The sequence below is a fragment of the Micromonospora sp. HB375 genome (assembly GCF_017872985.1).
GTDB lineage: Bacteria > Actinomycetota > Actinomycetes > Mycobacteriales > Micromonosporaceae > Micromonospora > Micromonospora chalcea.
In genome coordinates this window covers 1,701,090-1,816,432 of record NZ_JAGGJO010000001.1, presented here as the reverse complement: position 1 = coordinate 1,816,432, position 115,343 = coordinate 1,701,090, and the positions used below count along the sequence as shown (strand labels likewise).

The window sequence follows — 115,343 nt, the reverse complement described above, 5'->3', positions numbered from 1 at the left end:
ACACGTCGACGGCCACCGGGACCTGCTCGACCTGCTCCGCTGCGCCCGCCGCCACGAGATGCGCTGGTTCGGGCTGCACCCGGACCCGGCGAGCGACGTCCGCTACCGCATCGTCCGCAGCCGCGGCGACATCACCCCGCCGCTTGCCACCTGGGCCCCGGCGACGGTGACCTGCGACGTGGTCGGCGGCGGCGCCTACCGCGCCATGGTCGCCACCGGCTACACCACCCTCTCCCGCGCCGGGGTGCTGTGCCGCTTCCCTCGGTTCGCGGTGCAGCGCATGGCCGCCCACCTCGACGCCCTCCACCCCGGTGACATGCCCGGCGAGCATCCCCGGCTGCGGTTCGACGGCGACGCGGTCACCGTCGAGTGGGAGGACGACGACGGCCTGGGCAGTAGATGGGTCGAAGACGACCGGGTCGTCCCGGACGCCAACGGCTGCTACGCCATCGGCGCCTACCAGTGGCCCTGGATCCGTGTCGCGTCCGAGGCGACGACCCGCGCCACCGACCCGGAGGGCCGGTCGCGGTGATCGTCGACGAGGTGTTCCATCAGGGCGGCCCTGGCAGCTACGAGCTGACCCGGGTGCACCACTCCGACGGGTACGTCCTGCGGGTGCGGGTCTGCCGCGACAGCTACGCCACGCAGAGCACGGCGGTCGCCGAAGTCCTCACCCCGCTGTTCACCTGGACGATCATCGCGAGCAGCCCCGGTAGTGGCTGGCACCGCACGACCCCAGCCACGCCCCCGGACGCGACACCGCTGATCACGGTCGCCGACGAGGTACTGCAGCGGGCCCGGCGGATCCTTCCCGTGCCGCCTCCGTTCACCACGCCCGTCCGCTAACCCGCCGAGACCACACCTTCCCGCGCCGCCCTGCCGGCCCGGTCGCACCTCGGCACCAGCGGACGCAGCCCGGGGCGCCGCGCCTTCCGAGCCTCCATCCGCCCGCCGCATCAAGGCGGCTGGCCTGTGTGTCCGCGGTCCACCGTCGCTGACCCGCCTTCTCACTGGCACCACCTGGCCGATGCCCGGCCACCCCGCGCACTCGCGCACACCCGGGCACGGCCGTGCCCGGGTTTCCCGCCCTCCAGAAGGGAACCCCTCATGACATCCGCCACCAGGCCGGCCTCCGGCCGCCAGCCCAGCATCGCCGTCATTGGCGGCAGTATCACCGGCCCGGTCACCGCGCTGCTGTTGCTGCGCGCCGGATTCGACGACGTCACCGTCTTTGAGGCCGCGCCGGCGTCCGCGCCTCTGGGCGGCGGCCTCATCGGCCTGGAACACCCGGCCCTCGACGTGCTCGACCGCCTCGACATCGGCCAGCACGAGTTCGTCGCCCACGACTCCGAGGCCATCGTCCAGATGACCGTCCGCGACCGCCATCCGGCCGAGACGATCCGGCGTACCTATCCGGGGCGGAACACCACCTGGACGCTGCTGCACCAGGCGCTGATCCGCCGCCTGCCCGCCGGTGTCCTGCACACCGGTATGAAGGTCACCGCCCTGGTCGAGCAGGACGGTCGGCCGGTGCTGCGGTTCCGCGATGGCCACACCGCGGCCGCCGACCTGGTCGTGTTCGCCGACGGCCGGTCCTCCACCGGCCGCCGGCTGCTGGATCCCGAGCGGGCTCTGCGGTACGCGGGCTACGTCGCCCACCGCGGCGTCGCCGACATCGCCCCCGAGCCCGGGCTGCGGGATTTCCTGCGGTTGCAGCCTTGCCCGGGCGTGCAGTTCAACCTCGCCCCGGTAGCCGGAGGATGCGACTGGACCTTCTACCTCAACTGCACCAGCACCGAGTACGCGCAGCGGTTCGGCGCCGACCCCACCCGCCGGGTCTTCGCTCTGCCCCGGCACGTCAGCCCCGCCGCCCGCGCCCACGTCGACACCCACGCCGACCTGCTCCTCCCGGCCGACCACGCCGCCGTCGTGCACGCCACCACCACCCGCATGGCGGTACCGGTCCTCGACATCACCCCACCGCAGCGCATGGTCTGGCCCGTCGGCGCCGGTCACGCCGTTCTGCTCGGCGACGCCCTCGCCCCCGTGCGCCCCCACACCGCGCGCGGCGCCAACAACGGCATCGAACAAGCTGCCGGCCTCGCTGCCGCCCTCACCCAGCACCGCAAGTACCGAGCTGACCTCACCGCCGCCCTGCACGGCTGGCAACGCCGACACCTGCCCGCCGCCGTCGCCGCTGTGCACCGCGGGCCCGTCATCGGCCACCAGCTCGGCCTCGGCACCCACCAGCCCGCCTAGTAACCCACCCCGAGAGGAAAGGAGGTGGCCCTCGTGGCCACCAAGACCACCGCGATCCTCGTCGACGACCTCGACGGCTCCACCGACGACGTCGCCACCTACCAGTTCGCCTTCAACGGCGTCACCTACGAGATCGACCTGTCCGCCGGCAACTTCGACCGGATGGCAGCGGCGTTCGGCCCGTTCATCACCGCCGGACGGCGCCTGCCGAAACAGCCCCGGCCACCACGGCGGCAGGACGACACCGCGACCGGCCGCACCCAGAGCCAGGAGATCCGCACCTGGTGGTGGACCGTCAACTGGCAGGAGCTAAACCTGCCCCAGCCACGAACCGGCGGCGTCATCCCCGCCGCGGTGCGCGACGCCTACCACGCCGCCCACTGACCCCGGTCCCCGCCGTGCCGTCCGGCGGGCGATCACCGGGCGACACACCTGGACGCGCCCCGCAGAGTCCCGCATCCCGGGCAGACGACTTGATCAAAACCCGATCCGAAGCGTGCATCAGTGCACGCCTCACTCACCGACCCCTGCCGAGGGCAGGAGAAAGGGGGCCACGCGCCCATGACCAGCACCCCCACCAGCACGACCACCGACACGGCCGAACCAGCGCCACTGGCACCCAGCGTCGAGAAGGTCCTCGCCGCGCTGCACCGGCTCGGCGAGGCCACCGCCGCTGCCATCGCCACCGAAGCCGGCCTCGGCTACTCCACCACCACCCCGAAACTGCGCACCCTGGCAAGCGCGGGACTGGCCGAGCCCACCCGAAGCGACACCGGACCCACCCTGTGGCGGCTGACCGACGCCGGCCGCGCGCATACCGAACAGGGCGGACACGGTGAGCCCGCAGCGGAGCCCGCTACCCGCGACACCGACACACCCGGTACCTCCGCCGGTCACGGTCCGATCGGCGACGACAGGCAGGGCACTGGGGAGGCTGACGACAAAGACGGCGCCGATCGGCCAGCCGTTGAGGTTGCCGCCGACGGGCAGCCGAACGCCCTCCAGGAATCGGCATCGCCGGCTCCTGGTGATGCCGACGCGGTAGCCGAGGCGGCCGCTGAGGCCGAGGGCACCGACACCGAGCACGGCGACGACAACGCCCGCTCGACTGCCGAGCTCGAGGTGCCAATCGCGGCCGACAGCATCGGCCAGGCCATCGGAGCGACGTCCGCAGCGAACGATGCGGACGCCGAACCGGCCACACCGGATGGTCTGCCTGCTGGCACGACCACCGACAGCACCACGGGTGAACCCAGCATGGAAGCACCGGCCGTACCGCCGACCACGCAGACGACGGGCGAGGCGGCGGCACAAGCCCCTACTCGGCGGGCGTCGGGCACCCTGCGCGGCGCGATCCTCGACGTCCTCGAGGCCAACCCCGGCCGGCAGTACAAGGTAAGCGAGCTGTGCAGGCTGGTAGACCGGGCCAACGAGGGAACCGGCGCGAAGAAGGCCAGCGCGGGCGCGGTCCACAACGCCGCCGTGAAACTCGTCGGAACCGGGCGAGCGGTCCTGGTCGCCGAGAAACCCGCCACGTTCGCCCTCGCCGACCCGACCGCCTGACCGACCCCGCCCTGCCGGTAGCCCGGAGGCGGGCGTCGAACTTCCCGGAACCACGCCCGCCCCCGGTGCTCCTTCCGTAGAAAGGAGCGTCCGAAGTGTCTCCCATCCTGACCTCGATCGTCACCGCCGCCGGTGGAGTCCTCGCCGGTCTCGCCCTCGCCGCAGCCCTGCTGTGGCGCCAGCAGCAGGCGCTGGCCCGCGCCCGCTACGCCGCCGGCCACGACGACACCACCGGCCTACCGAATCGGCGGGCCCTGCTCGCCGCCCTCACCCGCGCCACCCGCGCCGATGCCCCGTTCGGGCTCGTCCTGCTCGACCTCGACGGCTTCAAAGCCGTCAACGACACCTTCGGCCACGAGGCCGGCAACGACGTCCTCACCGAGGTCGGCCGACGGCTGGCCGCCCTGCGAGGGCCGGTGCGCCTCGCCGCGCGCCTGTCCGGCGACGAGTTCGCCCTGCTGGTCGACGGCGGCCCCGACGACGTTGCCGCCGCCGCCCGCGCCGCCTGGCGGGCGGTCGGCCGCCATTCCGTCGACCTCGGCGCGCACACGCTGACTCTGCGCGCCAGCGTCGGGCATACCAGCGCCGCCCTCGGCGTCAGCCCGCGGGCCCTGCTGCACCAGGCCGACACCGCCATGTATCAGGCCAAACAATCCGGTGCCGGAGTCCATGGCGCCACCGCCACCAGCAGCCGCACCGGACCGCCGCCGGGTTCCCGCCCGCGGGACCTGCGTCGCCGCTAACCGCTCACGGACACCGAAGGGGGTCGCCCGCCGACGACGTGCGCGAGGACAGCGTTCTGCCGCGTCTCGGCGGGCACTCGTGTATCGACGTGACCTGGCAAGATCACGACGGGAGGTAGGTCATTGCAGTACACGTGGGTTTCGTCGGCTGGCGGGCCGCTGCTCGTCGCTCCGCAATCGGCGCTGTCACTGTGGAGCGGCGCTGATAGCACGGATGGACCCGTGGAGAGCTGGGGGGACTACGGCCGGGCGTGCGCGATCGACGGTTACGTCGGCGTGGTCGCCATCGGTCAGCGGCAGGCGCTTGTTCTGGGCGACGAGCCGGCAATGACGACGTACCTGTCCTCGGAACGGCTGTTCCTGCGGTGGGCAGCGGCGTACGAGGAAGACGATCTGGTGAGCGCTGCCCGCCGAGCGGTACGTGATGGCGTGGATTGGGACGCAGATGAGGATGTCCATTGGGTGGTGGACGGGCCAGTCGTGCTGTTCGATTCGGCGTGGCCGGGGGCGGAGTTGGAGCCCGACAACCGCCTCGTGATCGATCTCTGCCCGGGCGAATACCGGGTCCGTGCGACGTATCGCGCCGATGGTGACACCTGGATGGTCCTCGTTCAGCTTCAACCCGTGTCATGAACTCGCACGCTTTTGCCCCTGACCGCCTTGCCGTCGATTCCGGAGTCGCGATCAGCTCAGACGGTGTCGGCGGTACTGCGGGGAGATCTCGCCGACCTCGATCCCGTTCTCGTCCAGGGCGTTGTAAATCGTCAGCCAGTCATCGGCGAATCGCAGACCCAGGGCCACGCTGCCGTCCGCCGTGTCGCCCCCGACGTACTCCAGGAGCTCCACCGCCGTCAGGCGCTGCCCGTGTCGAGCAGCCAACGACGCGGGAGCATCGTCGCGCCACCGCAGGCGAAAGCCATCCGATGTCGGCCATAGCGGCGCCCGGGTCACGTCGATCGTGCACCAGGTGATCGAGATGTCGTCGAACTTCTGATGGTTGATCTCCAGGCGTTCCTCATCGAAGTCGAGCACCATCGGGCAGTCGGCGAACCACGAATCGTCGTCGTCATCCCAGACCACCCAGGTGGACGTCAGCCTGCGGCCCACGAGGCCCCGTAGTCGCTGGGCGTGACGGCTGGCGATGTCGGATATTCCGTGGCGCCAGTCTGGCTGGTAACCGGGGATCCCGAAGTTGAACGTCATCGAGGCAAGGTAGTCCTGGTCCGGGCAGCCAACGACACGGCATCTGGGTCTACCGCGTAGGGCGCTGCGCGTAGCGTGACGTCCTCAGGTGTTGCAGTGGCCTCGTATGCGGTCGGGTTCTTCGAACCGGCAGGATGAAGCAGGGCCGCGGAGCTGGGCCGGCCTGTCTCGGTCATCCGCCGCGCCGCACGAAGCTTGCCACCGAGGCCGGCAGTTCGTCTTGCGGCATGTCCTCGTAGCCGGGACGGGCGAAGTCGAACAGAAGCACGATGCGGTCGCTGGAGCCGTAGTTCCACGCCTCGTGCGTGACGGTGTCGTCGAAGACGAGGCTCTCGCCCTCGCTCCATTGCCGGGTCTCGTCGCCCACGCGCAGCGCGCAGTCCTCTGGCACGACCAGCCCGAGGTGGGCGCGGTAGACGGTCGTCACCCATCCCTGGTGGGGCTTGATGTGGGTACCAGGAGCCATTCGAGAAAACCCAGCGGTCGTCAGGTGAGGGACCTTCGTCAACGCGGAGGCAGTGTGCGGGCACGCGTCGAGCGCTTCCTCGATCCGTTTCCCGAAGGCGACGAGGCCGTACACGCTCCAGCCCTGGCCGTACATCTCGCGTTGCACCCACGGCTGATAGGTCTCCCGCGGCAGAGCAAGGCACTCGTCCCGGATGGCCTCCCACTGTTCCCGAAGATCGGCCAGGAAGGAAAAACGCCGCTGATCCACGAACATGAGACAGCATGATGCACCAACGAGGGGCGATGTGGGCTACGGCACCGCCTCGTGTAGGCGGTCGTGGCAATGGCCCTTGTTCACAGCATTCACAGCTCTAGTGCTCTGACCACGAAGGTTCGCGGTGTTGGATGACACGCCGTCCGGCCTGGCTGACGGACGGCATCGCGGCCATCAGGCTGTGGCGGTGGCAGAACCCGTGCGCGTCCGGCGGCTCAGTGACCAGGAGGGTCAGCAGCTGCTGAGGATCACCCGTCGTGGTACCGGCTCGGCAGTCCGATTACGGCGGGCCATGGTCGTGCTCGCTTCAGCCGGTGGGAACACCGTGCCGGCGATCGCCCGGCTGGTGCAGGCGGATGAGGACACGGTTCGTCAGGTCATTCACCGGTTCAACGAGATGGGCATGGTCAGCCTGGACCCTCAGTGGGCGGGTGGCCGTCCCCGCCTGATCAGCGACGATGACGAAGCGTTCATCGTCGAGACGGCCAGCGCCCGCCCGGAAGCACTGGGGCGGCCGTTCACCCGCTGGAGAGTGCGGAAGCTCGCCGACTACCTCAACGGCCATGCCGCCCGCCGAGTTCGGATCGGGCGGGAGCGGCTGCGACAGATCCTGCATCAGCACAGGATCACGTTCCAGCGGACGAAGACGTGGAAGGAGTCCACCGACCCCGACCGGGATGTCAAGCTGGCCCGCATCGAGTACGTCACCGCGCATTTCCCGCAGCGGGTGTTCGCCTTAGACGAGTTCGGGCCACTGGTCATCCGTCCGCAGGCCGGTGCCGGGTGGGCGCCGTCAGGGCATCCGCAGCGGCTGCCGGCGAACTACCACAAATTGCATGGGGTCCGGCAGTTTCACGGCTGCTACAGCGTCGGTGACGACCAACTTTGGGGTGTGGTCAGACGTCCGCAAGAGCGCCACGAACACCCTGGCCGCGCTCAAATCGATCCGGGCCGCACGTCCGGACGGGGCGCGGATCTACGTCATCCTCGACAACCTGTCCGCGCACAAGGGCACCAAGATCCGGGCGTGGGCGGCTCGGAACAAGGTCGAACTGTGCTTCACCCCGACGTATGCGTCCTGGGCCAACCCGATCGAAGCGCAGTTCGGCCCGCTGCGGACCTTCGTGATCGCCGGCTCCGACCACCCGAATCACACCGCCCTGACCCGCAAACTGCAGGCCTACCTGCGCTGGCGAAACGCCAACGCACGCCACCCCGACGTTATGGCCGCCCAACGCCGCGAGCGCGCCCGTATTCGCAGCGAACGCCAACAAGTCTGGCGACAGCCGACCACACGTGCTGCCTGAGCGTCACGCGCCGGTTGGCCGCCCCACCTCGCCAAGCGCATCCAGTAACCGCTGCCTCGCCTCCTGCAGCCGGACCGGGTAGTCCGGCCCGAACACCTCCACCAGCGAGGTCTCCAGCGCACCCGAGATGCGATACAGCGGTGACCACACCGCCCGGTCACGATCGACCAACTCGTCGAAATCGGCAGTGCCCATCATCCGATGAAGCCAGTCCGAGAACACCAACGCCTCGTCCCGGCTCAGCCCGATCATGAAGTCATCCTCCGCCACCGCGCCGAGGCTACCGTCCGCTCAACACCGCGAACGTTCGTGGTTAAGGCACTAGGCGCTGTCTTGAGCCGGGCCGAGCCTGCCGGCCCACAGCGGCCGGTTGCCAGCGAGTAGCAAACCTGGGCCGGTGGCCGGCCGTCGCCACTGCTGGCAAGGCTTCGCGCCTCGACCGCTGCACGTCCGGCGTATCCGGCTCTGCTCCGGAACTCAGCCGCCGACACCGATGACGCCCGACGACGGCATCCATCGCGCCTTCATCGACCCGCTCGGCGACAGCAACGGCCAGCCGTCTCCCGGCCGCTGCTCACCACCGTCGACCCCACCCGCGTGCGCCGTCAGTGCGCGCAGACCACCCGGGCGGTGACCCCTCGCTGCTGTGAGGGCCGGTGACCCTTCACCTCGTCCAGCACGACTTGACCTCGGTCAAGAGATGAGCGTCGATCAGCGCTGGTCGTCGTCTGTCGTCCGGACGTCAGCATTTCCAAGGGCCCTGGCGTGTGTCGGGCGGCGACCGTGCATGCCCGAGATCCGTCGACCGAAGGGCCACCCGTCATGGCACACCCCGCACACCCTGAGGACCGCAGCCGGCGTCCCAGCGACCGCACCGCGCTACCGGTGGACGTCACCGACAGGCTTCTGTGGGCGCTCGCGGTCGACGTCGCCGCCGCCCACCACCCGGGACCCGACGGTGCCTGCACGAACCTGCAGTGCCGCGGACAGCAGGGTCCTTGCTGGGCGCTGCGCACCGCCCGGCGCGCCGAACAACGCGCCCGCCGCGCCGCCACCCTCGCCCCGCCGCCTTCGCCGGGTCCGGCCGCGATCGCACGCGGGCGCGCCCCGGTTCCCGCCATGCCGCGTCGCTTGACCGGCTGGTTCACCCCGGCCCATCCGCCGGCACCTGTGATGCGGCCTGCGTCCGTACCGGGCGCGGTGCCGCCGGAATCCCGGCTGGACCGGCGGCCACCAGTGGCGGCGTCGGCCGCCTGAGCACGCACCTGGAGGCAAACCGTGAACTTCCTACCGAACGACACACTCGCCGGTTACGCCCGCACCGCCGTGGACCTGCGCGCCCGCATGGTCGACTATCACCGCAGTCCGCTCGCGGCGCAGTACCTGCAGGCGTTCTTCGGCAGTCGTCTCGCCGACCGCCCCAGTCCCAGTTCGGGGGGCATGGCGAAGGTCCTCACCGCGGTCCGTGCCATTACCGCCAACCCGTGGCGATTCGGCGAGCCGTATGTCATCGCCCCCGCGATGACCGCGATCATCGCCGCCGCCGCGGCGGCCCTCGACCTGACCGGCGAGGTGCTTCCCGCCGACGTCGCCCCCGACGACGGCGGGGTGCTGTTCCTTCCCGAACCGATCTACCACCGCGGCGTCAGCGGTGAAGTGTCCTCGATCGGGGCGATCACCTGGGCCCGCACCACCAACACCAGCAGCGGTCGGTCCTTCTGGGCCATCGCCGGCTGGGCCGACCACCACGACGCGCACGACCCGGCGGCGGTGCGCCGTCGTGCGCAGCTCGCTGACCGGCCCGACTCCCTCGCCCGCCAGTTCGGCCCCTATGTGCTGACCGACTTCACCGAGATCCCCATCGGCCGGCCCGTTGACCCCCGCCCCGACCTGCCGGTCCTCGACGGGGACGACCGCGACTGGGAACCGGCGCCCGACGGCCGGCTCTGTATTGACGAGACCACGACCGCGATGCGGGCCTGCGCCGCTGTCGCCTATGCCTTCTGGCGTATCCAGGCCCAACCCCTCGCGACCGTCGCCGCCGCCCCCTTGGACCGCGCTGCGCGCCGCCGTGCTGTGCGGGCCAGCATCCGCCATGACACCCGTGTGGTCATGCTGCGCCGCACCAGCCCTCTCGCCGAACCGCCCGACGGCGAGCCCAAGTGGCACTACCGGGTGCGGTTCGTCGTCCGCGGCCACTGGCGACGCCTCATCGACCGCGACGGCCACCCCTACCGCATCTGGATCAACGCCCACATCAAAGGCCCTGACGGGGCGCCCTTGCTGCACGGCGAGAAGGTGGCCGTCCTCGCCCGCTGACTCCTGCACCCGCCCGAAGGCCGCGCGCCGCCGCTCCACAGGCTCGCGGCCTTCACCGTCCTCGCGACCCGCCGGCCCGCTGCCGGCCCTGCCTCGAAGGAGTCCAGTCATGACCACCCGCATGCTGTCCGGGATCGCCCTCGCGGTCACCGGCGTCCTGCTGCTGTGCTCCGGGCTGGCCACCACCTTGATCTTCGGCGGCGGGGCGGGCGCGTGCGGGCCGGCTACCAGCGTCACGCCCACCGCTTCGTCGGCCGCGCGCAGCCCTGCTTTGGGTGGGATCGGTCCGATCGGTGACTGGAACGCCGAGCAGGTTGGCAACGCCGCCACCATCACCACCGTCGGCATGCGCCTCGGCGTCCCGCCCCGCGGCTGGGTTATCGCCGTGGCCACCGCGATGCAGGAGTCCTCTCTGATCAACATCCCTGGTGGGGACCGCGACTCGGTCGGCCTGTTCCAACAGCGCCCCTCCCAGGGCTGGGGCACTCCCGAGCAACTGCACGACCCGCGGTACGCGACGACGAAGTTCTACCAGAAGTTGCAGGCCGTCGACGGCTGGCAGGCGATGCCACTGACCGAGGCCGCCCAACGGGTGCAGCGGTCGGCCTACCCGGACGCCTACGCCGGGTGGGAACCCGACGCCGCCAGGATCGTCGCCGCCCTGACCGGGGCCAGCGCCGGCCCGGCCGCCTGCGGCGTGGCGGTCAGCGCGCAGGGCTGGGCCCTGCCGGTGCACGGGAATGTCGGCTCCGGTTTCCGCACCTCGGGCCGTCCCGGGCACGACGGCGTCGACCTGATCGTGGGCAAGGGCACCCCGATCCACGCCGCCTCCGCCGGCACCGTCTCCGTCGTGCGGTGCAACGCCGTTGACGTTCGCACTGGCCGGGACTGGGGTTGTGACCGCGACGGCGACCCCGCTCTGACCCGCGGCTGCGGCTGGTACGTCGACCTCAACCATCCCGGTGGGGTGATCACCCGCTACTGCCACATGCTCACCCGCCCCTCCGTTGCCGAGGGTCAACGGGTCGCTGCCGGTGACGTTATCGGCGTCGCCGGCAGCTCGGGCCACTCGTCCGGACCGCACCTGCACTTCGAGGTGCACCTCGGTGATCACACCTCCGGCACGGCCGTCGACCCGGTCGCCTTCATGGCGTCCGTCGGCGCGCCCCTGAATCAGTAGTCCCGATCGCGGATGCCGGCGGCGGCTCCGTGATCTAGCCCCAGCCCGGCGGTCGACCCGTGCGGGGACGACAGCCGCGACCCCATCCACATTCCTTGAGGAGGACAAGGCCGTGAGCACACCCACGCTCATCGGTGTCGCCGCGTTCCGCGGCAGCTACACCGCCCGCTTGGTCCAGTTCGGTGAGAGTCCGGAGGTTCTGGTGCCGCTGTTGCGCCGGATCTGGACCGACACGTTCGGCCGTGACACCGGCGCTATGGCCGCCGCGCTGCTGGCCCACGACTGGTGGTCCCTCGCCGTCAACCCGAAGCCCCGGCGTTGGGACCGGCAGCCGCCCGTGCCCGGCCTGGGCTACCCGGTCGTTACCGAGGACGCCACCGTTCGGCGGGGCGCGCTGCGCGAGGACGTCGGCGGGGCCCTGGAGTGGCTGTATCTGCTGCACCTCGACCAGCGGCGGCTGGTGGTGTACGAGGCGACGATCCACGGCCGTTGGCTGCGGCACAGCGCGCACCACCTCGACCCGGTCGAGGACCTGTTCGTCACCGCGCCCGCCGACGACGGGGGCGGTCCGGAGATGACGGTGTGCACCGTCTGCGGCGCGGTCGACGAGATCGACCACGTCGAGGTGCCGTCCATGGCCGGCTACGGCTACGACACCGTCACCAGTTGCGCCCGCTGCGGTTCCTCGGTCGCCAGCGACCCGATGTTCGGCGATCGCGTCACCCGTAAGCCCTGGCCGCCGCAGAACCCCACGGCAGGCGACACGGCGGGCGAGACCCGATGAGCACCGACCGCCCGCCGTCAGCGGCCACCGACGACGGTGGCCCTTCCACCGGCCCCGTCGACCGATCGGAGACCGCCATGCCCAGCTACGAGGCCGGGCAGCGTGTCGCCCTGGTCCACACCGACGACCCGTACACCCTGCTGCGGCCCGGCGACACCGGGACTGTCCGCCGCCACGACCAGCGACAGAACCTCGTGGAGGTCACCTGGGACAGCGGCTCGACGCTGGCGATGTGCCTCGACGCCGGCGATCGCATCGCACCGGCCACCACCACCCCGCCTCACACTGGCGGGGTGGTCGGCGAGGCCACCGGATGGGCCGCCGCGCTGCAACGGATGCGCGCCGCCGGCGCCGAGGCCGGACGCACCGCCGCCGAGTGGTGGGCGCAGGACACCATCGGCGCCCGGGCCGGCGGTGACACCCGCCTGGCCGCGCGCCGGATCCTGGCCGGCATCGACGACGGCGATCCTGCCGTCCTCGACGCCCTGCCCCGCTTCTCCTCGGTCGGAGAGCCGGTCGACGTCGCCGGGTGGGAGCTGTTTGCCGCCGCCACCGGCGACAGCGCGGGCTGGTTCGGGCTGCGCATCCCGCAGCGCGACGAGGCGATGGCCGTATACCGCGACGCCTACGACACCGCCGTCACCGACCGCGTCGCGGAACTGTGTCATCTCGCGGCCAGCCCCACCGGCACGGATGTGTCCCACCTGCACCCCGACCGGATCCGGATCGGCGGTGTCGGTGTGTTCGCCGGCGACTGGGCGCGCACCACCGGCCCCGACGGCGACGACCGGGTCGAGGTCGGGTTCGTCGGCACCCTGATCGACTACTGGAACGGGTGGGCGGTGTTCTCCTGCACCCGCGACGTGGCCGAGGCGATCGTCGCCGACCAGCAGCGCCACCGCGACCAGTACCGCGACAGCCTGCGCGAGCAGGGCGTGCCGGCCGACGACCTGGACCGGCAGGTTGGCGAAGCGCTGGCCGGTCTGTCCTTCGACGGCGACGTCCTCGTCGCCGACGAGCGTGCCCTGTCCGGCGACCCGGACGCCATCGATCGCATCACCGCGGACGGGGACGGCCGGTACGTGGTGATGGGCCGCAGCTGGTGCTGGGAGGCCGTCGATCCGTACGTCTGCGACCGGATCGTCGGCGACCTGCCCGACACCGACAACGCATAGGCCGGCATACCCACCGATGCCCTACCTCGACGGGTGGGCCGACAGGAAGGAAACAAGTGACCATCCGCACCCAAGAAGAGATCGTCACCCGGGTCTGGGCTCTGCGGGCCAACCGCGGGGACATCTTCGGCTTCCGGGAGGAGGTGCTCGTGGAGGCACTCGACCTGGACCACGCCCGCCAGGTCATCGTCCCTCGTCAGCCGGGCGAGTGGACCCGGCGGGTCGACCACGAGACCCATGCCCGGGACTACCTGCGATTCGCTATCGGGAAGATCCTCGACCACCGCGGCAACTCGGCGAGCCGGTCGGTGGACAAGCTGAGTGAACTCGCCTGGCTCCTCGGCCGCGACGACGTCGTGGCGGCGATGGAGCACGCCGGCTACCCGATGTACGGGGCGGCCAAGGTCAAGGCGTTCGCCGACGGGTTCGGCTGGCCGTTCCTCGATGACCTCGACGGCGGCGACGGGCTGGCTCTGGCTCGGATGGCGGAGGGACAGCAGTGCGACCCGCAGGGCTGCGAACGGGGCTGCGCTGACTGACCACGACCGCGCCGGCAGCATCGCTCGACGCTGCGTCGCACACGTAGTCAGCCGACGCTCCCGCGACCTCGCACCCGCGCGCCCATTCGACTTGATCGATTGGGCTGGCGGGGGTTCCATCGTCGGCGCCGACACCGCCCGCGCGGCCTCGACACCGACCAGCACGCATCAGCGGCGACCTGACGTGTCGCCGTCACCCTTCAGCACCACCAGGGGTGTGGTCGCCGACCTGCCCGGCCCGATGAGGGCCGGCGTGGTTGGCCCCGCCCGTCTCCGCTGTGCGGTACCCACCGCCCGCGCACCCGGAGACGGGTGCGCGGGCCCTACCCCGAATCGAGGCATTCCCATGACCACACCACACCCACCGGCCGGTTCACCGCAAAACGACCCGGCGCCGGCCAGCGGCGCTGGCACTCCCGCCACCGGGGCGGGCTCCGGCCGGTCCGGCTACCTCTACCGCAAGGTCGCCCTGCACCTGGCCGACCACCCCGACCAGGTTCTCAAGGTCGGTGAGATCACCCGGGCGATCGGGGCACCGTCGTCCGGGGCGGTGTTCGAGGCGCTGAAGAAGATGGCCGCCGCCGGGCACGCCACCCACCACCGCAACCCACACCGGTTCCAGATCACCCAGGCCGGCATCGACGCCGCCGGCGCCCTCCCGCCCGCCGCACCCCGCACCCGCTCCAGCGGCAACGCTGGTGGCCGGCAGTCCCGGCCCGCGCCGGTGCCGCGACCGAACGGGACGCTCTATCACCCGCGGCGGCTCGGCAAAGGCTGGGACGTCGAGGAACTGCGGCGGCTGCGCGCCCAGCAGGTGCCGGTGCTGCTGTACGGGCCGCCCGGCACCGGGAAGACCGCGATGGTCGAGGCGGCGTTCCCCGACCTGCTGACCGTCGCCGGCACCGGCGACACCGTCGTCGACGACTTCCTCGGCTCCTACAACCCGGTCCCCGGCGGCGGCTACGAGTTCGTCCACGGGCCCCTCGTCACCGCGATGCGCCAGGGGCGGGTGCTGCTGGTCGACGACGCCACCCTCATCCCGCCCCGCGTCCTGGCCGTGCTGTACCCGGCCATGGACGGCCGCGGCACCGTCACCATCCCCGCGCACGGCAACGAAACCGTGCAGGCCGTCGACGGGTTCTACATCGTCGCCGGCCACAACCCGGGCGTGCACGGCGCGGTGCTCACCGAGGCCCTGGCCTCCCGGTTCACCGTCCACCTGCACGTCACCACCGACTGGGACCTCGCCCGCCAGCTCGGCGTCCCCAAGCCGGTCGTGGCCGCCGCGATCGACCTCAACGCCGACCTCGCCGCCGGCAAGACCGTGTGGGCGCCGCAGCTACGCGAACTGCTCGGCTTCGTGAAGGTCCGCGACCAGCTGGGTATGAGCGCCGCCCTGGCGAACCTGGCCGGCATCGCCCCGCAGGACGCCCGCGACGACGTCACCGCCGCCCTGTCCCGGCACACCGGCACGCCCATCACTGCGCTCGCCCTCGGCAAGCGCTGACCGCCCCCTTTTCTGGAAGGAGCCCCTTTCGTGTCCCACCCGCACACCCACCTGCGCCCCGGCACACCGCCGCCGCCGGCCGGTGCCGCCGACTGGCGGGCCTGGTCGCAGGCGTGGACCCAGCACGTTCCGCTGCTGACCGGCCGTACCGACCTCACCGTCCTCGTCGCGCCCGGCGCGGCCGGGGACGCGCCCGAGTGCTTCTACCCCGCCCTCAACCGGATCGAGGTCGACGCCACCTACATCGCCGACAGCCCGGACGTCACCGACCCGGCCAAGGCCCGGCACAAGCGGATCGTGCCCACCGGCTACGGGCTGCTCGTGCACGGCGCCGCGCACGCCGCGCACAGCCGCTGGACCACCCCGCCCGGCACCCCGCCGATCCTCGCCACCGTGGCTGACCTACTCGAGGAATCCCGGGCCGAAGGACGCCAACGCGCTCGCCGCCGCGGCGACCGCCGGTGGCTGCGCCACGTCGTGACAACCCTGCTGCACCCCGACGACGCGGCCGTCGACGACGCGTGGCACGCCGGGCAACTCGCCGCGCTGCTCCTGGCCCGCGTCGACGCCCGCATCGTCACCAGCAAAGACGTCCGCCCCGTCCGCGCCGCGGTCACCGGCGTCCTCGGACGCAAGCGCCTGCGGCAGCTGCGCGACATCTGGCGGGAGGCCCACACCTGCGACGACACCGACGCCGACACCATGATCTGCCTGGCCCGCCGGTGGTGTCAGGTCCTCGGCATCGACCCCGACCAGCAGTACGACACCCCCGTACCGGACGCCGGCCTGTTCCCCGGCCGCCTCGCCGCGGCCCTCGTCGACTACCTCGCCGTCGCCGCCGGCGTCACCCCAGCCGAGTACGCGACGGCGCTGCTCGCCCACCGGCACAGCCCACCCACCGAGTGGGACCGCACCGACTCGACCGAGCAGGAACACCGCGCGGCCCGCGACCTCGCCAACCGGCTGCGGCAGGCCCGCACCCGCCACACCGAACCCGGCCGGCGCCCCTCGCCGATCCCACCCGGTCGGCTGCGGACCCGCCACGCCATCACCGCCGACGCGCAAACCGCCGCCGGGCAGATGCCGACCGCCGCCCCGTGGCAGCAACGCGCCCAGCTGCCTCCGGAGAAGCCCCGCCTGCATCTGGCTGTCCTGGTCGACCTGTCCGGGTCGATGGCCCGCTACACGCAGGCGATGTCGTCGGCCGCGTGGATCTTCGCCAACGCGGCACGCCGCGCGCAGGCGACGACCACCACCATCGGGTTCGGTGACCGCACCACCGTCCTGGTGCCCCCACGCACCTACCCGAGGCAGGTGCTGCACATGCGCACCGAGCTGGCGACCGCCACCTTCCCGGAAGCGGTCAAGGTCGCCGACCAACTCCTCGACCTGCGCCACGGCCGCGCCCTGCGGATGCTCGCCGTCGTCTCCGACGGCTACCTCGACGACATCCCCGCCGGGCAGCAACTCGTCACCACCCTGCACCGCGCCGGCTGCGCCGTGCTGTGGCTTCACCCCGCCGACCCGCCCACCGACGGCGAACCGGCCGACCCGGACCAGATCTGGGGGCACACCTTCACCCACGCCACCACCCTGACCGTCACCGACCCGACCGAGGCCATCGCGGCGATCGCCGACGCCGCCGTCACCGCCCTCACCCAGGCCTGAACCCCAGCCGAGCGGGCCCCGAGCCGGCAGCCGACCAGTCCCACCCCGCGCCGCGGCGCTGCCTGGCCGCTGCCCGGCGGCGCCGCGCACCGCGACCTCGCGACATACCGGGCCTGGAATGCGGGGCTGCCGCAGGCGGCCCTACTCCCATCTCGCGGAGGGCCGATGCCGAACGGCATCGCTGCCGCCCCCGGCGACTTGACCATCCCGCGCCATCGAAGCGTGCATGCATCGCGCCCCGACCGATCCAGATCCCGGGGCGCGGCTACGACGCTGCCCGACAAGGAGTTCCTCATGCGTTACGGCACCGACGACGAACACCCCTTCGACACCGACAACCGCGCCTGGCGGCGCCTGCGCGACGTCACCAGCGAACACTTCGACGCCATCACCTGGAACCGGGACCCGGACGGACGGCCGGTCCTGCTCACCCTGCGCGACATGCGCACCGGCGACACTGTCACCCTCGCCGTCCTCGACTCCCTGGAGATCCGCGACCCGCACGCGCTGATCGCCGTCCACACCAGCGGCGACCTCGACGCCCACGGCCCCACCAGCGGCGCCGACGCAGCCCACTCCCACGCCGCCACGCTCGCGCTCGACAGCACCACGCTCGCCGTGACCAGGCCCGTACCGCTGCACGACCCCGCCGTCACGGATCTCCCCGCCACCGGCTGGGTGGACCTCCCGGCCGACCTCGCCCACGTTCTCCGGCCGGCGCTCGACGACGCCCGCACCGCCGTTCTCGTGCTGCTCGACCGCACCGACGGCAGGCTCGCCGCCGTCGGCCCGTTCCCCACCCACGCCGCCGCCGACACGTGGCAACCCGCCGACCGGCCCGGCCGCACCGCCGACCGGCTCACCGTGCCCCTGCACCCGATCCTCATCGAGCAGGCCCAGCCGTGACCACCACCCGACTACCGGCACAGCCCGCCTCATCCCCTGTCGTGGCCATCGACGTCGACGGCGTCCTCAACCCCGCCGACCCCGGCCGCGCCGAGACACTCGGCTACCGGCCGCACCGCTACGACGGGCCCGCCCCCGACGGCCGGCACGTCACCGGCACCGTCTGGCTGAACCCCGACCACGGGCCCTGGCTGCGGGAACTCGCCGAGCACGCTCAACCGGTGTGGTGCACCAGCTGGAACCACCTCGCCGCCGCATGGATCGCGCCACGGCTGGGCCTGCCGACCACCTGGCCGCACGTCCCCGTTCACGCCGGCGGGGTCCGCTTCGGACACCAGAACAAACTCAGCCCCCTGTACGCCTGGGTCGCGCGGCGGCCACTCGCCGTCCTCGACGACGAGTTCGGCGGCAAGGACCCCACCACCGCCGACCATCGCACCGCCGACGGCGCACCCACCCTGCTCCACCCGGTCGACCCGTACGACGGGCTGCGCCGCGCGGACATCGACACGGTGCTGACCTGGCTGCGCCGGCTCAAAACCACGCCGCACCAGCACCACAGAACTCCGATCACCCGGACTCACGGGTCCCGCATCCCACGCCAAGCGGGCCCGTGCCGCAACGACAAGGAGCTGACGATGGACAACACGTTCGACGCCGCCGACGAACCGGACGTCGACCGGCCACCCCGACTCAGCGTCGGCGACCCGGAACTGCGCAAGACCCGCCGGCTCGCCCGCGAATGCGCCACCTGCATCTTCAAGCCCGGCAACCCAATGCACCTCACCCCCGGCCGGCTCCAGCAAATGGTGACCGAAGCCCGCGGCGACGCGGGATACATCATCTGCCACTCGACGCTGCCCTACGCCGGCAGCCCGATCCCGCCCGCGCTCTGCCGCGGCTTCGCCGACCGCTACCGCACCTGGCAACTCCAGGTCATGGAACACCTCTGGGGCTTCGTCGACGTCGAGCCACCCCACCCAGACACAGACCCCGCCCCCAGCGCCGAATTCCCAGGAGACACCGACAATGCGTGACATCAACGAGCTCCTCCGGCGTCAAGAACGGATCATCGACACCATCGGCTGGGCCGTCACGTACGTCCTGCCCACCGACGACGGCACCGTCACCGCCGCCCCATTCGCCTACACCGTTGGGCTCACCGCCCACGGCCACCCCGAACTGATCACCGCAGGGCTGCCACCCGAGGTCGCCCACAGTCTGCTCAACGACCTGGCTCGCCGGGTCTACGACACCGCCGAACGGTTCACCCACGGACAACGCCTCAGCGACGTCATCGCCGGCTACGACGCGATCATCATCGACGGGCCGCCGACAGACGAACTGTTGCCCGGGTTGGCGATCAGCCGCTACGGCCGCGACCAGGTCCGCCTCCAGCAGATGGTGTGGCCGGACCAGCAGGGCCGATTCCCCTGGGACGACGGGTACCGGTTCGACCCGCGGACACAGCCGCTGATCGGCCGGCTGTAGCCGGACACCCGACCTCCGTCGTCCGCGATCGGCGCCGCCGTGGTGGTCAGCCAACCGTATGAGTCGCTGCGGTCCAGCGCGTGCTCATCGCCGCCATCATGTAGCTACGAGGACCGACAAAATCTAGTACCCCAACGTCACTGGCTTCGACGTTGGGGATGGCGTGGCATGATCACGCGGTAAACCGTACGCCCTAGTTGTGACACAAGGATGTGGCCGCATGGCGGGGACAGGTCAGGCGGGCAGCGGACGGCGTGCGGCGGCTGCGGGCATGCTGGCCTTCGCGGTTCTCATGATGGCCGGCGGCTGTGCGAGGGCCGCAGAGACGGTGGAACGGGAGTCGGCGCCACGTTCAACCTCGCCGTCTCCGAGTGCGGCGATGCGTGTGGTGCAGCCGGAAACGTTGACCGGCATCCCCGAGTCAGCAAGCCGCAGGTTGCGCGAGCAGGCCCAGCAGAACACCGACAACCTCAAGCAGTTCCTCGACGGCGAGGCGACCAGCGAAGTCGGCTCCGTCTATGCCCTTCGCGATTCCAGTGTCACCTACCTTCTCAGTGCAGTGTCCGGCAAGGTAACTGATCCCAAGGCAAGCCTGGACAAGAGTTTCGCCGATCTGCCGAAACTGGCTGGTGTCAAGCCCAGCCGACCGGGGCCGATGGGCGGCGAGGCTCGCTGCGGCTCGGGCGAGACCGAGGGGGTTCCGGTAACCGTTTGTATGTGGGCAGACAACGACACCATCGGTATGGTCGCTGTCCTCGGCATGCCGGGTGTCTCGCCGAGCCTCTTCGTGCGGGTACGCTCCCAGGTCCAGCGGGCGGTCGCCTAGCTCTCCTAGTAGTCCAACGTCATTTGATCTTCCGGTCGGCGGCATGACCGAGTTTGCGCTGGTAGTGGGACCGGTGGCGCGGGCTTGGGATGTTCGTCGCCAGATCGACCAGTGCAGGGTGTGCGCTGGCTGGAGTGGTGCGGCGAGGACGAAGGCGTTGAGGAGTCGGCGGATCTCGGCGACGGTCAACGCCGCTGCATCGCCTGTGGACCAGCGTGACCCGCCCGTTCAGCAAACGCCCAGCAGGTCTTGCGTTCCACGCCCGACAGCAGTCCTTCCATGAAGTGCCCGGCGGTCCGACAGGGCTCCGCCCGCACGACCGGTCAGCGACACGCGTCACCGCCTCGTCGAGGATGACCGCCATCCGGCGGGGTCTACGCTGTGGCACGCGGCCACCGCACGATCTTCGGTTGCCCTCACAAGCCATCGATGATCAACGCGGTGGCCGTCGTCATGCCCGCACCAAGCCCAACGCCGAAGCCGAGTGACGTTGGAGTACTAGCCGGACCATCTGGCGGTGATGGCCTCTTCAACACGGAAGCGCTCGCCGCAGGCCGGGCAGTCCGCTCGGCCAAACACGTAGGTCAGCTTCTCGGCGACGTCGGGATGGTGGTCGGCGATCGCCCGATCGTGCAGGCGTTTTCCGACACTCGTCAAGGCGGCAGGGTCAGCGGGCAGCAGTGGCAGCCGCTTGGAGCCGGAGTCGTGCATGTACATGCTGTCCAGCGTGGTAAACGTTCCGTACTGGCCGAACGCGACGAAGATTTCTTCATCGCATCGCGGGCACGCCACCTCGTATTCCTCGTTGTTCAGTCCGTCGAGGTGTCTGCCCCAGACCTCGGCGCCTTCGAACGCCAGCAGCGCCTGCAACATATAGACGTAGGTGCTGGGGTCGTCATCGGAGCCGGAGCTTTGGAGCGTTTCCTCGGTCAGCGCTCTCAGTCGAGCGATTTCGCAGGAATAGGTGACGTGCGGGTCGAGATCCCCGTAGGGCTGATCCACGCTGGACACGATGTCAGCCGCCAGCGCCAGCGGCATCGTCCGCTGCGCGGGCGACCAGCGGCCCGCGATCTCCGTCAGGACTGACAATGCCGGGAAGCTTGCCGGGTATACCGTGCCCTGATGGCACAGCCGGGACCACAGTTCGCCCCAGACCGGGCTGCGCGGGTCCGGTTCAGCCCTCGCCAACAGACCCGGGACGTCATCTGCCACGCCGTAGGCATGCCTGAGCTGGGACCAGTCCGTCATGCCGGTGATCTAAGCAAGTCCCCACCGCGCCCGCACCACCAGAACCTGCCTGACTCCCCCATGACAAGATCGACAGGATATTGCCTGGGGCTCACTGGCACGCCTTCCACAGGCCCGTCGGCACCTCCTCAAGGAGGGGACAGACACCAAGAGTCTCTACAAGATCGAGGGCGGGTCAGGGTTAGGACGCCCGGGGACGGTCGGTTGCGGGCCGTGGTGGTGGGCGTTAGCCCGCTGCAGTTTGGCCGGCGGCCAGTACCGGCGCACGGTGCGCTCGGATCTGCCGATCCGCTCGGCGATCTGCGCGGGATGCATCGACGGATCCCGCTGATACCAGTACGCGACGGCCGCCGGAGTGGCCGCGGCGACCTGGGCGGCGTTTCCGTGGTCGGAGGGGATCGTTGCTGGGGTCTTCGCGTCGCGGGTTGGCGTCCTGCCGGCGCGATCGCCGGCAGGACGGGACGGCTCGGAATCGCCACGGACGTCGTCGCGGTCGGGCTGAGCCGGGCGGTCTGGTGACCCATCGCCTTGCGTGCTCGCGGCCTGTCCTCGCGATGGAACCGGGGTAGACACGGCGCCCGGCGACGCAGAGGTGGCCATTGGTTTGGTCTCGGTGACCGTTTCGGTGAGGCGGGGCGTTCGCCGCCTGGTGGTCCGGTCGGCGCTGGTCCTCGGGGTGTGGTGTCCTGGCCGGTCCTGAGGGGCCACTGGTTGCTGCGGAGACGTGGGCTGCCCGGTGCCGGCGCGGATCCTTCCGGTGATCTCCACGAGGCTGATGCTGGCCACGACGACAAGGCCGTCCACGGAGATCGGCAGCAGGTAGGAGGCGCCGGCGTCGATCTCGCCATAGCGGGCGGCGACACCGACCATGTGCCAGTAGCTGACCCAGCCGGCGATGCCGGCGATCGCCGCGGTGGCCAGCAGCCGCAGGGCGGCCAGGGACCTGCGGTGGCTGGGCACCCTGGAGATCAATTCCACGGTGAGCAGCAGCGCCAGCGGCGGCCAGGCGGCGATCAGCTGGCTGATGAGGTTCGGCCGGGCGTGCAGCACGTTCGCCGCGATCGACGCGGCGACACCGAGAGTGAGCACGGCACGCACCGCCCACCGCAGCGGCCGTAGACCGACCAACTGATCCCGACTGGCCGCGTTCGGACGGTCACGGTGCGAGGACGGCGAGGTGGAGATGCCGGTCATGCAGTCGCTCCGTCCTCGTCGCGGGAATGACGCTGCGCCTGCGGGCGGGGCCGGGGGCGCTGCTGGGCGGCGATGAGCTCGTGGGCCAGGGCGAGGGTGTCTTCGTGGGGTTCGGCGTCGATCTCTGCGAGAGCCCGCGTCAGTGCTCGGCGCAGGGAGCGGATCGCGTCTGCCTGGCCGAGGGCGGCGCGGGCGCGCATGGCGTGCTGGTAGAGCTCCTCGGTGTAAGGGCTGTGGCGGATCGCCTCGTCGAGCACTGAAAGCTGGCGGGCGGGATGGTCGGCGAGGGCGTCGGCGAGCGCGAGGTAGGTGTCGAGGGCTTGCTGCCGTACGGCCTCGCGGTAGGGCTCGATCCATTCGTAGTCGACGCCGTCGGCGAGGTGCCCGCGGTAGGTGTCGACGGCGCGCCGTAACGCGGCGACCCGCGCTTGCGGGTCGGTGGCGCGTTCGGCGTGGCGGATCGCCGCGCGCATCCGCCACAGGTCCACATCGACGAGGGCGGGGTTGAGCGTGTAGCGGTTCTGGGGATGGGTGAGGTAGTCGCCTGGGCCGGCCGTATGCCGCATGACGGCGCGGAGGTTCGACACGTAGGTATACAGCCGGCCTGGCGCCTTACTGGTCGGGGCGTCGGGCAGCAGGTCATCCAGAATGGCGTCCACGGTCGCTTCGCCGTCGTGGACTGCCAGGTACACGAGTAGCTCGAGGGCCTTGGCGCGCAGCGGCGGATGGGACGCGGCGTCGGTGATGCTGGGCCAGCCGAGCACCGACACCTGCACGCGGCGGGGCTGCCGCTGCTCGCCGTCCACGGCGGGGGGCACATTTGTCTGCTCTGCGGAGGGTGCGGTGTCGTGACCACCGGCGTCGACCGCGGCGTGCGTATCGGCGATCGGATCGGGCCGGGTGTCGATGATGCCGGTCGACCTGTCCGATGCCTGGGGATGTGCGGTGGCCGGGTCGCGGCCGGTGGCCTCGACGGGGGTGGGTGACGTGCTGGCAGTCGTCGGGGTGGGCGTCGCGGCCGGTCGCGGCCTCTCGGCCGGGGCGCTGCGGCCGGCTTCGGTCGAGTTCGCGGTGGCCGGTTGCCGGTCGTCTGGCTGCGGCGCGGCGTCGATGGGGGCCGGTGGTTGGCCGGTATGTGATTCGGCGAGGACGCGGAACAGGGCGAGGGTGTCGGCCGAGGTGAGCACGGCCAGACGCTCCACTGGGACGCGGTGATCACTCTGGTCGGTGCGGGCGTCGGCGAGGGCTGTGGTGCCGTCAGCGGCGACGCCGACGGTGTCACCGTCGGGCCATGCGCCGAGCAGCACCCCGTGGATGTCCAGGCGTGTGCCTTGGGTAAGCAGCGCGGCGATGCGGGTGTCCTGCCGGGCTGCGGTGGCGTGGGTCAGCAGCAGCACCGGCGGCAGCGGCTCCCCCGCGGAATCGAGCGTCCGCAGGTCGGCCACCGTGTCAGCGCCGCGGGTGTCGACGAGACGGCTGCGGTGCAGGATCTGCGCTTCGATGAGGTCGAGGGCCTGCTCGACGGTGGCGGTGACCGTCAGACGCGGGGTGTGGGGCAGGGTCGCGGTGTCCGTGTCGAGGAGGGTCGTCGCGGTTGCCGCTGGCATCACCACCTGGGTGCGTTCGTGTAGGGCGTCGAGGCCGCCGGCAGCGAGCGCGGCGGTCAGGAAACCGCGGGCAGCGGCGTCGGCGCCCGGGCCGATGAGCCCGAGACCTGCGGACGGCCAGGCCTCGGCCAGCGGGTGCGCCAGGGACGGCACCGCCGGGCGCGGCACAGGTGTCGGGCCGACATCGGTTTCGGTTTCACCGTTGACGCCGGACGCGTCTGGTCCGGTGTTTCCGTCGCCAAGGCCCGGGGGCGAGTCGATGTGGCGCCGTTGGTGGCCGGTGGTGGGGGGTGTGGCGGTGCGTGGTGCGACGCCGCGAAGCCGTCGGCGGATCTGCATGACCACCGTCGGCATCGGGGTCGTGTCGGGGCCCTCGACGTGGGTGGTCGAGGGCGGGCGCGGGGTGTAGCGGCGACGCCGGTGCGCCCAGACCAGCGCGGCTGCTGCGGTGATCGCCGCAGCCAGGCCGATGTCCACCCAGCTGCCGCCCGGCACGTCGATGCCCGGGGACCGGTTAGGTGTGGGCAGCGGAGCGCGTGCCGGTGGCTGCGAGTCGCCGCGGGAGGGTGGAGTCACACCGGCGGTGCCCGGCGCGCTCGCGGTGGCCTTGGGGTCTGCCGGGGGTGGTTCTGTCGCGGGTGCTGTCGGGCCTGCCGTGGTGGTGGTCGTGGGTGTCGGTGTTGCGGCCGAGGAGTCATGTTTCGTGGGTGGCGCGGGGGTGTCCGGGCGTTCGGGTTCGGTGTGGGGCTGCTGATCTTGGCCGCGCGGCGGAGTCTGGTCACTCCTGTGGGTGGCGTCGGCCGGTAGGCGGAGAACCCAGCCCGGGTAGATGAGGTCGGGGTTGCGCAGGGTGCCGCCGACGTGGGGAAAGCGGGCGCCCCGGTTGAGGGCGAAGATTTCCGGCCACCGGTCGGCGTCGCCGAGGGTGCGGGCAGCGATCTCGCACAGGCTGTCGCCGCGGCGCACCGTGTAGGTGGGCGGCGGCGCGGCCGGCTGGTGGCTCGCAGCGGGGCGGTGGGAGGCGGGTGAGGCGGTCGACTGTCCGGCCGCGGCTGGTTCATCGGACGTGGTGCTCGCGGGAGTGGCGTGTGCGACCGCGCCGGTAGCGGTGGTGACGGCGGTCGCGCCGAGCAGCGCCGCGGTGAGGCCCCGGACCGGACCGGGAAAGCATAGAGCGGGTACCCGGCGCAGCCGGCGAGCCAGCGACGCGTACGTATGGGCAAGGACGGCAGTGGCCAGCAGCAGCCAGAGCGTCACAGCCCCGGCTGCGGCGAGGACGGCGACGACACCGCTGCTCATCGGGTCGGCTATCCACAGCCGCATAGTGGTCGGCGCTGGCAGGTGCGGAGTCCAGCCGCTACGCATCACCAGGACGACCGCGATGGCGGCGGTGGACAAGACGCTGGTGACGACTGCGGCGGCGAGAGCTCCTGACGATTTCACCTGCCTCCTCCTGCTCGCCCGTCCACACCAGCAGGGCTACTGGTGGGGGGCGATGCAGTGACGCTATGAACCCAGTACGGCGTGGTGGGGTTATCGGTAGCTGACGGCACCTCACGGCGCCTTACACGACCTCACAACAGCAAGTCAGCGAGCATCGGCGGATACTGGGCGGGTCAACTACGCCCCTGCGTTAGCGCTCATCAGGCTGGTCCGCGACCTGGCCGGTGCCGACGATCCGGCCCAGGAGAACGGATGATTGTCGAGGCACGACTACCGGCGCGACACCCCAGAGTCCTCTGCATAGTCGGCGGTGGACGATGGGTCGAACCGACCGGTTCGACCCATCGTCCACCTGCCGTACCTGAGGAGATCTGCTCAGTCACGTACTACGAAATGCACCAGGTATAATCGCGCTGCCGGAATCCGGTTGGGGTAGTAATTACGGCCGCTACCCTGAACGGGATACCGAGCATCTACTCGGTCCCAGGACTGCAAACCGCGACTGCCCCGGAGCGCACGCTACTGGCTATCGTGGCGAACGCCACGCTTCTTGCTCTCGCGGATGACCGTTGCGATGATCACGATAACTGCGACAGGGGCAAGGGTAAGGAGCGCTTCCCCAAAGCCTCCATCGCTGAACATAGACCACGTCGCAGCTGCTACGAGCCAGAGAGCAATTGATATCAGTGCCGCTAGAGTTACTTGCTTCATCTAGTAGCCTCTTTCTGTATTTCAGTAGCCATCCGCCTCAGCACCGCTCTCCACGTACGCGGTAGTAGCGTAACCCAGTGTGGCGCAACCGGCATTTGCAAGAAGACCAACGCCTCCCGTCGCCATGGTGACGATCATCGTGCATGAGCCATACATGGCCCCACCTGCCACCGCGCCGAAGAACTTTGCCCATGCACCCTGCCCGGTGAGATCGATGTAGTTGATGGGATCGCCGTTCACATAGGCGTACCGATTGCCTTCACGAGGGTTGCCGATGAAGCTGAGGCTGTCCTGCTGGGTGAAGCGGCCCTGCTGCGGGTTATACCAGCGCTGGCCGAGTTTGGTGAATCCGGTGCTCTGGTCGTAGGTGCCACCGGTGTAGCGGATGATGTTGCTGGCGCCGAGGTTGTACTCGTCGGTAGTGGTGGCGTTGCCGTAGGGGTCGTATTTGTAGGTGGCGGCGAGGGTGCCGTTGGCCTTGACCGCGGCGACGGGGGTACCGAGGCCGTCGAGAACGAAGGCGGTGTCGGTGCCGTTGATCCGCAGGCCCAGCGGGGTGCCGAGGCCGTCACGTTCGACGTAGACGGTGGTGCCGCCGGCGCTCCAGGACTGGAGCCACGGCATGCCGTGCTGGTCCTCGTAGCCGTACTGCATGGTGGTGGTCCCGGCGCGGGTCAGTTCAACCTGGTCGGTGCCGGCGTAGGCGTAGGTGCCGGAGTTCGCGCCGGTCATCTGGTTCGCGCTGTTGTAAGTCATGGGGTTGACCGACGGGTTGCTGGCGCGGGTCTGGTTGCCGCGGTTGTCGTAGGTGTTGTTCGTGGTGGTGATCTGGTTGGCGGTGTTGAACGTCAAGGTCTGGGCAGTGGTGCCGTCGACCTTGACGGTCTCGCGGTTGCCGTTCTTGCTGTAGGTGTAGTCGTAGGTCTTGCCGTTGTAGTTGGTGGCCTTGGTCAGCCGGTTGGCCTTGTCGTAGGTGAACTGGCTGATCGCGCCGGAGGTTTCGTCCTTCTGCCACTGCCGCAGCCCGGTGTCGTCGCCGGTGGCGGTGGAGCAGGGCTGCCCGGAGGTGTACTTGGCGTAGCAGTAGGTCACGTCGAACACCGTCGCGGGACCGGCGGAGTTGCGGGTGGCCGTGATGCGGGTGGGCCGGTCCGACTTGTCGTAGACCGTCTTGACGCGCAGCGCGTAGACGCTGTTGTCGGTGTTGGCAGCGAACCAGGTGTTGGTGCGGTTGCCGTCGTTGTCGTAGGAGTAGTTGTAGCGGGTGCCGCTGGCGGTGTCGGTGCGGACCAGCCAGTTGCGGGTGTTGTAGTAGTGCTTCGTGGTGCCGCGGCCGTCGGTGATCGCGGTGAGGTTCCCGGCGAGGTCATGGTCATAGACGAACGTGGCGGTGCCGGGGTTGGTGCGGCGGTGTAGCCGGTTGAGGTTGTCCCACTCCCAGGTGGTGGTGCCGGTGGAGTCGGTGCGGCTGATCAGGTTGCCGACGCGCCCGTACTGGTAGGTGACGGGGGTGAGGGTGCCGCAGCCGGAGTAGCTGGTCTTCTCGAGCCGGTCGTCCTTGGTCCAGTCGTATGTGATGGTGCAGCCGCCCTGAGCGACGGTGCGTACGCGGCCGAGGACGTCGTAGGTGAACGTCTTGACGGCCAGGCCGTTGCCGGTGGGCGGGGTCAGGGTCGTGATCTGCTTGTCGCTGTCGTAGGCGTAGGTCGTCGGGTTGCCGGTGTTCGCCGGGTCCGTGGAGGTCTTCACCGTGCCGTCGCTGTTGTAGTCGACCTCGGCTTTGGCGGCGAGGGCGTCGGCGGTGGAGGTGCGGTTACCGGCGCCGTTGTAGGTGTAGGTCGACGAGTTGCCCTGAGTGTCGATCGACGAGGACGGCTGGAAGTTCGCCGTCGGGTTCGTCGAGGTCGACGCGTTCGCGTACGCCGCGGATGCGCTGGCGCCGGACGGTGAGGCTGACTTGGTCAGCGATTGACCGGCGTTGGCGCCGTAGGTGTTGGTGACCGTGCTGCCCTCGGGGCTGACGGTGGTGGCCACGTCCTGCCACGGCGTGTACGTCTGGGAGCGCTCGTTGCCGGCCGGGTCGGTGGCCTTGGTAACCCGCTTGTCGCTGTTCAGGTCATACGTGGTGTGCGGCACCGACGCGACCGGCTGCGACAGGTCCTGGCGGGGGTCGGCCATCTTCGTCTGCGACGACGTGGGATAGGCGAACCTGGTGGTCGCACCCTGGCCGGTGGTGGTGTCGGTGACCTGCGTGAACGAGGTGACCCGGTGCTGCCCGTCGTAGGTGACGACGCTGTAGAGGTCGTCCTTGGACCAGATCTTCACCAGGTCACCGGCGGTGTTGTACTCGAACGCCCACTGCCGGGTCGCCCCCAGCAGGTCGATGGCCTGCAGCCGGTTGTTGGTGTCGTACTTGTAGGACACCTCCCGTACCACGTTGTAGGCGTCGCTCTGCTGGTACTTCGTCAACCGGCCACCGGCGAACGTGGCCGTGGCCGTGCGGGCGTACTGGCCGCCCCGGTCGGAGACGACCTTGGTCAGCTGCCCGCCGTTGTAGGAGTAGTCGGTGACGTTGTCGTTGCGGTCCTCGGTCTTGTCCAGCAGACCATCAGAGGTGAAGAACAACTCCTTGCCACTGTCGTTCTCGGTCAGCTTCCACCCGCTGCCGTTCTTGACCAGCTTGGCCTTGAACTCACCCGGCGTCGTGTAGGCCGACCCGGACCAAGCGAACTTGCCAACCACCCCGTCCGCGGCCGCGTAGGTGACCGACCCGTCGTCAGCCGGATACAACTTCACGTCCTGACCGCCGCGGGTCCGCCAACCCGGGCCGTGTGCACCAACCGAGAGGTCACTGCCCACCATGAGGCTATTGAACGACGCGCCCAGCGTCACGTTCCCGGCGATGCCCGGCAGCGTCAGGTCGGTGGTGTTCACCATCAGGTTCCCGGACCCGACGTTGACCTTCACCTCCATCCGATCAGCCAGCGAGAACGACACCTGCGTGCCGTTACGCACCGGCCCGGTACCCTTGGGCACCGACGGCGCCGCCCCCGCCGCCGCCCGAGTCACCGCACGCTGCGGCGAGTCGAACAACCACACCTTCGACGACGACCGCGGCGACACCTGCGGCGCCTCCCCGGCCTCCTGCGGCGCCGCAGGCGCGGCGGAGGACACAGCCGGCGGAACCGCCAGCACCGACGTGGCCAGCAGCGCGGACGCCACCCCCACAGCCACTCGACGTTGACCCATCAATACTCCTTCTTGACATGCACCCGACGGCCAATCCGCCAGGAGGCAGGCAGAACTCACCCCGCCACCGAATGATCAATCCATCAGGTGGCGTGGCAGTAAATCGGCACTTGCGAAGCGCAGGCACCGACCCGGAATTCGGCTATGCAGCGCGAAAAGATTGTTGGCCGATGCCTCACAAAGATCAGGCGAGGTGGCCCGCTCGCATTTCTGGCACGAGGCAGCAAGGGGTGCCAGCTCGCGGTCGATGCGACACATGGCCTCTGCGAGCAGCGGAAAGAGCAACCCCGGTGCAAGAAAAGCCCAGAGAAGAGCGCGACGATGGACGTCGTCAGCGCTAAGCGAGGTGGCGCGTCAGCCCGTCATCATGATTTACGTATCCCCCGTTGTTTTCAACGGTTGCCGTCAGACAACCGTTGCGCTGGAAACAAGCTATCCATTCACTTAGTCTCGGGTCAATAACAATTACAACTTGCTAGGGCGAAGGCCGCATACCGCACCAAAGTTGTGAAGTTCGTGACGGCACGTGACCATGGTGCGGTTGCCCGGGTGAGCAGATCCGTCCCATCTGCGGGGGCCAGCGGCTTGCCTCTTTGTCGTGCGACCTCGGCGTGCAGCGACCGGTGGACCTACCTCGGTCTAGCGAGCAGTGATCATGGGTTGGTCGAGGATGCCGGCGAGGCGCAGGCGTTGCCGGTGGGTGTGGAGAAGGTCGGCGGCTGCGGCGGAGTCGCCGAGGGCGTTTAGTTGATCGGCGGCGCGCTGATGGAGCTGCTGGTTGTAGGGGTCGATGCGGATCGCCGCTTGCAGCAGTCGCAGGCGTTCGTGCGGGTCGGTTTGTGCTTCCGCGGCGGTGGTGTGGGCATCGAGGACCAGGCGGCGAGTGGCCTCACGGGGTGGGTCGATCCACGGCCAGGTGTGGCCGGCGGCGAGGTCGCCCGTGTAGGCCTCCATCACGGCCTGCCAGCGGCCGGGTGCGTCAGTTGTGGCGGTGTGGTGGGCGGCAGCCTGCAGCCGCCACAGGTCCACATCGGTGCGTGGGTCGAGGTGGTAGCGGCCCTCAGTGTGGACAACCACTTGGTCAACGCTGGTGGCGCGGAGGGTCGAGCGGAGGTCGCTGAGGGTGGTGTACAGGCGGCCGGTGACGGTGTGGGCGGGTAGGCCGGGCCAGAGGGCGTGTACGAGTTGCGTGGTGGTGGCGCCGTCGGGGTGCACGGCGAGGAAGACGAGGATTTGCAGGGCGGCGCTGCGGCGGATGGTGACCTCTTTGCTGTCGATGAGCAACGCTGGACGGCCGAGCACCCGAAGCTGGACAGCGGTGGCTGCGGCTTCGGTGGGCTGCTGCGGTGTGGGCGGTGGGACTCGGGTGGCTTGGCGGGGGATCTTTGCCTGTGCAGGGTCGATCGGCCGGGCTGGTACGGACGCGACGGGTTCGGGTGCTGCGCTGGCGGGTTGGGCCAGGACGGCGAGCAGGTCCGCCGCGGCGACGCTGTCGAGGACACACATCCGTGGTCGAGGTTGCCCAGTCTGGTAATCGACGGTGTGGCCGTGGCGGTCGACGCGCCAAGCGGGTAGTGGTGCTGCGGCGTCGAGGGTGACGACACGGGCGCCCGGGAGGTTCGGCGGTGCTGGCGTTGCGGGTTCGGCGGTCAAGACCAGGCTGGGTATGCCGTGGTCGGCTGTGGTCGACGTGCTGGATGCAGGTAGCAGGGCGGCGGCCTGTTCGAGGGTGTCGATGACGTGCAGTCCGGGGATTGTGGCGGTGGTCTCGGCGACGCTGGGCAGGAGCTTGGCGAGGGTGTTGCTGGTGACGAGCACGGGTGTCGTGTCGGTGGGGTCGCGTAGCGCGGTGAGGAGCCGGGTGATGAGTAGACCTCGGGCGGCGTGGTTGGCCCCGTCACCGGTCAAACACACGCCGGCCGGGGGCAGCGGCGCCTGTATTGCGCCGGTGGCTGCTGGTGGCGGTGGTTGGTCGGCGATGGCTGCTTGGACGGCGGTGACGGTGGTGGGTAGGGGTGTCAGCTGGGTGGCGTCGGTGTCGGGTTGGCCGGGTTGGTGGGCGCGACGGCGGCGTAGCCACACCAGGGCCGCTGCGGCGGCGATGTGGTGGGCGGTGTCGTCGGGTAGCCAGCCGCCGGGCACGACCACCCCACCGCGCTCGGTTTGGGGCGTATCGGAGGGGTGCTGCAGTTCATCGGCGGTGACTGGTGTCGGTGGGTTCGGCGGCTGGGTAGTGGGGGTGTGGGCGGTGGTGAGGGCGGCGGCGCCGGCGATGCTGGTGGCGGCGGCCTGCCATGGGGTGGGTAGCGGCAGGTGGCGTACCCATCGGGCGCCGGCGCGCAGCCGGCGGGCGGCCGTCACGGTGACGGTGTAGGCCATGCCGAGCCACAGCAGCCAGGCCACGGTGATGAGCCCCGTGGTGAGGGTTGCCGGGGTCAGCGGGTCGGCGAGCCAATCGCGTAGTCGCGTGCTGGTCGGCCAGCCGGGCAGGTGCGCTCGGGTGAGGGTGGCCAGCAGCCACGGCGGTACCGCCAGGACGGCCAGCACGACGGTGGCGCCTGCGAGTCGCCGGGCCCCGTTCACCGCAGCTCCTCCCCCACGTGCATCGGCTGGTATCCGGTTGGTGGAGTCATTGCGGCGGCCGGTGGGGGTGGTGGGGACGCAGCAGGTGGGTCCACATCTGGCGCAGCCACCAGGTGGTCACGGCGATGGCGTAGATGGCGCCGAGGATGCCGGAGGCGGGCCAGGAGACCAGGGCGGCGGTGATGACGGCGAGGGGTGCGCTGAGGATCAGGCGCAGGATCGGCTGGGACACGACGGCCATGACGGTGCCGATGCCCAGGAGCAAGCCTCCGACTCGGCCGGCGAGGTCGATCCAGAGGATCAGGTGGGGCCACCGGTCGGCGGTCAGGCTGTATTGGATGAGCAGCATCCCGGCAGCGGCGGTGATCACGGAGCTGGTGGGGAAGGCGAGCAGTTTCGACCATCCGCCGGCCGGCGTGCGCCATTGCCGGGCGGCGATGAGGGCCATGACGGCGGCGGCGGTGATGGTCGGGGTGATGGGTAGCAGTGTCCAGCGCAGGAAGCCGTTGACGGGGTAGCCGACGTAGAGGCTTCCGACGACGGCGTACATGCCGCTGACGGCGACGCCGAGGGAGGCCGCGGCGAGGATTCCGGTTCCGGTGTGGATGCCGGGGCTGGTCGGGGTGGTGGTGCGGTTGGCGATGGTGGAGGCGAGGACGGTGCCGGCGCTGAGGCAGGCGATGACGGCGAAGACGGCGGCCATGGTCATCTCGCCCCAGTTGAGGATCGCTTCGCGGTACATGAGGGAGCCGCGCCACTCAGGTGTGAGCAGGAACTGGGAGACCAGGGCGAGGGAGGCGAAGCCGGGGAGGGCGATCGCGGCGGCGCGCCGCACCGGCGGTAGAGGTTCTTCGGTCGTGGTGGGGTCGATGGTGTTGGTGGCGCCTGCGTCGGCGGCGCCTCGGGCTGCGGCCAGGGTGGGCTGGTCGACGAGGGTGCCGGTGATGCCGGCGTCGGTGAGGGTCTTCGCCAGCAGGGGTAGGCGGGCGGTGCCGCCGACGCAGTAGACGCCGGTGAGGTCGCGGGGTGTGAGTTCCGCGGCGGTGATCGCTTCGGTGGTGAGGTGGGCGATGCGGTGCAGGACGGGCTGGGCGGCTTGGTCGAGCAGGCCGGTGTGGAGCACCACGGCCGGCCCGTCGGGTAGTGGCACGGTGACGGCCGGATGGTCGGTCAGGGCGTGTTTGCCGGCGCGGAGGCTGGCCGTCACGGCCCATCGTTGCCCGCCGGTGCCGGGTGGGCTGGTGGTGAGTGTGGTGGTGAGGGCGTCGTCGATGGCGGTGCCGCCGGCGGTCGGGTCGGCGAGGGTGGCGAGGACTTCGAAGCCTGCGGGGCCGCGGCGCAGGACGCTGACTTCGGCGGTGGCGCCGACGTCGCAGACGGCGATGTAGGCGCCGACGGGCAGCTGCAGGCCGGTGGCGAGCAGGTGCCCGGCGACGGCGGTCGGCGCGTCGATCAACTGTGGTGGTGGGAGGCCGGCGCGGTGCGCGGCGTGGCGCATCCAGGTGCGGCGTCGCGGGCCCCAGCCTGCCGGGACGACCAGCCGCACGTCGTCGATGCCGGTGCCGGCGAGCTGGTGGGCTTGCTCGGCGACGTGGCGCAGGGTCGCGGCGACCAGGTCGAGCGGGTCGACGTCGGTGTCGGCGACGGTGAGGCGCTGCTCGGAGGGTTGGCGGGGGTGCGGGATGAACCGGTGCGGTGTGACCGGTGCGGCCCGCCAGGCGTGGTGGCCGGTCACGGTGGTGCCGTCCTCGCTGAGGAGGACGGCGCTGGGCAGGGCGGGTTCGCCGTCGAAGAGCAGCGGCGTCCAGGTGCCGTCCGGCCATGCCAGTACGGCGGTGGTGTCGGCGCTGCCGTAGTCGATCGCCAGCCGCACCTGCCCCGATCGCATGGATGTCAGTCAAACATGAAGATCTCATTCACGTCATCCCTGAATCACTCACCGCAACCAACCTTGGTGCCCGACACGGTCACAACAGCGAACGCCGGGACTGACGATCGGCCCTGGTTCCTCCAGGTCGCACGTGGCCACTTGACCTGCAGCGGCATCGTCAACGGCATGCCGCACCATCGATCATTCGTCAGGAGGACACCATGCATGACTCCACCAATCCGATCTCAGCGCACGGACAAGCCGTGGCGAACCGATGGACGCAGGCGGCGTTGTCCTGCGAGCCCGCGGACCAGGCGCGCGCGGAGGCAGCCGTCCGCCTCGCCTACCGCAGCGCCGGGCATCCCGAGCCGTCGCGGTTCCTGTGGTGCCCCTCTCCCCCGGCCGCCCTGCAGCAGGTGCGGCAGCTCCTCGACGACGGGCACCCGTCGCTGGTCGCCTCGATCCGCCGCGACGCCCTCAACAATGCGCTGGCAGCAACGCGAGCCCCGATCTGGGAGCAGACCAGCGACCACGACCAGTTCACCGCTTTCGGCGATTTCCACGACTTCATGGAATGGCACGGCTACTACGGCGAGCAGCGCTACGACGGCTTCGAGGCCCGCTACAACCTGATGGAGCACCGGTACCTCTGCAACCCGGTCACCAAGGGCGAGCGGTCCGCGCTCACACCGGTACTGCAGGCGGTACGGCAGGTGTACGAGCAGGTGCTGGGCCCGATCTGGGCGGCGGTCGACCGCACCCTCACCGGCAGCTACATCATGCAATTCGCCTGGTTCTGGAGCGACGAGCAGACGATCGTGAAGCGCAACGACGAGGGACGCGCCGTGATCCGTTACTGCCTGAATCCTCGCGACTGGTTCTTCGATCCGGCCTGGAACCTCTACCCCGACTGGCTTGTGCTCGCCGCGATCGACACCTACCAGCAGGTGCTCGGCACGGCACCCACCCCAGGGTGGGAGGGATGCCGTGACGTGGCACTGGCGGCCGGGCCGTGGTGGCCCCTATCCGGGGTGGCCGTGATGATGCAGCGCCCCACCGTTCTGCGAGTCACCGGCGACGGCCTGCTGCACGGCGTCGACGAGCCGGCCGTTGTCTGGCCCGACGGCAGCACCCTGTGGGCCCGTGACGGCGCCGTCGTCCCACCCGGGTGACCACCCCGCCGGCGGCACCTACGCCCCTTCCGATTGCGTCTCGGCGCTGGAGGGCGGGTCCGGTGTGGCGACCCGCCCTCCAGCGCGTCGGCGCCGCCATCCGCAGGCGCGCAGATGGGGCGGATGACGAGCGGCTCAGGGGTTGCCGTGCGTCGGCGCTCGTGCCGTCAGCCCCGGAGGGGTGCGGAAAGGCTAGGAGCTGCAGGTGTTCAGCATGCTCTGCAGCGCGGACTTCTCCGACGACTGCAGGCTCAACCCCCAGTTGTACTTCACGGTGATCCACATCTTGCTGTAGGTGCAGCGGTACGACGACAGCGGCGGCTGCCACGTCGACGGGTCCTGGTCACCCTTGGACTGGTTCACGTTGTCGGTCACGGCGATCAACTGCGGGCGGGTCAGGTCATTGGCGAAACTTTGCCGTCGACTGGTGGTCCAGCCGCTGGCGCCTGAACGCCATGCCTCGGCGAGGGGCACAACGTGGTCGATGTCGACGTCGGAGGCGGCGGACCAGGTCGCGCCGTCGTACGGGCTGTACCAGCGGCCCGAGGTCGCCGCGCAGCTGCTGTCGGTGACCACGGACGTGCCGTCACGCTTGAGGACCGTCTCGCGGGTGTTGCAGGCCCCGCTGATGGTGATCCAGTGCGGGAACAGATCCCGGGAGTACCCACTCGTCGACCCCTCGCTCTTGACCGTCAGAGCGTTGAGCTGCGACTGGGCACTCGCCTTGGACGGAATACCGGGAGGTGTCGCCGAAGCCACCGAGGCGTCGACGGCGACCAGGCCAGCGCCGGCGACCATGACCGCCGCCGCTCCGGTCAGGGCACGCCGCGCCACCGCAGATGTGGTGAGTCGTCGGGTGAGTCGCATGAAGGCCTCCTCGGCATCCGGGTGGACAGCGAGCATCTCGCCCCATCATGTCCATCGACAGTCACCACTGTAAAGAGCGGGAAAGGCTCCCGCGAACACTGACCACAACCGTTCCCTATCCGCATCATCGACCTCGGGGAACTCGCCTGTCCGCTGCCCTGCCGCCGATCGTGCCTGTCGAGATAGCGGCGAATTGGCGATCAGCGACGATCCGACGTCCTAGAGTGCGACTCTCAGGCTGGCGCTACACCTGCAATTTCGGGAGCGACGGTGGCCAACAACCTGATCGTCATGACATGGAACGTGGAGAACCTGTTCCCACCCGAGGACACCGACACGTCGGCGGCCGACACCTACACCGCGAAGCTCACCTACCTCACCGGTCTGATCGCCGGCACCGGCACCGACGTCGTCGCCCTTCAAGAGATCGGCAGCCTCCGGGCCGCACAGGACCTGCAAGCTGCCCTCGGTGAGCCCTGGCAGGCCATCGTGTCCTCCCACCCGGACAGCCGCGGCGTCCGCGTCGCCGTCCTCGCCCGGCATCCCCTCACTGCTCACCTACCCGGGCGGGCGACGCTACCCCCTCAACGAAGACGAACGCGCTCGCGGCGCCGGCTACGCCCTCCTGCGACGCACCGCCGAAGCCGTCGCCCTGCGCGTACACCTCAACGAAACCCTCGCCGCAGCCGCCGTGAACGGCCAACCAGGCACGCCGACCATCCTCTGCGGCGACCTCAACGACGGCCCTGACGCCATCACCACCGTCCTACTCGAAGGCCCAGCCGACGGAGACGTCAACCGCCCCGACAAAGGCGACGCCGTCCGGCTGTACGACCTCGGACGATGCCTCCCCCCAGCCCGCGCATACTCCCGCATCTACCAAGGCAACGGCGAGCTCATCGACCACATCCTGGCAACCCGCGACCTCCAACCCCCGCGCACGCCGCAGTCGCCGCGCTCATCGCCTTCCACGGACTGCGCACCAGCCAGGTGCAGATGCTGCGGCTCACCGACGTCCGCGACCGAGTGCTGCACGTCGATGATCTGGCGATGCCCCTGGCCGAGCCCGTCCAGCAGGCGCTGGCCGCCTGGCTTGGCCACCGCCGCAGCCGGTGGCCAAGCACCAACAACGCCTACCTATTCGTGACCACCCGGACCGCCAACACCGACCCTCCCGTCAGCCGAACCTGGATCTGCAAGGCCGCCGGACCCCGGTTGTCCACCACCGACATCCGCCAGGACCGCATCCTCGACGAAGCCCAGGCCACTAATGGAGACTTCGACGCCTGGCCGACCTGTTCGGCCTGAGCATCGCCGCCGGCAACCGCTACGCCGCCACCGTAGAACATCCTGACCTAACCGCACTCACCTAGCCGTGCAGAAGATCTAGGACCGCCAGACGCAGCGGCCCTTCCCATTCGGTGAATGGGTTGTCCACGACGATGTCCGGCGAGATGGACGTCAGAGTTTGCACCACGTCGGCGGCTTCGTGGTGTGGCAGCGCTCCTGCTTGCCGTAGGGCTAGGGCGAAGAGATAGGCCCGTTGCGCCGGCACCATATCTGGCCATTGCTGGGCGATGGGATCCGCCTCGATCCCGAACAGAGGAGTTTGCTGCGCGATGCCCATCGGTTCGCGGACGGCGTTCTTGAAGGCGTCGACTGCGATTGCGTCCCGGCGTAGGCGCCGCATCAGGGGGTTGAGCAGGGTAGGGAGGAGATGCGTCATCCTGGGGTGGCGGAAGCGTTCATGAATACGGAGGAAGATCACAGGAAGGTCCTGCGAGGGAGCGAGCGCGAGTGCCAACGCCAACGTGTCGTCCCATTCTCGCGGCGCGCGGCGGGCCTCGTCGTCGCGGAACCATGCTTCCAGGTTGCGGAATGCGGTGACGGATACGGCGTCGTTGGGGAAGAGTTCCACGTAGGCGGCGAGCTTGGCCCCGTTGTACCACCGAGCGCCGGATGGGTCGGTGTGCGCGTCGTCGGTGAGCACCGCTTTGAAGGTGTCGTCGGGCACGGTCCAGCTATCTCTGTCGAGCACCGCCTCGCGCACCTGGTTCGCCCAGCTCTGCGTGGTGGCACCAAGCTTGTCGGCCAGGGCACGCAGAACGTTTTCGTCGCCGCGATTCTCCTGCTTGGCCCAGAGTAGGAAGTTCGGGTCTTCACGGAGTCTTGGATCGGTGTCGGCCTCGTGGCGCAGGATCTCGGCGATGGCCGGGAACCGGGAAGCTGTCGTCGCCAGGGCCGCCATGACGTCGTGCCGGCGGTCCGCGACGTTCCTAGTGCGGTCGCCGGAGCTTCGGCTGAGGCGCTGGTATAGGTCGTCGCCGAAGTGCTCGCGTAGACGGTCCCAATGCTCGGCGATGAGGTCGACCAAGATCTGGTCGGTGGCACCTTCGGGGAGTTTGGTGAGCGTGACGGCGACCGGGCGGGATTCGCCGATCCACTCGGTGATGCCGTGGATGAGCGTGATGTCGCCGAGCATCAGCATGCCGGTCCATGCCAGCTGCCGCAGGTCGTCGAGGTCGGGGCCATAGGCGCAGAGGTTAGCTTTGATCTTCTGCAGCAACCACTGCATGTGGTCGGTGATCACGTCTGTGCCGGCCGTCTGGTCGTTCGCCTTTTGATGCCGTTTGATCGCTTGAACTAAACCGATGAAGGCAATGCGGCGGACTTCGGAGTCGGGCTCCTTTTCCCACTCGGATAGCACCTCGACGAGTTCGTCAAGGGTGAGCGCACTGTGGGTCAGCTCGAACGTCAGCACTTCGCGTAGTTCCGGTTCCACGTGCCCGAGCTGGGCCCACACCTTGACGCAGAGGTCCCGTGACCTCGCGTCGTGTCGGGTGCAATAGCTGCGGAGGATGGCGACCGGGATGGTGTCAGGGATGCCGGAGGTGAGCGTTCGAACGTCGTCGATGAGCTGTTTGGCGAGGTCCTGTACGGCGGGCTGGGACGGCCAGGCGTTGATGACAGCGTCCACATGCCAGGTCAGAGAGTGGGCTTCGCCAGCTGTGCACAAGGCGGCTAGTTCGGCCGGGTCGTAGCCGGCGAGGACAGGCTGTGCTGCTCCGGAGCCGAGCTCATCCTCGGCCGCCGTCAGACGGCTCCATGCCTCGGCGACAGCTCCGGCGACCACGATGCGATGCTCGCTGTGTCCCTCCTCGGCCGACTGGCGCAGCAGCGAGACGAGGACGGCGAATCCTACTTCGGGGCCGAGCACATCAATGGCTACGCCGGCCAGGGGGGCCGCCTGCTTGTAGGGGCCTCGCAGCCTACCGGTTAGCGCCTCGCGGACGGTCTCGTCGTCGCCGTATTTGTCGGCCAGTACGTGGGCCGCCCCGTACGGGCGCAGACCATCCAAGCCTCGCAGCAGCACCGTGGCGGCCTGCTTGGGCGGAAGCGCGGTGGCCAGACCAGCGCTGCCGAAAGAAGCAAGTTTCGCTAGGTCGTCCTGGAGTCGCGGACGTAGGGCTTGGGCGAAGGCCGGGTCGTCGCGCCACTGCTTGGGGATCGCGCCGAGGTTGTAGAGGATCAGGCTGTGCTCGTCCTCGCTGGCCAACTGTTCGGCGACCCAGCCTTTGAAGCGGGCATCATCGGCGAAGACCGTGCAGGCCAGATGCCACGCAAGACCACGATCACCCCCGGTCCGTCCATTAGTCTGGAGGGTTTCCAGCGCGAAGGCGGCGGCGTCGGTGTTCCCGGCGGCGCAGGCGGCGACCAGATCCGCGGCTGGCCAGGGCCCCGTCCTGTAGTCCTCGTGGTAAAGCATGGAGAGCAGCCAGGCGCGCTCCTCCGACCGGAACGCGGAGCCGTCTCGTGGCTCAGCGGCCTTGAAAACCAGGTTCAGCGCTACCAGCCGCAGCGCAGTGGACGGCTGGTGTCGGCACCACTCGATCAGGCGCTCGGTGTCCGGAGCATCCGGCCATCCTTCGCCAAGAGCACGGATCGCGGCCGCCTGGGTGGCCGAGCTGGGCCCCGTCTCGGTGAGCGCTACCAGCGGCGGGACGAGGTGCGGCTGTCCACCGAGCCGTCGGGCGAGAGCTCCAGCCGCGTTGATCTTCACCTCGTCGCTGGGATGCCGTAAGCCCCAGAGAAGATGCTTGGCCGCTTGTTCGTCGGCGATGGGCAGATTGCGCAGCGCCCACATGATCGCGGATGGCTCAGGACGCGGCGCGGTGAGCCACCGTTTCATGATGGGCAAGAGCTGGTTGCTGACGGTGGGGCTCGCGAGCGTTGCGACCAGCGCGGTGATCAGGTTGGCTCGGTGCCGGGCGTAGGGGTGATTCTCCACCCGCTCGACGAGGTCCTTGGTGTGGGCAGCCTGAGCGCGGGGGGTGAGTCTGACGCCAGCGGCCAGCGCGTCGGCCAGCAGCTCGTATCCATCGAGGTCCGCCCAGACGTGATCACCAACGTTCAGTGCCGCCGCGAGCAGGGGTTCGGTGGTGTGCGGGCTGACCTGTGCGCTGAGCAGGGCGAGCAGCACGTCGCGCCAGGCAGGATCGTGAACGAACCGCCGGACAACGTCGAGCTGTTTGTCAGGCGCCAGCATCGCCAGGTGCTGGCCGGCCAGGTGGTCGAGCACGACGCGGTGCAGGAATCCGTAGGAGCCGGCGCCGTGCGAGACGATAAGGCCGAATTCTTCTTCGGCCATCGCGAGGACCGCGTCGGCCAGCCGTCGGGCTTCGGCCAGCTGGTATCCGAGGACTTCGTCATCGATCATCGACTCGACGATGATCTTCCGCATATCCTGTTTGCTGGCGACGCCGGCGGCGTCCTTGAGGCGCAGCCGGTAGGCGACCGCGGCGAACAGTGTGCTGGCGTCGGCGGCGGGGAGCGGTCCGCCGCGAGCGTGCGAGGCCCGCTGTCGCATCTGTGGATGCTTCTCGATCAGCAGCTCGACGAGACGGGTATAGATCTTGAATCTTTGGCGGGGTAACGGCTCGCCCTGCCAGGTCGTCGCGAGCAGCGTGAGGAACAGCGGCGACCGTGACAGCTGAGCGAGGTCGGCGGAAATTTCGAGCTGGGCTAGGAAGGCCTCCACGCCGGCGCCCCAGTGCAGCCGTGGTTCTGGATCAACCTCCGAAGCCGTGCCTCGCTGCAGAATCCCCGCGGCGATGCTGCGGCGCTGCCCGTCGGTCAGCGGCGTGATCTGGGCGTGGGCCCAGGGGCGCTGCCAGTTGAGCCGGTCGACGGCGTAAGGGCGGGTGGAGAGCACCGCAGCGGCGTTCGAGCGGCCTAGGAACGCCTCGAGGACGCCGAGGGCATGTTCGGCTGACCTGACGTCGCTCCACTCGTCGATGCCGTCGACGAACAGCATCAGCCGGTCGTCGTGCAGCGCCCGCTGGGCCAGCGGCCAGAGATCGGCGGCGCTTTGCGACGACAGCCACGCTTCGACCGCGGAGACCAGTGAATTCTCCGTCGAGGCGTCGAGGTGCCGGCACAGGAACCCGAAGGGCAGCCAGACGGGAAGGTCGCCGCCGTGCTCGCGCTGCAGCGTAATCGACTGCGGCAGTTCGGCGAGTAGGTCGGCCGCCGCGAACCGCAGCAAGCTCGATTTGCCCACGCCCGGGCCGCCGATGACGAGCCGGTACTTGCCTGCGGCCAGCCATTCGTCGGCTGGCACCGCACCCTGCGCACTCGGCCCGTCCGCCGTGGCGGCGGCGATGAGCTGCTGGGCCGACCGGAATGATTGGCGGCGAGCGCCCAGGCGCGAGGCGACGTAGGTGAAGCCGTCCTCTGGATGCTCCGATCTGATCGAGCTTTCGGTGTTCGGCTGCTCAACGTCGACGACGCCGCGCTGTTGGGGCCGCGGGTCCACATTCACAATGACGAACTGCTGCTCGGAGGCAGGGGCCTCCGTCTGCTGTATGCCGCCTTGGGCGGAGAACACCGCCTGATAGAGCTGCCGCAACCGCGTGCGCAGCTCCCTGCTCTCCAAAGCGGGCAGGTTTTTCGCCAACGCCTTGGCTGCTTCAGGACCACAGAAGGCCTCGACCCAGCTCCTGCCGAAGAAGTCATCGACGATGCGTGGATGGTCCTTCAGTAGTGCTGATACTTCTTGCACGCCCCAAGGGACGAAAGTCACCCCGAGCGCGGCCAGACGATCGCCTTGCGTCCGGAGCTCCTCGTCGAGCTTGGCGTCTTGCAGGTCGTATGACGTCGCGTAGTAAAAGACGCGGGTCTTGTCCGACCAGTCGCCCTTCAGGAAGTCGTCCACCGCTTTTTTGATCTTGGTAGCGGTCAACGCCTGCACCCGACGCGACTGAAGCGTGATGTAGTCCCGGCCGTTGGCGTCGGCAGCTGTCAGATCCAGGGGCAAGCGTGCATACGCGTCGATGCCCTGCTGACCCTGGCCGGGCACGCCGAACAACTTCGCGTACGTGACCGGCCGAACAGTCTGCAGAAGACGCAGGAAGAGCTTCTCAGCGTCAGGCCAGGTCAACCTCCTGAGAGGCAGCACCTGGGAGTTTGTCCCGACCGGCGGCTCGGGCAGCGGTCCGGTCGGCGCACCCCAGAGGATCGCTTCGGTCTGATCATGAGCCTCGGACTCGCTTGTGATCCCCACCGTCTTACCTCCCCGACCGCCCGAAACACTCACTCTATGCAACCCAGCGACGCTGGGCCGTCGCCACCAGTGGAGTGGTGGCGACGGCCCAAGCTCGGCGGGACGGTACTGCCTCCCATGGCGGACCAGTGGCTTGGTGTGTCGGGTGGCCCTCATGATCGATCCCCTGGTGCCGGCGATCTGCTCGGCTGGTGGTGCCTGCACGACGATTGGTGTGCCGAAGGCGGGATAGGTCAGGTCCAGCGGGACAGGTACCGCCCTGTGCTGCCTCATCGCCGACAAGGGCAACAGCTCCAAGGCCATCCGCACCAGCCTGCGTCGACGCGGCATCGCCCGCACGGTCCCCGAACGCGTTGACCAGCAGGCCAACCGCCGCAGACGAGGCGCCCGAGGCGGCCGGCCACCGGTGTTCGACAAGCAGCTCTACAAGCAGCGCAACGTCGTCGAACGCTGCTTCAACCGGCTCAAACAGTGCCGCAGCGTCGCCACCCGATACGACCGCAACGTCGTACAGGGCCACCGTCACCATCGCCGCACTACTCCAATGATTGTGAACCTTTGAAAACACGCCGTGGGGCGAGCATTGCCTATGGCTGCGAGCAGGCAGCCGGTCGCCACGGCGGCCAACAGGATCTGTTGCCTCCGTGGTTGATGACTGCAGCGCGGCGCCGCGCAACGGTCTGAACGGTCGGGATCCCGACACGACATCGGCGTCGCCGTCGACTACGTTCACGTAGCGAACTGGCCCCCCACCATCCGGCCTGACAAGCCGAGGCGGCGGCCGGAGCTCCACCACGAGACGAAACCGACGGTGATGATCAGACACACGGACCCCCGCCTCACCGCGCTGGCCGCTGCACTCGGCTTGTTCGTCGTGGCCGGCTGCGGGTCGGATGGCGAACCACAAAGCGCCGGCGCTTCGACGACGCCTTCTGTCAGCGCCTCGCCAAGCCCATCGCCCTCCCCGACCGCTTCATTGTCCCCGTCGCCCGCCGTGAGCACCAGCACGCCGGCGCCGGCCGCGCCGAAGCTCGGCCAGAAGCAGACAACGGACCTGGGCGACGTGACCGTCTACAGCGTCAAGTTCCCGGTGCAGGCGCAGGACGACGTCGCCAGCAGGATCCGAACGAAGGGCATGCAGTTCGCGGTCGCCGACATCAAGGCCTGCTCGAACGGCACCACGGACGGCGACGGCTACGGGTTCAGCATCAGCGACTTCCAGCTCGTCGACACGGACTCTCGGACCTACACCTTCTGGAACGTCCAGGTCGGCGCGCGCTCACCCAACCTCGTTGACAGCCTCAGCGCTCTCGCCACACCACGGGCGGGTGCCTGTAAGCGGGGGTGGCTGACCTTCGAGCTGCCACCGAAGACCCGGATCGCATCGGTGGAGTTCGCACCGTCCGGCGGCCTGCCCCTCACCTGGAAAGTCCGCTAGGGCGGCAACGGACGAGTCCGGCAAGGCCGGCTGCACCTGGCACTGGCCCGAGCGGGTTCGAGTAGAGCCGTCGGGCTCTGGACGTGCAACAATCCTGCATGGAGCGTAAGGGGATCAACACCCACCAGGTCTTCGAGGCTGGCATGAGTCGCGTTGTCGCTGAGATCGAAAAGCGAGGAGGCAGCATCGAACGGCACGGAAGGATGCTGACGATCACCACCTCTTTCGGTTCGCCCAACTCGCCAGCCTCTATCCGCGCCAAGGTGACCTCCAAGACATCCGGTGACTGGCAGACCTCGACCCGAGAGGGGCAACAGTCGGACGGAGACATGACTGGCGCGGACTATTGGGTGTTCGTGGATCTCGGAGTAGATCCCTCTGACTTTTACATTGCTCCGGCATCGTGGGTCCACGAAGAGGTCGCGAAACGACACCGACAATTTCTTCTGAAACACGGGGGGAAGCGCCCAGTCAATCCAGAATCGGTGCATCACAAGATCAAGACCGAGTGGATCGCCCAATGGCGGCACCGCTGGGACCTGCTCGGACTCCCGGATCATTAACGTGCGCCCGGCGACTCAGAGGGCGTTTGGCTGCGCGCTCATCTTGCGTGGACCCCGCTTGTCATCAACCAACCGGATGACTTCTTCTTGCGCTCGTCAGGCTGAGGGCCGGCACGACCCGCCCGCCGCCGTGATCACGTTGGCGATTCTCAGGAATTGGCGACTCTCGTACTCTGCGAGTGGAGAGCAGTCACGGGCAGGTACTGGGCATCCCGGATGCCCTGACTCCAGACAGCACACCACCTCTGGGGAGGAGCCGCAATGAAGGCATCGGAGACTAAGCTGCTGGACCTGCTCGCCAAGGGCAGCCAGTTCGTCATCCCCATCTACCAGCGCACCTACTCCTGGACGCAGTCGGAGTGCGCACAGCTGTGGGACGACATCGTCAGGGCGGGAACCGACGACAGCCTCAACGCCCACTTCATCGGCTCCATTGTGCACGTCGAGAAGGGCCTCTCGAACCTCACTTCACAGGAACCGAACCTCGTCATCGACGGTCAGCAGCGCCTGACCACGGTCACGCTGCTGGTCGCCGCGCTCGCCGAGGCCCTCGGCCAGCTCCCTGAGCAAGACCGTGAGCCACTCGACGGGTTCTCGCCAAGGAAGTTGCGCAACCGGTACCTCGTCAACTACGACGAGGAAGATGATCGCTACTTCAAGCTGCTGCTCTCGCAGACCGACCGCGACACCCTCAAGGCGATTGTCGATGGCGCCCAGCTCCCCAAGCACCGGTCAGAGCGCATCGAGAGCAACCTTGCCTTCTTTCAAGGCCGACTAGGAACTCCGGGAATCGACCACAGCACCATCTGCCGGGGCCTAGCCAAGCTGGTCGTCGTGGACATCCGGCTGGACCGCTCCCAGGACAACCCGCAACTGATCTTCGAATCCATGAACTCCACCGGACGCAAGCTCTCCCAGGCCGACCTGATCCGCAACTTCGTGCTGATGGGCCTCGAGCCGTCGACCCAGGAGCGGTTCTACGCCCAGTACTGGCGCCCCATGGAGAGCGACTTCGGCCAGGCCGCCTACGAAGCCCAGTTCGATGACTTCGTCCGCCACTACCTCACGGTGGTAACCGGCTCCATCCCCCGGCTCGGCGACATCTACGAGGCGTTCAAGGCCTACGCCCGGGCGGCAACCAGCGACACCGGCTCGGTGGAGCCCTTGCTCAGTCAGCTCCGCGACTACTCCAGCCGGTACTGCGCGGTAGCGCTCGGCCAGGAGAAGAACCAGCACCTCGCCGCTGCTTTCCAAGACCTCCGTGAGATCAAGGCCGACGTGGTCTATCCCTTCCTGCTCGAGGTCTACACCGACTATGAGCTCGGCACCCTAACCACCGGAGATGTGGCCGAAATCGTCGACCTAATGACGTCCTACATCTTCCGTCGGGCTGTGTGCCGCGTCCCCACCAACTCGCTCAACACGACGTTCGCCACGTTCGCGAAGGCACTACGAAAAGACCGCTACCTCGACAGTGTAAAGGCGCACTTCCTGTCGATGAAGAGCTACCGCGCCTTCCCCACCGACTCCGAGTTCGCCGAAGCCCTGAAGACCACGGATCTCTACCATTTCAAACGCCGTTCCTACTTTTTCCGGCGCCTGGAGAACCACAACCGCAAGGAGCGCGTGACGATCGAGGACTACACAATCGAGCATATCCTTCCGCAGAACGAGAACCTCTCCCAAGAGTGGCGTGACGCCCTCGGCGACAACTGGGGCGAGATCCAGTCCCGCTACCTGCACACCCTCGGCAACCTGACCCTCACCGGATACAACTCCGAGTACAGCGACCACCCCTTCATCGTCAAGCGCGACATGGATGGAGGGTTCAAGCACAGCCCTCTGCGACTGAACCAAGGGCTCGGTCAGCTCGACACCTGGAACGCGGACACGATCCGATCCCGCGCAGCACGCCTGGCCGAGGCCGCGCTCGACATCTGGCAGATGCCCAAGCTGCCGCCCCAGGTGATAACGGAGTTCCAGGAGCCGCGCGCCGAGACAGCGTTTTCCATCGAGGACCACCCAAACCTGCTCCCGCCAGCTCGTCGGGCGCTGTTCGAAAAGTTCCGGTCTGAGGTACTGGCCCTCGATCCCACCGTGACCGAGCAGTTCCTCAAGCTGTATGTGGCCTACAAGGTAGAGACCAACTTCGTCGACGTCGTCCCGCAGGTCGCCAGGCTCAGGCTCAGCCTCAACCTGCCGTTCGAGTCCCTTCACGACGAGCGCGGCCTCGCTTGGGACGTCACCGGGCGAGGGCACTGGGGCAATGGCAACGTCGAGGTCGGCCTCGACGAGGGCAGCGACTTCACCTACGTCATGGGCCTGGTTCGTCAGGCCTACGAGTACCAGATCGCGGAGTGAGCGGTCTACCAGGGCTAAGTTGTACAGCTACAAACAGCCAGTCGCAGGCAGCTCATCGCGCCCGGTTGGCGCAGACCGGCTTACCGGGGCCGCAGCCGAGCTGAAATTGTGCGCGCGCTGACAGGCCCTTAAAGCATCTCTATCGCGCCGAGCAGCTTCCGGCGCGTCGTGCTGGACGAGGTACGGCGCCGGCTCAGCGAGGACGTCGCTCCATCCGCGGCCGCGAGCCACGCTTCCCGTGCCGGAGCTCGCAGCCGGCCATGTTGCACTGAGGCCCCCGCCGTTCGGTGGGGCCTTCGTGTTGGGCGCGTAGCCGCCGGTACCGACGGGGCGGGTCAGACGTCCTGGTGGAAAACCTCTCCGCCGAGCAGCGCCGCGACCGCCAGGCAGCTCGGCTGATCCGGGCAGCCGACTGTCCAGTTCCGGCCGAGCACGAGGTTTACCTCGGCGACACCTTCGAGGAGGTCGGCCATGTTGTTCGGATGCTGCCGTGCCTGGGCCGCGGACCTGTATATGCCGATGGTGTATTCCTCGCCGGCGACGTAGCAGCTGCCCCGCGCGAGCGCGCCGGTCGGGTTGGCGATCGCTTGGTAGCCGGTGCATTCGGTGCCGCCCTTGGCGAGGGCTTCGATAAGTAGCGGAGGGCTGTCGTAGGTGCCGCCGTCAGCGGGCGGGCGGGAGGTGAAGGGTGACGGGCTCGGGCTGAGGAACGCCGGGGCCGATGAGGTGGACGCCTTGGAGGTGGGGGCGGCGCTCGGCTCTTCGGTGCTGCCGCAGCCGGCGAGCGCGACTACCAGGGCAACGGCGGCGAGGTGGCGGGTTCGGATCATGCCGGGCAGAGTAATTGCCGCCAAGCGACGACCGCGCCCGCCATTGCGGCGTCGTCGGCTATCCGACGTCGTTGGGTCCGGGCCTGGGCTCAGACCGCCCGCCCAACCCGTTCACCGGCGTCCGCCGCCGGTCACCGCCAAATCCTCGGATCGTGTGCGGCGGTGCCGGGTGGAGGTCGCCGAGAGGAAGGACGGGCAGCAGTCCGGGCGTCCAGGCTACTGCGGTGAGGCGGGCGTCAAGGGGTGGTCCGGACAGCTGCAGCGAGGTCGCGTCGGGCAGGGCGGTCGGCAGGTGCCAATAGACTTGTTGGAATCCGGCGAGTTCGGTGGGGGTGAGCAGATGCAGGAACCGGGGCGGCGACGCCGATGTCAACCATCGTGACAGAGCCCGACGGGCCGAGCAGCTCGCGCAGCAGCGCGGCGTTGCAACCGTCGGAACCGATCTTCAAGATGTGCCGGCCGGTCAACCCTCGTCGATGGCGTCTGCGGCCTGACGGGGCAAATCCGCGGTGAGCCACGGCGCCTACTCCGAACTGACCGCCTCGTCCGCTCGGCCCGCTCTTCTCGTGCTCAACAGAGCGTCAAGCCGCTGGACTTGCCAAGCCATGTGGAAGTCTGAAGTCGATGTGTGCTGGTCGAAGGTTGCGTACTGCTGTCGCGGGGTGGAGGTCCAGCGGTATGCACCGATGTCCATACGCATGATCGCTCGTGCGGATGGTAGGCCGAGAACGTAGCCGACGTCCATCAAGATCACGGCCGCGGAGCGGATTCCTGCTGCACTGCAACCTCCGCGGCTCCGGAGTCAGAGGCGGATCTGACGAGCAGCCAGGCTCGTCTCCACACTCGCCCGTCGGGTCGGTGAAGTGAATGCCGAGCATGCGGACGAAGCGGTTGTCCGCATCTTCGCGACCGATGCGCACTCCTGCATCTATGGACCTTGGTGTTCATGGTTGCGCCGGGCTGAACAGTGGGTGACCCTATGTGCGCGATATCCATGCCGCTCACCGCATTGGTGATGTGAACAGCCAGAGGAGGCGGTGTTATGGGCCAGACCCCGCGGATGCTCCAGCCCTCCCTGTCTGAGCGTCACTTCTTCGGTGCTGAGCTGCGTCGGTTGCGGGAGCGGGCCAACCTCTCGCAGGCGCGACTCGGCGCCATGATCCGATTCAGCGCTGACCTGGTGCGTCGGGTGGAGACCGCGGACCGGTTCCCGTCCCGGGAATTCGTTGAAGCGTGCGACAGGACGTTGGCGGCCGGAGGAGCGTTGGTTCGCCTGCTACCGCTTCTCGAGGCAAGTCGCGCCAACGAGCGCACGCGGACAACCTCCCCGAGCGGTTCTACCAACGGCAGCACCCTGCTGGCCGCCCAAGCGGAGACGCCCGGGGTGGCGGACATGGTCGTCCGTGTCCCCTTCCAACCAGGCGTTCTTGACCGCGCCGCGCTGGACTGGCTGAACGCCTCAGCGGGACCCCATCTACCCGTGGCCGCCCGAGTCGACGCGCCCGATCAGGTCTGCGAAGAGGATCTCGACTCCGCTGAGACCGTCCTAGCGATGTTCCGCCAGTTGGATCACACCCACGGGGCCGGACGAGTCCACGCCCAGGTGCAGCGGTACGTCGAACGCGAACTGAACCGGCTTCTTGCCAGCCCGCCCGCCTCAGAGGCGATCGGCCGGCACCTCTACACGCTGGCGGCGGGATTCTTCGAGCTCTGCGGGTACCAGGCGGTCGACACGGGTGCCCATGGCCTGGCCCAGCGCCTCTACCTTCGTGCTCTTCGTCTGACCGAAGCCGCCGACGACCGCCTGTACGGCAGCTACCTGCTCGCCGTGAATATCGGCCATCTTGCGCTGCACTGCGGCCACCCCGAGCCGGCACGCCGGATGGCGTTGACGGCGGTGAGAGGAAGCGAGACTCGAGCGACGCCGGCAGTGGCCGCCGCGCTGCACGCGGTGGTGGCGCGCACGCACGCCCGCCTTGGACGCGAAGACGACTGCCTGCTCCACCTCGACATCGCGGAGAAGCAACTGGTCCGCAGCAAGCCCGAGATCGAGCCAGCGTGGATCCAGTACTTCGACGCGGCGTACCTCGCCGACGAGATCGCCCACTGCTTCCATGACCTGGGTCGACCGCGGCAGGCTCAACGGCACCTGGGCGACGCTCTCGCCACCCTGATCCCCACTCACGTTCGGCGACTCGCCATCGACACTGCGCTCCTGGCCTCGTCGCTGGTCGCCGCCGGGCGCATCGACGAAGCCTGCGCCACCGCACGCGTGGCAGTCGACTACACGGCACGTACCACCTCACACCGCTGCCTGCAGCGCATTGTCGAGGTACAGGCCGACCTCGAGCCCTACCGGTGCGAGCCGGAGGTCCGCGAGTTCGGCGAGTATGTGCGCCACCAGCTACCGGTTGCCGCGGTGTGACCCCTGTTGATTGTTGGCCGCACCCCCCATCACCGAGCGGTAGTGAGTCAGCTCCGCCTCCAGCGCCGCGCCTGCTCGATCGGATGTCGCTACGTAGTGGCCGACATCCGGAAGGAGCAACACCTCGGGCACCATACCGAGAGATGTCAACTCCTCGGCGAGTTCCCGCACATCCTCGACGACAGCCACCTCGTCGGCGGTGCCATGAATCAGCAGCACAGGACGCTGGACATCGGCGGCACGGACCGGGCCGGCACCGCCTCCCAGCCGCATCGCGTGCGCCCGCTGGAACCGGGGCACCGTCTGCGCCCACCGGTCCGGATCCACGATCGCCGAAACGGCGGTCGCAGCAGCGAACGGGCCATTCTCTGCCACCGCGTGCAACGCGGTGTATCCGCCGGCGCTGGCACCACGGATGAACACCTGGCCGGGCACCGCCCGTCCCGTCGACAGCAGGTGAACCGCCACCGCCGCACAGTCGCCGACATCGTCCAGGCCCCACCGGCCGTAAAGCGATTCCCGGAACACTCGGCCGTAGCCGGTGCTGCCCAGGTAGTCGACATCAACGACGGCGAACCCGCGACTGGTGAAGAACTGCGCCTGCCAGTCCAGGCGCAGCTGGCAGGACGCGGTAGGCCCAGGATGCGCCCGCACGATCACCGGCGCCCGCCAGTCCGCCGCCGCGTCCGTCGGCGGGTACACCAGAGCGAGCACCTCCCGACCACTGGCCACTCGAACGCGGAGCTCCGTCGGCGTCGATACTCGCGTACGGTCGAGTCCCGCGTGCTCCGGTCTGGCAAGTACCTCCACGCGGACGTCAGCGCCCGCCAGGTCCACGAGAGCGACCTGCGGGGCTGCGGTCGGCGACGATCCGATCAACGCCACTGTCGTCCCTCGAACGGCCAGGTAGGGCTTGATCGACGTGTAAGGAAGGTCGACCGGGCGGACAGTGCCGTCGGGCTCGATTACAACAAGACGGTGTCGTGGCCCTTCCTGCACCACCGCGATAATCCGACCGTCGTCGAGGAACCCATACGACGTGTAGCCCAACTCCCACGGCTCTGCAGCGCACTCACCTGCGATCGACGCCACAGTCTCCACCTCAAGGCCGTTCCATCGGTAGAGGTTCCACCAGCCGCTGCGGTCCGACACGAAGTACAACGCTCCGTCGGGCCCCCACTGCGGCTCCACCGCGGATTCCTCTGGACCGCCGGCCAGCTTCACAGGGTTCTCGACCTCACCTTGCGGTGAGTAGGAGGCAGTCCACACCTCGCAGGCATCCCACGGCATGTCGCGCTCACTCCAAGCGGTCCAAGCCAACCGACCTGGGCCTGGCCGAGGAGCACCGAGGAACCCTGGGGACGAGACGAGAGTCCGCATCTGCGAGGCGCCCATGAACGACACAGCGACGAGCTGGTCACTCTGCTCCGACTCCCGTACAGCCAGCAACTCGCCGTCACCGATCGTTAAGTCGCCCAAGCATCCGTGGCTGACCAATTCGGGTTCATTGCTACAAGGGCGGCTCCGGTACAGGCCGTCTCCAGCGACGCACCACAACGTCCCCGCGGCAACAGCGAACGACCCGCCTCCGTACGCATGCACTCCGCTGGCGACATCGAGGTTCTTCGGACTGACGTCACGCTTGCCATCGCTTGCCCGCCAGCGTGTCACCGTAGTACCCCGGTCCGCTCCGGGGCGAGTCTCCAGCCAATAAAGGCCATCTTCACCGGTACGTAGCTGGTCGTAGCTAACCGAGGCGCGGACGGCGTCGTCGACCGATAATTCGGCGGTCCTGTGCGCCACCCTCACATGTCCTCCTCGAACGACCCTCCAGCGGCCGGACGACGGCAGGCTCCTCAACCGGTCCTCCGGGCGTCGGCAAGGCCGGCGGCTGGTCTCGGCCCTGCAGGCGCCGCGAGTGCTTAGACGACCGACTCTACGCCCGAGCGGTGTGTCCCTGCCGCTGGATGCCTCCTTGTAACTTGCCCGCCCTCTCGTGTCGGCTCTCGATGCAGCGTCGATGCGGACAACAATCCTTGTCCGCATCTCCGGTATCGACCAAGCCATTCAGAGCGAGCCACCATTCGGAGCGAGAAGCCTTTCACGGGTGGCACGGCGATTGATGTTCCGGCCCCCATTACGACTTCAATGGAAGGGTCTAATGCAGCCACAGGATGAATTGGCGCGCTACGGCTACCGCCAAGAGTTGGCACGGAGGCTGCGGTTTCGGGACTTGGTCGCGTATGGCTTGGTGTATATGGTGCCGATCGCGCCGATGGCGATTTTCGGTAGCGTGTACGCCGGCTCCGGCGGGATGGTGGCGCTGGCGTACGCGGTCGGTGTGGTGGCGTTGGTGTTCACCGCGTTCTCGTACGCGCAGATGGTGAAGGCGTTTCCGATGAGCGGCAGCGTCTACAACTACGCCGGCCGGGGCATCAGCGCGCCAGTCGGCTTTCTCGCCGGCTGGGTGATCCTGCTGGACTACGTACTGGTGCCGGGCTTGCTGTATCTGGTGGCGTCGGTGGCGATGCATGCGACGGTGCCGGCGGTGCCGGTGTGGTTGTGGCTGCTGGGGTTCGTCGCGGTGAACACGATGATCAACTCGGTCGGCATACGGATGACCGCGATGGTGACTCGGGTGATGCTCGTCGGCGAATTGATCGTCCTGGCGATCTTCCTGGGCGTCGCCTGCTGGGCTCTCGCATCGGGTAGGGGCCGGTTCAGCTGGGACGCGTTCTACAACTCCGACACGTTCACCTGGGCCGTGGTCGCGGGGGCGGTGTCGATCGCCGTCCTCAGTTTCCTGGGCTTCGACGGCATCAGCATGCTGGCCGAGGAGACCAGGGGCGGTTCTCGGCAGATCGGCCGGGCGATGGCCGCCGTCCTCGTCCTGGCGGGGGTGTTGTTCATCGCCCAGACGTGGCTGGCCGCGATGCTCCTGCCCGACCCGGGCGTGCTCCTGGCGCAGGGTGATCCGAACGGCACTGCCTTCTACGATGCTGCCGCGGTGGCCGGCGGCGGCTGGCTGGCCACCCTCTGCGCCGTCGCGACCGCGATCGCGTGGGGGTTGCCGAATTCGATGGTCGCGCAGGTCGCCACGTCCCGGCTGCTGTACGCGATGGCCCGCGACCGGCAGCTCCCGGCCTTTCTGGCGAGGGTGTCGCTCCGCCGGAACGTGCCGATCAACGCGACCCTGCTCACCGGTGCCGTGTCCCTCACGCTGGGTCTGTACATGGCCACCCGCGCTGACGGGATCACCCTGCTGTCGTCGCTGATCAACTTCGGGGCGATGGTCGCGTTCCTGGTCCTGCACGTCTCCGTGATCGTGCACCACCTCGTCCGGCGGCGCAGCGGCAACTGGTGGGCGCACCTGGTGATGCCGGGGATCGGGTTCGCGATCTTGGCCTATGTGGTGGTGAACGCGAACATCGCCGCGCAGCGCCTCGGCCTGGCCTGGCTCGCTCTCGGCATGGTCGTGCTCGCCGGCCTCTACCTGTCCGGTCGCCGCCCGTCGCTGTCCGGCCTGGCGCCGGCGCAGCGGTCCGCTCGCGACCTGGAGCGGGTGTGACCACGATGTTTTCCGGAAGCCACTTCACGTATCGGCCGGCGCGGGACGAGTTGGCCTACACCTTCGGCGGGCGGATCCCGGTGGCACATGTGCGCTCCGGTGACGTGTTCACCGTGCACACCGAGGACTGCTTCGGCGGCCGGGTGCGCGGGCCGGCGGATCTGCCGTCGCAGGTGTGCGCGATGCCGTATCTGAATCCGGTGTCGGGGCCGTTCTTCGTCGAGGACGCCGAACCCGGCGACACCCTCGCCGTCCACATCGCCTCGATCGTTCCGGCCCGGGACTGGGGTGTGTCCGCGACGTTCCCGTACTTCGGGGCGCTGACCTCCACCCCGCATACCGCGACCCTCCAACCACCCCTCGACGAGCGCGTCTGGGTCTACCACATCGACCCGACCGCCGGGGTCGTGCGGTACCGCGCGACCACCAGTGGCCACACGGTTGAGCTGCCGTTGGATCCGATGATCGGCACGATCGGCGTCGCCCCCGCCGCGATGGAAACCCGCGCCACGATCGTGCCGGACTACTACGGCGGGAACCTCGACACCCCGCACCTGCGCGCCGGCACCACCCTCTACCTCGGTGTCAACGTCCACGGCGCGCTCCTCGCGCTCGGGGACGGACACGCCCGCCAAGGCGAGGGTGAAGCGTGCGGGGTCGCGGTGGAGATCGCCACCGTCACCACCCTCGCCGTTGAGGTCATCAAGGGCGGCCTTCCCACCGGATGGCCGCGGCTGGAAACCGACACCGCGATCATGTCCGTCGGCTGCGCCCGACCACTCGAGGACGCCTACCGCATCGCCCACCAAGACCTCACCACCTGGACCGCCGACCTGTGCCGTCTGGACACCCTCGACGCCTACCAGCTCATCTCCCAAGCCGGCCGGGCGCCGATCGGCAACGTCTGCGACCCCAACTACACAATCCTCGCCGCCATCGACAAAGCCCACCTCCCCCAGCCGCAGCCCGCCTACACAGACGCCCACGCCCGGCTCCGCAGCCTCACCCAGGGGCAGCCATGACCGCGCCGGTACCCGGGCTGCCGCTGCGCGACGAGCTGTACCTGCTCGCCCACAACGACGACACCGGCCAACCCCACATCCACCGCCAAGCCCTGGCCCTCGGTCTCGCCGGCGCCGTCCTCATCGACCTCGTCCTCACCGGCCGCACCACCCTCGACGGCCACGGCCAGGTTGGGGAGCAGCGGGTCCGGCTGCACCTCGACCGGCCCGTCGGCGACCTCATCACCGACACCGCCCTCACCACCCTGCGCCACACCCGGCCCGCCCCACCGCTGCGCCACTGGCTGCGCGGATTCGCCGACGACCTCTACGAACGCACCCGCGCCGGCCTGCACGCCGCAGGAATCCTCCGCCACACCAACCACCGCCGACTCGGCGGACTGATCCGCGCCGACACCTATCTACCCACCCACCAGCGGTGGCCTGTCATCGCGCGCGCTCGCCTGCGCTACCTCGCCGACGGCCGCGAGCAACCCGACAACCACACCGCCGCCCTCGCCGGACTCGTCGTCGCCCTCAACCTCACCGACCACCTCTATCTCCACGACGACACCACCACCGTCGCCGCCCAGCTGCGCGCCATCGCCGAGCAACACCACCGGCCCGTCCGCGACATCACTACCGCCGTCGACGCCGCCGTCGGCGACCTCGCCACCGCCACCTACCGCTAACCACGAGGAAGGACCCCCGACACCGTGATGCTCCCCTCGACGGTCCCCACCCGCCTGGCGGCGAACCTGGTCGGCAGCGTCCTGCTCGCCGACTGCCCCGCCAGCACCCCCGGCCATCCGAGGCCCGCGTCGACCGCGCCCACGGTCACCGGCAGCCGATCCGCCACCACGCACCCCAGCGCCACCGGGCCAGGATTGACCCCGTCGCAGCGGCTCACCGCCCTCGCCCACCCCATCGACACCACACCCGGCGAGGCACCGAAGAAAACGAACGAGCACCTGCCCGGCGGCCTGCACCCATACCTGCCCGAAGCACTCCTGAACGACGCGGACGTGCTGGCCGGCGCGGTAGCGCCCCGAGAACGGGCCACCGACCTCGCCTATCCCCGGCTGCTCATCAGCGGTGTCGTCGCGCTCGTGAGCAGCCAGTACCTCAACCAGGACCTGCGGACGACGAGCCTGCGTGTCATCGCCGACATCCCCGGCATCACCTCCCGCGGCCAGAGCACCGACCTCGTCGGCCCCACCGGCCTGACGTTCACCGTCACCGCCGACGGATCCACCTCGCAGCTCCTGGTGGACCCGCAAGGCGGCGAGGTCCTCGCCGTGCACGAGCGGCTGACCGGCCGGCGGGCGGGCCTGTTCTCGTACGTCCTCATCCTCGAACGCGGCCACACCACCTACGCCGGCGCCCCGTCGGACCCTGACCGGCCGGCCACCAACCTCCACCGTCGCAGGCGCGATCAGCAGCAGGGGTCACCCGAGCTGCGACGCGTAGCCACTGCAGCACCAGGCCACGGAATCATCGCCACCGCCAACCGACAGCGCCGAAGGAAAGAGGTACTTCCTCATGGATCTACATACGTGGGCCGGCTCTGGCCGTCGAACGGGCCCGAGAAAGCACCCCCGCCAGGAGTGGCAGGTGCGAGCAGCCAGGCGCCGTCGGTGATGTCGTCGCAGCTGCAGACGCCGGGCGCCGGCCCCACGCCAGATCGGCCGCGCTACCGCACGCAGACGACGCCTCCTCACACCCCGCTGCGGCCGACGTGGGCATGCCGAGCCTGCGGTCAGCCGTGGCCGTGCCCGCAGGCCCGGCTGCTGTTGAAAGTGGAGTACGAATCGGCGCTCCCCGCGCTCTCGATCTACCTCAGCGGGCTGATGTTCGAGGCGATGCGCGACCTGTTCCACCTCAACCCCCACGACGGACCGAGCCCGCAGGAGATGTTCGACCGCTTCGTGGCCTGGGGCCCCTTCCGCAGATCAATCCTGAAGCAGCAGTGAGCAAACACCGCAGCCTGCCGCTGGTGAGAGGACCTCCACGACGGCCTGGCCGCGACGTCCCCTCTACATCACCGCACGACAAACGCTCGCATCACCGCCCCTACGACGACGTGATACGCGCTCATCCCCGTTCGCGATCAAGGAGGAACCTTGAGCATCACCGCAGACAAACCCGTCACGACCGTCGCACAGGACCCGCGCACGCTCGTGTCGACCGAGGTGTTCGACAAGCTGACCCGCTACTTCGCCGCCCGGCAGGAGGTGAGCCACACCTACGCCGAGCGTGCCGTCGGGCAATTCCTGGTCTTCCTGAAGGCCCACGCCGACCAGGCCGGCAAGCCCGACTTCGGGATGCTCCTGCCAACCGGCGAGTCCTACCGGGTCGTGCCCACCCGACCGGTCGACGCCGTCTGGCACGCCCTCCTGCAGATCAGCGAGCCCTACACCGCCGCCTGCCACCAGATCGCCGGCCACTACGTGCACCACCGCCCGATACTGACCGAAGCCATGCGAGACGGCACCGCCATCACCTACACCCTCGCGGCGTTGCACGACACCGGCTACCAGATCGACATGGAATTCTGGGGCGGTGAGGCCGAGTCCTGCTGTCCGCCGAACCCGCCGCAACCCGGCCGGTAACAGGAGAACCTGATGCGCAGCGACTGGACGACCCTACCCCGCAGCGTGATCACCAGAATCACCGAACAGGTCGGTGGAGCGTTCGAGGCAACCCCGGCACCCGACGGCAACCACGCACAGATCGCCTCGACCGTCACCGGCCCGTCCGGACCGGTCTTCGTCAAAGCGGCCTTCGGCGAACGGGGCGTCCGGTCGCTGCGCTACGAGCTGGCCGTCACCCAGGCCGTCGACCGGTACCCGCCGGCGCTGCGGTGGCACTTCGAGGCCGATGGCTGGCTGGTGGTGGGCACCGAGCATCTCGCCGGCCCCCACCCCGACCTGTCCCCCGACAGCCCGGATCTCGACCTGCTCACCGCCGCCCTGAAAGACCTTCACCAGACGCCGGCGCCGGGCGATCGGTGGTTCACCCCGGCCGACCGGCTCGGGTTCACGCACCCCGCGATGGACGGCGGGACACTCGTGCACTCCGACCTCAACCCGACCAACCTGATCGTCACCCCGCACGGCCTGCGCATCGTCGACTGGGCCTGGGCCACCAAAGCAGCTGCCTGGGTCGAACTCGCACTACTCGTCCAATGGCTGATCGGCAGCGGCCACACCGCCGACCAAGCCGAAGACTGGCTCGGGCAATTCCCGGCCTGGACCGCCACAAGCGCTGACGTGCTCAACCATTTCGCCTCGGCCAACGCCGCGAAGTGGGCGGCCAAGGCCCGACACAACACCGAGCGCTGGGTACAGGACCTCGCCCGATGGACCGGCGAGTGGGCAATCCACCGGGCCCACGGGGGCGTAGCTCAAGGCCGTGAGCCACGGCCGAGGGCCCGGCAGTCTTGACAACCGGCAGGCTGTACAAGTCACCCCACGCCACAGGATCTCGGCCCGACAAAGTCAGGAATGAACTCGCGCGCTGAGCGCCCGAACCGCAGGGAGCCAACGATGGCCGATCCGCTCGACACCGAGCTCACGAAGACGGCTCGCGCTCGACTGGTCGACACGTTGCTCGCCGACGGTGCGATCACCTCGCCGGCCGTGGAAGCGGCATTCAGACGGGTCCCGCGCCACCTGTTCACGCCCTCGGGAGTCAGTGTCGAGGCCGCGTACGCCGACGACGTGGTGGTCACCCGCCGCGGCCCGGACGGCAAGGCGACCAGTTCGATCTCCGCGCCGTGGCTTCAAGCCGCCATGCTGCACGCCGCCCACCTTCAGCCCGGCGCACGGGTGCTGGAGGTCGGATCCGGCGGCTACAACGCCGCTCATCGCCGAGGTAGTCGGCCCGCACGGCACGGTCACCAGCATCGACATCGACCCCGCCGTCATCGCCTACGCCCGCACCGCCCTCGACACCGCCGGCTATCCGCATGTTGCGGCGGTGCACGCCGACGCGGACGAAGGCTGGGGGGCGGCCGCCCCGTACGACGCCATCATTGTCACCGTCGAGACCAGCGACATCCCACCCGCCTGGACCGACCAGCTCGCCGCCGACGGCGTCCTCGTCACGCCGCTGCGGATGCGTGGCCACACCCGCTGCCTCACCCTCGTCCGCGACGGCGAGCACCTGGTTGCCACCGATGCCTTCGTCTGCGGCTTCGTCCCGATGCAGGGCGCCGGCGCCAACCCCGTCACATCACACCACCTACGCGGCGACGACGTCACCGTATTCGTCGACGACCCTGTCACCGAGGCCCTGGATCTCCGCGCGCTGCCCGCCGCCCTCGACGGACCGCGGCACGACGCCTGGTCACCGGTCACCACCTCACCGGCGACCCCGTTCGACACCCTGCAGCTGTGGCTGGCCAGCCAACCCCACCCTCACGGTCTGCTCGCCGTCGACCGGCAGCGCGCCGCCGACCTGGCACCGCAGAACTGGGTGGCCTGCCCGGCCCTGCTCACCGCCGACAGCATCGCCTACCTCGCCACCCGCCAACTCGACGACACCACCTGGCAGTTCGGCGCCCACGGCTACGGGCCCCACGCCGCCGCACTCACCGGCCGCATGCTCGACCTCATCGGCGCCTGGGACCGCCACCACCGACACCAACCCGGCCCGCACATCGCCGTCTACCCCACCGGCACCGCATCCAGCCCTACCAACCACCTGCAGCTCCTGATCCCCCGCCCACACACCACCATCGCGATCACCTGGACCAGCAACGGCCAGCCCGCATAACCAGCAACAGCCCCTCCACGCCCGCGCGAAGAACCGTCGCAAAAAGAAGCGGCAGAACGGCCTGTGACGGCACCCGCGCCCAAGTTCCATCCCCGGCTCACGCCGCAGCCCACCCTTATGAAAGCGGTCAAAGGGATCTGCGGACCGCGGCGACTCCGCATGCCAGCATGAACGCGAGCGCGATCATCGCGATCCGCAGCCAGGGCACTCCCGTGCCGGGCCGGACACCGATCGATGCCGCCAGTCCCAACTGAGCCAGCAACAGCACACACACGGCGACGCTCAGCGCCCGATACGTGTTCCCGAACTCGAACCAGAGCACCCAGGTGCCGGCGATGGCGGGGACGACCATCAGCAGGCTCAGACCGATCAGCGGGACGGCCAGCCTCCGCCGCATAAGGGCATCCACCGCCGCTACCTCCGTCTACCGCCGTCGCCGTCGCCGGCACACACACTGCCACCCTGCGGTCAGCAGGAGCTCCACGCGCGGCGGATCCTCGGCCTCCGCGGCAGACTGCCGCAGGAAGCCGAGCACCCTCCCCCATGGGCTCTCGCGTTTCCCGTACGGTGTCCCCTGCGCCGTAACGAGCAAATCACCGTATGCGTTGGCCATCTCGCGGGGGCTGAGACTGATGTTCGGAGACAGAGCCAACGTTCGGCTGTCCTTGGCGAACCTCGACTTCCTCGGCGACGACGACGCACTGCGCACGAACGCCGCGCAAGCTGTCGACGAGTTCGCTTCCCGGTCCGCGCCGAGGCTTCACTCCGGTCAGGACCGCACAGCGTCCGTCAGCCTGCTCCTCACCAGAGCCGGACAGGTGGAGGACGTGACGATCAGCCGCGACTGGCGACGCCAGGCCGGTGTGACCCGTATCGGGGATGCCGTCTACGAGGCGTACACCGGTGCGCTGGGGAGCCTCCTCGAAACCATCGCAGTCGAGGAGTTGCAGCGAGACCAGCCCGCCCTGGCTCGACCAGCACAGCCGCCGGCTACCAGCACGGAGCCCGAACTCGACCAAGCCCTCTGGCTGCAGCGCACGTGGGGCGCCCTGCACCACATCGACGCCGACCTCGCCCGGCTGTCCCACGCACCGGAGCAGCCCGAGCAACGGACGATCTCCAGTCCGCACGGATGCCTGACGCTTCACCTGCGCGGCGCGGGCATCACGGCGATCACCTCAGACACGGCGCGCGTCGCCGGCATGGACACCGAACAACTACGGTTCGAGGCTCGATCACTCTTCCGGACCTACGAGCTCGCCCGTCCCGGAGAGACGGAGGCGCGACGATGAAGGACCTGGAAGTCATCACCGACGCGCTGCGCGACGAGGGCAAGAAGTGGCTGGCGATGTCCGACAGCATCGCGGAGGTCAAGACAGCCGCCGAACAGCTGCATCTTGAGCCGTCCGCGTTCTTCATCGGCGACGCGAGCGTGGTCCTGCACGCCGGCTCCTACCGGGACTTCCACACGTTCATGGTGCGGATCCTGAGCGGTGCCGTCACGGAGTTCGATCAGATCGGCGAGGCGCTGCGGCGCATCGCTGACGAGTACGACCGGGCCGACGAGGTCGTCTCCCTGGACCTCGACAAGATCTACCGCGCATGATTATGGAAGGCAGTGCAGGTGCAGCCCGCAAGCAGAGACCTTGAGTACGGCGAGCCGTTCAACAAGGCGTTCGACCAGATCCGCTCCGGCATCGACCGAGCCGTCGGCTCCTTCAACGACATCGTGGAACGCGTCAACGAGCACAGGTGGCTTCTCGGACCCGCCGGACTGTGGTGGATCAAGCAGAACCTCGACGCCACACGCCGGGCCATGACCACGGTGCTCGACCAGGTTGACCACGCGCTGGAACGCCAGGTGCCGGTGCTGTCGCTGATCAACGTCAGCTTCCGGTGGGTCAACGACGTCAAGACTCCCGTCTCCGAGTTGTCGTTCACCGCCACCGAGCCGCGCAGCGACAACATCGCCAAGTGGAGCGGTGACGCGGCGATCGCCTACAACGCCAAGGCCACCAAGCAGAAAGCCGCGATCGACGAGTCGGTGCTGAAGGCCGAGTTCATCAGCCAGTGGCTGTTCAAGATCGCCCGCTCGAACGTCGATTACGCCGTCGAGCTGGCCAAGATCGTCACCGGACTCGCCGGCAAGTTGGCGCAGGCTGCCACCGAGGCCAGCACCGTCATCGACATCCCCTGGGCCATCTCCACCCTCGCCAAATCGGTCGGTGACCTCGTCACCGCCGGCCTCAACACCCTGCTCACCGTCGGGCAGCGCTTCATGGACGCCCTCGGCAACATCCGGGACATCGCCACCCAGGTCGGTGACTACTCGAAGCTACCCGGAAGCCAGTGGCCGCAAGCCGTTCGGGACTGACCCAGCACGAGGCGCCCCTCTCCAGGGGCCACAGCGTGCGCTACCCGGCAAGCGTGGGCGTTCACGCCAAAAGGCAGTGGTCTCGGGGGGACGAGCCAAGGCCGCTCAGGCCGTCGGCACCGCCGCTTGCGTGGCCCGCAGAATCGTCAACGACTTCTCCGCCAGCGCCGAGTTCGCAACGTAAGACTCGCCGCCGACGGCGAGCCACACCTTCACCACCAGGTTGCCGGTACGCGCGTGCACCATGTACTCGGCGTACTTGAACCCCGGGGTCGACCGCTTGGTGAAAGCCTCCGCCTCCTCCCCCACCCCTGGCACACCTCCGGCGGGCGTCATCCCCGTAGCCCGCCGCGTCCCGCGATACAGCTGCCGCGCCTCGTCGGCCGTTGCAAGCGTCGACGCCTCGACCCGAAGATTCGCCTGGTAGCCAGCCTTCGTTCGCATCTCGAACAGGCAGGCGGCACCGGGCCGAGCCAGCGGAGGCCGCGGATCTTCGCGCGTCACCTCGGGCGCCAGGTCCGCCACGACCTTCACATCCGTCCTCGCGCACAGGTCCAGCCCATCCGCGGTGTACGCCGGTTCGGCAGGTGCTGTCGGGCTGGCCGTGACGCCGGTAGCCGAGGCAGATGGCGGGGTAGGCGCCGCGATTGGACCATCATCGGCGTTGTCACAGCCAGCCACCGCCACGGCGAGCAGGACGGCAGCGGCGACGGCCGGGAGGCGGACCGAGGTAGGCACGACCCGAACATACCCGCTGTCACCGAACGCGACTGTCCGTGCAAGCGACGACTAGGGTTCACGTATGGCCGCCCGTGAGACACCGGAGCAGATCGCCCGCACGAGAACGGTCACCGCCGACGCGGTCCTCGGCGGCAGTGTCGACCTGCGCGTCTACCCGTACCGGCTTCTCACCGTCCTGTCGCATCGCGGCGTGGGCGGTGACCAGGTCACGCAGGCCGTCGCCGCCGCAGAGGTGCTGGAACGATTCGGCTGGGAACTGATCACAATCTCCGAGTTCGCGAGCAGCAGGATGGTCTACGCGATCATGCGCCGACGGTGACGCCAGACCCTCCATGACTACCGCGGAACGCCGTCGCGAGAGCGACTACTGGGCGATGGCCCACAGAATGACAATTCTGCGCGGGCATGGCGAGCGGCAGAAACGCACCTTTTGTGACCACTTCACGTTCTGGCCGCGTACCCTTACGTAACCACCAGTTCCCGGTCAGCTGCGCCTTTCGCCGTCCGGCACCTCAACGTTCGAGAAGAACCGCGACACCTGCGCGGTCGACTGCACCGGCTCTCGCGGCGGCAAGTAGCCTCCCACCTTCGCGGCCCACGCATCTCCAGCAGGTGTGCGTTGCGGATTGTGGTCAATCTTCGCCGGCCAGCCGGCGTTCGCCGCCACCTCCTCCGCCTTGCGGTACATGCCTATGGCGATGCCCCTACCCCTCCAGTCCTCCGCTGTCCAAACTGCTCTGATCTCGCCAACCGCGATCTGCTCGCCCGAGGCGTCGCTCCGCCCGCCCGGCTTGTCTATGGTCCAGATCAGGTGTCCGACGGCGCTGAGCGTGGAAGCGTGCAGCGCGATCACGGTGGCAATGTTCGAACGATGCACCACGGCGTAGCGGAGCAAGGTGCTTCCCCGGCTCCCGCTGGTCGTGCTGGACTTCCCACTCAGCTCGACGACGGGCGTTGCATCGTCTTCAGCCATCAGTCCGCTTCCCTGAGTCGTCGTCGCGACGGCTTCTCGTCCTTCTCCGGCTCTGCGAGCTTGTCGACCCGCAGGCCGGCGTCACGGCCCCGCATCCTCATCTTCGTGTCGTAGGTGATCAGCCTGATCGGTCGGCCTGCGAGGGCCTGGATGTCGACGGCGCGGGCGACGATCTCGTCATCGTTGTTCGGCAGCCGGGCGTGCCCAGGTGGGTCGAGCACAACCTCGACGGTGACCTTTCCCCGAGGATGCCCCGCGTTCGACAAGTGCGCGGGACGTATCCTGCCGGCACCCTGCGCGATCTTGTCGATGTACGAAACGGCGTATGCAGCGCGGTACCCTCTGTCTCCGCCGGCCCGCTTGCCCTTGTCGAGTTCGTCGATCACGACCAGGGGTACGAGGACGTGGATGTCGGCGTTGCCGAGGTGCAGCTCGCCCGCAAGGTCCATGTCCTCCAGCTTCTGCGGGTGGTGCATGTAGATGTTGGTGTCGAGCACGACGAGTTCGGCGTCCCGCTGCTGCTGGAACCGTTGGATCTGACTCTGCAGGTCGCTGAGCGCGGCGTCGAACGCCTCGCCCCGCTCGTCCAACTGCATTGCGACCAGGCCGCCGAGCACCCGTTCGCTGGCGGAAGAATTGCGGGTCGGGTCGGGCCGGTGGGCGGCGCGCGCGGCGATGGCCGCTAGCACGACTTCGTAATCCTGGGTCGGAAGAAGGTACTCCAGTTCGGCGGGCCGAATCTGCCTGCGGAGGAGCCGACGGGCTTCGTGGACCCATTCCAGGTAGCGGCAGGCCCGCTCGGTTGCCCCGTCTGGGCCGGAGGACTGCACCTTGCTGGTGAGGGAGTTGCGGACGTTCACCAGGGTGGATCTGAGTGCTTCGGCCTTGACGCCGGGGATGGGGGTGATCAGCACGCGGCGATCCTCCCCCAATGGCCAGTTCAACACCAGCAGAACGTCGCATTCGTTGTTGCGGATCTTCGCCGCATGCTCGTGTTGAAGGCACCCACTTCGCACGCAAGATGCTCGACCACGAACATGCGGCCCAGTTCCGTCAGCCACCACCCGTTTGCGAGCGCTGCGGCAGTACCACCACGATCGCGTTGCACCGCCAAAGAAGGCTGGCGCTGGCGCTACTACGCCCGGACCGCCAGCCCTGCCACCGCACATGCTGTTACCTGTGGCTGGAGCACAAAGCCGAGCGAGCCGATACACGACGACATGGCGACCAGCCGGAGCTCGCGCTGACGTCGGAATGGCTGCGGCTACGGCTACGGCGCGAACACCGGGATGACATTCATGGGCATGCCGGGTGGGTGGGTACAGACCGGCGCATGCAGGGCTGCCAACTCGCGCATCCGGTCAGTACGCTTTCCGCCGTGGCTCTCACCTCCCTGTTACAGCTGGTCGATGGTCCTGCAGGTTCGCCGGTCGAGTATGTGATAGGCGGTAAGTCGCTGGCCGGCGACGACCGTGAGACGGTGGCTCAGACTCTGGCCGACGATGCGATGCGGGTTGCCTGTGGGAGGGCACCGGCTCTCGGTTGGTGGCGTGCCCGCCGTGATGGCGGTCCGTACAACTCCCCTACTCGGCAGAGCACAGTGCGTAGCTTCGCGAGCATCGCGTTTGGCTCGCCAGAGAGTCCACCTGACCAGCATCACCTACAAGGTCACGTCGCTGAGCTACTGTGGCACCGGATCTTGCAGGAGCGGTCGGTGTGCCGAGACGGCCGTCAGCTAGTTCGGGCTCATCCGGTGAAGGCTGACCCGCTCGAGCCCGGTGGTGACGGCCTGGTCATCTACGAGAACTGCGCCAGCGTTCTCGTCTTCCGGCTGTGGGAGATCAAGAAGCACGAGTCTCAAGCACTCGTATCAGCCACCATCAACCGAGCGAGCAAGCAGCTACGCGATCGCGGTCCAGAGTATCTGGCCAAGCTCACCGGACCGGAAACCCTCGCCGCGGATGGCCCACTCGGTGACCTGTACGCCGACCTGGTCGAGTTGTGGATTGATCGCAGCTACCGCGCGGGGGTGGGGGTGTCGGTAGGCACATCGGACCATCACGCGCCGCAGCTGCCGTCGGCGTTCAAGTCGATCAGGACGGCGTTTCCCGAATTCTCTGAATCGAGCCAGACGGAGAGCATCGTCGTGGCGATCCCGGACTTCCCGGGGTTCGCCGAGCGGGTGAAGGACATCGTGTGGAGCGGTCTCTAGATCTGACGCTGCTGCGGGGCGCCCTGGACGGCCGGACCGGGTTGCCGACCGCTGAGGAGCTTCAGCAGCTGATGGCCGACGTCGAAGCCGAGTTGTTGCAGCGTCGCCCCGAGATCGCCCAGGAGTTGCTGGATGCCGGTTGGTATCTGCACGGCGTGGCGTCAGTCAATCGAGCCCGTGAACGGTACGCGCTCGCCCGGCAGCACCAGGCGTTTATGGTCAGCGCGCACATCTTCGATCTGGCCCTGCACCAGGATGGATGGTCGCCCGCCGATCGGCTTTCGCTTGGGTTCGCCGCCGCGATCGGCTACCGCCGCGGTGGCCGTGACCCGAATGCCACTGCAATCATGAACCGGCTACGCGCCTACATCGATTTCACGTCACCGGTCGTCGATCACATCGGCACGCTCTCGCTCGAGGCCGGTCTAGCGTTTCTGGGGTTCGAGACCCGGACCCTGTTCCGCTGGTTCGGGGTATGGCGTCGCGGGCTCAATGCCTTGGCTCGCGACGCGGAGCTGACCGACCTGACGACCACCGCATTCGGGCCGACCCATATGGTTGTCCTCGGTGCCGAGGACCTGCTCGCCTACTTCGCACGGGGGCGTTCCGATCGTCTGGAGAGTGGTCTTCTTCGGCTTAGGACCGCGGCTGTCGGTGCGGCCGGCCCTGAGGATCTGCACTCGCGGTGGGTGGCAAACCACCTTCTCGAACTGTCCGCTGAGGCCGAGGCCGGATCGCTATGGAACCCGCGGGTGCTGCCTCCGCAGGTGTCGACGCTGGTCCGGCAGGCGTTCACCGTGGGAAGCCCACCGGTGCTGACACTGTGGGAGCCTCAGAGGGAACTACTCACGGGCCTACAATCACCGTTCGATCCGAACGTGCGGCGGATGGTGCTGGCAGTTCCAACCAGCGGCGGCAAGACACTGATAGCTCAGCTGCTGGCCGTGGAACATTTGGCGCGGACCGACCGCAGCATCTGCTACGTGGCACCGACCCGCAGTCTGGGCCGAGAGGTTCGGCGGGCGATGTCGAGTCGGGTACGGATACTGCAGAAAGAGACCGGTAGCGAGCAGCCTGACTACCCCTCCACTTGGTCGCTCTTTGACGACCCCGGCGGGGACGAGCCGGCCGATGTAGAGGTCATGACTCCGGAGCGACTTGCGCATCAGCTGCGTCACGACGCGCAGGCAGTACTCGACCGGTTCGGAATGTTCGTCTTCGACGAGGCGCAACTGCTGAAGGAGTCCGGGCGGGGCTTCATTCTCGAGCAGGTCATCGCGCTGTTGGACTATCTAAGCTCGGACGGCGACCACAAGATTGTCCTCATCTCCGCGGCAATGGGTAACTCGGGTGAGATCGCGCAGTGGCTTGAACCTGGCGGCTCGTGTCTACTCCGCGAGTCGCAGTGGCGCGGACCGCGGCGGTTGCACGCCGTTTTCACCACCGCAGCAGACTGGGCTAGTACCCGCGTGGAAAGCGTCCGTGCCCCAAAGTGGCGGTATCGACACACCACTAAGCTGAACGGTCTGATTCGTCTGCGAATGGCGGACAACCGGACCATTCATGTGTGGAAGCGCGACACCAGCTGGCTGCTCGTGCGCAAATCCGAGGAGAGCGGCCCGTCCGGCGCGGTCCGGGACCCCGACCGGTCGACAAAACAATACGTGATCGCGAGTGAAATGATCACAGGGCTGGGACACGCCGGTTCGGTACTGGTTGTAGCCAGCACACGGGCTCAGGCACAGCAGGTGGCCCAAGGCCTCGCGGCTAGCTGCGACGAGCAGCCAACTCTGGCCCCGTTGGTCGACTTCGTACGCCAACAACTCGGCGACGATCACCCACTCGTCGCCACGCTGCGCCACGGCGTCGGCTTCCACCATGCTGGCCTTCCGGTCGAGATCCTCGAAGCACTCGAGGCTGCGGTCCGCGATGACACGCTGCCGTACCTCACTTGCACCTCGACGCTGACCGACGGCGTCAACCTCCCGGTGAGGACCGTCGTCATCTACGACCATGCGTACGCCAACCAGCCACCAGAGAGCAGACTGCGAGGCGCGCGCTTGGTCAACGCCATGGGCCGCGCCGGGCGCGCCGGCAAGGAAACTGAAGGCTGGATCGTGTTGGTGCGAGGCGCCCCCCCGACCCCACAAGACTTCACGGACCTCAACCCGGATGCCGACGATTTGGCCGTAACCTCATCACTAATCACCGATGCCGCGCTGGAGTCGTTCGCAGAACTCGAGACTCAGCTGCGCGAGGACGAGGACGCCGTCTTCACGGCATTCGGCCCCGCCGGCGATTTCATCAGCTTCGTCTGGCTTGTACTAGCGATCGAAGAAGATCGACGCACCGACCCCGCCAGCATCAACATGCAGGCGATCGTCAACACGACACTGGCTGCTCAACAGTCACCGCAGGTAGCCGCGATCTGTGACCACATCGCCGCAGCAACACAGCGTCGGTATTTGGCAAGCAATCCCGCAGCGCGGCGCCGCTGGGCGCGAACCGGAACATCAATCGGATCCGCCCGAGCCATCGACCAGCTCGCCCAGCGGATCACCACGTCGATCTTGACGCTCACGCTTGGGGGCGAGCTGCCGAATCTACGGGAGCCGGAAGCAACAATTCGCTGGCTGCCAGACATGTTCAAGACCTTGCTTACTCTCCGGGAAGCGCCGCGGCAGGGATTCCGGGAGACCTCTCGAACCGGCCACATCGACGTCAGCGTGATGGACCTGCTCATCGACTGGATCGCCGGGCAGACATTCCCCCAGTTGGCTGACACCCACCTGGCTGCCGCACCGGAACCTGCATGGCGGGTTGAGCAGATGGTCGGCGCAGTAACCGAGCAGTTCGAGCATTACCTGTCATGGACCGTCGGCGCCGTGGTCGAGCTGGTCAACAACGGTCTGCTCGACGCGGAAATCGATGAGCGGCTCTGCCCAGAGCTGCCTGGGTACATCCGCTACGGGGTCAACTCCCCGCACGGCCTACGGTTGATGATCGCAGGGATTCGCTCCCGCAGGCTGGCCCACGCGATCGTCGCCGATCTACCGATCGGCGTCGAAGCGACGCACGAGGATCTCCGATCCTGGCTCGCCGGTATGGGCATCGCGGAGTGGCGTGACCGCTACGACGCGTCCGCGTCGGAGGTTCTCGACCTGCTGGACTTCACCAGGCTACGCAGTCGGAGCTTACTCAAGACGCTCCTGGAAACCGGCGCTGTCAGCGTTGATGTACGCGACGCGGCGTGGCTATCCATCGATGGTCGCCGGATGTCGCTTGAGCCCGTCCGGGAAGAACCAGCACCGGCACCGATCGCGATCTACGCCGGTGACGACATTCTGGCGGTTATCGCTTCGCAGGATCACGCGGACATCCAGGCGATCCTCGACACTGGCCTCGACATCACCCTTGAGTTGAACGACGAGGTCTTCCCATCGTCCCTGCGCATCAGCCTGCCGCTCGGCGAGACCGGCTCCTGATCAGTGCCTCCAGCCCCCCACAGCGCGGCCGACCTCCACGTCAGTGGTCGGTGCGATTGTGCAAGCAGGAGAACGGTGTCGTCTTTCGAACGTGTGGCCGTAGCGTTGCTCGTCGTGGAGGCGGGGTGACTGTGGAGGCGGGGTGACTTTGGTGCGATGCCTGCCAGAATGAGGCGATGGCTGACAACGCGGGTGTCGCGGCGCTTCGTGCGATCGTGATCCGAGCTGCCCGCGCGATCGCTGTTGGAAGCACTCATGACAAGCTCGACGAGGACCTGGTCGCGGTTGGACTTCCGCCGTCGACCGGGGGAGGAAGCAAAGCCGAGCGTGGCGAGAGCAGCGCCGCAGCGGTGTCGGACGAGCGGCTTCGGGAGGTCGCCGTCGGCCTGGTGGAGCGGAACACCGGCCTGAACATGCTCGACCGCATGATGGTCCAGGATCTCGTGTGGGCCGACGAGCATCCTACTCCAATCCCGAAGCGGACACGTCGCGACCTCGCTCGGGCGCTGCCAGGGTGGATTTTGGTCAACCATGCCCAGCGATTCGACGCTCTTCTGGGCACGCTATTCGATCTGGGAAGCCATGACCTCTTCTTTGGAATCGAAGACACCAGCCTTGGCGGACAGATCGAACAGCACTTCTACCACAACGACGACTGGACTGTCGAGCAGCTGTTCGACGAGCTCGGTGCGGTCGATCAGGCATCTGACCGCAGATTCGCACTCCTCCTCGAGGGCATGGTGTCCGGCGACACCGTGCCAGATGAGGACGCCCAACGTCAGCTGGTTGACGCGATCAATCCACCACTGGCCGGCGTCGGGCTGGAGCTTCGAGAGACAGGGAACGCCGACGGCTACCCGACCTTCCACCTGGTGGCCACCGGATCCAGGGCCGGGAGGCCTAAGCAGCTCATCTTCGCGTGCGCGAGAAAGCCTGATCTGCGGCTCATCGACGTCATCGACAGCGACGTCGAAGTGGTGGACCCCACCGGGGACGTTCTCGTCTACGACCGGCCTATCGGGCCTGGGGGCCTGCGCTGGTGTGACTTGCAGAGGTGGTGGTCGGATACCCGACAGGTCCGGGACGATCACCAGGCCAAGCGGGAGCTCTACCAGCGGCTTGGCAGCAGCGTGCCGCAAGGCTCTAGGCATCAGCTGCTTCTGTTCAAGCTGTACCACGACATCTACCGTGCCACCCTGCAGGAACTTCCGGCCCTCCTGCCCGAGGTGTGGCGCCACTGGGACCCGAAGACGGTAAAGGCCCGCGGGAAGGACGCGCTGGTGCAGTTCCGCATGGACTTCTTGCTGCTCGCACCGGCAGGTGCCCGAATCGTGCTGGAGGTCGACGGTCAGACGCACTACGCAAGCGAGCGTGAGGCCCCAGATAACCAGCGGCGCTGGCTCCCGGACGGCAACGAGTACGCACGCACGATGGCAGCCAGCCGTGACCTCACCCTCGCCGGCTACGAGGTGTACCGATTCGGCACGAACGAACTCCACGACGAAGACCAGGCGCGCCCACTGGTCACGGCCTTCTTCGACAGTCTCTTCCGCAGACACCACATTGCCCTGACAAGGTGAATGAAGAAGCAGGCTAGGCAAGCACAGCACGCGGCAGATGGCCTCAACCGGCTCTTCCGCCCCGACAACCAGAAACGCAGCCGACGCCGGACCGTCCGCGCCACTGCCTCCGGCCTTGGCAACCGGGCCAGTTCCCAGCACGCGGCAACAGCGTGTTCAAGCGAAAGCCCCTCCGGACGATCCCGACGTGTGCGACTCGGGGACGGACAGTACGGAAGCCGGCGTCTGACGCCAACACGCCCGCCCCGATAGCCCTCACACTCTGACCCGCCCGCCGGCGCCCTCGGCGTGATCCATGACGGTGACCGTACGGGGCACCGACCGCTCGCGGAGCTACCATCGCTGCGGTTCCGGAACGGGTGTCGGACCCGGCAGCGACCGCCCAGAAACCGAACGCTCGGGCAGCGCCCCACCGACGAGGTGCGACGCTGCCCATCCGAGATAGTTAACCCGTGCTATCGCACTACCGGCCCGGGCCATCGTGAAAGTTGAACGCCGCGAAGATCAGCGCTGCGGTACCGCCCAGCGCGGCGCCAGCGACGAGGACCGCATTGGGCGGGTTGGCGCCGCCGGCCCAGGCCAGCAGCCCGCCTGCGGCACCGACGATCGTGGCAGTGAGCGCGATGATCGCCATCCAAGGCCCTCGGTACGACGGCCTAGGGATCGCGGCCTGGGCGGCGCCGGGCAGCGCGTTCGGAGGCGTCGAGCCCGTGTTGCAGTTCATGTCGGCGGTCATGACGAACGAAAGTCCCTTCTTCGCGTCGGTCCTGGTGTGGAAGATGACGCGCAGTGCTTGGAGGTGACCGGGTGCTCGCGGTAACAGGAAGTCCTAGAACTTCGCCCACGCCAGGTACGGGGCGACTCTTGCTGCTCAAGGCTGCTAGGAGGCGTCGAAGAACCGCTCGGCCAGCTTGCGGATGCGCTCCAGGCGCTTTGAGACCGCGCTGTGGTTGCGGTAGCCCATGATGTCGGCGACCTCGGTCAGGGTGGTGGCGCCGCTGTACAGCAGGACCACCACTTCGCGATCCCGCGCGTTGAGCAGGGTCAGGAAGTCGCCGAACACCATGCGGTCGACGATCTCCGTCTCGGGGCCCTGGACCGGGATGGTGTCGGTCAACTCCACGAACTTCACCTGGACCTTCGAGCGCTTACGGTACAGCTTGCGCTCGAAGTCCTCCTTCGCGTAGGTCCAGTGCGGCGAGAAGTCCTCTTCGACGCGGTGGGAGCGCACGGCGTCGAGGATGCCCCGCAGCCGTCCGTCGGCGTCGGCCTGCACGACGGTCCAGTCCACAAGCTCGGCGGCCTCCTGCTCGCCACGCCACACGTCTCCGCCGACGCGGGGGTTCGCTATCACGGCTCCTGACAGCGTGGACCCGTCCTCCAGCTGTACAGGCCTTTCTTCGACACCGTTGTTTCCCGCCGGCAGCTCCCGGAGCACGTCCTGAATGACCTCGGTGACCGGCGGAATCCAGAAGTCGAGGTTGTGCGCCAGGACTCGGATCGAGTCGTCCTTGCTGAACCCGGTCATCGGGGACTGGGGCACAAGGTGGCGCCAGATGGTGGAGGCCCACGCCCGCGACAGCCTGGTCTCGAAGTCGGCCGGCAAGTGGTGGTCTACGTCGGCCAAGGCAGCCAGGAAGGGCCACTGTCCGCTGTGCAGCAGCGGGAGGCCGTACCGCTGAACCGTGGCCGCGGACAGCAGGTGGAACAGGGGCCCGTACTCGTAGTACCGCGACGTAGTGCGCGGGACGAATACGACGTTGACGTCGCCGCGGTCAGCCACTCGATACAGCGGACCGGGAAGATCATGCTCATCGAAGATCCGCCGACGGAACTGCGCGGCTTCCCAGTGCATGTTCCACTGCGACACCGCGACAAGCAGCGCCACGTTCAGCTCGGCCAAAGCCGGCGCCAGGGGGACCGTCACGTACTCCGGCGGCGCCGGGACCTCCGCCCGCACGGTGGTCCGGTACAGGTGCCCGGCGGACACGTTCCACAGCCGCGGGTACTCCTCAGGCGCCGCCTCCTCGTCCTCGGGGTCCAGCAGCACCTGGTCGCGCCGCCACGCCTCCATCTCCTCCGCGGACGGCTCCGGTTCGTCGGTCACGCTCGCGCCCATCGTGGTGTAGGTCGTCATATCCCTGTTACGACAGTTGGACGGCGAATCCGTTCCACAGCTCGACAAGATTTTTCCTACGGCATGGAGGCCGGCCCGTCCCGATCGTGCCGGGCGGGTGTTATCAAGTGTCCGCCAACGGGTCGGACACGGTCGTCTCCTCACTTCTGTCAGGGCCGGCTACGGCGGCCGGCGAGATCTCGGCGGACCACGTGCGCGGCAAATGCGTCCGGGCCGGGCCGGGCGTAGCGCTCCAGGCCGCGCACGGACGCGTGCCGGGAGCGAGCCAGCAGGGTGAGCGTATTGATGTCGCGCTCGGCCCTCGTGCGTGAGCGCGGAGTGGCGCAGCTAATGCGGCATCCACCGGTCCAGGGCAGCCAGCTCCCTGCCGCTGGCGTCGGGTGAGCAGGACGGCGCCTATGCGCCTTGAACAGCTCGGCCGCGCGACGGTAGGACAGCCGGGCCCGGCCGGTCTCGGGATCCAGTCGCGCGCAGCGCAACGCCGAGGGTCGTCATGCCTCAGCAACACCCACACCTCCTCCTCACGCACGCGGCGGTGCTCCGGGCAGCGGCGAGGTCTCCTCTACAGAGCGCCGGAGATGTGTCCGAGCTGGTCGTGAGTGGAGTCCACCAACCAGTCACTCCGAGCGGGTGGATGCGACGAACGTTGACCGAGGGCTGCAGGGATGCCAGGCAGCCCTGGACGGGAGCGCTCTGCTCCCAATCTGCTCCCAATTTAAGGGGTAACACGGTAGAAGCCCGTTACCGCTGGTTCCGGTGACGGGCTTCTGACCTGCATAAATCTACGGTGGGCGATACTGGGATCGAACCAGTGACCTCTTCGGTGTGAACGAAGCGCTCTCCCGCTGAGCTAATCGCCCTCAGCGCGCATGACTCTACCCGATCGAGAGCCCGGACCAAAAACCGGCCCTCAGTGCGTCGCGAGGTAGTGCAGCGCCTGCGCCACCACGTCGATGCCGAGGCTGTACTTGAGCGACAGCCACACCACCACGGACACGAACACGAGCCCGACCGCGCCCAACACGAACCGCACTCCCAGTGACTGCCGCTTCACCCATTGCGTCCACGAGTTGACGTGCCGGCGGGTGAACGCGAGCAGCCGTCGCGCCCAGTGGAACTCGACGGCCCAGACGCCGAGGCCGGCGATGACCAGCAGCCAGCCGGGCCCGGGCAGCGGGATCAGCGCGATGCCGACGGTGACCACGATCGCGCCGAGGATGCCGATGAAGATCTTCAGGGCGACACGGCCGGTGGGGTTGGCGCGGATGAGTTCGAGGGTGGTGTGCAGGCGCAGCCGCCAGCCACGTCGGCGCCGGCGCTGCTCCACGAGAGCGCCTCGCGACCGCCCTTCCACAGGCACCTCGTACCCCCGACTTTCGGCTGCTCGGGCCGCACCTTTCGGCGATTCGGCCGTGGTCCGCGACGTCACCGACCCGCCCCCCGTGACCATTTCCACCCCCAGTGTCGCGCGGGACCGTCACCCCTGCTGACGACTGGACGTTACCGGAGTAAGTCGACGACTGAACCACCCGTTGCCGGGCGGGACGACGGAGTGGGCGGAACCGGAAATTCTACGCGGGGCCGAGTGGTTCCCGGGGGCTTTCCGAACCCCTTCCCACCACTGGGTGAAGTCAGCGTATGGCGGAGCGTAGCCAGGAGCAGCACCTGAGTATGGGAAAAGCGGGACACGCGCGTTCCGCAGCGGTGCCGGGGGGAGAACGTCCATGAGTGTCATCCGACCGACGACCGTAGAGGTCGAGACGTCGCTAAGGCTCGTCGCGCCTGACGCCACCGCCTTGCCGGTGCGTGCCAGTCTGCGTTACGACCCTGCTGACCCGTATGCGGTCCATGTCCTGTTCCACGCCGAGTCCGCCGGTGGCGAGGCGGTGAGCTGGTCGTTCGCACGCGAACTGCTGGTCACCGGGCTCGACGAGCCGGCCGGCATCGGTGATGTGCGGGTCTGGCCGTGGGCCACACCGCGCGGCGACTTCGTCGCGCTCGCGCTGTCGTCCCCGGACGGCAACGCCCTGTTCGAGGTTCCGCGCAGCGTGCTGGTGCGCTTCCTGCGCCGGACCTACGTCGTCGTCCCGCGCGGCCGTGAGGCCGAGCACCTGGACGTCGACACCGCGGTGAACCGGCTGCTCGCCGGTCGCTGACACGGCAACACCCGGGGCCGCGCGGATCTGCCGAGTCCGCGCGGCCCCGGGCCGTCTTCACCAGGTACGCCTCAGCCGCGCGTGGTGATTCCGCCGTCGACCGGGATGACCGCGCCGGTCAGGTACGCGCCGGCGCGCGACGCCAGGTAGATCGCCGTGCCCGCCATGTCCTCGGGTCGCCCGATCCGGCCCAGCGGCACCTGCTGCTCGATCGCCGAGCGCGACTCCGGGTCGTCGAGCGCGAACGCCATCATCTTGCTCTCGAACGGGCCGGGCGCGATCGCGTTGACGGTGATCCGCTCGCCGGCGAGCTGGTGGGCGAGGCTGCGGGTGAGCATGTGCACGGCGGCCTTGGTGGCCGAGTACGCGTACACCTCCATCCACGGCACCCGGATGCCGTCGACAGAGCCGATGTTGATCACGCGGGCGGGGTCGTCGGCGCCGGCTGCGGCGCGCAGTTGCGGCAGCAGCGCGGTGGTGAGCCGGAAGACGGCCTTGACGTTGACCGCCCAGAGCTTGTCGAAGGCTCCCTCCGGGTACTCCTCCAGCGGCGCGCCCCAGGTGGCGCCCGCGTTGTTCACCAGTACGTGCAGCCGGTCGTGGCGTTCCCGCACGGCTTCGGCGAGCGCCAGCGCGCCGGCGTCGCTGCCGAGGTCGGCCGGGATCGCCTCGCAGTGCCCTTCGGCGGAGAGTTCCTTGGCGACCGACTCGCACACGTCGGCCTTGCGTGAGGAGATGATCACCTTTGCGCCGGCCCGTACGAAGCCCTGCGCGATCATCAGCCCGATCCCCCGCGAACCGCCGGTGACCAGCACCGTCTTGCCGTCGACCGAGAACAGTTCCGTCATGCTCATCCCATCGCCGTCGCCCGGCCGGGGGCCGGTCGGCCGACCCGGGGCTTACCGATCGGTAACCTAACCGTCGGCCGTGCGTGCCGACAAGACCGGTCCGTGCGGGCGAAACCGTCGAGATGCAACGTGCGGCCGGGCCGGTTACCGTCGGGGAGATGGTCACTACCGGTCAGCCCTCCCCGGCCACCCGCACCGGCCCGCCGGAGCCGCGCCCCGGCGCCGACGAGATCCTCACCGGTGCGCTCGACGACCTCGCCACCGAGCCCGGCTGGCCCCGGCCGGTCCTGCTCGACCGCGACGTGCTGATCCTGGTCACCCACGGTCACGGCACCGCCGAGCTGGACTTCCGGCCGGTGCCCTGCCGGCCCGGCACGCTGCTGCGCGCGTACCCCGGTCAGGTGTTGCGGTGCGTCGGCGCGCAGCTCGACGCGACAGTGGTGAGCTGGCGGCAGGACGCGCTGGCCGGCCTCGACGTCGATCCGGAGGCGGTGCCCGCCCACCGTCAGCTCGCCGGCGAGGACGAGGACGCGGTGATCAGCGAGGTCAGTCAGCTCGCGGTGGACGCCGAACGGCACGCGATGGTGCCGCCCGCCGCGGCGCTGCTGCGTCACCAGCTCGCGGTGCTGCTGCTGCGGCTGAGCCTGCTGCCGCATCCGGAGAACGGGGCCGCGCCGCGGGCCGAGACCGACACGTTCCGGCGGCTGTGCCGCGAGGTGGAACGCGGCTACCGGCACACCCGCCGGGTGGAGGACTACGCCGCCCAGCTGGGCTGTTCGGTGCGTACGCTTACCCGGGCCTGCCTGGCGGTGACCGGCCGCAGCGCCAAGCAGGTCATCGACGAGCGGGTCGCGTTGCAGGCGTGCCGGCTGCTGGCCGCCACCGACGAGTCGATCGCCCGGATCGGCCGGGACCTGGGTTTTCCCGAGCCGACGAACTTCGGCCGCTTCTTCACCCGGGAGGTCGGGGTGAGCCCGGGCACGTTCCGGGCCAACCGGGAGCGGCCGCTGCCAGTCCGTCTGGTGCGACCCCGGCCGCCCGCCGACTCCCCCGCACCCACCGGCCAGGCATGATGGCACTGTGCAGATCTCCGCGCGCGGCGACTACGCGGTCCGGGCAGCCCTGAGCCTGGCCACCGCGTACCCCACCCTGCTGTCCACCCAGGCCATCGCGGCGGAGCAGGACATGCCGCGCAAGTTCCTCGAGGCGGTCCTGGCCGACCTGCGCCGGGCCGGGGTCGTCCGGGCCCAGCGCGGCGCCGAGGGCGGCTACACGCTGGCCCGGCCGCCGCGCGAGATCACCATCGGGCACGTGTTGCGCGCCGTCGACGGCCCGCTCGCCGGGGTACGCGGGCTGCGCCCCGAGGAGACGCGGTACGAGGGGGCGGCGGAGAACCTGCCCCGCCTCTGGGTGGCGGTACGCGCCTCGGTGCGCCGGGTGGTCGACGAGGTGAGCCTGGACGAGCTGGTCAGCGGCCGGCTGCCGGCGCACGTGCGCAAGCTGACCGCGCAGCCGGACGCGTGGGAGCCGCGCTGACTCACAGCGTGCCGACCACCTCCTCGTAGGGCAGGCGCGGCAGCCGTTCCCGCCAGGCGTCCGGGGCCGGGCGGCCGATGTTCATCAGCAGCAGCACCCGGTGCCGCCCGCCGGGGAAGAACTCCCGCTCCACAGCGGCCGCGTCGAATCCGGCCATCGGTCCGGCGGCCAGCCCGGCGGCGCGTACCCCGACCAGCAGGTAGCCGATCTGGAGCGCGGCGTTGAACCGGGCCTGGGCCTCCCGGCCGGCCGGGTCGCCGGTGAACCAGTCGCGGGCGCCGGGCCGGTGTGGGAACAGCTCGGGCAGCCGGTCGTGCCAGTCCACGTCGGCGGCGAGCACGGCGGTCAGCGGCGCGGTCGCCGTCTTGTCCCGGTTGCCGGCGCTGACGTACGGCAGCAGCCGCGCCCGGGCCGCCGTCGAGCGCAGCAGCAGCACCCGCAGCGGCTGGGCGTTCATCGCGGTCGGGCCGTACCGGACCAGGTCGTGGATGGCGCGTACCTGCTCGTCGCCGACCGGTTCGTCGGTGAACGCGTTGGCCGTGCGGGCCGCCCGGAACAGCAGGTCCTGGGCGGCCCGGTCGAGCGCGATCAGCTCGTCGGCGGTGGTGGTCACCACGCCTCGGGCCAGTCGCCGAGCGTGGTGGTGTAGCTGCCACGGTGGTGCAGCAGCGGGTCGCCGTCCTCGCCCGCGCCGAGCGCGAGCGGCTCGCCGAGCAGGATGGTGTGGTCGCCGGCCTCGATCCGGCGCACGACCCGGCACAGCAGCACGGCGAGCGCGTCGCCGATCAGCGGCACGCCGAACGGCCCGGTGGTCCAGCCCGGGTGGGCGCTGAACCGGTCGATGCCGCTGGTGGCGAAGATCTGCGCGATCTCCTGCTGGCCGGAGGCGAGCAGGTGCACGGCGACGTGCTCGGCCTGCTCGACGGTGGGCCAGCTCGACGAGGCGCGGCCCAGGCAGACCGAGACCAGCGGCGGGTCGAGCGAGACCGACGTGAACGAGGTGGCGGTGAAGCCGGCCGGCGGCAGGTCCGGCCGCATCCGGTTGCCGCGCAGGCCGGGGGTGGTGACCACGGTGACGGTGGACGCCTGGCGGCGCAGCAGGCCGCGGAACGAGTCGACGTCGACCGGGCGCAGCTCGACCGTTCCGGCGCCGGGCCGGTCCACGGTGGTCACGACGCCACCAGCTCACGGGTCGCGTAGACGCTGGCCGGCCGGGGCAGCCCGTAGTGCTCGCGCAGCGTGCGCCCGGTGTACGCGGACCGGAACAGCCCGCGCCGGCGCAGCAGTGGTACGACGTGGTCCACGAAGTCCTCCAGTCCGTCGGGGAGCAGCGGTGGCATGACGTTGAAGCCGTCGGCGGCGCCCTGGGTGAACCAGAGCTCGATCTGGTCGGCGATCTGTTCCGGGGTGCCGACCACGACGCGGTGGCCGCGTCCGCCGCCGAGGCGGCCGATGAGCTGCCGCAGGGTGAGCCGTTCCCGGCGGGCCAGTTCGACGACGAGCTGGTAGCGGCTCTGGTGCGACTGCACGGTGCCGGCGTCGGGCAGGTCGGGCAGCGGGCCGTCCAGCGGCAGCCCGGTCAGGTCGAGCCCGGTCATGCCGGAGAGCTGGGCGAGCGCGTGCTCGGGCACGATCAGGGCCTCCAGTTCGTCGGCGAGGTCGCGGGCCTCCTTCTCCGTACCCCCGAGGACCGGCGCGATACCGGGCAGCACCTTGACCAGTTCGGGATCACGTCCGGCGTCGGCGGTGGCCCGTTTCAGCGCGGCGTAGAACGCCTGGCCGTCGGCGAGCGTCTGCTGCGCGGTGAACACGGCCTCGGCGTACCGGGCGGCGAACGCGATCCCGTCGGCGGACGAGCCGGCCTGCACCAGCAGCGGCCGGCCCTGCGGCGGGCGGGGCGTGTTCAGCGGCCCGCGGACCCGGAACCGCTCCCCGGCGTGGTCGATCTCGTGCACCCGGGTGGTGTCGGCGAAGACGCCCGCGGCGGTGTCCAGGACCAGCGCGTCGTCCTCCCAGCTGTCCCAGAGCTTGATCGCCACGTCGACGTACTCGGCGGCCCGCCGGTAGCGGTCGGCGTGCGCCGGGTGGTCGTCGAGGTTGAAGTTGCGGGCCTCCCGGGCCTGGGCGGAGGTGACGATGTTCCAGCCGGCCCGGCCGCCGCTGAGGTGGTCCAGCGACGCGAACGCGCGGGCCAGGTTGAACGGCTCGGTGTACGTGGTGGAGGCGGTGGCGATCAGGCCGATGTGCTCGGTCGCGGTGGCGAGCGCGGCGAGCAGCGTGAGCGGCTCGAAGACGGCCTGGATGTTGTGCCGTACGGCCGGTCCGACGGCGAGCCCGTCGGCGAGGAACACCGAGTCGAGCGTGCCCCGCTCGGCGATGCGGGCCAGGTTCTGGAAGTGGCGGACGTCGGCCAGGCGGTCCGGGTCGGCGCGGGGGTGCCGCCAGGCCGCCTCGTGGTGGCCGACACCCATCAGGAAGGCGTTGAGGTGCAGGGTCCGGGACATGGCGGTTCCTCTCAGGCGGTGGTGACGTCGACGCGCCAGGTGGAGAAGCGGCGTTCCCCGGCGACGAGGAGCTGGTTGACCACCAGCCCGATGGCGGAGATGGTGATGATCCCGGCGTACATGTCGGGGATCGCGAAGTTGTACTGCGCGTAGTTCACGAGGTAGCCGAGCCCGGCCTTGGCGCCGACCATCTCGGCGGCGACGAGCACCAGGATCGAGTACGCCCCGGCGAGCCGGACGCCGGTGAACACGGTCGGCACGGCCGCCGGCAGGATCACCTTCTGGAACAGCCGCAGGTGGTTGAGCCCCATCGAGCGGGCCGAGCGGATCAGCAGCGGGTCGACGCCCTTCACGCCGGCGACGGTGTTGAGCAGGATCGGCCAGGAGCAGGCGTAGACCACCAGGGCGATCTTCGACGTCTCGCCGAGCCCGAGGATGAGCACGAAGACCGGCAGCAGCGCCAGCGCGGCGGTGTTGCGGAACACCTCCAGCAGCGGGCTGAGCAGGTCCGCGAGCGGCCGGTACCAGCCGATCAGCAGGCCGAGCGGGATGGCGGTGACCACCGCGAGCGCCAAGCCGGTCAGCGAGCGGGTGAGGCTCGCGCCGACGTGGTCGGCGAGCTGGCCGGTGCGCAGCAGCTCCCACCAGGCGGCGAGCACCTCGGACAGCGGCGGCAGGAAGACTCGGTCGACCAGCCCGGCGCGGGGCGCCGTCTCCCAGATCGCGGCCAGCGCCAGCAGCGCGGCGCTGCGGTGCAGCGCCCGGCCGCCGAGGCCGAGCAGGCGTCCGGGCCGGCGGGGCGCGACGGCCGGGGCGGGTGGGGCGGCCACCGGCCGGGCCGGTGGTGCGGCGACGTCAACCAACGCGGGCCTCCTCGCGTACGGCGGACTGCGCGGCGCGTACCTCGTCGCGCAGCAGCGTCCAGATCTGGTGCCGGTGGTGGCGGAACGCGCCGGTGGAGCGGACGTCCTCCTCGGCCTCCCGGTCGCCCAGCTCGATGTCGATGACCTGCTTGATCCGGCCGGGCCGGGACGTCATCACGGCGACCCGCTGACCGAGGTGCACCGCCTCGTCGATGCCGTGCGTGATGAACACGATCGTCTTGCCGGTGGCCTGCCAGATCCGCACCAGCTCGTCCTGCAGCGAGTCGCGGGTCTGCGCGTCGAGCGCGGCGAACGGCTCGTCCATGAGCAGCACGTCCGGGTCGTACGCGAGGCTGCGGGCGATGGCGACGCGCTGCTTCATGCCGCCGGACAGCTCGTGCGGGTAGCGGTCGGCGAAGCCGGTGAGCCCGACCAGGTCGAGGTGGTACGCGACCCGCTCGGCGCGCTCGGCGCGGGGCAGGCCCTTGGCCTCGAGTCCGAACGCGACGTTGCCGGCGGCGGTGCGCCAGGGCAGCAGCGCGTACTGCTGGAAGACGATGCCCCGGTCCAGGCCGGGCCCGGTGACCGGGCGGCCGTCCACGAGCACCTGCCCGGCGGTCGGGGTGGCCAGCCCGCCGAGCAGGTCGAGCAGGGTGGACTTGCCGCAGCCGCTGGGGCCGACGACGACGAGGAACTCGCCGGGGCGTACCCCGAGGGTGAGGTCGTCGAGCGCGGTGACCGCGCCGCCGCTGCCACGCCGGCCCGGGAAGACCTTGCGCACCCGGTCGAAGAGGATCTTGTCGGTGCTCACGCGCCACCACCGGGGGTCGCGGCGGCGTTGAACCGGTTGGTGTAGAGGTCGGACGGGTTCGGCCGCTCGCCCTTGAGTTCGCCGGTGTCGGCCAGCCAGTCGATCCAGGTGGCGAACTCCCGGTCGGTGATGAGGCCGCCGGGTTCGGCGACGCCGCTGGACTTCCAGTACTCGACGAGCGTGGTGTCCTCGTTGCGCCCGCGCTCGGCGATGATCGCCTTGAGCCGGGCCACCACCGTCTCGCGCGGCTGGGTGCGCGCCCACTCGATCGCCTTGCCCACCGCGGTGACGAACGTGCGGACGGTCTCCGGGTTACGGGTGAGGAAGTCGTCGCGGAAGACGTAGCTGCCGGCGCTGAACGCGCCGAGCAGTTCGTAGTCGGTGAAGACGGTGCGGATGCCGCCACCCGCCACCGCCTTGTCGCGGATCACGCCGCCGAGCACGGCGACGTCGATCTGCCGGGCGCGCAGCGACTGCTCGGTGTTGACCGGCGGCAGCGCGACCAGCTCGACCTTGCCGATCTCGGCGGCGGTGAGGCCGCCCCGGGCCAACCAGGTACGCAGGACGGCTTCGGCGTGCGCGCCGAGCGTGTTCATGCCGACCCGCTTGCCGATCAGGTCGCGCCGGCCGCGGATCGGGCTGTCGTCGAGCACGTAGTAGCCCTGGAAGGTCTGCGCGTCGGAGCCGTAGTAGCTGACCACGGCGGTGATCGGGGCGCCGGCGGTCTGGAGCTTGACGATCGCGCCGTTGAACGCGCCGCCGAAGTCGCTCTGGCCGGTGGCGGTGGCCTGGATGTCGGCCGGGCCGCCGGTGACGTTGCCGATCCAGTCGAGCGTGACGTCGCCGAGGTAGCCGAGGTCGGCGGCGAGTTCGGGGAGGGTCACCTGGCCGACCGAGCCCTGGTAGCGCAGTTGCCGGGTCTGTGCGCCGTCGGCGGCGTCGGCGCCGCAGGCGGTGGTGAGGGTGAGGGTGAGCAGGGCGACGGCGGCGGTGAGGGCACGCCGCGGCGATCGGGTCGGGGGCATGGCGGAGTCTCCTGATCTGTCCACGATGCGGTGGAGGGGGCCCGCGCGGGGCGGGAGAGCACGCCGTACCGCGCCGGGCCACGGTGCGCCGGCGGCGGGAACGGACGGGCGGAGAGGGAACGACGAGCACTCGGCTCAACAGAGCGCGCTCGCGTGCCGGACCAGGTCGACGTGCACGCGAGCGGTGAGGAGGAGCTCGTTCCGCTGCGACATGTCCTCATGCTGCCGACCGCTCTCCATGCCGGTCAATGCCCTTCCATTCAGTGAGACTTTCGTCGCTGGCTTTGTTACGACCTGCCTCCACCAGCATTTACGACTCCTTAACACCTACCCGTTGGATAGAGATTTTGCCGGGCGGCAGTCCCACCGTCCAGAGCGGACCGGGCAGGGTTTCGCGAATCGTCGATCCGGGCATGTTCGTTGCCGCGAAGGCATGGAGACGACTGCAGAGGCAGGGAGACGAAGGAGGCACCCCCGATGGGCGTCCAGTTCCGCAAGCGTAAGAAGTACGGGCCGCTGATCCTCCACTTCACCCAGAACGGCTTCTCGTCGTGGAGCATCAAGATCGGCCGCTGGTCCTGGAACTCGAACACCCGCGCCCACCGCGTGGACCTTCCGGGGCCGCTGTCGTGGAAGCAGGACAAGACCCGGGCCTGACACCCGGACGTGGATCGGGGCGCCGGCTGCTGGCCGGCGCCCCGATCGTCGTCCGCACCGGCTTTTCCTGTTCCGCCGGCCGCGACGCTCCGGCGACCGGAGAATCGCGGCATGGCGGACCTGTCCCTGCGGCGGACACGACGGCGGGCCGTGGCGGCCTGCCTGCTCATGCTCGTCGGCTACTTCCTGGTGCCGGTCGAGGCCGATCCGAACGGCCTGCGGCTGGTCCTGCGCTCGGCGGGCACAGCGGTGCTGGTGGCCGTGATCGCGTTCCTGGTCACCGGCCAGGTACGCCGGCAGCTCGTCAAGGACCAGCCGACCGGCCGGGACGAGGACCGGGCGCTCACCCGGCTCGCGGTCGCGCTGATCGCCGGGCTGCTGGTCTTCGCGCTCGGCGACTACGTGGTGGCGAACACCCGGCCCGGCGAGTTCGTCGGCCTGCGGACCCGGGTCGACGCGCTCTACTTCGCGCTGGCCACCCTCACCACCGTCGGCTACGGCGACGTGCACGCCCAGGGCCAGATCGCCCGGGTGGCGGTGTGCGCGCAGATGGTGTTCAGCATCGGCGTGGTCGCCACCGGGGCGTCGATAGTGGTCAAGCAGATGACCCAGCGTGCGGGACGGCGCTGATCGACACGTCCCCGCCCAGCCGGCCGTGCTCGGGGTCGCGGGTCACCGCGCCGGAGGCGAGCAGCGAGCCCAGCGCCCGGTTGGCGTCGGCGGCCCGGTAGACGGTCGAGGTGGTGGCGAAGCGGCGCAGCTCGGTGACCGTACGCGGACCGGAGCGGGCCAGCTCGGCCAGCAGCTCGCGGCGCAGCGGGCCGGGCTCGGGGTCGAGCGAGATGTCGAGCAGCCGCCCCTGCGGGTCGGCCGGGTCGCGGTAGCGCACCCCGGCGTACTCGTCGACCGCCCAGAGCGCGTCCTTGACCGTCTCCAGCCCCTTGTCGGAGCCGGTGGCGTAGCCGAGCAGCCGCGCCGGGGCGTCCCCGTCGGGCACCAGCTCGACCTCGGTGGCGAGCGGGAACCCGGCGGCGCTCAGCGCCGGGCGCAGCGACCGGCCGGGCGCGGTGACCAGCAGCAGCTCGGCCGGGCGGCCGGACGCGGCGGCGGCGAGCAGGGCCGGGTCCGGGTCGGCGCCGTCGGCCACGGTGAGCAGCGGCGCGCCGGCCGCGCCCGCGGCCTTGAGCGCCACCGGCAGCCGGTCCGGTCCGCCGGGCACCAGGTGCACGGCGACGTCGGCCGGCAGTGCGGCCTCGGCGGCGCCGAGCCGCGTCGCCAGGTCGGTGCCGTCGTCGGCCACCACCAGCACGGTCAGCCGCCGCCCGCGCAGCCGGTCGGCGAACTCGGCCACCACCCGCAACGCCTCCTCCGCGCCGGTGGCGTCACCCCCGGCGTACGCGAGCGCGAGCGTGGCCCGCCGCGCCCGGTGCAGCGCGGCGGGGAGCCAGTGGTCGAGCTGGCGGACGAGCAGCTCGCGCAGGACGGCGTCGGTCGACATGGTGCCGTTTCTACCGCACGGCGCGGCGGGACCGGCCGTGAACCCCGCTCAGACCGGGACGGAGATGCCCACGCCGCCGCGGGTCTGCCCGCCGTAGCGCTGCCGCTCGCGGTCCAGGTCGAGCCGCCCGATGCGGGTACGCGCGGCCAGCGCGGCGTCGTCGAGCAGCTCGGCCGGGACGATCCAGACGATCTCGAACTCCAGGCCGTCCGGGTCGCGGCCGTAGAGGCTCTTGGTGGTGCCGTGGTCGGACGCGCCGACCAGCGCTCCGGCGGCGGCCAGCCGCTCGGCGGTGGCGCCCAGCTCGTCGAGCGTGTCCAGCTCCCAGGCCAGGTGGTAGAGGCCGACGGTGGCCCGGCCGGCCTGGGAGGCCCCGGCCGCCGCGCCGATCTCGAACAGCCCGAGGTCGTGGTCGTTGGTGGAGTCGGGCGCCTGGAGGAACGCGGCGCCGCGGAAGCCCTCGGGCGTCATCGGGACCCGCCGGAAGCCCAGCACGTCGCGGTAGAAGGCGACGCTGCGCTCCAGGTCACTGACGTAGAGGACGGCGTGGTTGAGTCGGTGGATGCCCATGCCACCGACCGTACCCCGGTTTTGTTGAGCGTTCAACTATCGGCGCTATGATGGGCGTCATGACCCGGTGGCTGGACCCCGACGAGCAGCGGACCTGGCGCGCCTTCCTGACCGCCTCCCGGGCGCTGATGGACGCGCTCGACCGCGAGCTGCAACGCGACGCGGGCATGCCGCACGCGTACTACGAGATCCTGGTCCGCCTCTCCGAGGCCCCGGACCGGCGGCTGCGGATGAGCGAGCTGGCCGAGCTCACCGGCTCCTCGCGCAGCCGGCTCTCGCACGCCGCCGCCCGGCTGGAGGCGTCCGGGTGGATCCGCCGCGAGGACTGCCCCACCGACCGGCGCGGGCAGATCGCCGTGCTCACCGACACCGGCTTCGCCACCCTGGCCGCCGCCGCGCCCGGCCACGTCGAGGGGGTACGTCGGCACCTGTTCGACGCGCTCAGCCCGGCCCAGGTCGACCAGCTACGCCGGATCAGCGAGACGCTCGCCGACCACTTGACGGATTCGGGACCAAACTGATCCACTCCGGGTCTTGTACATACCGTCGCCGGACGAGCACGATGGGGCGTGTCCTCCGGCTTCGCTGACCTGACCGTCCAGGCGCACCAACTGGTGTCCGAAGGCGACCTCACCGGCGCGGAGCGGCTGCTCGCCGACGCGCTCAGCGACGCCGATCCCCGCCCCGACAACGCCTCCCCCGAACTGGCCGAGGCGGCCGGACTCCAGGCCCGGGTGCTCGTCGCGCTCGGCGAGCCGCACTCCGCCCGCGGCTGGGCCGCGTTCGCGTACGCGGCCGCCACCCGGCTGTTCGGCCGCTCCGACGAGCGCACAGTCACCGCCGCCGCGACGCTCGCCGCGGTGCTGCACCGGGTCGGCAGCGACGCCCGGGCCGCCCGGCTCTACTCCGACGTCATCATCGAGCTGACCGCCCGCGACGGCCCGGAATCGCAGCGGGTGCTCGCCGCGCACGCCGACCTGGCCACCGTGGAGTACGCGCGCGGCCAGTGCGAGGTGGCGCGCGACCGGTTGCAGGACGCCTGGGAGCTGCACCGGGAGGTCTACGGCGACGGCCACCCCAGCGGCATCAAGATGCTGGCGAAGCTCGGCGCGATGGAACGCGACTGCGGCCGGTACGCCGAGGCGCACGAGCACCTGACGCTCGCCGAGGAGCTGTGCCGCCTGCACCTGGACCCCGACGACCCGCTCGCCGCCCAGGTGGCCGGGCTGGCCCGCGCCGCCGCCGACCCGGACCACGTCTGCCCCGCGCCCCCGCCCGCGCCCGCTCCCGAGCCGCCGCCCGCCCGGACCACGCCGGTGGTGCCCGCCGCGCGGGTCCCCCCGCAGGACGAAGGGCCGCACGACCTGCCGCCGTACAGCCCGCCCGCGCTGGACGAGCCGGTCGAGACGCCGCTCTACCACCCGCCCGGCCGGGCCGCCGAGACCGCGCACGTGCCGACGCCGCGTACCGCGCCCGACGCCGACGCCGACGCGCTCGACGACTACCCGTGGCCGCCCGACGAGCCGGCCGACCAGCTGTGGCGCCCCGGCGCGGACCCGCTGCCGCCCACCGTGGTCGGGCTCACCGGCGACGAGCCGGACGGCGTACGCCGGGTGCCACCGGCCCCGCCCGAGCCGCCGTCGCGCTACCTGCCGGTGCACGTACCCCGGCCACCGGCCGCCGAGCGGCGCACACTGCCCTGGCTGCCGCTCGTGGTGCTCGGCGTGGTGGTGGCGCTGCTGCTCGGCACCATCGCGGTGATCGCCGGAGTGTCCCGGGTGGACGACCGCCGCGACACCCCGCCACCGGCCACCGGCGCACCGGCGTCCAGCGCGCCGCCGCCCACCTCCGCCGGTCCCGCGCCGTCCACTCCCGCCGCCGCCAAGCCCGGTACCCCGCCCGGCAGCTTCACGCTCACCGACCGCCGCGACAGCATCGTGCTGAGCTGGACGTACCCGGCCGGCGCGGAAGGACCGGTGGTGGTCGCCGGCGGCCGTGCCGGGCAGCCGCAGGGCACGTTCGCCACGCTGCCCGCCGGGTCGGCCGACTACATCGCCTACGGGCTCGACCGCACCACCGACTACTGCTTCACCGTCGCGCTCGTCTGGTCCACCGACACCGTCGCCCGCACCGGCCCGGTCTGCACCACACGCCGCCGCTGACCGCTCACTCCGGCTCCGGCTCGGCCAGCGCGGGCAGCCGTACCGTCGCCCGCAGCCCCGGCGCGGCGGCGCCCGGCGTCGCGTCGGCCAGCTCCACCGCGCCGCCGGCCCGGCGCACCAGCTCACGCACGATCGCCAGGCCCAGGCCCGCGCCGCCCGCGTCGCGGGCCCGCGCGTCGTCCAGCCGGGTGAACCGGGCGAACACCCGCTCCCGGTCCGCCGCCGGGACGCCCGGCCCGTCGTCGGTCACCGTGACCAGGTGGTACGCCCCGTCCGGCCCGCTCACGGCCAGCTCCACGCCGGTACGCGCGTGCCGCAGCGCGTTGTCCACCAGGTTCACCAGCACCCGGCGCAACTCCCCCGCGTCCCCCTCGACCCACAGCGGCCCGTCCGGGAGCGTCAGCCGCAGCGGCGGCGACGGGTAGCGGGCCGCCACCGCGCGCGCCAGCTCGCCCAGCTCCACCGGGCCCACCGGCGCCGGGCGGGCGTCCTGCTCGTCCAGGCGGGCCAGCAGCAGCAGGTCGTCCACCAGGCGGCTGAGCCGCTCGGTGTCGGCGAGCAGGTCGTCGGCGACCGCCGGCCAGTCGGTGTCGTCGCCGAGCCGCCGGGCCACCTCCAGTTCGGTACGCATGTTCGTCAGCGGGCTGCGCAGCTCGTGCGCGGCGTCGGCGACGAACGCCCGCTGCCGGTCCCGGGACGCGGCCAGCCGGTCCAGCATGTCGTTGAGCGTGACCGCGAGCCGGTGGATCTCGTCCTGCCCGGCCGGTACGGGCAGCCGCTCCGCGCCGGCCCGCCCGGTGATCTCGGCGGCGCCGCTGCGCAACTGCTCGACCGGTCGCAGCGTCGCGCCCACCACCCGCCAGGCCACCACGCCCAGCCCGGCAACCAGCAGCGGGAAGCCCACCAGCAGCAGGTTGCGGACCACGCGCAGGCTGTGCCGCACGTCGGTGAGCGACTTGGCGACCAGCACCGTACGCGGCTCCTGCGGCGTGCCGGCCGGCACCGTGACCACCCGGACCGGGCCGGGCATGCCGGCGCGCCGCCCGTCCACCACCAGCCGCTGCCGCTGCCCGGGCCGCAGCTCGTCCGGGCCGAGCATCGGCACCAGGCGGTCCGCGTCGATCGAGGCGGCCCGGATCCGGCCCTGAACGTCGACCACCTGCACCCGCAACTGCCCGCCGGCCACCGGCAGCGGGTCCGGCAGCGCGTCCTCGGCGGTGAGCAGCGCCACCGCGTCGGCGGTACGCAGCGCCTCCTCGTCCACCGAGCGCTGCAGCGTCCAGCCCAGCGCGCCGACCAGCAGCGTCCCGCCGAACGCGAACCCGACCGCCAGCCCCAGCACACCGAGCGCGAGCAGCCGGGCCCGCAGGCCGAGGCGCGGCAGCGGCCCGCGTACCCAGCTCACGTGGCCAGCCGGTAGCCCGCGCCGCGTACCGTCTCCAGCCGTTCCCGGCCGATCTTGCGGCGCAGGTAGCCGACGTAGACCTCCACCGCGTTCGGGGCGGTGTCGACCGAGGCGTCCCAGACGTGGTCCAGCAGCTCGGTCTTGGAGACCACCTCGCCGGGGCGGCGCATCAGATAGTCCAGCAGCGCGTACTCGCGACTGGTCAGCACCACCTCGGCGTCGGCCCGGGTGACCCGGCGGCGGGCCGGATCGAGGCGCAGGTCGCCGACGGTGAGCACGGTCGGCCGCCGGGGCGCGCCGCGACGCAGCAGCGCCCGCAGCCGGGCCAGCAGCACCACGTACGAGAAGGGTTTGGTCAGGTAGTCGTCGGCGCCGCAGTCCAGGCCGTCGGCCTGGTCGTACTCGCCGTCCTTGGCCGACAGCATCAGCACCGGCAGCCAGCGCTGCTCGGCGCGCAGCCGGCGCACCACCTCGTAGCCGGACAGGCCGGGCAGCATCACGTCGAGGATCATCGCGTCGTACTCGCCGTGCCGGGCCGCGTCCAGCCCGGCCGGGCCGGTCGCCGCCACGTCCACCGCGAAACCCTCCGCCGACAGACCCCGGCGCAGCGCCGCCGCGAGCCGCGTCTCGTCCTCCACCACCAGCAACCGCACCGGTCCAGCGTGCCACCATGGGGTCACCCGTAGGGGATCTCCTCAGCGTGGTCACAGCGACGCTCGCGCAGCATGGTGCGCAGGAGGTGCACACTATGTCCGTGATGAAGAACCGCGCCGTGCTGCGCTGGCTGGTCCCGGTGACCGCGGGGGTCGCCGTGATCGGCGGTGGCGCCGCCGTCGGCACGTTCGCCGCCGGCGCCGACCCCGCGCTGCCGCCGCGCAGCGCCGCCCAGCTCCTGGAAGACCTGCGCACGTCCCGCCTGGACGGGCTCTCCGGCACCGTGGTGCAGCGCGCCGACCTCGGCCTGCCGCCGATCGCCGCGCTCGCCGGCCAGGCCACCGGCAACGACCTGGCCGGCCTGGTCTCCGGTACGCACACGCTGCGCGTCTGGTACGGCGGCGAGGACCGGCAGCGGCTCGCGCTGGTCGACACGCTCGGCGAGCAGGACATCCTGCGCAACGGCCGCGACGTGTGGACCTGGAACAGCCGGGAGAACACCGCCACGCACCGGGTGCTGCCGGCCGACGCGCCGGACCGGGCCACCGTGCCGGCCACCCCGGCCGACGCCGCGGACCGGGCGCTGGAGGCGATCGACCCGACCACCGCGGTCACCGTCGGCCGCACCGCCACAGTGGCCGGGCGGGACGCGTACGAGCTGGTGCTCACGCCGCGCGACAAGGCGTCCCTGGTCCACCAGGTCCGGATCGCGCTGGACGCGAAGGAGCACGTGCCGCTGCGTCTGCAGGTGCTCGCCGACGGGCAGGACGAGCCCGCGTTCCAGGTGGCGTTCACCCAGGTCGACTTCCGCACGCCCGAGGCCGACCAGTTCCGGTTCAACCCGCCGCCCGGCGTGAAGGTCACCGAGGCGACCGAGGGCGAGCGGCCCGGACCGGCGGGTAAGCGGTTCGATCGCAAGGACGCCGAGAAGCCGGACGTGCGTACCGTCGGCACCGGCTGGACCACCGTGGTGGTCGCCAAGATCGGCGACGCGGCGACCGGCGACGGCGCGAAGCCCGGCGCGGACGCGCCGGACGCCCAGATGCTCACGCAGGTGCTCGGTGACCTGCCCAAGGTCAGCGGCGACTGGGGCAGCGGCCGGCTGCTCAGCGGCAAGCTGTTCAGCGTGCTGCTGACCGACGACGGCCGAGTGATCGCCGGTCTGGTCACGCCGGAGCGGCTCTACCAGGCGGCCAAGGGCTGAGAATCGCCGTGCCCGGGGCCCGGTCGGCTGACGTCGACCGGGCCCCGAGTCGTGTCCGGGCTTGGTCGGGTGGCGGCCGACGCGCTATCTTTCTCAGTTCAGGCACAAAAAAGGAATGGCTTCTGAATGCCATTCCTGCGGCAATTTTAGTCAATGAGGAGCCGGATTGTCAACGCACTCCGACGTGTCGGCTGACCTGCGCCAGGACGACGAGATCGGCCGCGAGCAGGAATACGTCTCGATGCTGTACGACCGGCTGGACGGCATGCGGGAACAGGCCGCCCGGCGGCTCGACGAGGAGTTGCGTCACACCGGCGGCACGCAGCAGGCCCGCTCCCAGCGCGACTCGACCGTGGCGATGTACGCCGACCAGGTCGAGCAGTTCTCCGCCGTGGAGAGCGGCCTGTGCTTCGGCCGCCTCGACGACGACGACGGCGCGGTCCGCTACATCGGCCGGATCGGGATCTTCGACTCCTCCGGCGACTACGACCCGCTGCTGATGGACTGGCGCGCCCCCGCCGCCCGGCCGTTCTACCTGGCCACCGCCGCCAACCCGCAGGGCGTACGCCGCCGTCGGCACCTGCGTACCCGCGACCGGAAGGTGACCGGGCTCAACGACGAGGTGCTGGACATCACCGCCGCCTCCCCCACCGCGCACGAGGAGCTGACCGGCGAGGCGTCACTGCTCGCCGCGCTCAACGCCGGGCGGACCGGCCGGATGCGCGACATCGTCGAGACTATCCAGGCCGAGCAGGACCGGATCATCCGCGCCGACCTGCCCGGCGTGATGGTGGTGCAGGGCGGGCCCGGCACCGGCAAGACGGCGGTGGCGCTGCACCGCGCCGCGTACCTGCTCTACACCCACCGCCAGCAGCTCTCCACCCGCGGTGTGCTGCTGGTCGGCCCGAACGCCACGTTCCTGCGCTACATCTCCCAGGTGCTGCCCACGCTGGCCGAGACCGGCGTGCTGCTGCGTACCCAGGCAGACCTGTTCCCCGGCGTGCACGCGCGCCGCGCGGAGCCCGCCACCACCGCGGCGCTCAAGGGCCGCGCGGTGCTGGCCGACGTGCTCGCCGCGGCGGTCCGCGACCGGCAGTGGGTGCCCGACGAGCCGGTCACCATCGAACTGCCGCAGCGGGAGGTGCTGACGCTCGACCCGGACACCGTGCGGCAGGCCCGCGACCGGGTACGCCGCACCGGCCGCCCGCACAACCTGGCCCGCGCCCTGTTCGACGTGGAGATCGTCCACGCGCTCGCCGACCAGGTGGCCGAGCGGATCGGCGCCGACCCGCTCGGCGGGGAGAACCTGCTCTCCGAGGCCGACCGCGCGGAGATCCGCCGTGAGCTGCGCGAGGAGCCGGAGATCCGCGCGGCGCTGGACGAGCTGTGGCCGGTGCTCACCCCGCAACGCCTGCTCGCCGACCTGTACGCCTCGCCGGAGCGGATCGCCACCGCCGCGCCCATGCTCACCGACGCCGAACGGGCCGCGCTGCACCGCGAGCCGGGCGGCTGGACGCCCGCCGACGTACCGCTGCTGGACGAGGCCGCCGAACTGCTCGGCGAGGACGAACGCGCCGCCGTCGCCCGGCGGGAGCGGATCCGGGCGCTGGAACGCGAGTACGCCGAGGGCGTGCTGGAGATCTGGCGCGGCTCCCGCTCCATCGACGTCGAGGACGAGGCAGACGGCGGCGAGATCCTCGGCGTCACCGACCTGATCGACGCCGACCGGCTCTCCGAACGGCAGGAGGAGTCCGACCGGCTCACCACCGCCCAGCGCGCCGCCGCCGACCGGACGTGGGCGTTCGGGCACGTCATCGTGGACGAGGCGCAGGAGCTGTCGCCGATGGCGTGGCGGCTGCTGATGCGCCGCTGCCCCAGCCGGTCCATGACGATCGTCGGCGACGTGGCGCAGACCGGCGCGCTCGCCGGCACGCCGTCGTGGGGCGAGGCGCTCGCCCCGTACGTGGCGGACCGGTGGCGGCTGGAGGAACTCACGGTCAGCTACCGCACCCCGGCCGAGATCATGGCGGTCGCCGCCGACGTGCTCGCCGAGATCGACAGGGCGCTGCGGCCACCCCGCTCGGTACGCGCCACCGGCGTACCGCCGTGGGACCGGACCGTGCCGGCGGACCGCCTCGTGGTCGAACTGGTCGAGGCGACCGCCCGGGAGGCCGCGTCGCTCGGCGACGGGCGGCTCGGCGTGCTGGTGCCCACCGGTCGGGTGGACGAGCTGGGCGGCGCGGTGGTGGCGGCGCTGCCGGAGGCGACAGTGGGTGAGCAGCCCGAGCTGGCGAACCGGGTGGTGGTGCTGACCACCGAGCAGGCCAAGGGCCTGGAGTTCGACTCGGTGCTGGTGGTCGACCCGGCCCGCATCGTGTCCGAGTCCCCGAGGGGCCACAGTGACCTCTACGTGGCCCTGACAAGAGCCACCCAGCGCCTGGGCATCCTCCGCACCCCCTGACCGCCTCCGCCTCCGCCCCGTTGATCATGAAGTTGGCGGCCTTGTCGATCTCCAAGTCGGCCGCCAACTTCATGATCGGCCGGGCCGAGCACGTGCTGCCCCATGTCCCGCCGTGCCCACTCTCGCCCCTCGCCCCGCTCGGCGATCATGGAGTTGCGGCCCCGGAAAAGCGCCATCAAACGGACATTTTTCGGGTCGGAAGTGCAAGATCGGCGAGTGCGGGCTTGGGGGCGGCGGACGGGGGCGTGTGTCCGGGTGGCCTGTTCGCGCCAGTTCGCCGGAGTGGCGGTTACGCGCACCAGATCGGGGAAGTTGCTGCATCACACCCGCCCCGACCACACCACCCCGCCGAACTGGCGACCCTCGCACCAGAACGGGGAAGTTGCTACATCATGGCCGTGCTGACTGCGCCACTTCGGCGAAGTGGCGGGTGCGCAAGGGCGGGGCGGCCGGAGGCCGTCCCGCCCTTGCCGTGCTGCCTCGGTCAGCCCGGATTAGGGCGATTGTTGGTGAAGTTGCCCACCTGCGCGCCGGTGGCCGAATTGTCGCTCGTGGAGCCACCGGCCGGGGTGCTCAGGCCACCCGTACCCGCGTCCCCGGTCGTCGTCGGGGCCACCTTGCCCGGGTGCTTCTCGGGCTGCCGGGCCAACCGGCGCACACTGGCCGGGCCGGCCGTGCCACCGGTCGTGGTCACCGCGCCCTGACCCCGGGTCGGTCCGCCGTCGCGCAGCACCGTCGGGTCGACGGGTACGTCCGCCGGGTCGTCCGGGTCGAGTTCCTGCCGCATCCGTTCCACGTCGGTCTGCGGCACGGTGATCTCGTCCAGCGCGCCGTCGCCGTACACGCCGCCGGCGACCCGCTGCTCGGCCCGCCGGGCGGCGTCCTGCCGCATGTCGTCCTCACGCACGTCAACCACCTCGCAGCTCTCTCGGGGTATCGGTGTTGCGTGCCCGAGGGTGGGTGGCTGAAACCGGAACCGGCGGCGGGAGGACCGGTGTGCGCCCTCGTGTCCGGTTCCGGCTGCGAGGCCGAGCGTGGTGGCCATTCGACGGCGACCGGCGGTTACCTTGTCTCCGGCCTCGGGTAGACCCAGGGTGCCCCCGCCACAGAGCGCGAACCGCGCCGTGGCCGACCTGCGGTAGCGGGGCGAGGGTGTGCAGGTTAACGACTCATCAAATCCTGAGGAGGACCAGATGAGCACGCAGGCTGCATCCACCAGGCCGATGAACCGGCCGATGTCCGACGTCCAGAACCGGTCGAGCATGCAGGACACGTCGACCCGGCACATGCCGTCGATGCACGACGGTCACCGGGAGAACATGCCGTCCCCGGGTACGGAGACGAAGCAGGCGTTCCTGACCACCGAGTTCTGGGTGTACGCCGCAGCGGTCGCGCTCGTGGTGATCGCCGCGTTCTGGAAGGGCACCACCGCCAACGGCCTGAACATCAACAACCCGAACCAGGCCTGGTGGTACCTGACCGCGCTGACCGGCGCGTACCTGGTCAGCCGTGGCCTGTCGAAGGCGGGCAGCGCGCGCCGCTCCGGCAAGGAGCGCCGCGGACGTTGATCCGACGCCGCGCGAACGGCGACGCCCCCGGGATCCGTCCCGGGGGCGTCGTCGCCTCTGCTCACTCCTCGCCGAAGTCCCCGAAGTCGTCGCCGCCGCCGTCGAAGGCGTCGTCGAGCATCTCGCCGGCGATCATGCCGCCGGCGACGCCCAGCGCGGCGCCCGCGATGACGCCGCCCATGCCCGGGCCGCGCCGCCCGTGGCCGGCGTAGCCGTGGTGACCCGGGTAGCCGTGGCCGCCGTGGTGCGGCATGCCGAAGCCCTGGGCGCGCATGCTGCCGTAGCGGCCGGTGGTCTCCCGCAGCCAGCCGTCGACGACCTGCACCCAGTCGGTACGGGCGGCGTCGGTGTGCGGGACCGAGTAGCGGCCGATCACGTCGTGCCCGGGGCTGAGGAAGCCGCCCCGCTTGTCGCACTCCAGGATCACCTCGACGCCCTGCGGGCTGGTCACGAACGTCAGCTCGACCTCGTTGACCGTCTGCGCGTACTGCGGCGCGGCGAAGAACTCGATCTCCTGGTAGAACGGCAGCGTCTGCGGCACGCCGTAGATGTGGCCCCGCTCCAGGTCGGCGTGCTTGAACCGGAAACCGAGCGCCTGGAACGCCTCCAGGATGCGCTCGTGGACCGGCAGCGGGTGCACGGACACCTGGTCCAGGTCGGACTTGTCGACGGCGCGGGCCACCGCCAGCTCGGTACGCAGGCCCATGGTCATGCCGTGCAGCCGCTGGCCGTAGACGTCGGTGATCGGGGTCTCCCACGGCACCGGCATCTGGAACGGGATCGACAGCTGCTGCTTCGGCGCCAGATCGAACGCGCCGCTGACGGGCAGCCGGTGGAACTCCATGACGCCCGCGTACTCGTGGTTGCCGCTCTCGATCTCGACGCGGGTGACCAGGCCGAGGTTGATCTGCTCGATCCGCGCCGGGCTGTCGCCGCCGACCAGGTTGACGTGACCGTCCAGGGTCAGCCCGGGCCGGGTGTTCGGGTTGGTGAGCACCGTGTCGACGCTCGGGCCACCCACGCCGAACGCGCTCAACATCTTCTTGAAGACCATCGGTCACTCCCGCTGAACTGCATTCCGACATGGACCGTCGGACGCTTCGTCAGGGCACCCTAAATGCCGCGACTGAGAAGTGGCTGTGAGGCAGGTCGTGGACTCAGTCCGCCCGGACCACCACCAGTTCGCCGACCTGCTCGCCGAGTTGGCGTCGGGCCTCCGGCAACAGGCCGCTGTCGGTGATCAGCATGTCGGCCTCCTCCAGCGGCGCGATGGTGGCGATGCCGATCGTCTCCCACTTGGTGTGGTCGGCCAGCACCACCAGCCGCCGGGCGGAACCGATCAGCCGCCGGTTCACCGCCGCCTCCAGCAGGTTCGGCGTGGTGAACCCGGTGCGCGGGCTCATCCCGTGCACGCCGAGGAAGAGCAGGTCGACGTTGAGCGCGGCTATCGCCGCCTCGGCGACCGGGCCGGTCAGCGCGTCCGACGGGGTACGGATGCCGCCGGTCAGCACGACTGTCTGATCGGCGCGGGGGTTCTGGTAGAGCGCGTCGGCCACCGGTATCGAGTTGGTGACCACAGTGATCCCGCGTACCTCGGCCAGCCGCGCGGCCAGCGCGGCGGTGGTGGTGCCGGCGGACAGCGCCACCGCCATCCCCGGTTCGACCAGGCCGGCGGCCCGCTCCACGATGGCGCGTTTCTCGGCCTGCTGGCGGACCGACTTGGCGGCGAAGCCGGGCTCCTCGGTGGAGCCGGGACCGGCGAGCGTCGCGCCGCCGTGCACCTTGTCGATCAGGCCGCGTTCGGCCAGCACCTCGAGGTCGCGGCGGATCGTCATGTCGGACACCCCGAAGCGGCTGACCAGGTGACTGACCCGGACGCCGCCACTCTGGCGGATCAACTCCAGGATGGCGCTCTGCCGTTGCTGGGCGAGCATGTGGACCTCCATCGGCGCGAACGGCAGGGTTGCGGTCAGGCGCTCACGGGCGCCGGCGCGGGCTCCTCGCGGACCACCGCCACCTCCCCCGCCGGCACCTCCAGCTCGCCGTCGCAGCGGGCGCCGCCGAGCAGCTCGACGCCGGTGACCGGCAACCGTACCGGCTCGGTGGTGTGGTTGATCAGGAACAGCCAGCTCCGGTCCTCCGCGCGGCGGCGGACCACCTCCACCCCGGTCGGCGCGCTCACCGGCGGCCGGACGCCGGCCTCGGCCAGCAACCGGGCCACCAGCCGGTCGGTGGCCTCGTCGTCGAGCCGGGTGCCGACGTACCAGGCCGCGCCCGCGCCGACGGTGTTGCGGGTCAGCGCCGGCACGCCGGGCAGGGGCCCGTCGGCGTACGCGGCCAGCACCTCCGCGCCCTCGGCGTGCAGCCACTCGGTCCACACGTCGGCGCGGGCGCCGTCGTCGAGGCGTACCGTCTCGCCGGCCCGCAGCGGGAAGAACTCCTCGACGTGTACGCCGAGCAGGTCGCGGTACGCGCCGGGGTAGCCGCCGAGCCGGATGTGGTCGTGCTCGTCGACGATGCCGCTGAAGTAGGTGACCACAGCGGTGCCGCCGGCCTCCACGAACCGGCGCAGCGCGTCGGCGTCGGCGTCGCGGACGAGGTAGAGCGTGGGAACCACGACGAGCCGGTAGCGGGACAGGTCGGCCGAGGGGTGCACCACGTCGGCGGTGATCCCGGCCCGCCAGAGCGCGGCGTGCAGCGCGGACAACCGGTCGGTGTAGGTGACGTCGACGCTCGGGTGGGAGTCGAGTTCGGCGCCCCACCACGCCTCGTAGTCGAAGAGGATGGCCACGTCGGCGTCGACGCGGCTGCCGCGTACCTCGGCGAGCGCGCGCAGGTCGGCGCCGAGCCGGCAGACCTCGCGGAACACCTTGGTGTCCGGGCCGGCGTGCGGCACCAGCGCGGAGTGGAACTTCTCCGCGCCGGCCCGGGAGGCCCGCCACTGGAAGAACAGCACGCCGTCGGCGCCGCGCGCGACGTGGGCGAGGCTGTTGCGGCGCATCTGACCGGGTGTCTTGGCCACGTTGCGGGGCTGCCAGTTGACGGCGCTGGTGGAGTGCTCCATCAGCAGCCAGGGCGCGCCACCTGCCACGCCCCGGGTGTGGTCGGCCGCGAGCGCCAGGTTGACCTGCGGCTGCGGGTCGGCGGCGGTGAGGTAGTGGTCGTTGGCGACCACGTCCACGTCGGCGGCCCAGGAGTGGTAGTCCAGGTACTTGATGCCGGTGCCGATCATGAAGTTCGTGGTGACCGGCTGCGGGACGAGCCGGTTCAGCAGTTCCCGCTCGGCGCGCAGCTGGGCGCGCTGCTCGTCGGAGGAGAACCGCAGGAAGTCCAGCTGCTGGGTGGGGTTGGCGAACGTCGGCGCGGTACGCGGCGGGTTGATCTCGGCCCAGTCGTGGTAGCGCTGGCTCCAGAACGCGGTGCCCCAGGCGGCGTTGAGCGAGTCCAGGTCGCCGTAGCGCTCGCGCAGCCAGCCGCGGAACGCCTCGGCGCTGACGTCGCAGTAGCAGTGCACGTTGTGGCAGCCGAGTTCGTTGGAGACGTGCCAGAGCACGACGGCGGGGTGGCGCGCGTACCGCCGGGCGACCGCCTCGACCAGGGCGAGCGAGTGGTCCCGGAACACCGGCGAGCTGGGGCAGTACGCCTGCCGGCCGCCGGGCCAGAGCACCGTGCCGTCGGCGCGGCGGGGCAGCGTCTCCGGGTGCCGGTGCGCCAGCCACGGTGGCGGGCTGGCGGTGGCGGTGGCCAGGTCGACGCTGATGCCGCCGTCGTGCAGCAGGTCGATCGCCCGGTCCAGCCAGTCGAAGACGTACCGACCGGGGGTGGGCTCCAGCAGGGCCCAGGAGAAGATGCCGACCGAGACCAGATTGACGCCGGCCCGTCGCATGAGTTCGACGTCCTCGGTCCACGTCTGCTCGGGCCACTGCTCCGGGTTGTAGTCGGCGCCGTACCAGATGCCCTCGCCGTGCCAGTTCCGCATGACAGCAGAGGTTGCCCCCGAACAGCACCCAAGTCAACACTTTCCAACATCGACTGAAGTTCCAACGTTTACCGGCTCTTTGCCCCGCCTAACCGCCGACGGCGTCGCCTTTTTGCCCCCTTGACAGCGCCGCGCCAAGGGGTAGCTTCAAGCGCCACCGGCTGTTTGTGTTCGGACGTGTGGATTCTCGGTGGATCTACCGCGACCGACACGACACCGCTCACCGCCAACGATCACGGTCCATGAGCGCAGCGCACCTCTTCCACGCAGGAGGCACCATGTCCCGTCCCCGCTCGCAAGCCGAATACCTCGCCCGGCTCGTACCCCCGTCCGTCGCCGGCCTGAACCGGCGCTCGCTGCTCGCCGGCGCGGCCGGCGCGGGAGCGCTGCTCGGCACCGGTCTGCTCGCCGGCTGCGGCGACTCCGACTCCGGATCCGGCGGTGACGCCAAGAGCGTCTCGGTCGGCTCGAACCAGTCGGACCCGAAGCCCAAGGACGTCGTCGCGAAGGTGATGGACGGCTTCAAGACGTCCTCCGGGGTGACCGTCAACATCAACACGGTCGACCACAACACGTTCCAGGAGAACATCAACAACTACCTGCAGGGCAAGCCGGACGACGTGTTCACCTGGTTCGCCGGCTACCGGATGCGGTTCTTCGCGGCAAAGGGCCTGGCCGGTGACCTCAGCGACGTGTGGGGCAAGCTCGACGGCTACTCCGACGCGTTCAAGAAGGCGTCCACCGGCGACGACGGCAAGCAGTACTTCGTGCCCGCGTCGTACTACCCGTGGGCCGTCTTCTACCGCAAGTCGGTGTGGCAGCAGCGCGGCTACGAGGTGCCCAAGACGCTGGACGACCTGAATACGCTCGGCGCGCAGATGAAGAAGGACGGGCTGAACCCGATCGCGTTCGCCGACAAGGACGGCTGGCCGGCGATGGGCACGTTCGACATCCTCAACCTGCGGATCAACGGCTACCAGTTCCACATCGACCTGATGGCCGGCAAGGAGGCGTGGACCTCCGACAAGGTGAAGAAGGTCTTCGACACCTGGGCCGGGCTGCTCCCCCTGCACCAGCCGGACTCGCTCGGCCGCACCTGGCAGGAGGCCGCGCAGTCGCTGCAGCAGAAGAAGAGCGGCATGTACCTGCTCGGCCTGTTCGTCGGCCAGCAGTTCAGCGGCGCCGACCTGGAGGACCTGGACTTCTTCACGTTCCCCGAGATCGACTCCACCATCGGCGCGAAGGCCCTGGACGCCCCGATCGACGGCTACATGATGGCCCGCAAGCCGAAGTCCAAGGACGCCGCGCAGAAGCTGCTGACGTACCTGGGCTCGAAGGAGGCAGCGGACATCACTGTGAAGAACGACCCGAGCACGCTCGTCGCCAACAGCGGCGCGGACACCGGTGCCTACACCGCGCTGCAGAAGAAGGCCGCCGAGCTGGTCGGCTCCGCCACCGAGATCGCCCAGTTCCTCGACCGCGACACCCGGCCGGACTTCGCCTCCACCGTGATGATCCCGGCGTTGCAGCAGTTCATCAAGGACCCGAAGGACATCGGCGGGCTGCTCACCAGCATCGAGAACCAGAAGAAGTCGATCTTCACCAGCTGACGGCGGAAGGGGGAAGGACATCATGTCCGACCTGCCCCTGATCCAAGCGGATCGCGCCGTGCCGCCGCCGGCCGCGACCACCAGCAACGGTGGTCGCGGTCGCCGGCTACGGCTCCTGTCCCGCACCGACCGCGTGGTCATCACGCTCATGGTGCTGGTACCCCTGCTGCTCGTCGCCGGCCTGGTCTGGCTGCCCGCGGTGGCGACGGTGCTGCTCTCCGGCACGAACTGGGACGGCATCGGCCCGGTCTCCGAGATCGAGTGGGTCGGCCTCAAGAACTACGACGACGTGGTGAACATCTACCCGCCGTTCGTCCCCGCGGTGCAGAACAACCTGCTCTGGCTGGCCGCGCTGTTCGTGGTGGCCACCCCGTTCGGCATGTTCCTCGCCGTGCTGCTGGACAAGGAGATTCGCGGCAGCCGCTTCTACCAGACCGCGCTCTACCTGCCGGTGGTGCTGTCGCTGGCGCTCATCGGCTTCGTCTGGCAGCTCATCTACAGCCGCGACCAGGGGCTGCTCAACGGCGTGTTCGGCGGCGAGACCGACTGGTACGGCGACCCCAACGTCAACATCTGGGCCGTGCTGGTCGCGGCCGGCTGGCGGCACGTCGGCTACATCATGCTGCTCTACCTGGCCGGCCTCAAGGGCGTCGACCCGTCCCTGCGGGAGGCCGCCGCTGTCGACGGCTCCTCGGAGACCAGCACGTTCTTCCGGGTCGTCTTCCCGGTGATGCGCCCCATCAACATCATCGTGCTGGTGGTGACGGTGATCGAGTCGCTGCGCGCGTTCGACCTGGTCTGGGTCATCAACAAGGGCCGCAACGGGCTGGAGCTGATCTCCGCGCTGGTCACCCAGAACGTGGTCGGCGAGGCCAGCCGGATCGGCTTCGGCTCCGCGCTGGCGACGATCATGCTGGCCGTCTCGCTCGTCTTCATCACCATCTACCTCTGGACCGTGATGCGGGAGGACAAGCGATGACCGCCGTCTCCGCCGGCCGCCGCCGACCCGTGCGGCCCGCCCGGGTCGTCCTGCACCTCTTCCTGGGTACGGTCGCAGTGGGCTGGCTGTTCCCGATCCTGTGGGCGGTGCTCACCTCGTTCCGCTCCTACGAGTACACCGCCGCCAACGGCTACGTGTCGCTCGGCGGCTGGACCGTCGACAACTACGTCACCGCCTGGCGTACCGCCGAGTTCGGCAAGCACTTCCTCAACTCGGCGTACATCACCGTCCCGGCGGTGCTGCTCACGCTCTTCCTCGCCTCGTGCGTGGCGTTCGTGATCGCCCGGTTCAGCTGGAAACTCAACATCGCGCTGCTCGGCCTGTTCACCGCGGCGAACCTGCTGCCGCAGCAGGCGCTGCTCATCCCGCTGTTCCGGATGTTCACCGAGATCCCGCTGCCGGCCTGGATGAGCGACTCAGAGCTGCTGTACGACAGCTACTGGGGGCTGATCCTGGTCAACGTCGCGTTCCAGTGCGGCTTCTGCGTGTTCGTGCTCAGCAACTACATGAAGGCGCTGCCGCACGAGCTGTACGAGGCAGCGATGGTCGACGGGGCGAACGTGTGGCGGCAGTACTGGCAGGTGACGATGCCGCTGTGCCGGCCGGCGCTCGCCGCGCTCGCCACGCTCGAGGTCACCTGGATCTACAACGAGTTCTTCTGGGCCACTGTGCTCATGCGTACCGGCGACAAGTTCCCGGTCACCAGCTCGCTGAACAACCTGCGCGGCGAGTTCTTCACCGACAACAACCTGGTCTCGGCCGGTTCGGTTCTGGTCGCGATCCCCACCCTGGTGATCTTCTTCCTGCTGCAGAAGCAGTTCGTCCGGGGTCTCACGCTGGGAGCCTCCAAGGGATGACGATCGTCCACCTGCGCCGCGCGCGGACCAGCCTGGTGCTCGACGCACGCGGCCCGGGGCTGCCCCGGGTCGTGCACTGGGGCGCCGACCTCGGCCCGCTGCCCGACGAGGACCTGCCGGCGCTCGTCGACGCCACGGTTCCGCCGGTGGTGCCGAGCAGCTTCGACGCGCCCACTGTGCTGTCGCTGCTGCCCGAGGCGAGCGCCGGGTGGAGCGGGCGGCCCGGTCTCGCCGGTCACCGCGACGGCCGGGACTGGTCCACCGCGTTCCGCCTCACCGGCCTCGACGTGCACGACGAGCCCGCAGCGCAGTCGCCCGACCTGTTAGGAGGGGCCCCTTTACATGCACCAGGCGTTAACAAGGGGCCCTTCCTTTCCTCCGGGCGGGTGGTGGTGCGGGCGGCGGATGCGGGCGCCGGGCTGAGCCTGACCGTCGAGATCACGCTGGACCCGGCAGGTGTGCTGACGCTGCGGCACCGGCTGCGCAACGACGGCGACGGCCGGTACGAGCTGCGGGAACTGACGCCGGTGCTGCCGGTGCCGGCGGTCGCCACCGAACTGCTCGACCTGACTGGACGGTGGTGCCGGGAACGCGCGCCGCAGCGGCACCCGTGGCCGATGGGCGCGTGGGTGCGCGAGGGGCGGCACGGCCGCACCGGCCACGACGCCACGCTGCTGCTGGTCGCGGGCACCGCCGGGTTCGGATTCCGGCACGGCGAGGTGTGGGCGGTGCACACCGCGTGGAGCGGCGACCACGTCACCGCCGCCGAGCGCCGCCCGACAGGCGAGTCCACGCTCGGCGGCGGTGAGCTGCTGGCGCCCGGCGAGATCGTGCTCGGGCCGGGCGAGGAGTACGCCACTCCCCTGCTCTACGCGGCACACTCCACCGCCGGGCTGGACGGGCTCAGCGAGGCGCTGCACACGCACCTGCGGGCCCGCCCGTCGCACCCGCGCACACCGCGGCCGGTGACGCTGAACGTGTGGGAGGCGGTCTACTTCGACCACGACCTGGACCGGCTGCGGGCGCTCGCCGACGCGGCCGCCGAGGTCGGTGTGGAACGCTTCGTGCTCGACGACGGCTGGTTCCGGGGCCGGCGGCACGACCAGGCCGGGCTCGGCGACTGGTGGGTCGACGGCGAGGTCTGGCCGGACGGGCTGCAGCCGCTGATCGACCACGTACGCGGGCACGGCATGCAGTTCGGGCTCTGGGTGGAGCCGGAGATGGTCAACCCCGACTCCGACCTGTTCCGCGCCCACCCGGACTGGGTGCTCCAGACGCCGGGCCGGCTGCCACCGCCGTGGCGGCACCAGCAGGTGCTCGACCTGGCCAACCCGGACGCGTACGCGTACCTGCTCGAACGGCTCGACGCGGTGCTGAGCGAGCACGACGGGATCGCGTACCTGAAGTGGGACCACAACCGCGACCTCACCGAGGCCGGGCACGCCGGACGGCCCGGCGTGCACGCGCAGACCCTGGATGTCTACCGGCTGCTGGACGAGCTGCGCGCCCGGCACCCGGGCGTCGAGATCGAGAGCTGCTCGTCCGGCGGTGCCCGGGTCGACCTGGAGATCCTGCGCCGCACCGACCGGGTGTGGGCCAGCGACTGCAACGACGCGCTGGAACGGCTGTCCATCCAGCGCTGGACCGGCCTGCTGCTGCCGCCGGAGCTGATCGGCACGCACATCGGGCCGCAGCGCTCGCACACCACGCACCGCGTGCACGACCTGGGTTTCCGGGCGGTCACCGCGCTGTTCGGCCACCACGGCATCGAGTGGGACATCACCGCGATCGACGCGACCGAGCGGGCCGAGCTCGCCGCCTGGGTGGCGCTGCACAAGCGGCTGCGCCCGCTGCTGCACGGCGGCCGGGTGGTCCGGGTCGACCACCCGGACCCGGCCGTGCAGGCCCACGGCGTGGTCGCCCACGACCGCGACCACGCGGTGTACGCGGTCAGCCGGGTCGCCACCTCGGCGGCGCAGGTGCCGGGCGCGGTGCGGCTGCCCGGGCTGGACCCGGCCCGGCGCTACCGGGTCCGTCCGCCCACCGAGGCGCCCGAGCCGGCGATGTTGGAGCTGTCCCCGCCGGGCTGGCTGGCCTGGCCGGGCGACGGCATCACGGTGACCGGTTCGGTGCTGGGCACGGTCGGCGTTCAGCTCCCCGCCCTGCACCCCGAACAGGCCCTCCTCCTGGAGGTGGTGGCGGCCTGACCCCGCGCCCCACCCCGGTGATCAAGGAGTTTGTGTCACCGCAGGCGTCCGAACGGGACACAAACTCCTTGATCACGCACTAGAGGGTCAGGCGGAGGTGCAGGTCACCGCGGGGGTGGAATTCGTGCCCTGCCAGCTGCCGATGAAGCCGAAGGTGGTGCTCGCGCCCGCGCCGAGGCGGCCGTTGTAGTCGACGTTGCGGGCGGTGTACGCCGACCCGCTGTTGCTGACGCTCGCGTTCCACGCCTGGGTGACGGACTGGCCGTTGGCGTACGTCCAGCGCACCGTCCAGCCGGTGATCGCGGCCGCTCCGGCGGTCACCTTGACCTCGCCCTGGAAGCCGCCCTGCCACGAGTTCGCGACGGTGTAGGTGGCGGTGCAGCCACCGGACGGCGGGGGCGTGGTCGGCGGGGTCGGGCTGACGGTCGGGCTGGTCGTCGGGCTCGCGGTGGGGCTGACCGTCGGGCTGGCGGTCGGGGTGGTGCTCGCGTACACCGACGCCTCACGGGAGGTGGCGGCGATGCCGTTGGCGCCGTTGAAGATGCGCTGCCCCCAGCTGGTGAGCTGGGCCGGGTTGAACGACGTGGTCATGTCCAGGTACTCCACGCCGCCGCCGTTGCCGCTCCACGACCAGCCGAGGTAGCCGATGCCGTTGGCCTGGGCGTACGCCATGATGGCGTCCTCGTCCGGGTTGCCGTCGGAGTGGTTGAACCCGAACTCGCCGACCACGATGGGCAGCCCGGCGGTACGGAAGCGGCCCAGGTAGTCGCTGATCTCGGCGGCGGTGTCGAACACGCCGTACATGTGGATGCTGAAGACGGTGTTGCGCTGCGGATCGGCGGCGAACACGGTGCCGGCGTTGTCGCGCATGGTGAACGACCAGTCCTGGCCCCAGTTCGGCGCGTCCACCATGATCGTGTGGGTCAGGCCGGCGGCGCGCAGCCGCTTGATCGCGTTCGACGTGTCGGTGGTCCAGGCGCTGTAGCCCTGGTTGCCGAACGGCTCGTTGCCGATGTTGACGATGACGTACCTCTCCTGGCCCTTGAGCACGTCGGCGATGCTCAGCCAGTAGTCGGTGGCCTTGGCCAGCGTGGTGGCGGCGCCGTCCTCGCCGTACCCGGTGGTGTCGTGCACCTCCAGCACGCAGATCATCCGGTTGCTCTTGCACAGGGAGATCACGTTGGCCACGTCGGCGGCGCTGTTCTTCGTCCAGCGGTCGCCGCTGGACAGCACCACCCGGACGGTGTTCGCGCCGAGCGCCTTGATGTTGGCGAACGAGCTGGTCTGCTGCGGGTACCAGGTGTGCGCGTGGTTGACGCCACGCATGACGAACTCGACACCGTTGGCGTCGTAGAGACGCCCGTTGGAGACGGAGAAGCCGGTGGCCGCCTGGGCCGGCTGCCCGAGGGCGAAGACGGCGGCGAGGGCCGTCAGCAGGGCGGCGCCCGCGACGGAGAGCAGTTTCTTCATGGCTGTCCTCAGGGGAAGGATCCCCCGTGCCCGAGCGGGGGTGCGGTGACGGTGAGAGGGTGGTGGCGACTGAGCCCGGTAGCCGCCGCCCGGTTCCCGAACGGACGCAGGCATCAGCGTAGGACGATGGAAGGCGTGAGGCAACCGGTTAAGCAGGATCAGCCGGGAGGCGACACCGCTTGACGCGCTGTATGAGCTGAACCGGTTAAGAGACGAATGCGAAAGCGGACAGCAGGGTTGACCCGCGCCGGGCGGGGTATCCGGGGACGATCCGCCCGGGAAGGAGACGTGCCATGGTCAACGTCGGTTACACCCTCATGTGCGAGCAGGCCGGCCCGAAGGAACTGGTCGACCACGCCGTACGCGCCGAGGCCGCCGGCTTCGACCATCTGGTCATGTCCGACCACTACTACCCCTGGCTGGAATCGCAGGGCCACTCCCCGTACGCCTGGTCGGTGCTCGGCGCGGTCGCGCACGCCACCAGCCGGGCGGAGCTGATGTCGTTCGTGACCTGCCCGATCCGGCGGTACCACCCGGCCGTGGTGGCGCAGAAGGCCAGCACCATCGGGGTGCTCTCGGACGGCCGCTTCACGCTGGGCCTCGGCGCCGGGGAGAACCTCAACGAGCACGTGGTGGGCGGATGGCCGCACGTGCAGCAGCGGCACGAGATGTTCGAGGAGGCGTTGCAGATCATCCGGCCGCTGCTCAACGGCGAGACGCTGACGTTCTCCGGCAACCACTTCGACGTGCCCGACGCGTACGTCTGGGACCGCCCGGACCGGCCGGTGCCGATGGCGGTGGCCGCGTCCGGGCGACAGTCGGCCACGCTTGCCGCCGAGTACGCCGACGCGATGATCGCCACCGACCCGCTGTCGCACCTGATCGACATGTACGAGGAGGCCGGTGGCGCGGGCCGCCCCCGCTACGGGCAGGTGGCCATCTGCTACGGCCCGGACGAGGACGAGTGCCGCAAGATCGTGCACGACCAGTTCCGCTGGTTCGGCCTGGGCTGGAAGGTCAACGCCGACCTGCCCGGCCCGGAGTCGTTCGAGGCGGCCACCCGGTTCGTCCGGGAGGAGGACGTGGCCGAGGGCATCTCCTGCGGCCCGGACACCGACCGGCACGTCGAGGCGTTCAAGAAGTTCGTCGAGGCGGGCTTCACCCACGTCGCGCTGGTCCAGGTGGGCGGCGACACCCAGCCGATGTTCCTCGACTGGGCCCAGGAGGAGCTGCTGCCCCGGCTGCGGGAGCTGTGACCGCTGAGGAGTTGACGCCATGCGTATCGGGAACACCGAGATCCGGCCCGCCGGGGGCGGGCTCGGCTGCCTGCTGATGATCCTCTTCTCGATCGTCGCCTCGGTGGTGCTCACCGTGCTGCTCAACCTGGTCCTGTAGCACCCGGCCCGGCGCGCTCGGCGGCGGCACCAGAACGGGGTGGCTGCGCCCCCGGCCCACGTACGCCTTCGGTCTGGGCTGGCGCGTCGTTCAGCCGGCCGTGAGGTCCACCTCGGCCAGCACCGGATAGTGGTCCGACGCCGAGTCGGCGTCACCGTCGCGGACCACCCGCACCGCGCGTACCCGGTCGGCCAGCGCCGGGGTGGCGAGCAGATAGTCCAGCCGCATCCCGGCGAACTCGGCGCCGCCGTGCCGGGTCGGCACGGTCCGGCCGCCGGGCTCGTCGCCGCCGGAACGCGGCCACAGGTCCACCAGCCCGGCGTCGAGCAGCCGGGCCACCGCGCGGGTGTCCACGGTACGGCCGTCGCGGCGCAGGTGCCGCCGCCGGTACGGAGTGGCCAGCCCGGCCAGCCGGGCGGTGTGGTCGACGGTGGGCTCCAGCGTGTTCAGGTCCCCGGCCAGCAGCGCCAGCTCTCCCCCGGTCCGCCGCAGCGCGGCGGCGAGCCAGTCCGCCTCCATCCGCCGCCGCCCACCCGAGTAGGGGTACAGGTGCGTGCTCAGCACGGTCAGCGGTCCCGCGCCGGTGGCGACCTGCACCCGGGCGGCGGCGTGGTGGAACGGGCGGCGGACCCGGCCGGCGCGCAGCACCCGCAGCGGCGGGCGGACCAGCACCGCCACCGGCTGGCCGAGACAGGACCGGGCCAGGTACGCCGCCATCCCGAGCCGCTCGGCCAGCCCGCCCAGCGTGGCGTCCATGCCGCGCAGCTCCTGCAACGCCAGCACGTCGGGGCGCTGCGCGGTGACGACCGAGACGATCCGGTCCCGGCGGTCGGCGCCGCCCGCGTCCCGCCCGCCGGTCCGGATGTTCCAGGTCATCACCCGCAGCATCGGCTCAGTCCGGCCGCGCGGCCTTGGCCAGCTCGTCGTCCAGCTCGTCCACCTGTTCGGACTCGATCGCCGGCTGGTTGCCCTCGTCCACGTCGGCGTTCGGCTTGATCACCCAGTACAGCAGCGACAGCCAGAGCGCGCCGAGCAGGATCGCGCCCATGAAGTCGGTCGGGTGGTGCATGCCCCGGTACATCCGGGAGGTGGCCACGCCGACCGGCATCAGCACGGCCATGCCCACGAACAGCCACCGCCACCACCTGTCGGTACGCGGGAACACGATGACCGCCATGGCCGCCCAGAGGCAGATGGTGGCCGCGATGTGCCCCGAGGGGAACGACGAGGTGGGCATCTGCCCGTCCAGGTTCTCCACCGGCGGCCGGGGCCGGTCCACCACCCGGGCGCTGGCCAGGAACAGGCTCAGCTCGCCGAACATCGCCAGCACCACGTACAGCACCGGCCGCCAGCGCCGCCACACGGCCAGCACGATCGGGCAGAACACCAGCGACACCAGCAGGATGGCGTGCGTGTCGCCGAACTTGCTCCACCACCAGCTCAGGTCGGTGAGCGCGTCGGTGTGCCGCTCGGCGAACCAGCGCGGCACCTTCGTGTCGAGCGTGTCGAAGAACGTGCCCTTGGCGTGGTAGCTGACGAACATGCCGAACGCGTAGAGCGCGCCGAAGACGAGCACCCAGCCGACCAGCAGCTCGGCCACCGCGGAGCGGGGGTGCTCCAGCACCTTCTCCTCGTCCGGCGCGAGCGCCAGCTCCTCGCCCGCCTCCGGTTCCAGGCCCTCGCGCAGCGGCGGCACCGGCCGGCCGCGCTCGCGCCGCCACAACCGGAAGGCGTACGCGGTGACGCCCAGCCAGGCCGCGCCGAGCAGCCAGCCGCCGATCACGTCGGAGACGAAGTGCACGCCCAGCGCGATCCGGGTCAGCCCGACCAGGAAGACCAGCACGGCGGCGACGGCGATGGCGGGCTTGCGCCAGCGCGGCGACATGGCCGGCAGGAACACCAGCAGCAGCGCCCCGTACGCGACGAACGAGCCGAGCGCGTGCCCGCTGGGGAAGCTGTTGCCGGGGGCGTCGGCGATCGGCACGTCCACCACCGGGCGCAGCCGGCCGACGAGCGCCTTGAGCGACGGGTCGAGGATCAGCCCGCCCACGCCGGTGACGATCAGGTAGACCGCCAGCCGGGACTGGCGGCGGATCAGCAGACCCACCACCGCGATGGTGACCAGCCAGATCAGCACCGGCCGGCCGCCCAGGTCGGTGATCGCCTGGAGCACCGTGACCAGCGGGCCGTGCGGCGCCACCAGGCCGTTGAACCACTCGGCCGCCGCATGATCGGCGTCGCGCAGCGGGCTCCAGCGGAACCGGACGAGCATCAGGAGCAGCCCGAACCCGACTCCCGCACCGGCCACGGCGAGCAGGCCCGCCAGACTCCGCTCGGCGAAATGGCCCAGCGGCCGGCGCCCGGCTTCCTTGACCGCGGTCACACCGCACCTCCCTCGTTCCTCTGCGAGGCGCGCTGTACCCGATCGGCGTGTCCCGTACACGCCGGACCGGCGCGGCGTCAGAGCGAGGTCATCTCACCGGTGTCGAACAGGTCCTCGCGGTGCGCCTCCGGCTGCCACAGATCCGGCTGGGCCGGCTCCTCCACGCCGATGCGCATCGCCTCCAGCTGGGCGGCGAAGGCCAGCCCGCCGAAGAGCGCCATGCCGGTGAGGTTGGCCCAGAGCAACAGCGCCATCATGCCGGTCAACGCGCCGTAGGTCTGGCCGAATCCGCCGCTGTACTTCACGTAGGCGGCCAGCAGCAGGCTGGCCAGCCACCAGATCGCGATGGCGATGGCCGCGCCGAAGACGAGCCAGGACAGGCCGGGCTGCCGGCGTCGCGGCGCGTGCCGGAACAGCACCGCGACGGCGATCACCGTCAGGCCGAGGCTCAGCGGCCAGCGGATCACGTCCCATCCGGCCATCGCGGCGTCGCCCCACTCGTAGTGCCGCCGTACCGACTCGCCCATCGCCCGGCCGCCGACCAGGATGAGGAAGCCGGCCAGCGCGGGTACGCCGGCGACCACCGCGAGGACCGTGGCGCGCAGGTACTTGGCCAGCGCCGGGCGGTCCCGCTCGACGCCGTAGATCCGGTTCGCGCCCCGCTCGATCTGCGCCATCGTGGTGGTCAGCGCGACCAGCCCGGTGAGCAGGCCGAGGGTCAGCGCCAGCTCGCCGGCGTCCTCGCTGCGCTCGCTGTCGGTCAGCAGGTCCTGCACCATCGCCTCGCTCTGGCCGGGCGTGATGGCCAGTACGGTGTCCGCGACGACCTTGCCGCCCTCGTCCACCCCCAGGTCGGTGATCAGGCCGGTGAGCGCGATCAGGAACGGCACCACCGCCAGGCAGAGCTGCAACCCCAGCGCCCGGGAGTGGCTGAATCCGTCGCCGTAGCGGAACCGGACGAACGCGTCCCGCAGCAGGCACCAGCCGCCGTGCCGGCGCAGCGTGTGCCAGGCGTCGTCGGCGGACAGCTCGTTCTCGGTCATCAACCGGGTCTCGGGGACCAGCTTGGTGCTACTCACGGCGGGCCTCCTCGACCAGGTGCTCGCCGCGCTCGCCGACCGCGTCGGCGTCCACCGCCAGGTCGGGGTGCTCCTCGGGGCGCGGTACGCAGAGCCAGAGCGACTCGGGGCGGATGGTGGCCTTCAGCGAGCGGCCCGGCTCGATCAGGTCGCCGTCGAGCTGCCGGGGCTGCGCCCGGGTGCTGGTGATCTCGACCGAGCGGGCCCGGAACACCTCCATCCGGGGCACGCTGTCGCGGCGGCGCAGCACCGCCCAGCCCATGGCGAGCCAGTGACGCAGCGCGCGCGGTGTCAGCACCGCCACGTCGAGCCAGCCGTCGTCCGGCTCGGCGTCGGTGAGCAGGCGTACCCCGCCCTGCAGGCGCCCGACGTTGGCGACCAGGACCGACCGGGCCCGGCGGCGCAGCGGCGGGCGGCCGTCGATGCGCACCGAGACCCGCATCGGCCGGTCGCGCAGGTGGCGGGCGGCGCCCATCAGGTACGCCGGCCAGCCGATCCGCTTCTTGGTGGTCTCGGAGGTGGAGTCGAGCATCTGGGCGTCGAAGCCCATCCCGGCCATCACCGCGAAGCACTGGTCGCCGACCACGCCGACGTCGAGGCGGCGCATCCCGCGTTCGACGGCGACCTGGAGCCCGGCGGCCAGGTCGTTCGAGAGGCCGAGGTTGGCGGCGAGGAGGTTTCCGGTGCCCTGGGGCAGCACCGCCAGCGCCACGTCGGTGCCGGCCAGCGCGGTCACGCACGCCATCACCGTGCCGTCGCCGCCGCAGGCGAAGACGACCTCCGCGCCCGCCTTCACCGCCTGTTCCGTCTGCCCGCGGCCCGGGTCCTCGACTGTCGTCTCGTACCAGGTCGGGGCCGGCCAGCCGGCGGCGGCGAGCGCGCCCTCCACGGTCCGGCGGAACTCGTCCAGGTCGGCCACCTTGACCGGGTTGACCACCACTGCCGAGCGCGGGGTGCGGTTCTCCGCGTTCACCGGGCGCTTGTCGTCTGCACCGTCCACGGCGTCAGTGTGCAGGACACGGGGCGTGACGGCGACCCGGCGCAGCGGGACGTTGCGATGACCGCAAACAGGTTTGAAAACCGGGTACGGGTCAGGCGGCCTCGCGCAGCGCCGTGTCGATGCGGCGTCGCAGGTCGTCGATGTCCACCCCGGCCTCGGTGAGCACCGCGGCGGCCAGGCCGTCGCCCTCGCGCAGCAGGCCGAGCAGGATGTGTTCGGTGCCGATGTGCCGGTGGCGCAGCCGCAGCGCCTCGCGCAGCGACAGCTCCAGCACCTTCTTGGCGCGGGGCGAGAACGTGCCGTGGTGCGTCCCGCGACGCCACCACCGGCGCGGGCGCGGGGTCGCCTCACGCAGCGCGTCCGGGCCGAAGGACTCCTCGATCCGGGCCACTATCGCGGCGAGGTCGATGCCGATCTCGCGCAGTGCCGCGGCGTCCGCCGCGCCGAGCCCGTCCACGCCCTGCGCGGTGTGGCGGGCCACCGCGGCGCGCAGGGCGTCGGCCTCGACGCCACCGGCCGCGAGCAGCCGTACCGCCAGGTTGTCGCGGTCGGCGAGCACGCCCAGCAGCAGGTGCTCGGTGCCGACCGGCCGCCGTCCCTCGGTGCGGGCCTCGTCGAGCGCGTGGTGCACCACGGCACGGGCCCGGTCGGTGAATCGTTCGAACATCACGCCTCCCAGCTGTCGCGTACCGCCGGTCGCCCGGCGTGCTTCTTGTGGACCGCCTGCCGGCTGACCTCGAGGGCGTCGGCGATCTCCTGCCAGGACCAGCCCTGTCGCCGGGCGTTGTCCACCTGGATCACCTCCAGCCGCTCCAGCAGCCGGCGCAGGGCGAGCACGGCACGCAGGCCGACCTTGGGGTCGGTGCTGCCGGCCGCCGCCGCGAGTTCCGTCGCCTGACTCATGGTGTCAATGTAGGTTGACAGCACGACGGGTGTCAACCCTGGTTGACACCCGTCGTGGCCTGCCACCCGCGGCCCGCGGCGGTGCTACGGTCCGCTGGTGTTCCGCCGCCGTCCGCTGGACCGGCCGGTCGAGCCCGCGCGCCGGCTCACCGCCGGCCGCCTCACCCTGGAGATCGCCGGGGGCAGCGTCGTCGGGCACCGCTACCCGGAGAACTACGACGTGCTGCACGTCGACCCGGAGCTGCCGCTGGCGGTGGTCTGCGACGGCATGGGCGACGGCGAGGGCAGCCGGATCGCCGGCACGACCGCGGCCGAGACGTTCGTGGCGCGGGTCTGCGCCGACTGGCCCGCCGTCGGCCCCGCCGGGCTGCGCGCCGCCGCCGCCGAGACCCAACGGCGGGTACGCCAGGCCGGAGCGGCGCAGCCCGGCCTGACCGGGTGCACGCTCACCGCGCTCGTCGTCCAGCCCGACGGCGACCAGGGCTGGCTGGTCCAGCTCGGCGACTCGCGGGCGTACCGGCTGCGCGACGGGCTGCTGGAGCTGGTGACGGTCGACCACACCATGGCCTGGCTGGGTCTGCTGCACGGCTGGTGGCCGCCGGACTCGCCGGAGGCGGCCCGGGCCCGCTACCAGCTGCTGCGCTACGTCGGACACCCCGACCGGCCCGAGCCGGACCTGCTCGCCGTGCCGCTGCGCCGGGGCGACACCTGGCTGCTGTGCACCGACGGGGTCAGCGACCAGCTCGGCTACCACCGGCTGCGCGACCTGCTCGCCGCCCGGCGCGACCCGGCGCGCACCGCCGAGGCCCTGCTCGCCGCCAGCCTCGACGAGGGCGGCGAGGACAACGCCACAGCCGTCGTCCTGCGCGTCCACCCCGCCCTGCCCGCCCCGCGCTGACCGCCGGTTTCCGCCGACCCGGTCCGGCGCACCCGGTCCCGCGACTACGGTGAGTGAAAAGCGGGGTCGGGAGGTGAGCCGGGGTGGCCGCACCCAGCCACGGTTCGGTGGTCGTCGGCGTGGGCCGGTCGGCGGAGGATCTGGCGGTGGTCCGCACCGCCGCCGCCGAGGCCGCCGCCCACCACCGGCCGCTGCATCTGCTGCACGCGTTCAACTGGGCCGCGACGCCCGGGCCCGCCCCGGCGGGCGGCAGCCGCACGGACGCGGAGAACCTGCTGGAGACCGCCGGGCAGGCAGCCGCCGAGTGCGCGCCGGAGGTGCCGGTCAGCGGCGAGATCGTCGAAGGCTCACCGGTCGAGGCGCTGCTGCGGGCCGCCGACACCGCGTTCCTGATCGCGCTCGGTGACGGCGGCATGTCGACCCGCCCGCACTCGGTACCCACCGACACGCCGGCCGTGGAGGTGGCCGCCCGGGCGGGCTGCCCGGTGCTGGTCGGCCGCGCCGAGCCGGCCCCGCCCGGACCGTTGGTCGTCGGCTTCGACGGGTCGGCCAGCTCCCGCGCCGCACTCGGATACGCCTTCGACTGCGCGGAGAGCCGCGGCGCCCGCCTGCTCGCCGTCCGGGTGATCGAGCCCGGGTGCGGCGACGGCGACGACGGGCTGCTGGAGGAGGCGGTGAACCGGCACGCCGTCCGGCACCCCCGGGTCACCACCGACTGCCTCACCGTCCACGGTGAGCCGACATCCGTCCTGCTCGACCGGTCCCGCGCGGCGCAGCTCGCAGTCGTCGCCGCCCGCGGCGACGGGCCGGTACGGTCGAGTCTGGGCGCGGTCAGCCAGTCCCTGCTCTACCATTCGCCGGCCCCGCTGATCGTCGTACGGGGACTCGACACGGGCGCCGGGGACGGATCGTGACGCCCACCCGAGGCGGGACCTACGGCCCTGACCGGCGGCCCCGGACCGGGGCGAAGCTGAACCCGCCGGGGAAGAAGACGTGGTCCCCGAGTGGCAGCAGATCCCGAGCCACGAGAGGCTAAGGCAGCATGGACACCGCGGTGAACCTGCACAGCCCCCTGACGGAGGACGAGTTGCGCCGGCTGGACGCCTACTGGCGGGCGGCGAACTACCTGACCGTCGGCCAGATCTACCTGCTCGACAATCCGCTGCTGCGCGAACCGCTCAGACCCGAGCACGTCAAGCCGCGCCTGCTGGGCCACTGGGGCACCAGCCCCGGGCTCAACCTGCTCTACACGCACCTCAACCGGGTCATCGTCGACCGGGACCTGTCCGCCATCTTCGTCACCGGTCCCGGCCACGGCGGCCCGGCGCTGGTCGCGAACACCTGGCTGGAGGGCACCTACAGCGAGCTGTACCACCACATCCCCCGCGACGAGACCGGCATGCAGCGGCTGTTCCGCCAGTTCTCCTTCCCGGGCGGGATCCCGAGCCACGTGGCGCCGGAGGTGCCGGGTTCGAT

100 protein-coding genes, 1 tRNA gene and 5 pseudogenes (2 of these 106 cut by a window edge) are annotated in these 115,343 nt (G+C 70.1%); 61 read left to right on the top strand and 45 right to left on the bottom strand.

What is annotated here, in order from left to right:
- The 7 genes from J3R08_RS08650 to J3R08_RS08620 all read left to right on the top strand — a co-directional run.
- Nucleotides 1-532, top strand: the 3' portion of a protein-coding gene (locus J3R08_RS08650; RefSeq protein WP_209960656.1) for a hypothetical protein. The gene continues 305 nt to the left of window position 1, outside the view; the window shows 532 of its 837 coding nt (coding positions 306-837); its start codon lies off the left edge, out of view; its stop codon occupies nt 530-532.
- Nucleotides 529-846, top strand: a complete 318-nt coding sequence (locus J3R08_RS08645) for a hypothetical protein (RefSeq protein WP_209960654.1) — start codon at nt 529-531, stop codon at nt 844-846. Before J3R08_RS08650 ends, J3R08_RS08645 begins: the two co-directional genes overlap by 4 nt.
- 261 nt (nt 847-1,107) lie before the next feature.
- Complete coding sequence (locus tag J3R08_RS08640; protein WP_209960652.1) at nt 1,108-2,259, top strand: FAD-dependent monooxygenase; 1,152 nt, start codon at nt 1,108-1,110, stop codon at nt 2,257-2,259.
- 33 nt (nt 2,260-2,292) lie between these two features.
- Complete coding sequence (locus J3R08_RS08635; RefSeq protein WP_128136192.1) at nt 2,293-2,643, top strand: Lsr2 family protein; 351 nt, start codon at nt 2,293-2,295, stop codon at nt 2,641-2,643.
- Between the two features lie 177 nt (nt 2,644-2,820).
- A complete protein-coding gene (locus J3R08_RS08630; RefSeq protein ID WP_209960650.1) occupies nt 2,821-3,822 on the top strand; it encodes a MarR family transcriptional regulator in 1,002 nt (333 codons plus the stop codon).
- Nucleotides 3,823-3,917: 95 nt separating this feature from the next.
- Nucleotides 3,918-4,565 carry a GGDEF domain-containing protein gene (locus J3R08_RS08625; protein ID WP_209960648.1) on the top strand — a complete coding sequence of 216 codons (648 nt, stop codon included), beginning with the start codon at nt 3,918-3,920 and terminating at the stop codon, nt 4,563-4,565.
- A 123-nt stretch (nt 4,566-4,688) separates the two neighbouring features.
- On the top strand, nt 4,689-5,198 hold the full coding sequence (locus tag J3R08_RS08620; RefSeq protein ID WP_245254692.1) for an immunity 21 family protein: 510 nt from the start codon (nt 4,689-4,691) through the stop codon (nt 5,196-5,198).
- Between the two features lie 51 nt (nt 5,199-5,249).
- Here the strand turns inward: J3R08_RS08620 and J3R08_RS08615 are convergent, their stop codons facing one another.
- Together J3R08_RS08615 and J3R08_RS08610 are read right to left on the bottom strand one after the other, a co-directional pair.
- Entirely contained in the window at nt 5,250-5,768 is a 519-nt protein-coding gene (locus J3R08_RS08615) for a hypothetical protein (RefSeq protein ID WP_209960645.1), read from the bottom strand.
- 172 nt (nt 5,769-5,940) lie between these two features.
- Complete coding sequence (locus J3R08_RS08610; protein ID WP_209960644.1) at nt 5,941-6,489, bottom strand: aspartyl/asparaginyl beta-hydroxylase domain-containing protein; 549 nt, start codon at nt 6,487-6,489, stop codon at nt 5,941-5,943.
- Between the two features lie 292 nt (nt 6,490-6,781).
- Between J3R08_RS08610 and J3R08_RS31900 the strand changes: the two are divergent.
- Together J3R08_RS31900 and J3R08_RS31895 are read left to right on the top strand one after the other, a co-directional pair.
- A pseudogene (locus J3R08_RS31900) lies at nt 6,782-7,042 on the top strand (transposase); the annotation flags it as partial.
- Nucleotides 7,043-7,325: 283 nt separating this feature from the next.
- Nucleotides 7,326-7,796: a transposase gene (locus J3R08_RS31895; RefSeq protein WP_245254691.1), complete on the top strand. Its 471-nt coding sequence runs from the start codon at nt 7,326-7,328 to the stop codon at nt 7,794-7,796.
- Nucleotides 7,797-7,799: 3 nt separating this feature from the next.
- Here J3R08_RS31895 and J3R08_RS08600 read toward each other — a convergent pair whose 3' ends face one another.
- Nucleotides 7,800-8,066 (bottom strand): hypothetical protein, encoded by a 267-nt coding sequence (locus tag J3R08_RS08600; protein ID WP_307849375.1) that lies wholly within the window; start codon nt 8,064-8,066, stop codon nt 7,800-7,802.
- Between the two features lie 615 nt (nt 8,067-8,681).
- On the opposite strand from J3R08_RS08600, the gene J3R08_RS08595 reads away from it, so the two are divergent.
- From J3R08_RS08595 to J3R08_RS08540, 12 genes are all read left to right on the top strand, one after another.
- A complete protein-coding gene (locus J3R08_RS08595) occupies nt 8,682-9,053 on the top strand; it encodes a hypothetical protein (protein ID WP_225980468.1) in 372 nt (123 codons plus the stop codon).
- 21 nt (nt 9,054-9,074) lie between these two features.
- The gene (locus J3R08_RS08590; protein WP_209960642.1) at nt 9,075-10,115 is read left to right on the top strand and encodes a hypothetical protein; all 1,041 of its coding nucleotides are present in this window, start codon (nt 9,075-9,077) and stop codon (nt 10,113-10,115) included.
- Nucleotides 10,116-10,224: 109 nt separating this feature from the next.
- Nucleotides 10,225-11,295, top strand: coding sequence for a M23 family metallopeptidase (locus J3R08_RS08585; protein ID WP_209960640.1), 1,071 nt, complete (start codon nt 10,225-10,227; stop codon nt 11,293-11,295).
- Nucleotides 11,296-11,407: 112 nt separating this feature from the next.
- Nucleotides 11,408-12,079 carry a hypothetical protein gene (locus tag J3R08_RS08580; protein ID WP_194802645.1) on the top strand — a complete coding sequence of 224 codons (672 nt, stop codon included), beginning with the start codon at nt 11,408-11,410 and terminating at the stop codon, nt 12,077-12,079.
- Complete coding sequence (locus tag J3R08_RS08575; protein WP_245254690.1) at nt 12,076-13,254, top strand: DUF4314 domain-containing protein; 1,179 nt, start codon at nt 12,076-12,078, stop codon at nt 13,252-13,254. Before J3R08_RS08580 ends, J3R08_RS08575 begins: the two co-directional genes overlap by 4 nt.
- Before the next feature lie 56 nt (nt 13,255-13,310).
- Nucleotides 13,311-13,793, top strand: coding sequence for a hypothetical protein (locus J3R08_RS08570; RefSeq protein WP_209960638.1), 483 nt, complete (start codon nt 13,311-13,313; stop codon nt 13,791-13,793).
- Nucleotides 13,794-14,139: 346 nt separating this feature from the next.
- Entirely contained in the window at nt 14,140-15,300 is a 1,161-nt protein-coding gene (locus J3R08_RS08565) for an AAA family ATPase (RefSeq protein WP_209960636.1), read from the top strand.
- A 30-nt stretch (nt 15,301-15,330) separates the two neighbouring features.
- Nucleotides 15,331-16,968: a VWA domain-containing protein gene (locus J3R08_RS08560; RefSeq protein WP_209960633.1), complete on the top strand. Its 1,638-nt coding sequence runs from the start codon at nt 15,331-15,333 to the stop codon at nt 16,966-16,968.
- 294 nt (nt 16,969-17,262) lie between these two features.
- The gene (locus tag J3R08_RS08555; RefSeq protein WP_209960631.1) at nt 17,263-17,874 is read left to right on the top strand and encodes a hypothetical protein; all 612 of its coding nucleotides are present in this window, start codon (nt 17,263-17,265) and stop codon (nt 17,872-17,874) included.
- 41 nt (nt 17,875-17,915) lie between these two features.
- Nucleotides 17,916-18,911, top strand: coding sequence for a hypothetical protein (locus tag J3R08_RS31890; protein ID WP_245254689.1), 996 nt, complete (start codon nt 17,916-17,918; stop codon nt 18,909-18,911).
- The gene (locus J3R08_RS08545; RefSeq protein WP_209960629.1) at nt 18,904-19,365 is read left to right on the top strand and encodes a DUF4262 domain-containing protein; all 462 of its coding nucleotides are present in this window, start codon (nt 18,904-18,906) and stop codon (nt 19,363-19,365) included. Before J3R08_RS31890 ends, J3R08_RS08545 begins: the two co-directional genes overlap by 8 nt.
- Nucleotides 19,366-19,585: 220 nt before the next feature.
- On the top strand, nt 19,586-20,191 hold the full coding sequence (locus J3R08_RS08540) for a hypothetical protein (protein ID WP_141707687.1): 606 nt from the start codon (nt 19,586-19,588) through the stop codon (nt 20,189-20,191).
- 498 nt (nt 20,192-20,689) lie between these two features.
- Here J3R08_RS08540 and J3R08_RS08535 read toward each other — a convergent pair whose 3' ends face one another.
- From J3R08_RS08535 to J3R08_RS08510, 6 genes are all read right to left on the bottom strand, one after another.
- Nucleotides 20,690-21,439: a hypothetical protein gene (locus J3R08_RS08535; RefSeq protein ID WP_069089466.1), complete on the bottom strand. Its 750-nt coding sequence runs from the start codon at nt 21,437-21,439 to the stop codon at nt 20,690-20,692.
- 156 nt (nt 21,440-21,595) lie between these two features.
- Entirely contained in the window at nt 21,596-22,528 is a 933-nt protein-coding gene (locus J3R08_RS08530) for a DUF2637 domain-containing protein (protein ID WP_374102401.1), read from the bottom strand.
- 101 nt (nt 22,529-22,629) lie between these two features.
- The gene (locus J3R08_RS08525; protein ID WP_209960625.1) at nt 22,630-25,683 is read right to left on the bottom strand and encodes a BTAD domain-containing putative transcriptional regulator; all 3,054 of its coding nucleotides are present in this window, start codon (nt 25,681-25,683) and stop codon (nt 22,630-22,632) included.
- A gap of 732 nt (nt 25,684-26,415) precedes the next feature.
- Nucleotides 26,416-29,643 (bottom strand): RHS repeat-associated core domain-containing protein, encoded by a 3,228-nt coding sequence (locus J3R08_RS08520; RefSeq protein ID WP_233607721.1) that lies wholly within the window; start codon nt 29,641-29,643, stop codon nt 26,416-26,418.
- A 639-nt stretch (nt 29,644-30,282) separates the two neighbouring features.
- Nucleotides 30,283-32,226 carry a hypothetical protein gene (locus J3R08_RS08515; protein WP_209960624.1) on the bottom strand — a complete coding sequence of 648 codons (1,944 nt, stop codon included), beginning with the start codon at nt 32,224-32,226 and terminating at the stop codon, nt 30,283-30,285.
- Nucleotides 32,227-32,272: 46 nt separating this feature from the next.
- A complete protein-coding gene (locus J3R08_RS08510; RefSeq protein ID WP_209960622.1) occupies nt 32,273-34,114 on the bottom strand; it encodes an Hsp70 family protein in 1,842 nt (613 codons plus the stop codon).
- A 245-nt stretch (nt 34,115-34,359) separates the two neighbouring features.
- Here J3R08_RS08510 and J3R08_RS08505 point away from each other — a divergent pair, with 245 nt between their 5' ends.
- A complete protein-coding gene (locus J3R08_RS08505; RefSeq protein WP_209960620.1) occupies nt 34,360-35,268 on the top strand; it encodes a DUF6745 domain-containing protein in 909 nt (302 codons plus the stop codon).
- A 192-nt stretch (nt 35,269-35,460) separates the two neighbouring features.
- On the opposite strand, the gene J3R08_RS08500 is transcribed toward J3R08_RS08505, so the two are convergent.
- Nucleotides 35,461-36,135 (bottom strand): HNH endonuclease family protein, encoded by a 675-nt coding sequence (locus tag J3R08_RS08500; protein ID WP_209960618.1) that lies wholly within the window; start codon nt 36,133-36,135, stop codon nt 35,461-35,463.
- 291 nt (nt 36,136-36,426) lie between these two features.
- On the opposite strand from J3R08_RS08500, the pseudogene J3R08_RS32635 reads away from it, so the two are divergent.
- Together J3R08_RS32635 and J3R08_RS08490 are read left to right on the top strand one after the other, a co-directional pair.
- Nucleotides 36,427-37,078: pseudogene (locus tag J3R08_RS32635) on the top strand (endonuclease/exonuclease/phosphatase family protein); the annotation flags it as partial.
- Between the two features lie 53 nt (nt 37,079-37,131).
- Nucleotides 37,132-37,443, top strand: a complete 312-nt coding sequence (locus tag J3R08_RS08490) for a hypothetical protein (RefSeq protein WP_209964515.1) — start codon at nt 37,132-37,134, stop codon at nt 37,441-37,443.
- A gap of 61 nt (nt 37,444-37,504) precedes the next feature.
- Here the strand turns inward: J3R08_RS08490 and J3R08_RS32630 are convergent, their stop codons facing one another.
- On the bottom strand, nt 37,505-42,697 hold the full coding sequence (locus J3R08_RS32630) for an NACHT domain-containing NTPase (protein WP_209960616.1): 5,193 nt from the start codon (nt 42,695-42,697) through the stop codon (nt 37,505-37,507).
- A gap of 268 nt (nt 42,698-42,965) precedes the next feature.
- Between J3R08_RS32630 and J3R08_RS08480 the strand changes: the two are divergent.
- From J3R08_RS08480 to J3R08_RS08465, 4 genes and pseudogenes are all read left to right on the top strand, one after another.
- Nucleotides 42,966-43,193 (top strand): annotated as a pseudogene (locus J3R08_RS08480) (transposase); the annotation flags it as partial.
- Nucleotides 43,194-43,691: 498 nt separating this feature from the next.
- On the top strand, nt 43,692-44,135 hold the full coding sequence (locus J3R08_RS08475) for a hypothetical protein (RefSeq protein ID WP_209960614.1): 444 nt from the start codon (nt 43,692-43,694) through the stop codon (nt 44,133-44,135).
- 98 nt (nt 44,136-44,233) lie between these two features.
- On the top strand, nt 44,234-44,698 hold the full coding sequence (locus tag J3R08_RS08470; RefSeq protein ID WP_209960612.1) for a hypothetical protein: 465 nt from the start codon (nt 44,234-44,236) through the stop codon (nt 44,696-44,698).
- Between the two features lie 261 nt (nt 44,699-44,959).
- Entirely contained in the window at nt 44,960-47,059 is a 2,100-nt protein-coding gene (locus tag J3R08_RS08465) for a DUF262 and DUF1524 domain-containing protein (RefSeq protein WP_209960610.1), read from the top strand.
- A 335-nt stretch (nt 47,060-47,394) separates the two neighbouring features.
- Here the strand turns inward: J3R08_RS08465 and J3R08_RS08460 are convergent, their stop codons facing one another.
- Both J3R08_RS08460 and J3R08_RS32820 read right to left on the bottom strand, forming a co-directional pair.
- A complete protein-coding gene (locus tag J3R08_RS08460) occupies nt 47,395-47,889 on the bottom strand; it encodes a hypothetical protein (RefSeq protein WP_209960608.1) in 495 nt (164 codons plus the stop codon).
- A 114-nt stretch (nt 47,890-48,003) separates the two neighbouring features.
- Nucleotides 48,004-48,241 (bottom strand): annotated as a pseudogene (locus tag J3R08_RS32820) (lantibiotic dehydratase); the annotation flags it as partial.
- A 690-nt stretch (nt 48,242-48,931) separates the two neighbouring features.
- Here J3R08_RS32820 and J3R08_RS08455 point away from each other — a divergent pair.
- The gene (locus J3R08_RS08455; RefSeq protein ID WP_209960606.1) at nt 48,932-50,314 is read left to right on the top strand and encodes a helix-turn-helix transcriptional regulator; all 1,383 of its coding nucleotides are present in this window, start codon (nt 48,932-48,934) and stop codon (nt 50,312-50,314) included.
- Here the strand turns inward: J3R08_RS08455 and J3R08_RS08450 are convergent.
- Entirely contained in the window at nt 50,294-51,505 is a 1,212-nt protein-coding gene (locus J3R08_RS08450; RefSeq protein ID WP_280841720.1) for a prolyl oligopeptidase family serine peptidase, read from the bottom strand. The genes J3R08_RS08455 and J3R08_RS08450 overlap by 21 nt on opposite strands.
- 970 nt (nt 51,506-52,475) lie before the next feature.
- Here J3R08_RS08450 and J3R08_RS08445 point away from each other — a divergent pair.
- The 7 genes and pseudogenes from J3R08_RS08445 to fxlM all read left to right on the top strand — a co-directional run bounded on the left by J3R08_RS08445 (nt 52,476) and on the right by fxlM (nt 59,662).
- Nucleotides 52,476-53,882 carry an APC family permease gene (locus J3R08_RS08445; RefSeq protein WP_209964063.1) on the top strand — a complete coding sequence of 469 codons (1,407 nt, stop codon included), beginning with the start codon at nt 52,476-52,478 and terminating at the stop codon, nt 53,880-53,882.
- Nucleotides 53,883-53,887: 5 nt separating this feature from the next.
- Entirely contained in the window at nt 53,888-54,904 is a 1,017-nt protein-coding gene (locus J3R08_RS08440; RefSeq protein WP_209964060.1) for an acetamidase/formamidase family protein, read from the top strand.
- Nucleotides 54,901-55,575 (top strand): GPP34 family phosphoprotein, encoded by a 675-nt coding sequence (locus J3R08_RS08435; protein ID WP_209960604.1) that lies wholly within the window; start codon nt 54,901-54,903, stop codon nt 55,573-55,575. Before J3R08_RS08440 ends, J3R08_RS08435 begins: the two co-directional genes overlap by 4 nt.
- A gap of 948 nt (nt 55,576-56,523) precedes the next feature.
- A complete protein-coding gene (locus tag J3R08_RS08430) occupies nt 56,524-56,856 on the top strand; it encodes a hypothetical protein (RefSeq protein WP_209964057.1) in 333 nt (110 codons plus the stop codon).
- A 150-nt stretch (nt 56,857-57,006) separates the two neighbouring features.
- Nucleotides 57,007-57,495, top strand: a complete 489-nt coding sequence (locus J3R08_RS08425; RefSeq protein ID WP_209960601.1) for a hypothetical protein — start codon at nt 57,007-57,009, stop codon at nt 57,493-57,495.
- Nucleotides 57,496-57,507: 12 nt separating this feature from the next.
- Complete coding sequence (locus J3R08_RS08420) at nt 57,508-58,329, top strand: aminoglycoside phosphotransferase (RefSeq protein ID WP_209960599.1); 822 nt, start codon at nt 57,508-57,510, stop codon at nt 58,327-58,329.
- A gap of 60 nt (nt 58,330-58,389) precedes the next feature.
- Nucleotides 58,390-59,662: pseudogene (gene fxlM / locus J3R08_RS08415) on the top strand (methyltransferase, FxLD system).
- A gap of 127 nt (nt 59,663-59,789) precedes the next feature.
- Here the strand turns inward: fxlM and J3R08_RS08410 are convergent.
- Nucleotides 59,790-60,071 carry a hypothetical protein gene (locus J3R08_RS08410; protein WP_194802620.1) on the bottom strand — a complete coding sequence of 94 codons (282 nt, stop codon included), beginning with the start codon at nt 60,069-60,071 and terminating at the stop codon, nt 59,790-59,792.
- 256 nt (nt 60,072-60,327) lie between these two features.
- Here J3R08_RS08410 and J3R08_RS08405 point away from each other — a divergent pair, with 256 nt between their 5' ends.
- Genes J3R08_RS08405 through J3R08_RS08395 form a run of 3 tightly spaced genes read left to right on the top strand, consistent with a single transcriptional unit; the run spans nt 60,328 to nt 62,036 of the window.
- A complete protein-coding gene (locus J3R08_RS08405; RefSeq protein ID WP_245254687.1) occupies nt 60,328-60,954 on the top strand; it encodes a hypothetical protein in 627 nt (208 codons plus the stop codon).
- Complete coding sequence (locus tag J3R08_RS08400; protein WP_194802618.1) at nt 60,951-61,268, top strand: hypothetical protein; 318 nt, start codon at nt 60,951-60,953, stop codon at nt 61,266-61,268. The genes J3R08_RS08405 and J3R08_RS08400 overlap by 4 nt, the downstream gene beginning before the upstream one ends.
- A gap of 18 nt (nt 61,269-61,286) precedes the next feature.
- Nucleotides 61,287-62,036, top strand: a complete 750-nt coding sequence (locus J3R08_RS08395; protein ID WP_228532744.1) for a hypothetical protein — start codon at nt 61,287-61,289, stop codon at nt 62,034-62,036.
- 105 nt (nt 62,037-62,141) lie between these two features.
- On the opposite strand, the gene J3R08_RS08390 is transcribed toward J3R08_RS08395, so the two are convergent.
- A complete protein-coding gene (locus tag J3R08_RS08390; protein ID WP_280841721.1) occupies nt 62,142-62,774 on the bottom strand; it encodes a hypothetical protein in 633 nt (210 codons plus the stop codon).
- 64 nt (nt 62,775-62,838) lie between these two features.
- Between J3R08_RS08390 and J3R08_RS08385 the strand changes: the two genes are divergently transcribed.
- Complete coding sequence (locus J3R08_RS08385) at nt 62,839-63,096, top strand: transcriptional regulator (RefSeq protein ID WP_194802616.1); 258 nt, start codon at nt 62,839-62,841, stop codon at nt 63,094-63,096.
- 165 nt (nt 63,097-63,261) lie between these two features.
- Here the strand turns inward: J3R08_RS08385 and J3R08_RS08380 are convergent, their stop codons facing one another.
- Both J3R08_RS08380 and J3R08_RS08375 read right to left on the bottom strand, forming a co-directional pair.
- Entirely contained in the window at nt 63,262-63,750 is a 489-nt protein-coding gene (locus tag J3R08_RS08380) for a GNAT family N-acetyltransferase (RefSeq protein WP_209960597.1), read from the bottom strand.
- A complete protein-coding gene (locus J3R08_RS08375) occupies nt 63,750-64,664 on the bottom strand; it encodes a PIN domain-containing protein (RefSeq protein ID WP_209960595.1) in 915 nt (304 codons plus the stop codon). The genes J3R08_RS08380 and J3R08_RS08375 overlap by 1 nt, the downstream gene beginning before the upstream one ends.
- A gap of 17 nt (nt 64,665-64,681) precedes the next feature.
- On the opposite strand from J3R08_RS08375, the gene J3R08_RS08370 reads away from it, so the two are divergent.
- The 3 genes from J3R08_RS08370 to J3R08_RS08360 all read left to right on the top strand — a co-directional run bounded on the left by J3R08_RS08370 (nt 64,682) and on the right by J3R08_RS08360 (nt 71,027).
- Entirely contained in the window at nt 64,682-65,962 is a 1,281-nt protein-coding gene (locus tag J3R08_RS08370) for a hypothetical protein (RefSeq protein ID WP_209960594.1), read from the top strand.
- Nucleotides 65,947-69,447 carry a DEAD/DEAH box helicase gene (locus J3R08_RS08365; protein ID WP_209960592.1) on the top strand — a complete coding sequence of 1,167 codons (3,501 nt, stop codon included), beginning with the start codon at nt 65,947-65,949 and terminating at the stop codon, nt 69,445-69,447. Before J3R08_RS08370 ends, J3R08_RS08365 begins: the two co-directional genes overlap by 16 nt.
- Before the next feature lie 176 nt (nt 69,448-69,623).
- Complete coding sequence (locus tag J3R08_RS08360; protein ID WP_209960589.1) at nt 69,624-71,027, top strand: hypothetical protein; 1,404 nt, start codon at nt 69,624-69,626, stop codon at nt 71,025-71,027.
- A 463-nt stretch (nt 71,028-71,490) separates the two neighbouring features.
- Here J3R08_RS08360 and J3R08_RS08355 read toward each other — a convergent pair whose 3' ends face one another.
- From J3R08_RS08355 to J3R08_RS08340, 4 genes are all read right to left on the bottom strand, one after another.
- Nucleotides 71,491-71,763: a hypothetical protein gene (locus J3R08_RS08355; protein WP_209960587.1), complete on the bottom strand. Its 273-nt coding sequence runs from the start codon at nt 71,761-71,763 to the stop codon at nt 71,491-71,493.
- Nucleotides 71,764-71,907: 144 nt separating this feature from the next.
- The gene (locus tag J3R08_RS08350) at nt 71,908-73,164 is read right to left on the bottom strand and encodes a sigma-70 family RNA polymerase sigma factor (RefSeq protein WP_209960584.1); all 1,257 of its coding nucleotides are present in this window, start codon (nt 73,162-73,164) and stop codon (nt 71,908-71,910) included.
- Nucleotides 73,165-73,952: 788 nt separating this feature from the next.
- Nucleotides 73,953-74,024: transfer RNA gene (locus J3R08_RS08345), tRNA-Val, on the bottom strand.
- A 50-nt stretch (nt 74,025-74,074) separates the two neighbouring features.
- Nucleotides 74,075-74,614, bottom strand: a complete 540-nt coding sequence (locus J3R08_RS08340; RefSeq protein WP_209960582.1) for a TIGR02611 family protein — start codon at nt 74,612-74,614, stop codon at nt 74,075-74,077.
- A gap of 274 nt (nt 74,615-74,888) precedes the next feature.
- Between J3R08_RS08340 and J3R08_RS08335 the strand changes: the two genes are divergently transcribed.
- Entirely contained in the window at nt 74,889-75,320 is a 432-nt protein-coding gene (locus tag J3R08_RS08335) for an SsgA family sporulation/cell division regulator (RefSeq protein WP_007457244.1), read from the top strand.
- Between the two features lie 71 nt (nt 75,321-75,391).
- Here the strand turns inward: J3R08_RS08335 and J3R08_RS08330 are convergent, their stop codons facing one another.
- Nucleotides 75,392-76,168 carry a RhlG family 3-oxoacyl-ACP reductase gene (locus J3R08_RS08330; protein WP_069089529.1) on the bottom strand — a complete coding sequence of 259 codons (777 nt, stop codon included), beginning with the start codon at nt 76,166-76,168 and terminating at the stop codon, nt 75,392-75,394.
- A 158-nt stretch (nt 76,169-76,326) separates the two neighbouring features.
- Between J3R08_RS08330 and J3R08_RS08325 the strand changes: the two genes are divergently transcribed.
- Complete coding sequence (locus J3R08_RS08325) at nt 76,327-77,241, top strand: AraC family transcriptional regulator (RefSeq protein ID WP_209960580.1); 915 nt, start codon at nt 76,327-76,329, stop codon at nt 77,239-77,241.
- 7 nt (nt 77,242-77,248) lie between these two features.
- Nucleotides 77,249-77,704, top strand: a complete 456-nt coding sequence (locus J3R08_RS08320; protein ID WP_013284925.1) for an Rrf2 family transcriptional regulator — start codon at nt 77,249-77,251, stop codon at nt 77,702-77,704.
- Between the two features lies 1 nt (nt 77,705).
- Here the strand turns inward: J3R08_RS08320 and J3R08_RS08315 are convergent, their stop codons facing one another.
- The 7 genes from J3R08_RS08315 to J3R08_RS32815 all read right to left on the bottom strand — a co-directional run bounded on the left by J3R08_RS08315 (nt 77,706) and on the right by J3R08_RS32815 (nt 83,120).
- On the bottom strand, nt 77,706-78,317 hold the full coding sequence (locus J3R08_RS08315; protein WP_209960576.1) for a malonic semialdehyde reductase: 612 nt from the start codon (nt 78,315-78,317) through the stop codon (nt 77,706-77,708).
- A complete protein-coding gene (locus J3R08_RS08310; RefSeq protein WP_113973366.1) occupies nt 78,314-78,877 on the bottom strand; it encodes a flavin reductase family protein in 564 nt (187 codons plus the stop codon). Before J3R08_RS08310 ends, J3R08_RS08315 begins: the two co-directional genes overlap by 4 nt.
- Nucleotides 78,874-80,208, bottom strand: a complete 1,335-nt coding sequence (locus J3R08_RS08305; protein WP_209960574.1) for an LLM class flavin-dependent oxidoreductase — start codon at nt 80,206-80,208, stop codon at nt 78,874-78,876. The genes J3R08_RS08310 and J3R08_RS08305 overlap by 4 nt, the downstream gene beginning before the upstream one ends.
- 11 nt (nt 80,209-80,219) lie before the next feature.
- Nucleotides 80,220-81,071 carry an ABC transporter permease gene (locus J3R08_RS08300; protein ID WP_199496035.1) on the bottom strand — a complete coding sequence of 284 codons (852 nt, stop codon included), beginning with the start codon at nt 81,069-81,071 and terminating at the stop codon, nt 80,220-80,222.
- Nucleotides 81,064-81,882 carry an ABC transporter ATP-binding protein gene (locus J3R08_RS08295; protein ID WP_043325526.1) on the bottom strand — a complete coding sequence of 273 codons (819 nt, stop codon included), beginning with the start codon at nt 81,880-81,882 and terminating at the stop codon, nt 81,064-81,066. The genes J3R08_RS08300 and J3R08_RS08295 overlap by 8 nt, the downstream gene beginning before the upstream one ends.
- Entirely contained in the window at nt 81,879-82,907 is a 1,029-nt protein-coding gene (locus tag J3R08_RS08290; RefSeq protein WP_209960573.1) for an ABC transporter substrate-binding protein, read from the bottom strand. Before J3R08_RS08290 ends, J3R08_RS08295 begins: the two co-directional genes overlap by 4 nt.
- A 135-nt stretch (nt 82,908-83,042) precedes the next feature.
- Nucleotides 83,043-83,120 carry a putative leader peptide gene (locus J3R08_RS32815; protein ID WP_355097166.1) on the bottom strand — a complete coding sequence of 26 codons (78 nt, stop codon included), beginning with the start codon at nt 83,118-83,120 and terminating at the stop codon, nt 83,043-83,045.
- 264 nt (nt 83,121-83,384) lie between these two features.
- On the opposite strand from J3R08_RS32815, the gene J3R08_RS08285 reads away from it, so the two are divergent.
- Entirely contained in the window at nt 83,385-83,564 is a 180-nt protein-coding gene (locus J3R08_RS08285) for a DUF4236 domain-containing protein (protein WP_013284922.1), read from the top strand.
- Between the two features lie 111 nt (nt 83,565-83,675).
- A complete protein-coding gene (locus J3R08_RS08280; protein WP_209960571.1) occupies nt 83,676-84,194 on the top strand; it encodes a potassium channel family protein in 519 nt (172 codons plus the stop codon).
- On the opposite strand, the gene J3R08_RS08275 is transcribed toward J3R08_RS08280, so the two are convergent.
- A complete protein-coding gene (locus J3R08_RS08275; RefSeq protein WP_209960569.1) occupies nt 84,160-85,062 on the bottom strand; it encodes a hypothetical protein in 903 nt (300 codons plus the stop codon). The genes J3R08_RS08280 and J3R08_RS08275 overlap by 35 nt on opposite strands.
- Before the next feature lie 48 nt (nt 85,063-85,110).
- On the bottom strand, nt 85,111-85,632 hold the full coding sequence (locus tag J3R08_RS08270) for a VOC family protein (RefSeq protein WP_043325531.1): 522 nt from the start codon (nt 85,630-85,632) through the stop codon (nt 85,111-85,113).
- Nucleotides 85,633-85,682: 50 nt separating this feature from the next.
- Between J3R08_RS08270 and J3R08_RS08265 the strand changes: the two genes are divergently transcribed.
- Nucleotides 85,683-86,153 (top strand): MarR family winged helix-turn-helix transcriptional regulator, encoded by a 471-nt coding sequence (locus tag J3R08_RS08265; protein ID WP_043330503.1) that lies wholly within the window; start codon nt 85,683-85,685, stop codon nt 86,151-86,153.
- Between the two features lie 48 nt (nt 86,154-86,201).
- Nucleotides 86,202-87,794 carry a tetratricopeptide repeat protein gene (locus tag J3R08_RS08260; protein ID WP_209960567.1) on the top strand — a complete coding sequence of 531 codons (1,593 nt, stop codon included), beginning with the start codon at nt 86,202-86,204 and terminating at the stop codon, nt 87,792-87,794.
- Between the two features lie 4 nt (nt 87,795-87,798).
- Here the strand turns inward: J3R08_RS08260 and J3R08_RS08255 are convergent, their stop codons facing one another.
- Together J3R08_RS08255 and J3R08_RS08250 are read right to left on the bottom strand one after the other, a co-directional pair.
- A complete protein-coding gene (locus J3R08_RS08255) occupies nt 87,799-89,199 on the bottom strand; it encodes a cell wall metabolism sensor histidine kinase WalK (RefSeq protein WP_209960565.1) in 1,401 nt (466 codons plus the stop codon).
- Nucleotides 89,196-89,852, bottom strand: coding sequence for a response regulator transcription factor (locus J3R08_RS08250; RefSeq protein WP_043325535.1), 657 nt, complete (start codon nt 89,850-89,852; stop codon nt 89,196-89,198). Before J3R08_RS08250 ends, J3R08_RS08255 begins: the two co-directional genes overlap by 4 nt.
- A gap of 95 nt (nt 89,853-89,947) precedes the next feature.
- Here J3R08_RS08250 and J3R08_RS08245 point away from each other — a divergent pair, with 95 nt between their 5' ends.
- Together J3R08_RS08245 and J3R08_RS08240 are read left to right on the top strand one after the other, a co-directional pair.
- Nucleotides 89,948-91,057: a sigma-E factor regulatory protein RseB domain-containing protein gene (locus tag J3R08_RS08245; RefSeq protein ID WP_043325536.1), complete on the top strand. Its 1,110-nt coding sequence runs from the start codon at nt 89,948-89,950 to the stop codon at nt 91,055-91,057.
- A gap of 241 nt (nt 91,058-91,298) precedes the next feature.
- Nucleotides 91,299-93,518: an AAA family ATPase gene (locus J3R08_RS08240; protein WP_245255099.1), complete on the top strand. Its 2,220-nt coding sequence runs from the start codon at nt 91,299-91,301 to the stop codon at nt 93,516-93,518.
- Between the two features lie 484 nt (nt 93,519-94,002).
- Here the strand turns inward: J3R08_RS08240 and J3R08_RS08235 are convergent, their stop codons facing one another.
- Complete coding sequence (locus J3R08_RS08235; RefSeq protein WP_043325539.1) at nt 94,003-94,425, bottom strand: hypothetical protein; 423 nt, start codon at nt 94,423-94,425, stop codon at nt 94,003-94,005.
- Between the two features lie 286 nt (nt 94,426-94,711).
- Between J3R08_RS08235 and J3R08_RS08230 the strand changes: the two genes are divergently transcribed.
- The gene (locus J3R08_RS08230) at nt 94,712-95,086 is read left to right on the top strand and encodes a hypothetical protein (RefSeq protein WP_043325541.1); all 375 of its coding nucleotides are present in this window, start codon (nt 94,712-94,714) and stop codon (nt 95,084-95,086) included.
- A 61-nt stretch (nt 95,087-95,147) separates the two neighbouring features.
- Here J3R08_RS08230 and J3R08_RS08225 read toward each other — a convergent pair whose 3' ends face one another.
- From J3R08_RS08225 to J3R08_RS08215, 3 genes are all read right to left on the bottom strand, one after another.
- Nucleotides 95,148-96,140, bottom strand: coding sequence for a sporulation protein (locus J3R08_RS08225; RefSeq protein ID WP_064447217.1), 993 nt, complete (start codon nt 96,138-96,140; stop codon nt 95,148-95,150).
- A 103-nt stretch (nt 96,141-96,243) separates the two neighbouring features.
- Nucleotides 96,244-97,020, bottom strand: a complete 777-nt coding sequence (locus J3R08_RS08220; protein WP_030501763.1) for a DeoR/GlpR family DNA-binding transcription regulator — start codon at nt 97,018-97,020, stop codon at nt 96,244-96,246.
- 35 nt (nt 97,021-97,055) lie between these two features.
- Nucleotides 97,056-99,065 carry a beta-galactosidase gene (locus J3R08_RS08215; RefSeq protein WP_064447216.1) on the bottom strand — a complete coding sequence of 670 codons (2,010 nt, stop codon included), beginning with the start codon at nt 99,063-99,065 and terminating at the stop codon, nt 97,056-97,058.
- A gap of 278 nt (nt 99,066-99,343) precedes the next feature.
- Here J3R08_RS08215 and J3R08_RS08210 point away from each other — a divergent pair, with 278 nt between their 5' ends.
- Genes J3R08_RS08210 through J3R08_RS08195 form a run of 4 tightly spaced genes read left to right on the top strand, consistent with a single transcriptional unit; the run spans nt 99,344 to nt 104,739 of the window.
- A complete protein-coding gene (locus J3R08_RS08210; protein ID WP_043325545.1) occupies nt 99,344-100,675 on the top strand; it encodes an ABC transporter substrate-binding protein in 1,332 nt (443 codons plus the stop codon).
- 22 nt (nt 100,676-100,697) lie between these two features.
- Nucleotides 100,698-101,654, top strand: a complete 957-nt coding sequence (locus tag J3R08_RS08205; RefSeq protein WP_064447215.1) for a carbohydrate ABC transporter permease — start codon at nt 100,698-100,700, stop codon at nt 101,652-101,654.
- Entirely contained in the window at nt 101,651-102,532 is an 882-nt protein-coding gene (locus J3R08_RS08200) for a carbohydrate ABC transporter permease (protein ID WP_013284905.1), read from the top strand. The genes J3R08_RS08205 and J3R08_RS08200 overlap by 4 nt, the downstream gene beginning before the upstream one ends.
- Nucleotides 102,529-104,739, top strand: coding sequence for an alpha-galactosidase (locus J3R08_RS08195; RefSeq protein ID WP_209960562.1), 2,211 nt, complete (start codon nt 102,529-102,531; stop codon nt 104,737-104,739). Before J3R08_RS08200 ends, J3R08_RS08195 begins: the two co-directional genes overlap by 4 nt.
- A gap of 87 nt (nt 104,740-104,826) precedes the next feature.
- On the opposite strand, the gene J3R08_RS08190 is transcribed toward J3R08_RS08195, so the two are convergent.
- On the bottom strand, nt 104,827-106,209 hold the full coding sequence (locus J3R08_RS08190; RefSeq protein ID WP_209960560.1) for a cellulase family glycosylhydrolase: 1,383 nt from the start codon (nt 106,207-106,209) through the stop codon (nt 104,827-104,829).
- Nucleotides 106,210-106,502: 293 nt separating this feature from the next.
- On the opposite strand from J3R08_RS08190, the gene J3R08_RS08185 reads away from it, so the two are divergent.
- On the top strand, nt 106,503-107,465 hold the full coding sequence (locus J3R08_RS08185; RefSeq protein WP_043325553.1) for a TIGR03557 family F420-dependent LLM class oxidoreductase: 963 nt from the start codon (nt 106,503-106,505) through the stop codon (nt 107,463-107,465).
- 229 nt (nt 107,466-107,694) lie between these two features.
- Here the strand turns inward: J3R08_RS08185 and J3R08_RS08180 are convergent, their stop codons facing one another.
- The 6 genes from J3R08_RS08180 to J3R08_RS08155 form a co-directional block, all read right to left on the bottom strand.
- A complete protein-coding gene (locus J3R08_RS08180) occupies nt 107,695-108,492 on the bottom strand; it encodes an endonuclease/exonuclease/phosphatase family protein (protein WP_064447211.1) in 798 nt (265 codons plus the stop codon).
- A gap of 4 nt (nt 108,493-108,496) precedes the next feature.
- A complete protein-coding gene (locus tag J3R08_RS08175) occupies nt 108,497-109,987 on the bottom strand; it encodes a phosphatase PAP2 family protein (RefSeq protein ID WP_113973381.1) in 1,491 nt (496 codons plus the stop codon).
- A 77-nt stretch (nt 109,988-110,064) separates the two neighbouring features.
- The gene (locus J3R08_RS08170) at nt 110,065-111,066 is read right to left on the bottom strand and encodes a YihY/virulence factor BrkB family protein (RefSeq protein ID WP_043325557.1); all 1,002 of its coding nucleotides are present in this window, start codon (nt 111,064-111,066) and stop codon (nt 110,065-110,067) included.
- Nucleotides 111,059-112,066, bottom strand: a complete 1,008-nt coding sequence (locus J3R08_RS08165; protein WP_043325560.1) for a diacylglycerol kinase family protein — start codon at nt 112,064-112,066, stop codon at nt 111,059-111,061. Before J3R08_RS08165 ends, J3R08_RS08170 begins: the two co-directional genes overlap by 8 nt.
- Before the next feature lie 91 nt (nt 112,067-112,157).
- A complete protein-coding gene (locus J3R08_RS08160) occupies nt 112,158-112,733 on the bottom strand; it encodes a Clp protease N-terminal domain-containing protein (protein ID WP_064447209.1) in 576 nt (191 codons plus the stop codon).
- A complete protein-coding gene (locus J3R08_RS08155) occupies nt 112,733-112,969 on the bottom strand; it encodes an HTH domain-containing protein (protein WP_043325563.1) in 237 nt (78 codons plus the stop codon). Before J3R08_RS08155 ends, J3R08_RS08160 begins: the two co-directional genes overlap by 1 nt.
- A 97-nt stretch (nt 112,970-113,066) precedes the next feature.
- Between J3R08_RS08155 and J3R08_RS08150 the strand changes: the two genes are divergently transcribed.
- From J3R08_RS08150 to J3R08_RS08140, 3 genes are all read left to right on the top strand, one after another.
- Entirely contained in the window at nt 113,067-113,867 is an 801-nt protein-coding gene (locus J3R08_RS08150; protein WP_209960558.1) for a PP2C family serine/threonine-protein phosphatase, read from the top strand.
- Between the two features lie 83 nt (nt 113,868-113,950).
- Nucleotides 113,951-114,781, top strand: coding sequence for a universal stress protein (locus J3R08_RS08145; RefSeq protein ID WP_209960557.1), 831 nt, complete (start codon nt 113,951-113,953; stop codon nt 114,779-114,781).
- 128 nt (nt 114,782-114,909) lie between these two features.
- Nucleotides 114,910-115,343, top strand: the 5' end (the start) of a protein-coding gene (locus tag J3R08_RS08140) for a phosphoketolase (protein WP_209960555.1). Its footprint extends 1,969 nt past the window's final position; only the first 434 of its 2,403 coding nucleotides appear in the window; its start codon is at nt 114,910-114,912; its stop codon lies beyond the right edge, outside the window.

Excerpts from the sequence above, each read along its gene's own strand:
- J3R08_RS08640 (WP_209960652.1), top strand. The coding sequence starts at position 1,108 with ATGACATCCGCCACCAGGCCGGCCTCCGGCCGCCAGCCCAGCATCGCC.
- J3R08_RS08630 (WP_209960650.1), top strand. The coding sequence starts at position 2,821 with ATGACCAGCACCCCCACCAGCACGACCACCGACACGGCCGAACCAGCG.
- J3R08_RS08615 (WP_209960645.1), bottom strand. The coding sequence starts at position 5,768 with ATGACGTTCAACTTCGGGATCCCCGGTTACCAGCCAGACTGGCGCCAC.
- J3R08_RS08610 (WP_209960644.1), bottom strand. The coding sequence starts at position 6,489 with ATGTTCGTGGATCAGCGGCGTTTTTCCTTCCTGGCCGATCTTCGGGAA.
- J3R08_RS31895 (WP_245254691.1), top strand. The coding sequence starts at position 7,326 with ATGGGGTCCGGCAGTTTCACGGCTGCTACAGCGTCGGTGACGACCAAC.
- J3R08_RS08585 (WP_209960640.1), top strand. The coding sequence starts at position 10,225 with ATGACCACCCGCATGCTGTCCGGGATCGCCCTCGCGGTCACCGGCGTC.
- J3R08_RS08575 (WP_245254690.1), top strand. The coding sequence starts at position 12,076 with ATGAGCACCGACCGCCCGCCGTCAGCGGCCACCGACGACGGTGGCCCT.
- J3R08_RS08565 (WP_209960636.1), top strand. The coding sequence starts at position 14,140 with ATGACCACACCACACCCACCGGCCGGTTCACCGCAAAACGACCCGGCG.
- J3R08_RS08555 (WP_209960631.1), top strand. The coding sequence starts at position 17,263 with ATGCGTTACGGCACCGACGACGAACACCCCTTCGACACCGACAACCGC.
- J3R08_RS08545 (WP_209960629.1), top strand. The coding sequence starts at position 18,904 with ATGCGTGACATCAACGAGCTCCTCCGGCGTCAAGAACGGATCATCGAC.
- J3R08_RS08540 (WP_141707687.1), top strand. The coding sequence starts at position 19,586 with ATGGCGGGGACAGGTCAGGCGGGCAGCGGACGGCGTGCGGCGGCTGCG.
- J3R08_RS08535 (WP_069089466.1), bottom strand. The coding sequence starts at position 21,439 with ATGACGGACTGGTCCCAGCTCAGGCATGCCTACGGCGTGGCAGATGAC.
- J3R08_RS08520 (WP_233607721.1), bottom strand. The coding sequence starts at position 29,643 with ATGGGTCAACGTCGAGTGGCTGTGGGGGTGGCGTCCGCGCTGCTGGCC.
- J3R08_RS08510 (WP_209960622.1), bottom strand. The coding sequence starts at position 34,114 with ATGCGATCGGGGCAGGTGCGGCTGGCGATCGACTACGGCAGCGCCGAC.
- J3R08_RS08500 (WP_209960618.1), bottom strand. The coding sequence starts at position 36,135 with ATGCGACTCACCCGACGACTCACCACATCTGCGGTGGCGCGGCGTGCC.
- J3R08_RS08490 (WP_209964515.1), top strand. The coding sequence starts at position 37,132 with ATGCTGCGGCTCACCGACGTCCGCGACCGAGTGCTGCACGTCGATGAT.
- J3R08_RS08470 (WP_209960612.1), top strand. The coding sequence starts at position 44,234 with ATGGAGCGTAAGGGGATCAACACCCACCAGGTCTTCGAGGCTGGCATG.
- J3R08_RS08465 (WP_209960610.1), top strand. The coding sequence starts at position 44,960 with ATGAAGGCATCGGAGACTAAGCTGCTGGACCTGCTCGCCAAGGGCAGC.
- J3R08_RS08460 (WP_209960608.1), bottom strand. The coding sequence starts at position 47,889 with ATGATCCGAACCCGCCACCTCGCCGCCGTTGCCCTGGTAGTCGCGCTC.
- J3R08_RS08455 (WP_209960606.1), top strand. The coding sequence starts at position 48,932 with ATGGGCCAGACCCCGCGGATGCTCCAGCCCTCCCTGTCTGAGCGTCAC.
- J3R08_RS08445 (WP_209964063.1), top strand. The coding sequence starts at position 52,476 with ATGCAGCCACAGGATGAATTGGCGCGCTACGGCTACCGCCAAGAGTTG.
- J3R08_RS08440 (WP_209964060.1), top strand. The coding sequence starts at position 53,888 with ATGTTTTCCGGAAGCCACTTCACGTATCGGCCGGCGCGGGACGAGTTG.
- J3R08_RS08435 (WP_209960604.1), top strand. The coding sequence starts at position 54,901 with ATGACCGCGCCGGTACCCGGGCTGCCGCTGCGCGACGAGCTGTACCTG.
- J3R08_RS08430 (WP_209964057.1), top strand. The coding sequence starts at position 56,524 with ATGTCGTCGCAGCTGCAGACGCCGGGCGCCGGCCCCACGCCAGATCGG.
- J3R08_RS08420 (WP_209960599.1), top strand. The coding sequence starts at position 57,508 with ATGCGCAGCGACTGGACGACCCTACCCCGCAGCGTGATCACCAGAATC.
- J3R08_RS08400 (WP_194802618.1), top strand. The coding sequence starts at position 60,951 with ATGAAGGACCTGGAAGTCATCACCGACGCGCTGCGCGACGAGGGCAAG.
- J3R08_RS08385 (WP_194802616.1), top strand. The coding sequence starts at position 62,839 with ATGGCCGCCCGTGAGACACCGGAGCAGATCGCCCGCACGAGAACGGTC.
- J3R08_RS08380 (WP_209960597.1), bottom strand. The coding sequence starts at position 63,750 with ATGGCTGAAGACGATGCAACGCCCGTCGTCGAGCTGAGTGGGAAGTCC.
- J3R08_RS08370 (WP_209960594.1), top strand. The coding sequence starts at position 64,682 with ATGGCCAGTTCAACACCAGCAGAACGTCGCATTCGTTGTTGCGGATCT.
- J3R08_RS08360 (WP_209960589.1), top strand. The coding sequence starts at position 69,624 with ATGGCTGACAACGCGGGTGTCGCGGCGCTTCGTGCGATCGTGATCCGA.
- J3R08_RS08355 (WP_209960587.1), bottom strand. The coding sequence starts at position 71,763 with ATGACCGCCGACATGAACTGCAACACGGGCTCGACGCCTCCGAACGCG.
- J3R08_RS08350 (WP_209960584.1), bottom strand. The coding sequence starts at position 73,164 with ATGACGACCTACACCACGATGGGCGCGAGCGTGACCGACGAACCGGAG.
- J3R08_RS08340 (WP_209960582.1), bottom strand. The coding sequence starts at position 74,614 with ATGGTCACGGGGGGCGGGTCGGTGACGTCGCGGACCACGGCCGAATCG.
- J3R08_RS08335 (WP_007457244.1), top strand. The coding sequence starts at position 74,889 with ATGAGTGTCATCCGACCGACGACCGTAGAGGTCGAGACGTCGCTAAGG.
- J3R08_RS08330 (WP_069089529.1), bottom strand. The coding sequence starts at position 76,168 with ATGACGGAACTGTTCTCGGTCGACGGCAAGACGGTGCTGGTCACCGGC.
- J3R08_RS08325 (WP_209960580.1), top strand. The coding sequence starts at position 76,327 with ATGGTCACTACCGGTCAGCCCTCCCCGGCCACCCGCACCGGCCCGCCG.
- J3R08_RS08305 (WP_209960574.1), bottom strand. The coding sequence starts at position 80,208 with ATGTCCCGGACCCTGCACCTCAACGCCTTCCTGATGGGTGTCGGCCAC.
- J3R08_RS08290 (WP_209960573.1), bottom strand. The coding sequence starts at position 82,907 with ATGCCCCCGACCCGATCGCCGCGGCGTGCCCTCACCGCCGCCGTCGCC.
- J3R08_RS32815 (WP_355097166.1), bottom strand. The coding sequence starts at position 83,120 with ATGTCGCAGCGGAACGAGCTCCTCCTCACCGCTCGCGTGCACGTCGAC.
- J3R08_RS08285 (WP_013284922.1), top strand. The coding sequence starts at position 83,385 with ATGGGCGTCCAGTTCCGCAAGCGTAAGAAGTACGGGCCGCTGATCCTC.
- J3R08_RS08280 (WP_209960571.1), top strand. The coding sequence starts at position 83,676 with ATGGCGGACCTGTCCCTGCGGCGGACACGACGGCGGGCCGTGGCGGCC.
- J3R08_RS08275 (WP_209960569.1), bottom strand. The coding sequence starts at position 85,062 with ATGTCGACCGACGCCGTCCTGCGCGAGCTGCTCGTCCGCCAGCTCGAC.
- J3R08_RS08270 (WP_043325531.1), bottom strand. The coding sequence starts at position 85,632 with ATGGGCATCCACCGACTCAACCACGCCGTCCTCTACGTCAGTGACCTG.
- J3R08_RS08265 (WP_043330503.1), top strand. The coding sequence starts at position 85,683 with ATGGGCGTCATGACCCGGTGGCTGGACCCCGACGAGCAGCGGACCTGG.
- J3R08_RS08245 (WP_043325536.1), top strand. The coding sequence starts at position 89,948 with ATGTCCGTGATGAAGAACCGCGCCGTGCTGCGCTGGCTGGTCCCGGTG.
- J3R08_RS08240 (WP_245255099.1), top strand. The coding sequence starts at position 91,299 with ATGCTGTACGACCGGCTGGACGGCATGCGGGAACAGGCCGCCCGGCGG.
- J3R08_RS08230 (WP_043325541.1), top strand. The coding sequence starts at position 94,712 with ATGAGCACGCAGGCTGCATCCACCAGGCCGATGAACCGGCCGATGTCC.
- J3R08_RS08225 (WP_064447217.1), bottom strand. The coding sequence starts at position 96,140 with ATGGTCTTCAAGAAGATGTTGAGCGCGTTCGGCGTGGGTGGCCCGAGC.
- J3R08_RS08220 (WP_030501763.1), bottom strand. The coding sequence starts at position 97,020 with ATGCTCGCCCAGCAACGGCAGAGCGCCATCCTGGAGTTGATCCGCCAG.
- J3R08_RS08215 (WP_064447216.1), bottom strand. The coding sequence starts at position 99,065 with ATGCGGAACTGGCACGGCGAGGGCATCTGGTACGGCGCCGACTACAAC.
- J3R08_RS08210 (WP_043325545.1), top strand. The coding sequence starts at position 99,344 with ATGTCCCGTCCCCGCTCGCAAGCCGAATACCTCGCCCGGCTCGTACCC.
- J3R08_RS08205 (WP_064447215.1), top strand. The coding sequence starts at position 100,698 with ATGTCCGACCTGCCCCTGATCCAAGCGGATCGCGCCGTGCCGCCGCCG.
- J3R08_RS08200 (WP_013284905.1), top strand. The coding sequence starts at position 101,651 with ATGACCGCCGTCTCCGCCGGCCGCCGCCGACCCGTGCGGCCCGCCCGG.
- J3R08_RS08195 (WP_209960562.1), top strand. The coding sequence starts at position 102,529 with ATGACGATCGTCCACCTGCGCCGCGCGCGGACCAGCCTGGTGCTCGAC.
- J3R08_RS08190 (WP_209960560.1), bottom strand. The coding sequence starts at position 106,209 with ATGAAGAAACTGCTCTCCGTCGCGGGCGCCGCCCTGCTGACGGCCCTC.
- J3R08_RS08185 (WP_043325553.1), top strand. The coding sequence starts at position 106,503 with ATGGTCAACGTCGGTTACACCCTCATGTGCGAGCAGGCCGGCCCGAAG.
- J3R08_RS08180 (WP_064447211.1), bottom strand. The coding sequence starts at position 108,492 with ATGCTGCGGGTGATGACCTGGAACATCCGGACCGGCGGGCGGGACGCG.
- J3R08_RS08160 (WP_064447209.1), bottom strand. The coding sequence starts at position 112,733 with ATGTTCGAACGATTCACCGACCGGGCCCGTGCCGTGGTGCACCACGCG.
- J3R08_RS08155 (WP_043325563.1), bottom strand. The coding sequence starts at position 112,969 with ATGAGTCAGGCGACGGAACTCGCGGCGGCGGCCGGCAGCACCGACCCC.